Source organism: Pseudomonas petroselini (assembly GCF_045037875.1).
In the GTDB taxonomy this organism is placed as follows: domain Bacteria; phylum Pseudomonadota; class Gammaproteobacteria; order Pseudomonadales; family Pseudomonadaceae; genus Aquipseudomonas; species Aquipseudomonas petroselini.
In genome coordinates, this window is record NZ_CP173614.1 from 3738661 (window position 1) to 3854003 (window position 115343).

Below are 115343 nucleotides of genomic sequence, written 5' to 3' on the forward strand. Positions count from 1 at the left end.
CAAAGCACCCTCAATGACGCAGTCCGGCAGCACAGCTGGTTGCTGGGAACATCTGTTGAGCACTTCGCTTTCATGCTGCTGAGCATGCTGGAGGGAGCAAGCCTCATTGATTGGACACTGGGTCGCTCAGCCGACCCGTTGGCTGGCTTTAACCATCTGCTTGAAATAGCCGCAATGCAATCTTCACTTCTCCGTGCAGGACAAATTATGCAAACCCCTTCGAAAAAATATGTAGTCGATATCTGGTCTGATTATGTGTGTCCTTGGTGCTGGATTGCCAAGCGTCGTTTTGAAAAAGCGCTCGAAAACTTCCCGCAGAAAGACGATGTACAGGTCAACGTTCGGGCCTATCGACTGGCTGCAAATCACGCCCCTGAACCGATGGTCGCAGCACTGAAACGTAAGCTCGGCAACCCAGATTCCGCAGCAGCGATGATGAACACTGTGAGTAAATATGGCCAGGCCGACGGGCTGGATTACCGCTTCGACACTATGATGTTCGGCGATACTGCTGATGCTCATGTCTTGGTGAAAGCGGTTGAAGACGGGGCAGTGAAAAAGCGCCTTGTGGAAGCGCTGTACGAAAAAAGCACCAGCCACGGTAAGTCACTTTTTGATCGCGCCAGCTTGGCGGTGATTGCGAAAGATGCAGGTGTGTCGGATGCGGCAATTCAATTGGCGTGGTCATCCGTAGAACTGCGCGTAGAGATGGAAGCGGATGAGCATTTCGCCGCCCAGTTGGGTTCTGGCGTGCCTCTCTTTGTCTTCAACGAAGAATTCTCTGTTTCCGGTGCACAACCTGAAGCTGCTTTTCTTGACGCGCTCAATCAAATGGTAGAAAGCGCGAAAGTCGACGATAGCTCATTGATAGGCCAAGTCTGCGGCGTCGATGGCTGCAAAGTTTGATCGGCAACGGAACGTGGCACTCACAAGGTGCCCCCTTTTCCTTAACACAACACGTGAGACCCAAATGAGCCGTATCGTTGAGTTGAGCGCTCCCCAATTTGCCCGCTTTGTTGCCAAAGGCAGCAGTGTCGTACTGTTCTCAGCATCTTGGTGCAAACCTTGTAAAGAGATGAAGCCAGTCTTCGTGGACTTGGAAGCAAAGCTCCATGCTCTGGCAGTGTTTGGAAAAATTGATATTGCGGTATCACCGACGATTGCGCAGATGTATGGCATTCGTACTGTGCCGTCCTTGGCAGTGTTCCACGAAGGCCGATTGTTGAAAGTCTTCGCCGGGTCTAAATCAGTTTCAGCCTTGAAAAAAGCAATCGTCACTGAGCTGGAGGACGCTAGCTAAACAAGCATCCTCCTCGACCGGTAAGTCAGTCAGCTATCTGACTCGCTGCGTGGAAGGCTCACCTTTCCTGGGCCTGCGTCAATTGGATGAGCGCGATCTTCATTGAATATTTCCGTTAGTAAAGCGTTGGCTCGTTTGTAAGCGTCGTACTTGAATTCGGTATCGTCCTCGGGCTGAGCGGCCATCTCTTCTAGCATTTCCAAGTTAAGGCGACGGAATCGATCCGCACGCTCACGAGCTTCGTAGCGTCCTATCCCGAGTTGCTCCAAAGCCCTGCGCCCCAGGGACAATGCGCTTTCAAATGTCTCTCGCTCGACTTCTTCCACACCCATCTGACGTAGGGTAATGATGTGCCCCATATCTCGAGCGCGCACCACCAGTTTTAGGGATGGAAAATGCTCCTGGGCCAACTTGGTCAGTGCCAGGTTATCGTCTTGATTATCGATGGCGTTGATCAGCACCACGGCTTGGGCAGCACCCGCAGCGTGCAGTAAATCGAGGCGGGTGGCATCCCCATAGAACACCTTGACCCCGAACTTACGCAGCGTCTCGATATGGTCTGGATCATGATCCAAGACCACTACCTCAAAACCACAGGACATCAACAGACGCCCAGCGATCTGACCGAATCGACCGAAGCCAGCAATGATGACCCGAGGATTGCTCTGATCAATGGTGTCAGCTTCATTACTGCCCTGTTTGCTCGACGACTCCAGGTGATTGAGTAAAAGGATCAACAAAGGCGTCACGCACATGGACAACGCCACCGCTAGCGTCAGGCTCTTACCCCAAGGGTCGACCAGGATGCCGGCGACGGTCGCTGCGCCAAATACTACGAAGGCAAACTCACTGCCTTGTCCAAGGAATACCGCCTGCCATGAACGCTGGTCACTTGGGACATTCAGGAAGCGCCCCAAGAGCTTGATCACGAGCAGCTTGATCAGGATGAAGCCCAAGGTCAGTGTGATGACTTTCAGCGGCGAATCGATCAGCGTGCCGAAGTCAATCGACATCCCTACACCGATAAAGAACAGACCCAACAACAGGCCTTTGAAGGGTTCTATATCGCTTTCCAGAGCATGGCGATACTCCGAGCTGGCCAAGAGAACGCCGGCTAAGAACGCGCCCATGGCCATGGATAAGCCGGCCTCTTCCAACAAGAGGCCGAACCCAAACACCAGGAACAGTGCGACGGCACTAAAGATTTCTCTCAGGCCTGAGCGCGCTACAAAGCGAAGGACGGGCCGAGAGACGTACTGACCCAAGAGAACCACTGCGACAATTGCACCTACGATTTTGGCAATGGACAGGGCCAACTCTGCACCGGAAGGCGTACCACCATTTGCGGCCAGCAGTGGGATCATTGCTACTAAGGGAATGGCTGCGATGTCCTGGAAAAGCAACACGGCAAAGCTGCTGCGACCCACAGCGGTCGAGGTCATATTTCGTTCGTTCATGGCCTGCATGGCGATAGCAGTCGAAGACAGGCTCAACGTCAGCCCGACCAACAGCGCAGCCGTCCAATTCAACCCAAGTGCAGCGCAGAAAACTGCGATGGCCGCACCGCATGCCAGCATCTGTAAAGCGCCGCCGCCGAAAACCATGCGGCGCATAGCCCAAAGACGCTTGGGGTCGAGCTCGAGACCAATGATGAACAGCATCAACACCACGCCAATTTCAGCAAAGTGCAGGATGGACTCGACATCGGTCACAAGCTTTAAACCCCATGGGCCGATCAGGCAGCCGGCTATCAGGTAGCCTAAAACCGGGCCGAGCCCTAACCGGACGGCAATTGGGACTATCAAGGCAGCCGAGCCCAGGTAGATAAGCATTTCAATCAGACTGTGAGTGTCCATTCAATCTTCCCTCCATGACGTCAGGCGCTCGCCATAATTCCGGATCTGTTTAAGCAATGCGGTTTGATCTGCTCTGTAAGCACCATGGACTGCGACTGGACTCAACCAACGCATCCCGCAGTAATTCGCCGTCGCCTGAATGGGCTGGGACAGCACCGCAAAACCTGGGTGGTCGCCGCCTTCAAAATGATCATGCTCTCCGCCAGTAGTCACGGCCCACAGCATTTTTTTGTTTTTCAAGGCAGTAGCGCCCGCGCCGTAGGCCCAGCCCTGTGTGAAAACCTTATCGATCCACAGCTTCAAGAGAGGTGGGTAGCTATACCAGTACAGAGGGTGTTGCAGAACGAGGAGATCTGCCTGTTCCACCGCCCTCTGCTCAGCTTCAACGTCGATATTGAAATCGGGGTACATGTCGTACAGCGAACGGATTGCGACATCGGGATTGTTGGCTGCCAGCTTGAGCATCAACATGTTGACGTTAGATTTATCAGGGTAAGGATGGGCGTAGATGATCAGAATCACGGAGTAGTCCCCACAAACCTGGCGTTCTTTAAGAACGGAAAAAGCTCCCTGTTCGTTGAGCATAACCGCACTCAACGAACAGGGAGCTAATGACCTGAAGGAGAAGCCTTACTGACCGGCTTGCAGCTTCAATACTTCCTGCGCGGTCACAGGTTTGCCACCAATACCCCAGTCTCCACTTTTCACCTCTTCGAAGATGACCCACGTGAGGGCGCGCATATTTTCGCCTTCAACCGACACCATAGCGTCAGTCACTTTGCGAATCACTTCAGCCTTTTGTTCGTCGGAAAAAACGCCTTCAATCCCTTTGATAGTTACGAGTGGCATGGTGTTCTCCTAAATGTTTGTGAAGGAATATCAGGCTTTGGCGGCTGCGTATTCCGGATAGTCGGTGTAGCCCTTATCAATCGAACCGCTTACGCCGTAGTAGGTCGCGCGATCACCCTCGGCCAATGGCCAATCGTTCTGCATACGCTCTACCAAATCAGGGTTGGCAATGTAGGCTGTGCCAAAAGCAATCAGATCTAGCTCGCCTTTAACCAGCTCAGACTCTGCGATCTCTTTGGTGAAGCCGCCCGCAGCCATCAAGGTGCCCTTGTACGCTTCACGGAATGCAGCGCCGAAACCTGGTGGCGTTTGCGCGGCGAGGATGGTCGGTTGGTAGTTCAGGTGAACAAATGCCAGCTCTCTTTCGTTGAGGGCAGCTGCCATGCTCATCCAGGTTTCTTCTTCGCCTTCGTACACACCGAAGTCGTAGAGGCGACCAAAAGGAGAGAAGCGCACACCGATCTTAGATCCGCCGATTTCAGCAGCAATCGCGTCAATGGTTTCCAGAAGGAAGCGCTGACGGTTGGCAATGGAGCCACCGTACTGGTCTGTCCGAGTGTTTAGGGCGCTGCTCAGGAATTGGTCGAACAGGAAGCCGTTGGCTGCCATGATTTCGATACCGTCAAAGCCGGCGTCCATGGCCATCCGTGCGGACTTCACGAAGTCAGCGATGACGCGTTTCACTTCTGCAGTTTCCAGCGCACGTGGAGAGCTGGGCTGTACAGGGCCAGATTTGCCTGGCTCGATCCAGGCATACACCGTGGTGTCCACCGCAGGCACCGTGCCCGAGGAGACTGGCACCATGCCGTGTACCGAGGTGTGGGACATACGGCCTACGTGCCAGAGCTGCGCAAAAATCTTCCCGCCCTTGGCGTGCACCGCGTCAGTCACTTTGCGCCAGCCTGGTAAGTGCACATCTTCGTAAATGCCAGGGGTGTACAGATAGCCGCGAGCCTCATCGGAAATCGGCAGACCTTCGGTGATCAGCAAACCTGCAGAAGCACGTTGCGCGTAGTACAGCGCGTTGGACTCATTGGGAATGTTGTTCAAGGTTCGTGTGCGAGTCATAGGGGCCATGACAACGCGGTTTTTCAAAGAAATACCGGCCAGATCGTAAGGAGTGAACAGCTTATTCATGGTTAATCTCGACGTCGTTGAAGGGGAAGAAAATCGGCGTTTGAGTTAGGACTTATCGAACGCGTCGAGTACGTGGGTGCTGTAAACCATCGCAGCACCAGCATTCATGTTGATGGCTACGCCTAAGGCTTCAGCTACCTCTTCGCTGGTTACACCGAGCTTCTTGGCTTCTGCTGCGTGGAAGGCAATGCAGCCGTCGCAGCGGGTCGTCACGGCCACTGCAAGGGAGATGAGCTCGCGAGTCTTGGCGTCCAGATGGTTGGTTTTCCCACCGGCGGCGCCGAGTGCGGCCATGCCTTTCATCGTTTCCGGCGACAGGCCGTTGAGCTCTACCAAACGAGTATTGATGTCTTTGCGGGTTTGCTTCCAATCTTGCATGGGATTCTCACAGGGATGGCGTTGTTTGTAGTGATTTAAAACACTAAACAAAGCTACCATCCAGTTGGTAGGTTTTCAACGGTTCTGTGGTGATTTTCACTATCAACGCAATCGAATAAACGGTTTATTGTTTGTTTTATGAAAGAGGTTGCGAGCGGCACGTTGGAAGAGCGGCTGTATCAACTCTCATGCTCATGTATGTTTTCTGAAGTACAGGCCTACATGAAGGTAGCTGAGGCGTTTGGTTGATTCGCGGTGCGACTGCTTATTGATTTGCTACCGCGCTCCCAGCTTCCAAGGGAGCTAAGACTCTAAGTCTTTGCTTTTAGAAAACATCCCATCCGGCAGCAGCCCACCTGCTAGCTACGCGAGCACTTGAGGCGCAACAGATGAAGGTATGCTGATCTGCAAGAATCGACAGCCCCTGAGCCAAGTGCCGTGCGGCTGGAAGAGAAAATCGGCAAGCTCGAAACTCAAATTAAGGAGCTTCGGGCGCACGAAGTCCAGCTCAACGACTCTCCGGTCACACAGGTTTCACTGACCGATCCAGACAGCCGTCGATACCCAACACCATTTGATCGTTGCACATGAGGTCACTAACGTCGGTCCCGACTGCGATCTACTCAGCTCGATGGCCATGCAGGCCCGCGAGGTTGTAGCTTCAGAAAAATTTCTGTCGGTAGTGGCTGATCGAGGTTACTTGAAAAGCGAGGAGATTCTTGCTTGTCACGATGCAGGCATCAATGCCTATGTGCCCAATCCAGATGACCTCTGGAGCCAAAGCGGATGGGTGTTTCAATAACGATGCCTTCATCTATGACGCGGCAAAAAAAGAATATATTTACCCGGACGCAGAAGCACTGATTTGGCGTTATACCAACGTTGAAAAAGGCCTGACGCTGCACCATTACTGGAGTTCGAAATGCAGGGGCTGCGCAATGAAACCGCGATGCACGTCGAATCGCTGCGCCCGTTTATTGCTTCGAAGTGATCAAACAACCAATTCGACCGTCCAGAGAGGGTTAGAGACTCTCAGGCAAGCCAAAAAACATTTTGACTTGGCTCTATCGCGGTAGTTACAGCCTGAAAAAAACGAATTATGCCCCCAGTTATGCCCCCAATTGCGCGTAGTGTTCGAGCGATCACGAATGGCGATTTCTGACACGGACTTGGGTGGCTTTGGCTGGTATTCAGTGCGCCTCCGTATACTGGATTAGCAACCCGTATCTGGCAAACCCTTGCTCGTCCGGAAGAGGATATGGGTAATGAGTCGATATCCTTAAGTGGTGTTGTCGGGTCTTTCTCTCTGCACCTATCCTGAAATTGACTCCAGAGATGCTCGTGCTCTGCGTGATGTCGCCAGGGCTCTGGATGCGAGGGGCATTGATCCGCGTGTCCATCGGCAGTTGCAGCGTAATGCGAGGCGCCTAGGCACGGAAAACGCCTATGAAGCGGTTGTTCAGCATTGAAAGCGGTGGGCAAAATTGAACATCGTGTTTCTTGTCGTGGATCTCGATAGTCCGGTCGGGGCCAGAGCATCGTGCTTCAATTGGCCGCCGAATCGGCTGGCAGCGGGGGAGGGGCTCAGGTTGCGATGTAGAGGGGGCGCCTACCTTTGCTGTTCATGGCCGGTTAAACTGTTGGGCCCGGTCGTTGATCAGTCGTTCGGCAAGTGCAACTGCACTTCCATGGCGTCATGAAGGAGTCGGACGACCTCGATCAGGGCGTCATTTGCCACACGATAGAACACGATATGGCGTGGGCTTTTGACCGTCCCATAGGGGTGTTTGGCCTGCTGGCGTGAATAGGTGAGGTGATAGCTGCGAAGGCCCGCTGCAAGCTCATCGCGGTCGTGGCTGCCAATGCAATAAGGCCTGCTGGCAAGAGCTTGCAGCGCCGTTAGTATCAGCGCCTGGTAGCGCTGCCGTGCTTGATCGCCGAACTGCGTCTGGGAGAGCCTGAGGATGTCGACAATGTCGGCGCGCGCGGCGTTGGAAATCCGATACTGCGGCATGCTTAATGTTTCTCTCTCGCGGGGAGGGTCGCCTCCAGGCTTAAGCCCTCGAGGTAGTCCTCCAGATTCCCTTCGTTCACCTGAGTAAAGCGCCCGTGCTCAAGATCCATGATGCCGATCGAGGTCGCCTGACGCAGTGCCTCAATTTTGGCGGTGTCTTCGGCGATGCGCTGCTCCAATAAACGCAAACCCTCTCGCATCACTTCGCTGGCATTCTGATAACGGCCGGACTGCACCAGGTCATGGATAACCTGGTCCTGGTGAGGGGTGAGCACAACGTTTCGCGTCGCCATAACTAGCTCCAGTTCCATGCAAACAGGTACTTTTGATTGTTGGCATATTATGCCATTTTCGCTCGGGAGAATAGCTTAGGGCCGACATCCGGCGATCAGGTGATGGCTGACTCGGCGCCAATCAGCAAGGTTCAAAGTGATCGCGGCGCTGCCTGCCTGGAAGGGCTGGACGGCCGTGGAAATCAACGATTGCATTGACCGATCTGTGGGACACCACTTTCGCACGTTTGCACGCCAGTAATGCAATGCTAAAGGCTATTGCGGTCAACTGGCAGTCAGATTTGTACTCACCCGGTTTTTATTTACCATGAGGCCGGTCGCTCCGGACCGCTGGTTGTTCGCCAGCAGCCGCATTTCGCACGTACCATCTCCGATTCGTATGCGAATTTTCCATGGCGCAAAACAACCTGCAACCACTGTTGTGTGCCCCACAGAGGGCGCGTGCCATCGTTGCTAAAAGCATTTTGTAAAGAGCGGCCAGAAAGTCATCATTCGATTAATATGTGTCGCGAGTGCACACTCATACGCCAGGACTTACATCGCCAGGGAGTGCCGGGATGGCTATACCGACAACCGATGAAATCGCCAGATTGGGCCAGACTGAAACGCTGCCAGACATAATCTTCTCTGACCGCTTTCGCTGCGACTTTAATGAGCAAGAAACGTTTGCCCAGTTGCTGGCGCAGATGCATAACGATGGCAGGGTTGACTTGCTCGCACCTCTTGATGAGGCTCTCGTGCAAAATTACTCGGGTTACAGCCGCGTCCATGGAATACAAATTTTTGAGCGGGTTCTGGGTAAGCTCAACGTCCCAGCTCTACACATCCTGAGAGCGTTTGATACGATTTACGGCAATGAACTGAATTCTTACGCGACATCCACCGCTCTGACAGAGTGGTGCCGTTCAGCACCATCCAGGCCTGTTGAACTGTTTGACCTAACTCACCAGCATCCAAGAGCAGCAGACAGATACCAGACGCTTGCCATTGCGATTCGTTGCGGGCTTGCAGTTGACGAAGCTCGATTCACCAAATGTGCGCTGGAGCACTTGAAGGGCGATAACGAAACGCAGCGGATGGCGTCAATACAGGCGCTCTGCAGTTGCTCGTTTAAAAATGGGGAGCTTTGGACTGTCGTTGTTGGCACCATGATTGAAACGTTACAGGGGACTGATAATGAGGCCTTACGCTCGGCGATTTTAAAAGCTGGCTTGTCGTGGTTGCCCATCGGCAACGAAGCGCCTCAGTCAGAGATCGAGCAACTTATCAGGTCGGCCTGCGTTCCTGTCTCCGCTCAGATCGCCCACACGGCAGCCTATGCGCTTGCGTTCAATTTGCCAGCACAGGGCCTGCACATCGTTGAGTATCTTTATGGCCGCATCTTGGACGCGCCTCTGAAGCCTGAAACGATCGGGGTGCTAGACATTGCGTTGAGCAATAGCTTGAAACGTGGCGGGGCAGAAAGAGCACGTACGATCCTAGAGACCTTGATACTCAGGCCTACAGAACCTCAGCAGTTAGGGCATTTCCAAATTTTGCTTCAGTCACTAAGGAAAGCTCCGCAGGAAGTGCTAGACCAGTGGGTGATCTCATGGTTGCGTGAAGGAGATTTTCGACTTTGCCGCGAGCTCAAAGAGAGCCTGTTTGAAGCGGGCGAGGATCATCTCTTCTCCACTGATTTTAGCCCGGTCGTCCTCGATGATTGGGAAACAGGATTCATCGCACGCAAGGCGGTGGCCACTTTCTTCTATCAGCCCGGCACCTTGGCAAGCTTTTTGGCGTCGCTGGCACGCTCTACTGCCGGGCAGCGGAGCATTGATCTGGCCGCACTGATTTTCGACCCAGTATTTTTGAACTATCCAAGTCTCGCAGAAAGTCATTTTGATGCGATCGCAGCAGACCCGTCCGATCCTGCGAACTGGACAGCACAGGCAGCGGTTAGCCAATTGAAGGGGTATCTCGACGGTCTACAGAACATAAAGATGCTACCTGAGCTCAAACCTTCGGAGCGCGAAGTTCAATTGGAATCAGAGCGTCATGCAGAGGTTACAGCGCGTGCAATGCGCGATTCCTGGAAGGATTCGCTCATGGCTGACCTCGGTGGAATACAGCGCCTAGTGCTTTACGGTAACGGGATGGTGACCTGGCACCAACAGAGAGAACTCAGCGCTACCTCAACGCAAGCGCTGGGAAATCTAGCCCGTGCAGAACACCCCATGACCAGTGTGTCTTATCAGTACAGGCTGGCGAGAGAGGAGTTTCTCGACCCGCAGGGGCTGCGACAGCGACTAATGGCGTACCGTTACGAGGAGCGTACTCGGTGAAGCTGGTATTCAGGCAGTATCTCGAATCGCTACGAGAGCGAAAGGAACTGGACGTAGTGCTTCCAGATCTTCTGAGCGAGCTCGGATTCAATGTGATCTCTCGACCAACGATAGGCTCTCGACAATACGGCGTCGATGTCATGGCCATCGGTCAAGACCAGGGGGAAGCCAAGGTTTTTTTATTTTCAATCAAGAAGGGCGATCTGACCCGGGCTGAGTGGAACTCCGGTGAGCAGAGCCTCAAGCCATCAATTGAAGAGATCATCGAGGTTTACTGCAATACCTCGATCCCGGATCAGTTCAAGTCTCTGAAAATCGTTATCTGTATGTGCTTCGGTGGAGAAATCCATGAGGCTCTGCGCGTCAACGTCGCTCAGTTCACTGCAATGAAAACGACAGAGCGCATTTCGTTTCAGGAATGGAACGGTGACTACATCGCGGGCTTGCTCATGGAAGGCATTTTAGGTCAGCAGCTCGTAAGCAAGGAACTTCGTGGAAGCTTTCAGAAGTCTATTGCGATGCTGGATGAGCCTGACATTGCTTTCCACCACTTCTCAAGTCTGATCAGAGGCATGCTTGGGGCCGACAGTTTGTCTGCTGAAACCAAGCTCTCAAACCTACGACGTATTTACATCTGTCTGTGGGTGCTATTCGTCTGGGCTAGGGATGCGGACAACCTCGAAGCGCCATACCGAGCCAGCGAGCTTGCAATCCTGCATGCATGGCATGCCATTAGGGCTCACATTGGACAAAACGAGAAAGGCGCGAAAGACCTTGGCACTACATTCGAAGCGTTGGTTGAACTACATTTCTTCATCTGGGACGAGCTCTACGGTAAAAAGGTGCTTCCTTACGTAGGGGTTAGGCACGCTATTTCTACGGCGGTGAGCACTAGCACACCCGTAGACGTCAATCTCAAGCTATTCGAAATGTTGGGGCGCCTGGCTCAACGCGGCCTTTGGATGCTCTGGAAAGAAGGAGGCGGCGAAAACACTCCTGATGTCGTTGGCCGTCGGGGCCACGACGATGCCCGCAAGCTGGCATCACAGATCAGCGACCTTATAAGCAACAATCCCTCTCTGCTCAGTCCTATCGCAGATGCTCAGTCTATTGACATCAGTGTCGCGCTCGTCTTCCTTTCAATGTTTGAGGAGTGGCAGTCGGTCGCACTCGACTATTGCGATTTTCTCATGGACAATTTCGTCTTCACCTATCGCTATCACGGTCGGTACCCCACCATCTATGGTGCGTATTGGGAGCTGATCGAGCATCCCAAAGAGCAAACACAGGAATACAGGAAACGGCACACCCAAGGTAGTACGTTACTTCCCTTGCTGTGCGTTTGGGGTTCAGCGTCTGGCACGTCGGAATTTACGCAGGTGGTGACGGCATTCGTGAAGAGTGAGCTCGTTCATTGCAACCTGCAAACATGGGTTCCTGGGCAAGATTCTGAATCCATGCTTTACATCGGGCCACCTACACATGGTTGGGCGCTCACCGAAATTCCGTTCACCCCTGATGGCGAGCAGGCCATGGAAATGCTCCAGGCCGAGTGCAAGAAAGGTGACGTGTTTGCAAGCTTGTCAGCCATCAATCTGGGGCATTGGCCAGTGCTAGTCATGGCCTGCCGGCACCATAGATTGCCGCTTCCTCCTCACTTGTGGATGCCCGTCCTGATGCAAATGAGGACGGCGAGTGTGCAGAATCATTAACACCATCTGGAGATTGTGCAGATGTGTGCCTGCTCGCTGAAACGCCAGTTTTGTTCTGGTGTGACATCCCTCGACCTGTCGGGGCCGAGGGGGGCAGGAGCCTAGTAGGCTACTTGATCGATCACTCCATCACTTTCGAGCGCCAGACCATTATTTTCTCGGTCTGCATTTCTTTCATGTGTGAGGGATGCCGCCAACGCCATGCCCAGACCAGCGCGCCGGCAAATGGCATCTAATCAACCCGGACAAGATGTTTTCCTTGACTATAACCGCGGTGGCATCGATGCGTTGGTAGCAGCGCATGGCCGCGTCCAGACTTTGTGTAAACACTACGGCTTGGAGTGCAAAGGGCAGGGCGTTGGCCAATTCAATGGCCTCATCCAATTGCTCGAAGGCATAGACAGCGATTAAGGGTCCAAAAACCTCCTTTTGCATCACGTCTAACTCAATAGGCGGGTTGAGCAGCACAGTCGGCTCTTAGCAGTTGTTGCGGAGTGCCTGACCTCCGCTGACAATGTCGCCCCTGCGGATACGGCCGCATCTACCCACTTCCCAACCTGTTCGGTTTCCGACCCTCACGCTATGGCCCGTCGCATACACAAATCAACTGTTCGAGGTCACGCACATTCTCAGAGCCCAACGCCGGGAGAAAAACTGCAACGAGCTTTATGGAGTTGCCGCCTCGTTGTGCAAGGCTGCCGATTGGCAGTACGAGCGAGAGTGGCGTTTAGTGGTTCCAGACGACGATATTGAGGTCAAAGGCTTCAATGTTGCTGCGCCCTTGAAGGCCGTCCATCTTGGGGCTAGGATCTCGGATCCTGATGCACTCCAGATTTTGAAGATCTGCAGTGAAATCGACATCCCGGTCTACAAGGTCACGCTTGCGCCCAACGAGTACCGGATGATCTCCGAGCTTACTAACCTGGACGCTTGGTGTTCCTTTCGTAAGGTCAGCGTATTTTCTTAAGCTGTCCTTCTCCAGTCGCTACACACCTCCACTCATGGAAGATGTTTTGCTCGGCCATCAACTGAGGTGGTTGGATAGCGCTCTAGGGCGGCAGAAAACAGCAGTGACTGATTTTCGCGAAGAGGAGTGGTGGGACCTGAGCTGGGTGCCAATCATTGTTGATAGACCCCCTCGTGAAAAGGCGCCTGATTAGGGCGCCTTGAGGGTGATTACGCTAGCTGAATGTTGAATATTACTGTTCAACTCGGCTCACGCGACGCTCAGTGGGTTTTGCACCATCTGCCGATCTACGTGAGTGGACACCAATGTTCAGAGGGCCGGCAACACCCTCCAACGCGATTCGTCCCTCGCGTGTTACTACGAGGGCGACACCTTCGCCCCAGAACTGATCTTGATTTACGTCTTGAGGGGCACCATCACGCCACCAGATAAGTCGTGCGACGCAGACACCGTTCCTGTCGAGGTAGTGCATCCAGTTGTCCGGATCATGCTGCCATTCCAGGTGGTGCAGCCATCCAGGGCACAATACCAGCACATCATCAGGATAAGTTGGGATATCGCTGATGGAGAGGCGGCGGACAATGCTCTCAGATGGTTCATCTAGAGCGCACACGCCATCAATCCACAATGCTGGGGAAAGGGCTCGCCCTGTGCTTGCCCAATGTGCGTCGTCGACATAGAACGGGGCGCGGGCACGTGTCATCTCAAGATTTTGTCTGATAAGACGCCAATAAAAATGAGTGATTTCTGCGATAACGGAGTCCCCGTCATCGATTAGCGGCGAGAGATCCACCTCAATCTCATCCAGCCATTTGGCCTCTCCCGACTGCAAGCCAGCATCACGGTGTACGGTTGGTCGGGGAATGAAGGCTGGCCGCGCCATCGGGCCCTTGAGCGGAGGAAGTTCGACTTGATAGTTCATTCCATACAGCAACTGCGGAATGGCTCGCCCTTCTAGCAACCCTGAAAGACGAAATTCCCCGGCGACATGACGAAGCGCCCTGAGGGTCGCTGCAATATGTGGCTTAGAATACATAATTCGCAGGTCTAGCCGTTCAAGCTCAGATAGCCTTCGCTTAGTCTCGCTTTGACCAAAGCTCTCTAGTCCACCCCAAGAATCAATAAGGGATGCGCAGCGATATCGAATGGTTGTCTCCGGAATTCCTGTGCGTGCTAGGCCCCTGACCTGGGTTGGGAAAAGCTCGGTCCAGCCCAATGGATCGTTCACGAGCATCGCACCAGATGATGGGTTGGTGAGACGAGATGCGGAGCTCACCTTTCCGCTTGTAGCCATCTGCAAGCGGTAGTGGAACGGCAACTCCTGCGCCGAGATCGCCCAGTCGCACCCCCAGCGATCAAGCAGAGAGCCGGCAAAAGAAGCTACGACATAGTCTTTAGCGTTTGCTAGTGGTAGAACTCGTTCGACCCAATCGACGGCGCTGGCTTCTTGGTCGCGGAAAAGCAGCTGGAGAGCTTCTGCTGGTTCATCCGAATCACCATTGAGAAGGTTGTGCACCAGGCGGGTGAACGATTCTCGGCCCAGATGTACCGTCGTCAGTTGCAGGGCGCCGGCACGTGCGAGTTGTGTTAATTCAATTGCAGAAAGCTCAAATGCCCAGAGAAAAAGTCTGGCAATCAGATCCGAGTCATCCTCAGGCGCGTCCTCTGGCAGCTCGAATTCAGCGATTGCGTGTTCTCTGGTCGCCGCAAGTTGCTCAGCCAAGATCTCCCACATAGCAACCCAGTCAGGTTCTGCGCAGATCGTTGAGAAGACATCCTTGGTATCAAACAAAATAGGAGAGGAGCTGCCTGGAGATGTCACAAGCTCATCGACCAAGTCCAGGTACGCGGCCTGATGTACCTCGGGACCGTCCAGAGTTACGAGAGCCTTGAAGTACTTCAGCTTGGCTGCGCCTTGCCAATAGCTCCAGCCAGATCGCTCGTCCTCATCGACCTGCCTGCTATTGATCAGATCTCTTGCAAGCGTTCTATCATCTTCTGCAATCGCTCGATCAATCAAGGTATAGCGAGCACGGTAGTCGCGTTGGATGGTTGGCCAGCGATCGAAGAAAGCTGCCGCTTCCGCCAGTGTTGCAGTGCCCAGCAGGCGAGAGAATGCAGACACCGCGTCATAGCTCGGTTGCGTAGTGCTGCTGAGTTCTTCTCCGAGCAGACTTAGTGAAGCAATTTCATCGTACTCGCCAGGCGTGCCTCTGTCCTCAGGGGTGGGTGTCTCCGATCGCCACCTGCGCAATGCATCGTCGACACGTTCATTGCTGAGACCCCTTTGCGACAGTCCTGTCGCCAGGCATTCAAGTAGCCTAGTGCGGGCACTGGTTGTACTGTGGATCTCAATGCCATCACGCAGTACATCAATGACTGTGTTGAGCTCTTCAAGAGAAACGGCGGTCACGGATTTGAGGACAAGCTGGCCTGTTTGCCCTTCGCTATAAAAAGGCTCTGAGTAGAATGGAAGTGCCAGGAAGCGCCACGTGACAGAGCAGGCTGAAGCCAGTTCTGGGCGTCGACGTACCACGCCAATCATTAGCGCATTGATGGCACAATCCCAACTCAGTAATCCTTTGGAAGTGAGTAGTCTTACTGCTTTGTATCCGAGCGCCGAACTGTGAATTGCGGCTTCGACTACCACTCGCGGCGCCAAGCGGTGAGCTGCACCGTCGCCCTCCGTGAGGGCCATGCCTGAAAGTTGCTTCAGCACCAATAGAATGCGTTCGCCACTGCCGGTCGGGTCTTGGCTGTTTGAGCTCTCAAGCAGATCTCCCCACAGTGAGTACTGCGGATCCTTCTTCGCTGGCAGCGCATATCCAAGTGTGTTGGAGTGCAGCTGTACCAGCAGTTCGCGAGCGCGCTTGGGGTTGCCAATTTCGGCGAATACCTTCGCTATGCTTGCAATCAGATCGATGTGTTCCTGCGGGGTGTTGCCATGCATCCTGCCGAGTAGTTCCTCAAGCCTGCCAAAGGCCGCTGTTGCATTCCCGTCGCTGCGATACGCTTCTTCAATGACGGCTATGCGGGAGGGAATGTTTAGCTTGTTATTAGCCATTCGATCAGTGAACGACGCATCAAATAAGCCAACTACGGCAGTGAATTCTTGTTCGCCACTCATTGATGCAATTTGGATCATCATCCTGCTAAGCACAGGATCAAGGTCGCGTAGCTGGTGTGCTGAGTAGAACTCGCTTCCTTCCCTCGGGCTGGCGTTTACAAGAAAGCTGAGCATTCCTTTGGCAGCCTGACTGACCTCCCCCGGCGCGGTCTCTAGGCCAGACTGCACGCGCCCCAGCAAGGTGCCAATTGTACTGGCATGGTGCTGGAGGGGGCGGAGTAAGCGGTTCTTCGACGCTACTGTTGCAGGAATTGGCTGCCTTAGTGCTGCGGCCAAGGTGGCGTGTTGAATCGCTGCGTGGATGATGTGTTGGGCGTTCTCGAGACCTATGGCGTCGTCCATCATAGCGACGGATGGTGGCTTCAAGTCTTGGAATATATTGCCGGCGAGTTCTCTGTTGCCAACCTGAAGGCATAGTGACGCGAGTTGCCTGCGTGTACCGTTAGCAATGGTGGCGAAGGCAGGGTGCTCATGAGCACTCTGTATTAGCGCACGGGCATTGTCGAGTTGTTCTCGAGCGTATGCGCGTTCAGCGGCTTCGATGAGTAAATATGGCAGGTCCTCCTCATCAATACCCAGTTCCTTCGCGACCTGCAGAGGGTCACTGTCGGGGTTGGCCAGTATGGCCGCACGAGCAATGCTGCATCGAAGTGAAGAGACCTCGTCAGCATCTAATCCGTCTCCGTTGTCCTTAGCAACTAGACGTGCCAAGCAAGTTTCTATCTGCTCAGGATCTCGAAAGTGGAAGACACGCTGTGACCAATGGGGTAGTTCTGAGTGGTGAGGAATCGGCTGTGAGTCCTGGGAGAATGGGTCAATACCGTCGAAGATTGCTCTCGCCCCATCGAAGTCATCATTGGCCAGAAGTGCATCAATTGCCTTGTAATGGTCGCCGATACGACCCTCGGCCATCGTTCGAACCCCGTCAATGTCGCCCAATGCGAGCAGTGCATCCATGATCGCGGGAGCATCTTCTATCGCCGAGGCGCGTCGCCCTATTTCGTCTCGGGCAAGGAGCAGACGAAACACAGCGGATACATCGGGTTCGTGCTTGGCACAGATCAAGGCCAAGCGGATGTCTGCATGGATGTCAGTTGCCGGGCGTGCGTCGGCGAGTTGATCTCTAAAGCGAGATGGCTGTGCCAGTGCGAGCACTTGTCGATGTCGCTCCGCACGTGCCAAGTATCTTAGTTCAAGCCAGCGTTGGGGATTGTTCGGTTCGGCTGCGTGAGTGAGCTCAGCCAATCGGCGATAGATAGCAGGCCTATAGTCTAGGTTGGGCTTTCCAAAACGGAGCGATGGTCGTTCCAGAACGAATAGGCGGAAGCTGTTATGGAATACGCTCCAGCCATGCGTCGTCTGGCTTAACAAGTGGCTAGTGGCCCTCAGTGCGGTCTCTACCGCATGTTCAGATGTGGCCATGGCCAATAGTTCTGGCGGGATAGGGCCCTCTGCGTGCGCTATGAAGTCAATGACCTTTCGGGCATCGGGATCGTCTACGATCTCCCTCCATGCAGACTGGTAGACCCGCTCGATATTACCTTCAAACGTGAACGCCCCATTCAACAACGCTTCCTGTGTGGCTGGTTCCGCTTGGCGTAGGGCCTCTATTAAGTACCGCGCAACCAGCGGATGCCCTTGGCAGAGCGCATAGACGCTTGAGCGGGGAATTGATTCATCCAGACCAAGTTCTAGTGCGAGCTGCGTGATTGAATCTTCTGATAAAGGAGCGATCGCAGTGGCGCGATCAACTTGTCCAGCTTGTAGTCGAACCTGAGGTTTGAGCCCCTTTAGTTCAAGTCGCTGAGTGCCGAGGAGGATGAGCACTCCTTGTGGCAAGGCTTCAGGCAGCGGTAGCTCCGCCAGCAGGGAGCGGGACGGCTGCTCTTCTCTAGGGATATGATCAAGCCCGTCAACGATGATCAACGTACGAATGCCATGATCACTGAAGCGAGTGCCAGCTTGATGAAGCAAGTACTCGAATTCTTGCTGCTTCTCCTGGAGATTGCTGTTGCGCACTCGGCGACCTTGCAAGCCAATTTGTCTCAGTTGGGTGCTGAGATCGTCGAGGAAGTCCTCTGCCTCCGCTCGACCGATACCTTGGCCTTCTCCTGGCATATAGGCGAGATATCGCACCAGCTGCAAGGTTGGACCGGCACTCAAGGTGGATTGGAGAAGTGTTGACTTCCCTGTGCCCGGCGGACCGATTAGCGCCAGGTAGCCATGGGAGTGCTGATGAATGCTAGTGAGGATTTGTTGTTCGGTCACACGATTACGTTGTACATGTTCCCCGATCGGGAATTGGTGTGCACGGTGTACCTTGAACCGGTCTGACCAGCCGAGCTCTGCGAGCAGTTCAGCGCGGCTCCACCGATCTTTGTCGCGCTTATCAGCCACCAGGGAAGGGAGCTTTTCGGCAATTTGCTCGACTAGCGGATGTACTTCAGGTCGCAGGCGATGGGTCAAGATGAAGTCAGAGGCCGATCCAGTGAGGAAGTGTACTGAGTGCATGAAGGCTTCGAAGTTTGCATCGGAGAGGCCAGAAGCTGCAGATAGCCTGTCAATAAAAGGTTGCCAGCGCGTATCTCTCCATTCCGCTAGGGTGCGGTGATGATATAGCTCAAACTCCTGTAAAAAGGCGGCACTGTGGTCATCTTTGTCGGCGAGCAGGTGATCGTTGTTAGCTTGTGATGGGATATCGTTGGTTACGAAACGAATTTCCGTACGGGCTTCTGCGTGTGAATCATGTAGGTTCGCCCAAGCCTTCACTAGTTTGAGCAACATTCCTTCTGCGCCAAGCAGCAACGCCTCTATCTGGAAGGCCTTGGCGAAGGTGGAGGTTTTGAACTGGTGGCCCACGACCTTTCCCGGTAGACCGAGTACTAGGTCATCCGCAATGCCTGCGCTGCGATCAGCTAAGCCGATCCAAATCAATTGGTCCTTATCTAGTGCATCGTAGATCGCAGCTGCGCCAGATCGGTACTGTTGAACGAAACCACGCTGTGCATTACGTTCGCCCTCACCGGGGGGCATGGTTGATGTTGAATCCGTCATGTTGCCTCGCGACTGTCCGTATCGAATTGGGGTTGGCACACCTTATCTAGCCCGCTGCGGAACTCTGCTTTTCAGGGTACACCTGAGATGATGTTCACTGATAGCATGTGGCCACTGAATGATCAGCGCTGATTTTTACATTCAATTTGGTGAATGCAATGTCCGATGCTACAGGGAAGTACTTAGACGTTTATCAAAGCTGGCAGCAACACCTCTTCAACTTCAACCTGGCAGTCCGGGAAACCAATACGCCAGGCTTGCGTAAGCCTCAGCTTGCCGCCCTATACGCTTCACTGGGCTACCTAGTGATGTCTCCGGCCACGACCGCAACGATCGTGATGCCAACGGGTACCGGCAAGACCGATACCATGCTTGGTCTGCTTATCGCAGGGCGGTTGGCAAGGACATTGGTGCTCGTCCCGTCAGATGCCTTGCGCTCCCAGCTTGTCGAAAAATGCCTCGGACTGAAAAAGCTTCGGGAGATCGGTGCTGTTTCTGCCACAGCACTTAACCCTGTGGTGAGGGCGATCGGTTCAGGAATGTCGGCTGAAGATGTGCAACAGCTTGCGGAGGCGAATGTAATTGTCGCTACCCCGCAAGCATTGCAGCGGTTCGACACAGAGTCCCTCCAAGCCTTGGCTGAGCTCTGCAGCCACCTGATCATCGATGAAACCCATCATGTGGCCGCCATGACATGGGGGCGGGTGAAAACCGCGTTCAAAGAGAAGCCATGCCTGCAGTTCACTGCTACGCCTTTCAGGGAGGACAATCAGCCCCTTGAAGGCAAGATTATCTACAACTACCCGTTGAAGGATGCGCAGATCGATGGCTACTTCAAGTCGATCGAATTTCACCCAGTGCGCGAATACAACCTCGAGTTGGCTGACCAAGTGGTTGCTGATAAGGCGGTAGAGTTGTTGCGAGGCGATCGAGAGCAAGGCTTTAACCACCTACTGATGGTACGTGCACGATCGCAAAAACGTGCTGAAGCCCTGTTTGAACTCTACAAAAAGCATGAAGACCTCTCACCCATTCTCATCCACAGCAAGGTGCCGAATCGGGTCAAGCTGCTGGGTGAAATTGTCGAGAAGAAATACAAGATCATCGTCTGCGTGGATATGCTAGGCGAAGGCTTCGACCTGCCAGAGCTGAAAATCGCGGCTATTCACGACCAGCATCGCAGTCCGGCCGTCACCTTACAGTTCATCGGTCGTCTAACACGGGTTGATGACACGCTAGGTGATGCCAAATTCGTCTCAAACATTGCTAACCAGAAAGTCGATTACCAGATGGCAGTGCTTTACAAGGAAAGTGCCGACTGGAGCGCCGTGATTCGAGACGTGAGCCAAGACAAGATCGCCCGCGAAATCGAAAAGGAGACGTTCACCGAACAGTTCCCGGATGATGCCGACTCCGAGGACATCTTCGGGTTGAACCCCAACCCCAAGATCAGTGCGATCGCCTACCATGTGGAGCGAGACCAGTGGCGGCCAGAGAAAGCGAATCACTTCTCGCAGAAGAAAGAACCGCTGCAGTTCATTTCTATCAACGACGATTCAGACACCGTCATCATGGTGACGCGACGAGAAACACCCGTCGGATGGGCTCAGACCTCGGCGATTGTGGACACGAACTGGATTCTGTACCTGGCGTACTACCACGCGCCCGACAAGACGCTCTTCATTCACTCCTCTGGTGATGAGTCGCAAGCGACGCGTTTTTTGAATTTGATTGCAAAGGATGCCAGGCGAATCAACGGTGAGCCTACCTTCCGAACCCTGCACGACATCAAGCTCATGAAGCTGCAGAACGTGGGGCTGTCCAGGACACGCAAGGATCTGAGATTCACGATGCACGTCGGGCGGGACATCAATACCGTCATCAGTGAAATCGAGAACGGCACGGCGAAAAAGTCCAACATCTTCGCAACGGGCTATGAAGATGGACAGCGCACCACCGTTGGCTGCTCTCACAAAGGGAAGATCTGGGAGATGAACTCTTCCAGCATCATTTACTGGATTGAGTGGTGCAAGCGCGCCTCACAGAAACTCAACAATGCCACGATCAATCCTTCTGAAGTGCTCAAGGATGTGATTCGCTCGGAGAAGATTGAGGGAGCCTGGCCAACTGGACTCTTCTATGCTGATTGGCCTGAGTCCATTGCGATCGAAAACGAGCAGAAAATTTCGCTAGCGTTCAACGGTGAGATTTTCAACCTGCTTGATGTCGAGCTTGGCAAACCTCGGCGAAGCGATGACCTGACATTAGAAGTGCCCCTCATCGCCATCGCAGTAGATGGCACGGAGCGTCTGTTGCCTGACATCACGATACGGTTACTGAACGACAGCTACAAAGTCTCCTGCCCTGAGGTGAAGATCATTTTCGCTGAAGAGAGCTCGTTTGAGCAGTACCTGGATGCGAACCCTTTGGTCCTGCTAGCCGTAGACGGATCAATGGTCGAGGGTAATTACCGGTTCTACACACCCAATAGTTTGGACTTGAAGCTTCCTATAGCGCTGATTGAGGCTTGGGACTGGGGGACCACCCAGATCCACAGCGAGTCCATGAGGGCAACTCGTAACATGGACACCGTCCAAGGGTTCACCTACAGCCGAATCGAGGACGACTATGCATTCATTTTCAACGATGATGGCGCAGGTGAGATTGCGGATTTGGTGGCAATCAAAGAAAGCAAAGACGCAATCTTTGTCGACCTTTACCACTGCAAGTATTGCCCCCAAAAAGATCGGCCTGGTGCTCGCGTGAACGATGTCTACGAGGTCTGCGGCCAGGCGTCACGATCGGTGAAGTGGCTGCACACCGAGGAAAAATTCTTCAATCGATTGATGGGGCGGTACCAGCAATCGCTGCCGAAAGGGTTCGACAGAATCCTCAAGGGTGACCCAATAGATTTGGAGCTGCTTCGCAACAAGTGCCACGACCACGAGATGATTTTCAGATTCGTGATCGTACAGCCTGCCATTTCGGCAGCGAAAATCTCCGCTGATCAGCTCGCTGTCCTCGGCACCAGTTACTCCTACATTAAGAACGTATCTGGTTCAGATGTCCGGGTCGTAACCAGTGCATAACAGAAGGGGGGGACCATATCGCCTCCGGCTTCTTGGCCAGGTGAATCTGGAGATAGGGCGGGAAGGTATTCATTGATCAAAGAATTTTGAGGCCTCGGAAGTGAGGCAGGAGCAAGGATGGCCCAGTCAAAGAAAATCAAAGTAATGCTGTCCAGTCGTTGTAACGATCGCTTTCCCGCGGACAGCGATCAAACGCTCAGCAGTATCCGAGAGCAACTCAAACGTGAGATAGAAGGCACGAAGCTTTTTGGCAAACAGGTATTTGAAGTTTGGATTAATGAAGATGCACCTCCTGCGGATGGTATGCAGGACAGTTGGGACGCCTGTTTGCAAGCTGTGAGGGATTGCGATGTGCTACTGGTGCTGTCCAATGGCAATGCCGGCTGGGCGAGTGGTGACGGCGACATTGGTATTTGCCATGCAGAGTACATGGAGGGGCTCGCCACCACTCGGGGGAAGGTGCGCTTCATCGCTATGCCAAATATCCCAGTTGACGATGGCCGGGAAGCTGAGGCAGCACGTAACCAGCGCTTCCAGGCGTTTATTGCACAGCAAACACCCTTCAGGGGTGGAATGGTTTCTACCGTGGATCAACTGCGTACCCGCGTTCAGGAAGCGCTTCTTGATGCGTTGGTTGTTCTGACCCAGCGTGGGGTAACCGCCGCGGCCTCGAGCCGTTTCGATATGGGTCAGGCGCTGGATTGGACACGGATGGACTTCCGTCAGCGCAAACGAGCGATGGAAACGGTGTTACTGCAGGCGATCAATGGTGGCAAAGACCCTGCTAGCGAAGCGTTCGCCATTGTTCCAATTGCTGGAGTGAATGTCGCTGTGCTTGCCCATGCAATCCCCGCTGCGTTCACGGTTGCTGCTGCGCGTGAGCTGGTGGGTAAGCCTTTTCTACGTGACCATGAGCATGCTGATCTGTTGAAAGGTGCAGAAGGGCCGTTGCATTTAATCGCCTGTCACCGTGGGGCGACAGAGACTCAGGCCACTGCGTTGCTAGGCTTTCCTGATGCTACGGTTGTCAGCGGTTCCTTCGGTATTTTTGTCGCTGATGATGTACAGAAAGTACAGTTTGTCTTCCTGGCCAACTGTCGCGATGCGTCGCAAACGCGCCACGCGCTCCAGCGTTTTAGGGAATGGTTGGATCAAACAGGTGAAGCGCAGATTCTGGCCAAGAGAGCCGCTTCACGCGCCAAGATCGTCAAAGTTATTGCCGCTGAACTTGAGGGGAGATAACAGGGATGTCCAAAGCACTCTTTACTGTGGGGCCCGTGTTGTCCTTTCGAGGCGTCAGCCAAGCAGGGCAGTGGCAAGTGACCGCGTTAGTCGGGGTTGTAAGTGGTTCTGCATTCCCAGCTCTTTTTATTGAAGGGCGGGCTTGTCCGGCGCCGAAGGTTTTACTGGTGCGTTCGAGGGAAACCATCCTTCGTTACGACCTGAGCTGTGATCAGCAGGCGCAGGAGCGAACGGTTCAGTTTGGTGTAGGGCAGGGAGGGCCGCAATGGCAGTTCTCCATTCCCGGACAAGACTATGCCCCAAGAATGGCCTACGTCTCCTGCAATGGCTTTTCGGATCCTAGTGGAATGCGCAAGTTAGTGCGCCCTGAAAACGCCGTCTGGGCTGACCTGATCAGCAACCATGACAGTGACTTGCGTGCTGCGGGTTACGTGCTGGACAAGGAGCAGCTTTGGCACGAAGGGCGAATCCATGACAAGGGGTTGAAGCGGTTCCACTTGCTGCTGATGGGGGGTGATCAGATTTACTTTGACTCGATCTGGGAGGATGTGAAGCCTCTCAAGAAATGGGTCGGAATGTCGCGCAAGGAGCAGTTGGCGTTCAAGGTGAGCGTGGCGCTGGAGACGGAGATCGAATCCTATTATTTCGGGCTCTATGCCAATCGTTGGCTGCCTGATACTCGGCGTGACTGGGGGCACTCCAAACCGAACCTTGATGCCGCTGATGCGATGGCGAGAATCCCTACGGTGATGATGTGGGACGACCACGACATCTTCGACGGTTGGGGGTCCTACAGCCCGGCTATGCAGCACTGTGAGTTATTCCAGGTGTTGATGCGTCATGCGCGTAGGGCGTTCTGGGTGTTTCAGTTGCAGCATGCCCTTGATGATTTGCCGCCGTTGCAATTGCTCCAGCGTGCAAACGTTTCCCAGCAGGATCCACAGTATGAGTCGATGCAATGGAGTGCTCGATTAAAGGGAGATCGATTGGCCTTGCCGCTCTTGGATGGTCAGCCGGGCTTTAGTTTCGGCTATCACTTGGGGCCGGTATCGTTGTTTGTTGCTGATCTGCGCACTGAGCGTTCACGTACCCAGGTACTGGGGGCCGATACCTGGACTGCTATGCAGGCTTGGCTCAACACGCTCCGTGACGGTAAGCCTGCTCATCCTGGAAGCAAATGTCAGCACTTGATCTTCATGTCCTCGGTTCCGGTCGCGCACCCCAAATTGTCGCTGGCTGAAGGGTTGCTTGATACGTTTGGGCAGGATCATGTGCTCGACAGTAATGCTGATGACCTTAAGGATCATTGGTCGCACGGGGATCACGAGGGGGAGCGTAAGCGACTCCTGGAGTCGCTGACTCGTATTGCTGAGCAGAGAATGCTGCGTGTATCCATTGCTTCTGGGGACGTGCATGTCGCGGCCTGGGGCAGTTGCTATCGTCGGGATATTCCACCGACATCGAACTGGGCGCAGATTCAGCAATTTACTTCGTCAGGTGTGGTGCATCCGTCGTTGATTGGAGTGGCCGAACGGCTTTTTCTTCAGTTGCTGAACCATACCGCCAGCAAGGTCCAATCCATCGATGTGCAGCACTGTGTCGAGATGATGTTGTTCCCCGGTTTTAATCGGTATGTGATGCCGGCTCGGAACTGGTTGGCGTTTGAGTTGGACATGGGGGGCGAGACGGGATGCAAGCTGTGGGCGACTTGGCGTTGTGAAACTGAGGCAGGTTTTTCCAACCATCTGCAAGCGGTGCATCCGGCTCAGAAATAGTGGTTCTAGGATAGGTGCTTTCAAGGGGTATGATTTGAAAGGCAGCGTAGAAATTGTATGTGATGGCTGTGTGGGGGATATCTTTCTTCGGCAACGTATTCGTGATCAATGCGATATGGCCAAGTGTTCGGTCTGTGAGCATGTGCGGCCCTGCATAGCCATTGAGGTTTTAGCGGATGATATTGCAGAGATTCTTTACAATTTCTACGGGACTGATCCGGTCATCAGAACTTGCGGTGCTGGGGATCTGGGACGCTACATTCGCGCCGGCAATCCCTTGGCGCTCATCGTCGCGGAAATGCTTGAGTGCGACGATAATGAAGGCTCCGTCACTGCTGCCATTGTCGAGTTGCTCACTGTTTGCTCTGAATATGACTTGAAACGAGGCGGTGAGCCACGTTTTGAGGCTGATGCGCTGTACATGCGGCGCAGTATCCGACCGACAGAAGTCGAGGAAAAATGGCAAGAATTCAAAAGTGGTGTGATGCACCGCAGCCGTTTCTTTAACGATCACGGTAAAGCGTTCCTCGATTGGTTGTTTAAAGGTATTCATCACCTCAAAGACGAAAACAGCCAGGAGGTGGTGCGATTGTTTGAAGTAGAAGATGGTTGGGAACTGTATCGAGGGCGCTACTGCCCACCGTCATCGGATCCTAAAAACATTCTTGTCTCCCCGGAAATTGAACTAGCGGCACCTCCCAAGGAAAAGGCGCGTGCAGGAAGAATGAATCCTGTTGGCGTTCCTGTGTTTTATGGCGCATTTGATCGAGACACGTGCATCGCCGAGTTGCGCCCATCGGTGGGCGGTATGGTGCTAACGGGGGCGTTTCAGTTATTACGGGATGCCCGGGTGCTCGATTTTGGTGTGTTGGAGAACATATTCGATTCTCAACCTATGAGCTGTTTTGATCCGGCGTATCGAATGAATATGGAGCGAAGACAGTTTCTACGCACCTTGCACAGTAAAATTAGTTCGCCGGTCACGCCTGACCAAGAACATGAATATTTACTGACCCAAGTGATTGCAGAGTACCTTTCTACGCAGGTTGAGCCGCCTATTGATGGGGTGATGTTTGCCTCTGTTCAGCACCAGGACGGAATCAACATTGTTCTGTTTTCACGTGTGCTCGCCATCATTCCTTATCAGGAAAGGACAGAGGACGACCCCATCATCGGCAATGGGCCTTTCCCGTCTGGTCTTGCGTATATCCCGGATACTCTGGAGGCCCACAAAATCGGCTGTGTCACCTTTGAGGTCGAGCCGCTAGTTATAAACGGTGATATCGTCATCAGGGATTGGCGTTACGAGCAAGACCCCTACGGTGAATGGGACTATTGAGACCTATTTGTTTATCAGCGATGCATAGGGCCGCTTAGACACCCGAGTACTAACCGGTTGCACCATCTTGAGCGGACAAGCATCTCTATGACCATAGGAAATGACGAAGGTGGGGCCAACGCGTCCTACTACGGCTACGACTACCAGAAATTGGTGACTGTCTGGGTGGCGTTGCGCCTAATGTTTGGTCCGGGTGCCGTCACAGACCAGGTGGTGGTGGAGCCAGCGTCTCACGACGACGTAATGGCGCGCCTAGCAGTGCCAGAGGAAGCGGCCGAAGCCAGCCTCAAGATCACCGCTAGCGGCGAACTGCATGTGCAAATCAAGTTCAAGGGCGCTGGCGCCTGGAGCGCCAAGGAGTTTGCGAGCGTAGTCAACGAAAAGGGGGCGAAGGGGGTCAAGGGACCGAAGCCGCGATCCCGTGCCAAAGCTCTGCTGCTTGCCGATAGCAGTCGTCGCTATGTCTTCATCACCAACTCCAGCGTGGATGGTGATTTGGCCAAGGGACGAGTCAGTTATCCTGAGCAGAAGTCCGATGCTGCCTTCCTCCCTAAGAATCTCAATCTCGATGCGGCGGGGAAACTTAGCCTAGCCGGTCGTTTCGCCCTGATCGAAGGCATGACCCATGAGGAGACGCGGCGACAAATCGACACAATCCTCGGTGGCGCGCTGCATGTCCCTACTCAGGCCCTTGATGCCTGCGTTGAACGGTTCAAACGGGCCGTCGAGGATCGTTTTCTCACAGTCCCCGATCCACTGCGCAAGACGGATATCCAGAAGATTGCCGAAGGTTTCGGTGGTATGCCGCACGCCAGCCCGCAGCTCGCCCGGTACGCTCCTCCCTCCAACCTTCCTCTTGCCGAAGCTTACTTGACTAAGCTCGGCGCAGTGTTGCTGATCGGCCCATCGGGTTATGGCAAGAGTCTCACAGCCGACAAACTGGCCTTCGACCGCCGCCAGGCTGATCCGCCTTATAAAGTGGTCCGCGAAAGCGCGGGGCTGCCAGCGATCGAAGAGGCTTTCGCCGCTCCTGGTCGGGTGCTCTTCCATCTAGAAGACCCATGGGGTCAGTCCGGGTTAAAGAGGGGCGAGGCCGAGGATTGGACCAAACGGATCAGCGCCCTCATTCACCATAGAGGCCCTGACAAGCAGTTCGTCATCACGTCGCGGAGTGAGATCTATCGCGCGGCTCTCAGCGCAGCGCCACCGCCAGTGTGGGCTGACTGTACCGTCGTCATCGACGACGACGCCTACGGTGAGGCGGCGCGCAAGGTGATCCTGATGGGTCCCTTGGTTGCTACCGGCGCGTGGCGCCAGGACCTCACGCGCCAGCATGAAAAATGGTTGCTCCGTGCCTTGAAGTCGCCGTTCGAGCTGAACGCTTTTGCACGCGAACTGATAGCCGTCTCCGAGCCCGCTGAAGTGGACATCAGTCGGCTAGTGGATCGGGCGCTCAGTGATAGCCGGTTGCAGGTGGTCCGTGATCAGATTGGCGGCTTTGGCGATCGAGGCATCCGCGGCGCCGCCGTGCTCTGGGCACTGCTGCGTAACTCGCGCAGCCTACCACCTAGCCAGCTTGTCCAGCTTCGCCGTGAGGTTGATCGCGAGCGCGTGGTCGAGATCGGGCTCGACGACCTGGCTAAGCATTTGGCTCTGACCCAACTGACCAAGGACGGCAAAGGCAACTACACCGCTCATGCCAAGGTCGTTGAAGCAATGGAACAGTTGGCTCGTGAACAGCCTCGCGCGGCTGAAGATGCGATCAATGCGTCAGCCCGAGCGGCCCTCGTCCTGGCCAAGAAAGATCTTGAGTTCTTAGGGGCAGTCGAACGTCTGGTGACCGGGGCGAGGGCGCTTGACGACGATGGGGTTGAATTCGACGAGGCCGTTGTAGCAGCCTTCGATAGCATTCTGATTGACGGTCTGATCAAGGCTGCGGGCGATGCCAACAACTTCAAAGGGGCGTGGAGTTCAGCGACTCGACTACTTAGCCCGGATTCTCCGATTCGCATGCTCGTAGACTGGCTCGAGCGTGGTGGGCCGAGAAAGAAAGATGGCTTCGGTGCGGTCAGCTGGCAACCACCCAAGGTTTCCAAGACTGATCGCGATGCTGTGGTCGCCGCCGATCCAGAGCTGCGCATCGTCAATGGATTCATCGCTTATTGCTTGCCATGGACGGATACCGACTATGCTGCCGAGGATCTAATTTCCTGGCTGCGGCCTTTTGCGGTGGATTTTACCGGGGCTTTCCTGGCAGCAGGCGAGGTGGTATCCGACAGCGCCGAATTTGCAATGAGTGCCGACGCGATTTCGGAATGCGCCTTGGCAGGTGCTGAGCCGCCGTATGACACGGTGTGGGATCAGATTCTGGAAATGCGGGCGAGCGTTGACTCTACCTTGGCTGGGTCCAGCGAGGAGCGCCGTCAAGCTTGGCAAGGAGAGCTGGATTTTGCTGTAAGTCTCTCCATCCAGGAACGCGCCGAGGAAGAAGGGCCTTCTTCGGCTGATCACTTTGCCAAAGGCTATGTCAGGGCGCGCCGGCGCCTGCAAGGTCACAAGTGGATCGCGAAACATCCCCGACCGGATATTATTCTGCCGCTTTGGGCCGAGGTCATGCGCTACAGTCAGCCCACGGTCAAGGCCGCCGAGCTTGACGCCTTTTTCGCGGCCGCTGGTGAGGACGACTGGCTTCAGGCCGCAGGGCTGAGCATCATTGCCGACCGGCGCCTCGAATTTGGGCGAGACCGCGTTATGGGAGCACTGACTAGCGGCGGTACCGAGGCGATCGACGCCGCCGTCCGGGCTCTTTCATTTCTTGAAAGCGACGGGGAAGGGGTATCGGGCAAGCCATCGGCGCAGAGCATTCTGTTGGATCTCCTACAGCGGTTGTCTCCGGTTCGCGCTGTGCTGTTAGCACCGAAGATTGCCAGCTTGGAATACGGGAAGAAGAAGGCTGCGCTTGCGCAGCGCATTCTAAACGCTAGCCCACCCAATGCTAAGGCCGCCTTGCACCTGGCGCTTTCGCGTGAGTTCCAGGCTGAAGACTCCACCCTCTTGCAATGTTTTCAGGATATTCCGCTGGACCAGAGACAAACCCTGCTGAACGAAGGGCCCCGGGGGCTGGCGCGTCTACTGCTTACGGTCTCAGCTGTTGAAGGCGAGGATGTCCAAGTATTAGCTGAAAAATGGGTCGGATCTGAGGATGAAGACGATGCCAAGGCGGCCGTTGGGGCTTTAGCCGCGATCGGCAGCCCAACGGCCCGGCGTTTGATCGCCAAGGCGCTCGCTCATCCGCACTACAGGGTAAGGCGCGCCGCCATAGGGGCCCTGGCCCCGAAGGCAGACAGGGATGAAAAGGTAGCACTATATGACTTGGTCACAGATAGGAGTGCGCCGGTACGAGCGGCACTAGCCGTTGTCATCGGTCAGCATCGCTGGACTGACGGACTCGACGCTCTCCTAACGCTTCTTGACGACCGTCGAAACTATGCTAGGCATTTTCTGCATCAGCATCGAGACGAGCCCGAGTATCACGTCGCCCGTGCCGCTGCGAATGCGTTCGGTCAGTTAGACTCCCTGCCAGTGGCTGTCTTGGACCGCATCTCGGAGTTTCTCATCCGCGAAGACGAGAAGGCCATTGATACCCTTCTGCACGCAGCTTTGCTCGACCTCATGATCACTCCAGAGTATCCGAGGGCCTGGAGGGTGATCGAACACTGTCTTTGTGACAACCATGTGGTCGGTAGCCGCGAAGAAAATCTTTATCCTGTGCGTTACGCGGCGGCTTGGATCGCGGTACGCAGGTTCAGCCATCACCCCACTGAGCTCAATCTCGTGCCTTGGTCGGTGATTAATCGAGCAGCAGACCACATCGATCCGCAGTTAGCTGCGCCGCTGCTTCTGGCGCTTGGCGCGAAGCTGGCTCGTTGCTGCGATGCTGACTCTTTGGAAGCCCTTCGCGGCACGAATACCTCCGATTCTCGCGTGGCGCTCGCGTTATCTATGATCGACGATCAAGGAATGGCACGGGCGCTGGCCATCAAGCACGATCTTTTGATGGCGAGCCACCCGTTGTTTGACGACAGTGATGACCTCTCGACAGATGATGCTCAGCTCTCTCGCTGGGCACTATCCTCATCCTGCCGTACTTGGCTGTCTTCCATGCAGGGCGAAGCCGACGTCGAGTCGACGCTTTTGTGGATGATGACCCTTCGAACGGGGCTATCACTCATCGAGGACACCTTCGAGCCGTGGTCGCTCCGGCGGAGGAAGGGCATGCCTATTATGACGTTTGCCGAGATGTTAGGGGGAATGGAGTGACCCCGGGACGAGGCGCAAATGGACTCGTAGACTGTCGCGCGGTTAGTCAGCATAAAGATCTGTTGTTATCTGACTAGTGCCTAGGCACTGTGCGAAATGAGGGGAAAGCTCTGTCGGTTGTCTGACGCCAGAAATTGGCTTAGACGCTTCCCTTGGAAGTCTTCCGCGTAGGGCCTATGCTACTGGCATCTTGACAGCCTGGCAGAGCCAGGCAGTGACAGGGAGTCCTGATGGCTATAATCGTCCGCGTTCTCAAAGCGAGGCAAGGAGACTGCATTTTCGTCAGCCATGAGGGGCCCGACGGGGTGTTCAATCTGCTGATAGATGGAGGAACGTCTACGACCTTCAGACATGGGCCACGGCAGCTTTACGTCGGTGCGCTATGCAATACCCTCGATGACCTGAAAGCCAAAGGGCAGCACATCGATCTAGCCATCCTCACCCACATTGATGACGATCATATCAATGGACTTATCAAAGCCTTTGAGAAGCCAGGTTATCTTGGCGATATGGTCAAATCCATCTGGTTTAATTCTTCGCGATTGATCACACATCATTTTGATGTGCCCGAAATACCTGAAAATAATATTGAACTGCTTGATGACGATCCGCAAACATCGGTCAAGCAAGGAAAAGACCTGGAAGAATTGCTTGATAAGATTGGCTGCGTTCGAGCTCCGCTTGTAATGGCAGGGCAAACATATAAAGCTGGCCCCTTTACGTTCAAGGTGTTGTCGCCTAGTCGTGAGCAACTTGTAAAATTATTGCATGTATGGCCTTCCGAAGTTGATTCAGGAAAAACCTCGGCGCACGACACTGATTATAATTTAGCGCTTCAAGATATCTGGTCAGACGATAAGTTTCATTCTGATGCCTCAATTTACAACGGCAGCTCTATAGCATTTATACTCGAAGCAGATGGTAAGCGCATGCTTTTTCTGGGCGATGCACACGATGACATAGTGTGCGAAAGCTTACGGGCTTTTAACCACAGCGAAACCAACAAGCTCGAATTGAATCTTGTAAAATTGTCGCATCATGGAAGCCAATACAATACCAGTAGCGATTTGTTGGGGCTTCTGGACTCGCCGATTTATATTGTGTCCACTGATGGATCTAAGCATGGGCTTCCGAACAAAAGGACGATAGCCAGAATCATCAAGTCTACGCAGGGTAAAGTATATTTTAATTATGATCATGTGGTCGCTCCCCTGCTACTGGCTCATGAAATTGAGGAATATTCCTCTCGGCTAGAAGTGCTCGATGATGAAATCAGATTCTAATAAGACAGTTTCGGAAATTATGCAGTCATACTGTGTAATGGTTAATGGCGGAAGCGGCGTTCTGGTGAATGCCATGACTCAGGAGTTTTCCTACGTGCTCACTGCCAGGCACGCCGTTTTTGAAGACGCTGCTCGTAACGTGGTAGTTGACCATAATCAGAATTCCATTGAAGTGCTGGGCGTCTTGGTTTTCCCCAAGGTGGGTCAGCAGGAATCCTTAGATTGCGCAGTATTAAAAATTACGCATCAGGCTGACCTATCTCAGAAATCTTGGAGTGCCGCTCACTTGCCACTCCAGGCCAACCTCACTTTTGTGGGCCTCCCAAAAGCGGAAAGGGCGAGTGCAACGCCAATCAAGCATCGAACTGGCCACGCGGCCAGCGTGGTCAACGACCTTATAACCCTGGAATTGGCGGGTATTCCGAGTAAAGACATCATTCAAGGGATGTCTGGAGGTGGCGTATACCATATAGATAACGATTATCCGTATTTGGTGGGAGTGGAATTCGAGATGGAGGCCAGTTGCCTGGATCACCAGTATGGCCGCGTCGATTGTCATGGCCTGGCTCGATACACCGAACTCCTCACCCTCCATTCAAGTGCGCCAATGATTCCGCCACATATGGAGTGCTTTTCGAGAGTGCGGGATAGGATTTTCGCATTCAATGTGATCGATCCCAGTAACGTTCAGCATCTGAAAACTGCATTAATTGGTTTCGCAGACTCATTAATCGAGAGCGGAATGCCGCCTCCTTACGAAATCATGAAGCACTATGATGTCCAGTTATTGATAGACACGGGGCAGTCCAGCGTGCTGGAAGCACGAGAGTTGTGGATTGCATATTTAGAGTTTGTTGTGATCTCCGCACTCATGGATGGTGCTGGAATTGCGGATAACGGCTATATCAGCGGGATCGATAAGAAGCGTCGCCTGCTGTACACCAGCGATGTCACCAACTGGCTTGGCCGCTTGGATGAAATTCTCAAAATTGCTCGTAAGTTGCTCGACAAAAACGGCACCCTTGTGGTCGCCTCTCCTGATGCTGCAGCGCAACCCTTTCCTCCAGATTTTGTGCTTGAGAATGTAATTAGCAATATTGCAACCGTTCCGAACCAAGGTCCGTTCTCTATTGATGAAGTTGAGAGTGCGGTTTACAACAGCTATAAGCTCACTCATCTTGAAGGTTTGCGCAAAAGCTGCGTCATCGAGAAAGAGTTTGACTATCGCAGTTTGGCTCCAGGTAAGGTTCAACTGCTGGAACTCAGGAAAAAGTTGAATGAAATTATTAATTAAAGATTATGATTTTGAGTTTCTTACTGCTGAGTTTGATGGCATTGAATTTCAAATGTTTCGCTCAGATGATTTGCTGTCCTATATTTCGTGTATTGCTTGCCTGTGTAAAAAAACGTCAGATATCGTAGCGAGCTGGCGGGTGATCCAAAACCTTGTTTCGGTTCACCACCAACCTCCCGGAAACCTCGCTGTGTGGAACGTATATATCGCTTTTGTGACGATCGGCACTGTGCCGATTTGGGATAAATACCAGATCGAGAACAACAAATACTCTGCTCGTAAATTGATAATTGATGGGTATGCTGAATTGCCCACGGTTGAGCAATTGACTGACTGTTTGGAAGAGCAGCTCCTAGGATCAGATTTGACGCTGGATCCTCGTGTTGCGGAAAACCGGGAACCATTGTTATCGCTGGAGAAATTTGTTCGGGGTGCGCCGTTAGATCAAAAAATTGAATCCAAGGAAAAGCGCGCGTCAATGATAAATGAAATCATAGAATCTCTGAATAAAAATGAAAATCAAAAAAGTTGAAATTGAAGCATTTCGTGCTTACAAAATTAAATCAGAAGGCACATTCGATTTTACGAATGCTGATGATCTTCCTTCTAATTTCGTTGCGATATTTGCTCCTAATGGATTTGGTAAAAGCTCGTTTTATGATGCTGTCGAATGGGCGGTCACGAATCATTTGGAGCGTTTAGGTGGCGACTACAATAGAGCTAATTATGAAGGCGCCGCCCGCGCGACCAAGGACGTGGACAAGGGGCAGGAGATTCTTCGAAATAAATACGTCGACGACGACGTTAAAACTCAGGTGGTAGTTTCAACTACGCTGCCTACTCCTTTTACACGAGAGTTGGGAAAAATACGTATTAATGGACGCGACTTACGCTTTGGAGAAAAAGGACGCGAGAACGATTATTTTCGGCGTGTCATCTTAAGTCAAGATGAGATTGACAGATTCCTCCGGGAGGCGAAGCCGCAAGAACGCTATACGAAGTTTATGGAAAATTTCGGCGGGGAAACTGAAAAGGCCCGCAAGGAATTGACTGCACTTATCCTTGATAATAAATCTGAGCTGCTGGCTTTGGATTCTCAGCGTGAAGCCATTATCGCCGAGCTGGATCAGCCTGTTGACCTCTCCATCTTTGATAGTTTCAATGCATTAGCTACACAGCTCAACGCTGCTGGTGAGAACATCTTGCTTGCGGACGAGAGGTTTTCCGCTCAGGCTGAATATGCACTGAATGCAAGCCTTATCTCCCGACAGCATGAATTAAACGTAGAACGTGAAGCTAATGTCCGGGCGGTTGACACTCTTGCTGATAGATTGGTAAAGATTCCTGAGATTGAACTTAATAGCCAATTTTTCATCGATCAGAAAGCTATTTCAGCGCGTCTTGATCAGGGTGTAAAAGATGCTGGCGGCTATCAGGAACTGCTGAACGCTCATGAAAAAAGCACAAACGATGTCCTAGAAGCGAGTCAGCGTTCGACAAATATTCTTGACATAATCAATCATTCCGTTGGGTTCTTTCTGTCTGAATCACGCCTCAATGAGATCGCCAAACGTCAAGTAGCGCTGGGAGATAGCCGATCAGGTCATGCCGCACAGTTGTCAGGGTTTGCAAGGGCCATGAGCGATCTTACTCAGGAGCTCAAAGAGGCTGATGATCGCGTTGCGTTTCTTAGGAACTCTATCGATAATGCTGGGCCGATATATGCAGAGCTAACATCGCATCGTGCGCGAATAGAGTTGATCGCTCAGCAAATTGCTGAGAAAGAGGTTTCGGTTCGCCTGGATACAGCAAAGTTGGATGGCCTTCAAGTCAACTTGAAGCAAGTGTCAGGTTTCAAACTTACTGCAAACTTTATCTTGTCTGCGGTTGAAGGCACTAAATATTTAGGTCAAGAGAATATTGAGCGCTTGACCAAGTGTTTTGCTGAGTTGGAATCCATTGATCTCCATGACAAAACTGTGCATGCGACTCAAGCAGCCTTGGCTAACCAGATGGGTGTGCATGAACGTTTGATTTCCACCGGCCTTGACTACCTCAGCGCATGGCCGTCAAATATTTGCCCGCTGTGCAGCGCCCCCCACGAAGATGCCGACAAGCTCAGGCTGAAAGTTAAATCGCAGACTCTGCTATCGCGGCTTAGTCAGGAAAACGCGGAACTTCTCGCACAGTCGGAAACACGTCGTAAGCAGCTGCTGGATGAAGTGAAATCTATCACGCGAGTGGCGGAAGAGGCACATGGGCAGCAGTTGGCTGACCTTCGCGGAACAATCAAGGAGTTGAGTGCAAGACTGGAGCTAATTGAAAGAGAAAAGTCTGATCTGGAGGTGGAAAAACGCGCCTTAGAGGACAGGGTTAACACACTCGATAAGACCGTATGGAGTCTCGCACTGGATGAGCTCTTGACCCGTGCTCAAGGTGAGATCGCACAGCTTTCACTCAAACGCTCCGGACTTGTAAATCGCCAAACTGAGTTATCTGAAGAGATTGCACAGCTCAATCGAAAGGTTTCACAGATTGATGCAGATTTGCAGGTGCTGACAACGGAAGCCGATACGCTTAAGTTTCAAGCGTCCTATCTACTTGTCTCCCAGTACCTGGTTAATAACGGTATCAATTCAGCTCAATTGGCTGAATATTGTCATGCCGAGAAGAGTAAATTTGAATCTCAACTTGCTAACGCCAAGGCCGCTACTGATAAGCTGACAACTCAGTGCGGTGCACTCCAGCAGAAGATGGTGTCCGATGGGACGTGGGTGAGTTTTGCCCAGCTTCGATCTCAGAAAGATGGGCTTGATCTGGAATTGGCTCGCGCTCAGTCCGCAATCAACGCTTTCTATGAAAGCCTTGCCGCTTTGATAGTTGTTCGCTCAGAGGATAGTTTAGACCAAGTCAAAGCACTGATCACCAGTGAGCTCCAGACCCGTCGCTTGCGCACCGAGCAACTTGAAACCGCTGAAAACAGTTTCCAACTGCTGTTGGAATTGATGGCGTCCTTTAAACCCTACATCAAGAGATTATCCCTTCAAGATGAGTTGGCTGAACTGGAAGTGAAGCTGGATCAGCGAAACCAGGTTGATATTCTTCTGAGTTCGGAGCGGTCGACTGTGATCGAACAGCTGAAGACAATGATTAATAATTTCTTCTATGAAGATCTCATCAACGTTATCTACAAAAAAATTGACCCGCACCCATCTTTCAAGAAGGTAGAATTCAAGCCGGATTTTGACTCTGATAAGCCCGGTTTGAATATTGTCGTGAGTGATGAAGACGGGGTTTTGATTTCTCCGATCCTGTACTTCAGCGCTGCTCAGTCCAATATCCTCAGTCTCAGTGTGTTTCTGGCCGGCGCGCTTCATGCCAAGGATGATCAGGGTAATTCGATCGATGTCGTGATGATCGATGATCCTATCCAGTCGATGGACTCCATCAATATTCTCTCAACCATTGATCTTTTGCGCAGTATCTGTCTACAGTTTAATAAACAAATTATCATCTCTACACACGATGAAAACTTCTTCGGCCTTCTGCAGCGTAAGATTCCAGCTGAGATTTTGGGCGCAAAGTTTCTGCAGTTGGAAAAATTTGGGGTGGTAGTGCCGGTCGAGCCATTCCTGAATTAGTAAGTTATCGCGGAGGGGATTAATTTTCCCCTTCCGTGATACACAACTCGGCGACGGAATTTTTAGGGCCTGGTTTTCACATTGCACAGTATCTGCTAATTAGTTATCTTGAGGAAGTTATTGTTAGCTGGCGGGTTCGCTGCGAACTACCTTAGCGTTTCGAATCAGCCTAGCCGTTGAGTAAGCTGGTTTACGCTATCCTTGGATACTGCAGGTCCAAATATTTTGGCCGCTACCAATTACTTCAGTATTAGCTATGGAAATTTACTATTTTTCGAGTTTAAGAAAGGGGTTGTCGGTAGGTATGGACCCGGCTTCGAAAAATAGCGCTGAGTTTTCTAGAAGATAGCCTTTGAGTTTTGCTTTCTTGCGAGGACCTTCGACCTGACAGACCCAGATGTTCAAACCATCAGCGCGTTTTCTATGGGCCTTCAGCCTCTCGAACTGTTTCTGCACCCAACGCCATTCTCCACCTTCGTGATCGGCACCTGTAGAGATGTCCGAACACTCCTGAGCATAGCGCTGAAAAATGCCAGGCGTGACTAGAAATACACAGCCACTCACTGTATGGATTTTGGCCTTGCTGTCATTGATGATCAGCTTGTGGCTCTGGATGCCTTCCTTGACCCAATTCAGGAATGCCTGGCCAGGGTTGTCCGAAGTGGGATTTGATATTTCTAACGCATTTTGTGACGGCGTATCACTCGCCTCGGTTTCACCCATTTCGAACATATCCAGCAATGTTCCGAGGTAGTCGGCACCCTCCATCGCCATATGATCTTCCAGCGATTGGTTTTGATGCGATCCAGTTCCGCCTGCCTTAGGGGCTGGTGCAGGTGCCGGGGCGTCAGTCGGGTGGTCATCGACTGCAATGCTCACCGTTCCGCTGAAAGCCTCAGGCCGATCTTCGTTCCCCCAGATCAACGCCGGTTGCAGGCGCAGAAAGGTAAAGCTCTGCCGCCAGTCTCCCTGTGCCACTAGCGCAGTCCAGATGGCTTTGCCTTCCGGTGTGGACTCGACCAATCCATGCGATTGCAGTTCGTCGAACACCGCAGTGTTGGATGAGGGAATGCCGTCAATCGATTGTGACAGCAGAAAGGCTCGCAGCTTGTCCGTGACCGTCTTGCTGACCAGCCAAAGGGCGTCTTGAGTCAACCAACCCGCGGCACCCGGCTGGTTAAGTTTCAGTTCGTGTTGAACCAGATAACGCAGTCCGCTGATCAAGTGATGTTGCAGAGAGTGAATAGGGGCCTGCAGCGCCTTATTCGGGTTGCCACCGATGTTCTGCGCGGTGGAAACACGGTCGGCTTGAATGACCAATTTGCCCAGCACACCTGCGCGCTCGTACTGACCCGCCAGGACATACAGCAAGCTGGCCCACAGCGAAGGAAATCCACTGAGCCAGTCGAGGATCGGGCGGTCGAGAATGTGGGTGTAGAGCAAGCCTGCGGCGGCGCCGTGCAGGTGGTAGTCGCGACCTTTGACATAGCGAAAACGGTAGGGCTGATCCAGGGGACCGTGCCAAGGATGCCAAGCACGGCCATCCTGACGCTCGACCTGCAGGTCCACGGCGATCTTGCCGATGTCATGCAGTAGGGCGCCATAAGCAATACCCGCCGACCAGGCATCGGTCTGAGCGGCTTGGTCTTCGGGTGCGGCACCGGTGGGAAGCAGATACGACTGACGCAGTTTCAAACTGCACGCGACCAGTTCCAGTCCATGGTCGAGCATGCCGCCAAGATACGCATGATGGTGCGTCTCGCTGGCCGGGAGTTGCTGGACCTGTTCGGCGTAGCGATGGATCGGATTTAAGTAGAGCTGGGAGAATTGGGTGTGGGAGAGGGCGGTGTATTGCCAGATGCGATCGAGCAACTGGCGGCGGTGCTCCGCTGCTAACAAGCTGTGGGTCGACTCGATGGGCACGTACCCATTGGCGACGTTTACGGTGGGTGGCGGAGGGAACTTCTGCCTTTTGTGGCGAAACAGACTGAGCATCGTGACCTCCGGGAAGTGGCGGGGTCAGTGGCCTTTTAGCCTTTTCGGATAGGGCTCTTACCCTTGAGTCCCCATTCCCTTCCAACCCTTACCCGTCCTTTTGGCTTGGGTCCCTTTGTGCGGCAATCGGAATATCGATACGGCTAGGCATCGTTTTGTTGGGGGGCTGGTACGGTAAAGACAAGAGTCGGTACACTGCGGTGCATATTTTTTGGGTCTTGCCATGAATCTCACTGACGCCACGCTCGTGCTGCTGCTCGCGGCGCGTATCCATGGGACCGACGAAGCCGTCAGGGCCTCGGCGAAGAGCGTGGTCAAGAAGTTACCGCGCAGTAAACGCGATCTGATCTACAAGGTGATCGACAGCCGAAGTCCGCTCGAGCTGGTGGATTTTCTGGCGCAGAACCTGGATTCGGAATGACAGGCTGCTGGTGTGTGCGCATCTCTTGTAGATTGCGTCAGAGTCCCGCGGTATGCGGATTTTTCTAAGCACAGAAAAAAGGGCACAACTCGGGTTGGGCCCTGTGAAGTGATTGCAGCGGTGAGGTAACGATCAAACTCCATCGTTCATGCACAGCGAGTCATCCAAGACGGGTTGCTTCGGTTGCTGCTCCAAGTTGAGCACATACTCCGAGGCGCTTCGGGCGTGACCACTGGCGCGAAAGATCGCGCGTTTGTCAGCCTTGAGCAGGCCGAGCCAGGAATCAATATAGCCCTCGTGCCTCAGCTCTCCCTGAATGCCGGCGTAAGCACATAAAAACGCAGCGCCCATCTCGGCGATCAACTCCTCAAACGCGTAGCCTGGCGAGCCGAACGGACAGGCTGACGTAACCCCCTCGCGCTGCAACCGAGTGTGATGCCCGGTCCAGTGCGTCAGCTCGTGCAGTGCGGTGGCGTAGTACCCGCCTTCATCGTGAAATTGTGCTTTTGTCGGCAGTTGGATGAGATCCCTGATCGGGTGGTAAAAGGCTTCGTCGGCAGGCCGATGAACGATGTGTGCACCTGAACTTAACAGCAGATTTTCCGCAACGCTATTGGCCTGGAATGGATCGGTCGGTTCCGTTTCGAGCAGGGTTTGATTGAACATCTCGAGCCCCTCTGTTTGCTCGATGTTGAACAGAAAATGCGTCCTGAGAATGCCGAAGTGAGCGACCTTGGGCTGACCGTTTTCATCGAGTACGGGTTGGCCTGACTCGGTCTGTTCCTCGCGCTCCATCGGCTTGTAGAGCACAGCCAGAGTGCTGTGCTCACCCTTACGGATGTGCCCACCGGCCTTTTTAGCTTGGTTGAAGGTCAGCCAACGATCTTGAGTGAACCCCTGCAACCTGGCCTCGGCCCAGAGCAGCGGTAAATTGATGCCCGAATACGGACGTCGCGTGATGGCATTGATGGGGTAGGGTTGATGGCCGATGTAAGCGGAGCCACTTGAGGACCAGGGTTTGATCCAGGGAGCAACGCCTTGGTCTAACGCGGTAACGATCTTGTCAGTTACGTCTTGGTAGATATCGCGCATGGCAATTTCCTCGAGAGAAAAATGGAGGAACGCCTTGCCCGCCGGGGGAGGGTTCCCCGGTGGGTGATGGGCTGGATTGATGCAGGCCTGCATGCCGTCCGAATGTGGAGGTGGGCGCCGTCAATTGCGCTTAGCGCTGGTGTTCTCCTGCAAGCGCTATCAGCAAGGCGTCAGGTTGGCCTGGCTCGCGGAGCAGGCTAAGGCTCAGTTGCAGCAACGGGTCATGGCATTGATGATCCGTTGACGCGGTGTTGGCTACCTCGAACAGCACATAGGGCTCGTGTGGATAGGCCAGGTGAGCCTCGAAGGCTGCGCGCAATACGTGGCTCAGCCGATCGACTTGCAGCTTCTCCGCGCGATCGGAACGCGCGAGCAGGACTGCGCGTTGCCACGCGCCAGGCGTGAACACGATGGGCCACCGAAGGGTGTTCAGTTTTTCCGGTATCAGTGAGTCGGGCATGGTATTTCTCCGTTGAAAACGCGAAGAAACCTGTCCCGTGCAGGGAAAGAATTTCCCCGTAGTGGGTTGAAGAAAAACAAGAAGGTTTGCCTGGCGAGCGGAGCTCGGAAGACGCTCAAAAGAGCAGTAGGCGTTCATCACCGTAAAAACGGTGACCGTGAGAGCTACCGAACGCTAATCGCACTTGGGGAGAACCATCATCGAAGTGACGTAGCCTTGAAGGTTCTGGCTGCCTGGGAAGGAGCTGTCGATAACAGCGATCCGTACCTTGTATTTAGCTGGTCGATTTATCTGGGTCAATCACTGTAGAGACGCTGTTTCACGGGGTTTGTCTTCTGGTTTCCAATGATGATTTTTCGGCCGGAAAAACTGATAAGCGGTCAGGCACGGGCCGTTTTCAGTAGTAGGCTGTTACTCCTGTCTCAACCATGAAAACGCTCAGAAGAGGGCGAGAGCATGCCGACTCAGACCCCTGTTCAGAATTCACGTGCCCACCGCTGGGCATATACCTGTGGCATGTCGATAAAGCGCGGGTATCGCAATTTGAAATCGTTTGAGTCCCGCGTGGCTGAGCGTGCGGTGACGGCAGGATTGCCCGCGGGTAAATTACTTGTTCGCGGGAGCTTTCTGATTGCCAAACTGGCAATCATCGGAGGGCTGCTCTTTGTCAGTGTTTGGATGGTTACTTTCATTGTGATGGTGCTGTCTGTCACTACTTTGCTATGGCTCAGGGTTTTTCTTGGTGCCGATCAACAAGAGAAAAACCCAGGGCCAGACTACTTAGGTGCTGACCTCTACATCGGTGAATTCGACGACAATGGGCATTATATAGGCGACAGCAAGTCATCTAATTGAGCGCTTAGCAGCACCCAATATTTGATCCGTACCTTTGCTCGCGGCGTCACTTGCTGCTTTGCTACCATTCGCCAACATACCTTGAATCCCGCTGCCGACTGAATATCCCGCCCAGCTCATGGCCCCTAGAAATAGCATCGGCAGCACGATGAACATCGCCCCCATCACATACTCGATCACCTGCGCGGTGACAGTCCCATCCATAAACCCGGATGTGGGCAGCGACAACAGCACCTGATTGGAAGCCGAAACCTGGTTGTACAGGGTATCGAGCATGCTGGAGTCGACCCAACGCGCTAGTTCCCACCAGAAGGTCAGCATGTGTAAGGTGAACAGCGCGAACGTCACCGTCATGACGGTCTTCAGCTGGTAGGTACTGACCAGCAGGATCAGTGGCAAGCTGATGATGACGCCCATGATCAGGAACGCCTGCACCATCGGCAGGGCGGCGCGTAGCGCATTCATCGCCGGGAAGTTGCTGAAGGAGCCGAGGACCAAGCCGGTATTGGTGGCCAAGTTATTAAGCCCCTGATTGATCGAGCCGCCACGAGCGCTGGAACCATAGTCCTGGTACACCTGCCCGGGCGACATGGACATCGATTGCTGGCGCGGACTGACCAGTTCGCGCAGGGTGGCATCCTCGATCTCGTTGCTCGATCGGCCAGTCAGCCAACCTTTCAGCTGAGTCAGCAGCGAAGGATCGACCTGCTCGATCAAGCGCCCGCGCAAGCCGACACCGCTGTCGCTCCACCACTGCTTGCAAGTGGGGTAGCCCGCGCCATTCTCCAGCCGCGGCAAGGAAACATCGCGGCTTTCGTCATGCGGCCAACTGATTCGCGGTGTGCGTGAACGATCCGTGTCGTAGTAGCCGGGCGTGTCGAGAAGATAGCTTGAGCCGATCCAGGACGCGTCATGACTTTGTGCCTTGTCCAGTTGCGGGCGATTGGTAAATAACCGAGAACGGGAATAGCCATAACAGTCGCGGGTGAAGTCGGCGACTTCCTGCAGCAGTACCTGGCTGTTGATACGCGAGCTGTCGATCTCCATGCGCATCTGCCGAATATCCGGTGCGCAGGGGATAGAGGCGGTGGCGGCGGCGGTAACTCCTTTGCTCAAGGCATGCACCAGAAACCACCAGATCGGTACATTTGCGGAGCGTTCGCCGATGGTATTGAAGGTCGTCCCCCAGGCGGTCTCCGCCGGCTTGGCTACACTGACGCCGCAGCGCTGACTCGCTGCATCATCGAGCGTCATTGACGAGAGGTTCAACGGAAACACAGGGGCGCAACCGAACAACACGACGATGTAGGCCAGCCACAACCGGTTTTCTATCCGCGGTACCGAGAGCAGTCCCTTGTTGCCTTCATCCGCGCCTTGCTGACGGGCCGACAACCATTCCTGCAAGATGATTGCACCGAAGGGCGCGGCAAACAGCCCGGTGTCGGACAGGACACTCCAGAGACCGTTGTTGATGATCCAAGCCAGCAGTGAGAGGTAAAACTCGAGGTAGCTATTGGTGCTCATGAGCATGGTGTTGGCCTCACAGCCGGGTGAGTTCGACGCAAGTAACGAGCACGAGCCCTAATGCTCCGATGCGCCTTACGCGCAATCGATCTTGTGGTCGATGTCGGTAGCGTCGAAGCAGATCCCACCAGAGCGCGAAAACTGCGGCGTAGAGCAGGGTGCGCCACCCCCGCAGATAAGGTCGTACGGATTCGAGTGCCTGCTGCCAGACCTCGAAATTACCCAGCGCAGTTCGGCCGATCCAGGCGACCAGTGCGGCGGTCAGGATCATCACTGCGGCAATCCCCACACCTGAAAGCAGACTGAATAGCGGTGAGCGTTTCATGGCTCACTGACGCCTAACGTCAGCATCATTGAGTCGGCCCGGCTCAGGGTCGCCTTGGTCGACGGTACGCGATGCGTCGGCACCACCGGCATGCCGGCCGAGCACCAGGCTGGCGGTATTGGTGGCCAGCATCTGCCGGACCTGCAGTTCGGTCTGCAGCAGACGTATTTCGCGCTCCAGAGCGTCGATGTTTTTCGTCAAGGCAGTTTGGGCCGGCTCGGCGGAGGCGATGTTCGGTTCGTGACTGCCCGCCAGCAGGGTGCGCAGTAGCAGCAACGCTTTGTCGAGCACACTGGACAATGCCGTCTCACTGGCCAGGCGCCGTGCCAACAGATCCTGGTCGGGATCGTCGCGCAGCGCTTCAATCACGCCACGGGTCACCGGCAGCATCGGGCTGGAGGCTTTCGCCAGGTTGTCAGGGGTAGGCGGCAGCGAGCCCGACAGCAGACCTTGCAAGGCCTTGAGACGTTCGCTGTAGGCCTCCTGGATCAGCGGCGTTAACCCACTGCCAGCGGTAGCACGCAGGGTTTCGCAGGCGTCGCAGGTCGCAACTTCGCTCTCGCCCAACACCCGAACGGCCCATTCGGATTCCTCCTGGGGCGAGGCCCAGGTCTGGCAAATGGCCCCACCCAGGCAATCGCTGCTATTGATTGAGGCACTGTCATCCACCGTCCGGTTATGCAGCAGGTTGTAGCCGGCGCGCACCACGTCGGAGGTAACCCGAATGGGCGTCTGCCCGCTACCTCCAGCCTTTGAGCCGCCGACCCAGGACACCCCATTGTTGCCGTTACGCGCTTCGGTGTTTTTCACTGCGGCCACTGCATCACCGCCAGTTTGCTCCAGGTTGCCCTGCATCTCCTGATTTTTAGCCAGCGCACCCCAGCCGGCTTGACCGATCTTGTCCGCCATTTTCTCGGCCATGGCTTGGCAGGTCAGCTTGGAACGGTCGAAGTCGATACGGCCCTGCATCACCCCGTTGCTCAACAATTCATAGAGGCCGGGGTTGGCGCGCTGGATGATCAACGCTGGCAGCGACATCACCGCCTGGGTTGCGTTCTGCACAACGCTGCCCATGATCTGCTGGAAACCTTCGGTAGCGCCGTTCAGCTGGTTTTGCAAGGTGTTGGTGAGGCTCATGTTTCCGCACATCATGTTCGCTCGCCATGATCCGCCGACACCGAGACCGCTGGGGCGGTAGAGCGAACTCGGTGAGCCGACTGCCGAGCCGCCACCAATGGTGTACATAACTCGGTCGTCGAGTACTTCGCCTTGAGTACCCAGGCGGTAATTGTCCTCGGCGGCATGGACATGCGTGGCAATGGCCAGCAGTCCGTAGAGCAATAGACTAACCACGCCCAACCATGGTCGCGCGACAAGCCGGTTCATGAAGCACCGCCTTCGAAGTCGATGCTGAACAGGAAGGTCTGTCCTTCGCGTTTGCAGCAGCTGTAGGGCCGCCACAGCGACCAGGTGTAACCACCATCCGTGCTCTGCACCGGATCACTGGGGAAGGTGGCACACGTGGGCTGAACCTGGGGGGAGAGCAGCTGCCATTTGTGGGTTGAAGCATCGTTTTCAACGATTGGGCCAGGCGGCCAGTAGCCGTCGCGTTTGGCGGGTGTGAGTGGTACGTACACATGCGGCTGCCAGTTGCGGGTGATCACATCGCCGGCCCGTTGCGCCATGACCGCGGCCGCTTTGAAGTCTTCGGGCTGTACCAGAAAGCCCTGCCGGGGATAAACGTTGCCCCACATGGCTCCCGAGGTCTGATGACCGATTTCACGGATCCCCGGCATGAGCGACTCGGGGTAGAAATTTTCCGGTATGCCATGGCGCCAGGCCAATGAATCCAGGGTACTCAGGTAGTAGGGCATGAACGCAGTCGCGCCGCTGGCGCAGGCGTAGCCGGACTGCGAAGCCAGTTGCGTGGCGGCCCAGCCACCAGGGTGGCCGATGCCATCAACGTTCTTGAAACGGGGCAGGTTGTCGCGGCGGGTGTTGGGCGTGATCAGGTTGCCGCCACCTTCCGCACCGCTGATGGGAGCGGAGAGGGCAGCCATCTCGGTCCAGGGGTTGTTGCCGGTGGTGGCGTAGCTCGAGACCACCAGCTCAGGAATGAAATGACGCACCTTGGTCGAGGTTTTGACTGTGCAGCCGAAGGGCGTGCAGAGGAGCCAGAAACAAATGCCTACGACCCTGTAGGCGAGGCAATTTGGCGACAACACTGAGGACGTGATGCTGCCGGTATCCAGCGCCACGCTTGGGCCGCACGCCAGCAGGACGCTCAGCGCCAAGGGCCGTAGCTTTGTGGGCGGGATTGACGAGCGGGCAACAGGCATGATCCAGGCTCTCGGTGGATGGCCTGGGCAGGTTCGGCTAGGGACTGAAGACTGTCAGTGGAAATTATGAAGGCGGGTCTATCGGATTTGCGGGACGTGAGACTATTATTTGACGTGAAGGGCGCTGCGAAGGATATCGGGTTCTACAAGTAGCTGATCTGCGGTGATTTCGAAAATATTGGCGAGCTTGCACAGGACCAACAGCGACGGATTGCCCGTGCATCGTTCTATTTGACTGACGTAGGTGCGATCGACCTCGGCCATGAGCGCGAGCTGCTCTTGGGTAAGGTTTTTCACGCGTCGCATCAAGCGGATGTTTTCCGCCAGCTGCAGACGAAGCTGTTCGTAGTCTTGAGTCATGCGCGCAAATTGCGCCTTGAGGGACTCTCAATCCACGGGATATAGTCTACATTCGCGTTGATCTAGCCCATTTGATGCTCATGCCTGTTATCGAGCGTTCATTTGGCGTCGTTAAGCTTTCAAAGTTGGCCCCAGCGTCTAACAATAAATCAGAAATCTAGGGTGGGTATGGACGAAAACTACATCTCAATTCCGGCGGCAGATGGTTGCCCAAGTCTTCTCACACCTTGGGGTACTGAGTTTGCCTCGATGATCGAACGGGGCGTGCAATGTGCTCAGGCTTGGCTTGATACGTCCGGCGAGATTCCCCTGTGGTGGGAGCTGGCGCAAACACGTAAGACCTTTCCTGTCGGTGACTGTCAGGATGCCTTTGAAGCCGGATTCTTGTTGAGGATCCAGCAGCGGCTCCGGGGCGTACCGCAATAACCGATTACTCGCTTCAGAGCGAGAGGCCTGAATAGATTCCCCTATGCTGGTTCTATTCCTCGCGCTCTATCGATCCGTTCAGCTACCCGATATGCTGCTTCCAGTTCAGAGCAGCCGTTCTCCTGCATCAATGTCCAGCGCTCGGCTTTTTCCTCGGGCTCCGTCATAGCCAGGGCGAGATAAAGACTAGGCGGCACGGCCCGAAACAGCGTTTCGAGCTTCTTCGATAGCAAGACCCCTTCAGTGAATTTACCCGGCTCCTTACTGGCGGAGAGCAGCAAGGCTTTCTGCGCTGGCGTGAGTTTCTTGAAACGAGCAATCTCTTCGATTTCGGTCGGTGGCATGTTCAAACAAATCCACCACTCGATCATGTTGAGCATGGTCTGCGCGGCAGTGGGAAAGTCAGCAAGGTTTTGCGTCGCCAGCCAGAACCAAGCGCCGAGCTTGCGCCACATCTTTGTTCCCTTGACCACGAATGGCGCCAGCAGCGGGTTTTTGGTGATGATATGGCCCTCGTCGGTGACCATGATGATCGGTCGGCCCAGGTACTGGTCGCGTTCGGCAAGGTTGTTCACGGTGTTCATCAGGCTGATGTAGCTGATGGACATCTGTGCCTCATAGCCTTCGCGAGCGTAAGTGGCGAGATCGACAATGGTCACATCGCTCTCGGGCCAAGGCGTGCCCTCGCAATCGAACAGTTCACCCTCGAATCCCTGGCAAAACAGGTCGATGGACTCACCCATTTCCTGGGCACGCTCACGACGCTTCTCCGGTAAGTGCGGGTCGGCGGCGACGCGCAGCAACGCGTCGCGCACGTCGCGGGTCAGTACCTGGCGAACCGCCGCGACACAGGTCTGCGCCGCATCGAGAATGCACTCGCGGATCAAGCTGCGATCGGCTCGACTGAGGCGCGCCTCTTCCTTGGCCTCGCCGCCGGTGATCATCAGCCGGGCGGTGATCTCCAATTCACCGAGAATGTCGCGCTGGTCTTCGCGAGTGGTTACCACCTCATCGTCCAGCTCATCGATTGACAGACTCGCGACCTGATCCGGCTGCTCGACCAGGCGCCAAGCATCGGCGAACGGGGCGAGACTGACCGAGGCGCCAGGTTTCAATTGGACCTTGTTGACTGACAGGCCCTGTGTCGCGAAGTAGTCGCCCTGTAAGCCGAATGAGTTACCGGCCTCGACGATAAACAGGCGAGGGCGGTACACGGCCATGACCTGCATCAGTAGGGTGACCAGAGTGGCCGACTTGCCGGCGCCGGTGGGGCCGAACAACAGCAGATGACCATTCATGGCTCGGTCCAGGCGTGATAACGGATCAAAACTCAACGGCGAACCACCACGATTGAACAGGGTGATACCTGGGTGGCGGGTGCCGGTGCTGCGGCCCCACACCGGAATCAGATTCGCCAGGTGCTGGGCAAACATCAGGCGGGTGTACCAGTTGCGCGTGTCGCGGGCCGGGTTGTAAGCCATCGGTAACCAACGCAGGTAACTGTTGCAGGCGGCGACTTCATCGCCTTCGCGTACCGGTTGTAGGCCCGCACCCAGTAGTGCGTTAGCCAGGCTGACCGAGCGCTGGTGCAATTGCTGTTCATCGTTACCGCGCAGGTAGAACGCCAGGGTGCCGCGGTACAGCTTGTGCTGGCGACCGATGATTGCACGAGCCTCTTCGACATCCTGGCGGGTCTGGGTCGAGGCCAGGTTTTCACCGATGGCTTTTCGCGACAGGCGGTTCAACTGATCTTCGAGTACATCCTGCGGTTTGACCACCAGGGTCAGACTCATGACCGTGCCTTCGGGTAACTGGTCGAACAGAGCGTTCACCGCGTCGCCCTTGCGGGTTTCTCCGGTGAGTTGACCAATCGACGGTGCCCGCCGCAGTTTGTCCACCACCATGACCCGGTGGGGCTGATCGTCAAAAAAACAGAGTCCGCGCTGCACATCCGAACGCGGTTCGTTGAAGAACAGGCGCTCGGCGAAGTCATGATCGAAGGGCAGTTCTAGCGACTCGCCGTCGCCCGACTCCGGATAGGTCACGCGGCGGTAGAACTCCTCGGGCGCCTCATCGGTGAGCGTGGGTGCCGGATTGAACCAGGGCAATAACCAGGCATACAGACCTCGGCCATCGACTCGCGTTGTTTGCACCCCGGATGCCTGCAACGAAGCAGCAATACGTTCGCAAGCCTGATGCAGGGATTGCACCGGGTTGAGTCCTGTCTCCTCAGCGTCAGACTCAAGCCAGCGATAGACCACCAGTCGCACCCGACGGTTATTGCCGCGCCAGGGCAGGCGCGTCACCACCTTATCCTCAAACAGCCCACCGGGCTTGGTGATGGCCTTCAGATGACGGCGGCTGAGTTCCAAATACGCTTCGGTGAAGACCGTGGCGCGCGCGCTGTCCTGGATATAATCGGTGAGCCGGGTCAGGTAGGGAGTGAAGTCGTTGTCGTCCTGACAGAAAAACTGCGCCACCCACGGAGCTTGGTCCAGCTCGTCAAAGCTATCCTGCAGGGCACCCTCGAGGGCATCGCGGGCGGCCATCAACCAATCGGGTTCGCGCCCCTCAGTGCCAATGGGCAGCAACTCGAACACGGCACCCACCGAGCGGTTGTCATCCAGTAGAAAACACTGCTCGGTGTCGAGGTATTCGACCCATGGCAGGTGATCGGTGAAGCTGGGGTTATGCGCATAGAGTGCAGCTTCATCGGCCAAGGTGGCGCGAGGGCGCAATGGGTGGCGCCAGGCTTTCCATGCAGAAGTGCGGTTGCCCGTATCGCTGGTACGCACTACAAGTCTTCCTGACGTTCACCGGGTAATGCGTACTGCACCCGTTGGTAGAACGGAAAGACGGTCGAGTAACCCGGAACCGGTGCCTGCTCGGTACCACTCAAATGCGGATACACGTACAGCACCAGATCGGGATTGGGCAGGCGCGGGAACAGGTTGCGGATCTCGTTCGCCGCTGTGCGTGTGTAAGGTTCCTGGAGAGCCGCGGAGACGTCTGCCTGAGCCAGCGCGCGGCGTAACTGCTGTCGAGCATCCAGCAGTTGCTGCTGAGTACCTCGCGAACCGGCGCCGTTCCAGATATCCATCATAGTTTGCTCGCCATGGGGCAGCAGCGTGTCTTTGTCGATGGAACACCCCGACAGAACCCAGCAGAACACGCTAATCCAGGTCAGGCAGAGAGGCATGGTCTTTTTCATGGCGAACGCTCCGGCCCTTGGGCTCGTAGTCGATAGTGATCTCATGGTCGAGGTGCAGCGAGACCTGTGCGGCCGGTGGCACGTACACGGCAGCGAAGGCTTCGCCGTACAGTTTTTTGACCCACTCGCGGATGTCGCTGACCCCACCACTGAGAATTGAATTCAGCGCGCTATTGCCACTGCTATTGGTGACCCCGAGCGTACTGCCGCCCGAACTGATCAAGCTGCTGTTGTTCCGCTCATCCCCGAGCAAGGAGGCGACACCTGCGCCGGCCGCCGTGATGAGGCTCTGGCTACCGAGGTATTGCTGAGCGTTCGAGCGGCGCTCGCCGGCGATGCAAGGAACGCCATACGGATCGGACAGGTAACCGAGGCCACCGCGGATCTTGTCGGTGTTTGAGCTTTGGGGGGTGGACGCAGTGCGGCTGGCTATCGCCTTCGGCGGAGGCACCGTGCGGATGGTGCCATCGGTAAACACAAAGGTAATTGACTCGACCTGTCCGCGTACGCAGGACAGGGTCCAGTCACCGGACGCCGTGCCGCTCATCACGGCCCCTGCGACGTCCGGTAGGTCGATGCCGTTGGCGGTCAGGTTTTCCGGGCCGACCAGCACCTTGAAGGGATAAGGGTCATTCACGGTGCCGTCCACCGGGACTCGGCCGATCAGCGCAGTCATGGCGACCGAACCCATCAGCGTGGCGTTTTCGGGGATCGTGTAGACCGGCTTCGCGCCTTCGGTACGATCAACGGATCGCGTCAGGTCGCGCTCACCCTTAGTGACTGCACGTAGCTGTTTCTGGCTGCGATCAATCGCGTTGTCTTTCAAGCCTTCCAGAGAGTTGAAAGCGGTAGGCAGGCTGAGTGCGGAGGAAGTCGTGGTTTTGCCTCTGGCGTCGGTGGACGGAGTATCCGAGGGTTCAATCCACTGCAGCGCATCATTGGTAGAGTGTCGCCCTTCGAACTGAGCGCCGTCGCCGGGCTCAAGCCCCAATCCGATCGGCATGTCCTTGCTTTTGCCAGCCAGCCCCGACAACTGATCCTGCAATTGCGTCAGCAGGCCGCGAGCCTGACGACTGTCTTGTTCCGCTTTGAGTCGGGCCTCGTTGGCTTGGCGGCGGCCTTCGTCGACCTGCTGGGACACACTGCCAAGCGCGGTCTGGATACGCGAATCGACACTGCTTTCCCGCTCGCGTAGGCGGTTGTTTTCCGTCTGCAGTGAGTCATTGTGTTTCTTCAAACCGAGCATGTCGCTGCGCATGGCCTTCACCTGGCCGACCAGGGTGGCGACCGTGTCGCGTGGGGTATCGCCAGCAATGCCGAGCGACTTGGCTTGCTCGGCGGATAATTGAATATTGCCCTGATCAACTGAGTGCTCTGGAGAAGGTGTGCTGCCACCCGGGACCCCGGGTTTCAGGATGATCAGCACCACGCCCAGCAGCGCAGCCGGTACCAGCCATTTGAGCAAGGCGTTAGCTTTCATCGTCAACACCTCGCGCAACGGGCGGAAGCAGCACGGCTTGCTCGAGGCCGGCACCGCGGGTGACAAGGTAGGCGATCGTGGTGTCTTCAGCGCTGCCGACAGGCCCGAGGAAAGCATGCTGGAAGGCCGCGGCGAACAGCTTGGCCTGAAGTCGACGTGGATCGAGTTGCACCGTCTCTGAACCACGATTGCGCAATTTCACCGCCGTCACCCAGTAATCACCGAGTCGCCAGACGGCGATGGGTGTGCTGGACACGTTTTCGGTCGGCAGCAGGGTTGGCAGTTCGGTGCGCAGCTTGAGCGGGACGCGGCGTACACCGGGCAGGGACTCCACGGTGCGCAGCGGCGCGTACAGGCTTTGCGCTGCGTATCGCGTCAAAGCGACCGGGATCGGTGTGAGTTCTGGAACAGGGGCGGCGCTAGATTCAGCCTCGGTAGCTTGCCCCTGAACATTCTTGAGAATACGTACGGGCTCCAGCGGTTGATCGCCGGGCGTGGCCGCGATATCCAGGAGGATAATCTCGCCCGTCATGACCGATTGCAGTTGCAGTCGGGTCGGTGCAATGGCTTCTGACGCGCGCAGGTACAGCGTGCCGCCAGTTGATTGCACGCGCAGTTTGCCTGTCAGGGTTGAGGGCACACCAACTCGAACAGCCTCGTCGATAAAGACCACCCGTTCCTGATTGATCACAAGAGGGACCGCGAGGGGGAGGCGTTCCCAACGCATCAACTCGACGGCCTGCGCTGCAGCACCGCATAACATCAGTACGACGGTGAGTCCCAGGGTACACATCTGCATCATGGCTCACCTCCAGGCAGCGAGATTTTTTGCGGAGTGCCCTGATAACAATCCAGTGCCAGTCCCCACTTGTTGCGTTCGGGGTCCAAGTCGAATCGCACCACGCGCAATGGATAACGCACCACCACCCGTTTCACCGGCTCGGCGGCGTAATACTCATCGGCATTGAGGTCGAGCCTGACCAGCCAACTGTCGCGATCGAGTTGCTTGACCCTGAGTTCCGGATCTTCACTGTAGCCTCGGCCCAGAATTTCGTAGACGCCACGCACTCGCTGGCGGAGTTCGCCAGCGGCCTTGCGGTACTCGTAGTCGCCGTCGAGGAAGGCCTTGCAGGCGGGAGTCAGATAGGACTGCAAGCTATAGATGGCGCGGCGATAGTCCTGCTCGCCATCCGAGGGCCAGCGGTTGAGCTGACCGAAGATGTACAGAGCAAAGGCATACACATTCTCCGAGGGGATATCCCACCACTTGCGCGTGCTGCCCGAGCGCAGATCCGGGGGGACATGCACGGTCAAATCGGTCGGTGCCGAGCGCCAGCCATACCAGAGTCCGGCGCAGACCAAGGCGAGGATCATTACCGCCAGACGCAGGCTGAAGATATGGGCCTGTTGGGCGTCCACCTTGTTCCGAAATCGGCTCATGGCTGCCACCGGGACAGGGCAGGGCGCAGTCGACGCGAACGGCGGACCGTCCAGGCGCCGGAATGCAAGATCAAACTGCTGCGACCCAGGCGCCAACGGCTGGTGAGTGTCCATTCGAGCTTGCGGTACAACCAGGTCTCGGGGCGAGCCCGTTTGGCCCGACGCAATAGTGTGCCACCGGCAAATAACACCACCGCCATGCTTGCGATCATGCTGGTCGGCGCCACCGCAATGGAGGCGGTGGCGATCGCTAGAGGAACGCCCAGCAGCAGGCCAATGACGGCGCCGGTTCCGAGCGCTACCCACATCTCATCATTGGTTAAACCGCGCAGTACGGCAGGATTGCGATTGAGTCGCTCTGGTAGAAAGACCAAGGTGCCGTCGGCAAGGCGTTCGATAGTGTCGTTCATATCGATCTCACAGAATCGCGGCAGCCTTGGTCAGGAACCAGATGATGATCACCACCAGCAAGGCTCCGATGCCGACGACGGCGCCGAGGTCTTTCCAAGTCTTGCGCTGGTTCTGCACGTCGGCATATACAGTCAGGGAATGCCAGGCCACACCCAAGAAAGCGAGCAGGGCGATCAGCAGGCCGAGGAGGATGCCGCCGTCGTAGGCGTAGTTTTTGATCGTCTCGATCAACCCGGATCCTTCGCCGCGCGAAGGGGCTTCCATAGTGGGCAGCTCGGCAAAAGCGAGACTTGGACCGAGCACCAACAATAGACCGACCAGGCGCTGGCTGGCACGATCGCGCAGGTTGTTTTTCAGGGGGGCAAAGTACTTGAGCATGGCGGCGATCTCCTGGATTAGGACAAGGTGAAGAACATCAGGACGAGTAGGGCGAGCAAGACGCGCGCGATGCTGCCGCCGAAGGCCCCAAAGCGCACACTGCCGGCGGCCCAACCCCTGTAAGCCGTCCACATCACCCAGGCACACCAAAGCAAAGCCAGGACGAGAAGCAGGGACAGCCAAAGTGTCGAACTGCTCTGTGCCGAAAAGCCGGAGGCGTTTTGGAATGCAGCGGTCTGGGTGTCGGTCATGCTCATGGCGAAGGCTCCGCAGGCAGAGTGTCTAGGCGGTAATCACCGACGATTTCGGCGGGATCACGGGGCTGCGCACGAGAGGGGGATAGATAGCTCCGTACACCTTGACGGATACGCTGGATGTCTTGAATCAATTGGTGATAATCGAACCGATAGCGCTCTTGTGCATCGGTTGTGTTTGTTAAATTCGCGCGATCAGCGAGGCGCTCCGTAATTTCAAGTTGATTTTGGATTAGGCTAATCGCAATTTGCTCATGGCTGGGTGCTGCACTGACACAACCAGATGCTAGGAACAATATGGAAATCAGAGGGCGAGGGATGAAGGGCGTAAGCATGGCGGTTGGCTCTGGATTCATACGTGCAGGATTGTGGAAATGACCAGCTAAAGCCGCAGGTAAACTGAGGCGGAGGCAATCGCTTTTAATGGCGATTGACCTTGTCAGGTATTTTGGTTTGGTATGGCCTACATCCGCTTTGACGGGAAAGACGAGCTGGTGGGGCTACCCTTCAGTGGTACACGTGAGCCTGGCTTTTTTGAGGAGTGGCCTGATGCAGTGGTTTTACGTATTTATAAAACCGTATTACTGGGTGTCTTTCATCGCCTCTTACGGTGTGGCGCAGAATCTTGAAGGAATAGGATGGTTTGGTTATTTTAATAGTATATATGAGCCGGGTATACCATACCCTCTGTTAAATCTCAGTCCCGTCGCTGGTGTGAAAACAATCTCTTTGTTGTTCTTCATGTTTTTTGTTTTTATGAGTTTAATATTTGTTAGGGGCGCATTCGTGCTGGGGCGGGGGGCTGGTCTGGCGAGCCTGGTAGTAGTATTTTTGCCTGGGGTTTTATCCTTAATCGGTATTTCTCCGAGTTGGTGGTTGCTCATACCCGAGGAATTTCATTTGGGGGCAGGATACATAGGCGGTTTCTGGAGCAGTGGAATGAATTTTCTGATCGCCTTCGTTTTTGGGTGGTCGGCTGTATTGATTCTGGCTAACTGCTTTAAAAGTCCATAGTTTAAATACGGGTATGATCATTTGTGGTGCATGTTAAGTCTCGTAGGGTGCATGTACTTGGTTGTTGACTCTCAAGCAAAGTCTGATCGGGAGCAAATGGCAGATACGAATAAACTACTAGGGGATTACTTGCAGTTTTATAAAGGTCGCTATGAAGGTTTGAAAGAATACTGCCTGGTTCATTCCTCGTTTTCCGAAAACGAAAAGGCGGTCTGTGAATCCGCCGCTAAGGTATTCTCAATACTCTCATTTAACATTGTTGGGAATGAGCCTGAGCTAAGACGATATGGGGATTCCTGGTTGCAATCGTTACCCGCACCCGGGGATATCGCTAGAATCAATACCTATTTCTGTTCCCGTGCTGATTTAAATGGAGCCTGTCGTGAAACGCCTTCACATTTAATGATAAATAGTCAGGAGTTTGGGCATAAATATTACATTCCGCTATCTAGTCACGGAGAGCGTGTAAGCAAGTTGTATGACAGGCTGGGAAAGTTGGTTGATAAGGTTAAATTGACGCATGAGCATGAGAATTTAAAATATTTTCTCTTTTGTATTATTTCTTTTCTTGCGGGAGGAAAGGCAGCAACCGCATCGGTGTCATTAATTGGGGAGAACAACATGAGGTCCCGTTCTTGGCTGCTAGGTGTAGTGAGAGTGATTTATTTTAATTTGTGGTTCTTTTCAAGTTTAAGGGTAGATTAATGCTAGTATAGACTGGGATTGTCGCCTTTCCAGCTAAAGTTGACGTAAACTTCTTGCTTGAGTAATAGTGAAGCGCATTATCTTAAATGTATTTTTTAAACGTTGCTGCTGTAATACTCATGGCCGCACCAAGCAATACGGCGCAAGGTATAAAAACGGCCACTGGATTGAGCGTTATGGGGAGGGATAGGTAAATGATCCAGGGCGCGATTAGTAGTGGCATAACTGCCCGCTTAGCCCTGTGATAGACAAAGCTGCTTTCCCGGCCGGCCCCAAATTTGCGTAAGTCGCGGCGCATCAAGCCATCGACAAAACCGGTGAGCGTGGCGAGCAGAAACAAGGGGCTAGCCAGGATCAAAATGAACAGGCGCACCACGAAGGTAAAGGCCACGTACACCGCCGCCAGCACGAAATCCTCGATGCTCACGTAGAGCTGGTTAAACCCGCTCCAGAAGCCGTTGCCCTGGCTCAAGATCCGCGCCTGCCGGGCAAAGTCTGCAAAGCCACTCTTGACCAGCAGCCACTGATTGAGGAAATCCAGCCAACGGCCAATCGTATGTCCAGGTTGCTGGAGGATGAGAGAAGCTTTGAAGTGCTCGCTGAGCCATCCCAATTCGCTATTCAACATGGCCTGGCTGTGTCGCCAACCCTGATCGCCCCAGAACAGCAGCAGGCCGGCGAACTCTATGAAGATCGAGAACAGCAACGAGGCGATCAGCAAGCCGATGATGCGCAGGATCAGTCTGATCGCCGAGATGATCAACCCCGGGCGCTGGACCGGTTGTGGCGGCGTGGGCCGGACGGAACTCGCCATCGTTCACTCCATTGCGCGCTGCAGTGTTGATGTCGTCTTGACGCCTTCTGGACAGTTTTCTGCTGAATCGAAATCCGAGGCAGGGGCGGGCTACCCCACCTGATCCAGATCGAAGTTGGTTGTTGGGCCGCCACCGCTTGCGCTCCACCATTGCCCTGCCTGCTCGTTGTAGGTGGCCCGCATCCGCTGGGTGAGCTCCTGCAGGTCCTTGGGCATGGCATCGTCGTTAGTGGGTTTTGGCAATGGCATGCGCACTTTCCAGAGCTGCCCACCGGCCTGGAAGGAGAACATTTGTCCCTTTGGCAAACTGACGATGTGCGCAGGCTCGATCAGCGGCACGCTCGTGCTGCTGATACGGTCCTGTGAGGACGAGGTGAAGTCCGTATTGGCCTCAGGATCGGAGGTGTCAGTGGCACCCGACACCAGGGTTTTGGTCAGCACGTTAATCTTGGGCAACTGCTGGGTGAGCAGTTCAGCGGTGGCGGTTTCGCGCACGCGAAGCATCTGCAGGGTGTTGAAATTACCGATGACTTGGCCGGCCTTGGCACGGTCACCTATGCGCGCTTCGATATCGCTGAGGGTCTGGGTGTAGGCCGTCACTTGGATGCCGGCACCGCCACCCTTGTTAATTAGCGGAATGAACTCATCGCCCATCAATTCGTTGAACTCGTCAGCGTGCAGGTTAATGGGTAGCTTGGCGCTGCTGTTGTTGTCCGATTGGGGCAGGCCATGGTCGATGCCGTGTTTGTAGATGTGGCCGGCTACAGAGACTAAGTCGGCGAACATGGAGTTGCCCACAGCGGCGGCCACCTCGGCGTCGGTCAGTGCATCCAAGCCGACATAGACGATGCCACGTTTTCGGATGATCTGCATCCAGTCGAAGATCGGCCGCGGGTCATCCAGGTCGGTGTAGTTGGGGGCCAGTAACTGGGCGGTCTTGCCGGTGGTGAGTTTCTCCAGCAGCGGCAGTAGCGAGGCAACGATCTTGTCGAAGTATGTACGGTCGTAGCGCACTGCCGAACGAAGTCCGTCCATTACTGGATCAAATACCCGTTTGGCCGCCAGGTACTGCTCGATGGCCACCACGCGCTTTTCGCGTCCCACCATGTGCCGGGGAATGTTTTTTTCGGTGAGCTTGCCTTCAAGTTGGACAATCACCTCCCAGGCCTTTGGGTCGGTCTTGGCGAAAAACTGCTGGGTGTATTCGATGAACAATGCATCGATATTGACCACATGTCGCTGGATCTGCAGGTAGTCCGGACGCCGACCCAACTCGATCAAAGCCCGGGCAATGATGTTGACGAAGCGCCACGCGAACTCACGGAAGGCCGCTGAGTTGCCTTCACCACTGAGTTGCCCAGCTATGCGTGACGCCACTTCCGAGATACGCCCGAAACGCCCCACTGCGTTGTAGCGCGCGGAGATTTCTGGCCAGCCTAGATGGAAAACATAGAATTCCTTTTCCCTCCCGGCGCGTTTGGCTTCGACGTACATGCGCTTGAGCAAGTCGGCATCGCCCTTCGGATCGAAGACGATGACCACCTCATGTTCAACGCGGTGAATGTCCTGAGTGATGTACACCTCGGCAAGTCGCGTCTTGCCTACACGAGTAGTGCCAAGCACCAGGGTGTGTCCAACCCGTTCGCCCAGTGGCAGACTGACCTCCGTTTCATTGGGCTCGACCCCATGCAACAGCGGCGAGCCACCTAATGGGGGCAAAGGGCGCAACGGATTGAAGGCACTGTCCCAGGCGGTGACACGGGCCAATGCCGAGAGAGGAAACGGTGCATGCTCCAGGCGCCGTTCGAGTCCGCGCGCCAGACGGTAGCTCGCCGGTTGGTCTACATAGTTGGCGAGCGCTGGATCTTGAGCTTCAACCAGGCGCTGGGTGTGCACGCGGGTCCAGCGAAAGCCGCGGCCCATGAACAGACGCTTGCGGCTGATCGGAATCTGTCGACTGGTCAGCTCGTAACGGGGCAAACGACGGATATTGCGCCGATAGCGCAGCACCTCCCAGGCTTGTCGAAGCCGGATAAGGCCGAACAGCGCATAGGCCAGCGCCGCAACCAGCCCAATCTCGGGTGACAGGGCCACAGCCCAGGGCAAGTACACGCACAACACTGCGGCAGCGAAGCAGATCGCTACGGTGTACAGCTCCACCGCTGGCCGAAGCTTGGACTCCATCGCATGCTCGGCCATAACCTGACTCACTGTTCCAATGAAGTGGCGGTGATCAAGACGGGGTAGTGCTCAATCTGCAGGCGGGTGGCGATGTCGTTACCGTTGACCGGCAGGATGGTGATGCCCGGAGCGGCGGCTCGAATCCGGGCCAAAGCTTCAGTGTCGGCCACTTCGACGGCAAGGCCTGCCGCACCCAGTTCCTGCAGTTCAGATGCGCGTTGACGGAGCCAGGTTAGCGATTGGGGATCGTCGCCCACCAGAAAGAAGGGTTGCAGGCCAGGCATGTTCAGGGCGCGAGATGCGATCTTGCCGGGACTTAAGTGAGAGCTGCGGACGGGCAGTATCCAGGCCTCATCGGCAAACTTGGACAGGTCCGCGAACCCGGGCCGATCAGCCCCAACTTCGTTATTTATCGGCACGCCCATGGCTGGAAAATCGGATTGTGCGAGGTCCCTAGGCAGATCCCCAGCTTCGGTCAGTTCCGGCTGGGCGAAAGGAGCCAAGAGCAGGATGAAATAGCAGATAAGGGGTATTCGCTTCATGGTGGTGTGCCCTGTTTGAAGGAAAACTGGAGTCGTTCGAGTTGTCGGGAAAAGCCGGCGCGGTAACGCGCGGCTGGCGGTCCTCCTGCCGGGCGGTGATAACGTCCGGCAGCCAATACCCAATCACCGGTGGCAGCGTGATGCTCCTGCAACAGCGCGGCGGTCACGGCGAGATTTCGGTAAGGGTCGAGGGCTTCGCAAGGATTGGAGAAACGTTGTCCGTGGTAACCCAAGTTGGTTTGCCCGAGTCCGGCATCGACCCGCTTGGGGTCATGTCGGGCGAGCGCCTGAAGCAAGGCGTGACAGGCAGCCTCGCGAGTGGCAAAGCGGTAAGGACTACCGGCGATGTTCAAGGTCCACGGCCAGGGCAGCAGTCGATCACGGACGCGGAGACCACTCTCCTGCTGGGCAATCGCGAACAGCACCGTCGAAGGGATGCCGGCGTTATGCGCCGCCAGTTGATAGGCCGGAGGCGGAAGTTCGTCCGCCTGGGCGGCTAGCATCGTCAGCAGGAGCGCAAGACCACTCAGTCGAGGCGTTGCCATTGTCCGTTCACCTGTTGAAATGTGGCAGGCAATGGCCCCGGAGCACCCAGGCTGAACCAGCGACCACGGTCATGGTTCAGGGTGATCTGCCGGCGTTGAACCTTGGCCGGATCGATGTCCGCCTCCCGAGCCCAGCGACGGACGCGTTCATCCTCGCCTTGGCTGCCCACCAGGTAGATATCAAATGCCGTGTCACTGCTTTGTAGACGCTGCGCTTCGGCGGTGCACGCCGGGCACTGGTCCTCCACAAACAGGGCTGAGCGCGGCGCGACCGCTGAGCTGGTAGGGGACGGGGACGCCATGCCCTGGATCGGCAGCAGCCCGGGAAACAGCTTGGCCCAGGCCGCGGTGTAAGCGTTTTGGTAGGCCAACTCGCGTTCGGCGCGTTTGGCTTCCAGCGCTACCTGTAATTCGGCATAGCGCTGGCGCTCCTGGTCGGTCTCTGCCTCAACCCCTAATGCAGTCAGAGGATCGAGATTCGGACTCCAGAAACCACGCGGACCGGCTTGGATCTGTTCGAAACGCGTCCACTCCTGCACCGTCAGCCCCCAGCTTGCCGCCTGTTCAGAGTGAGCGCGCCCTAGGGGAGCGGACTGAGTGTCCTGGATTCGTGACGGTGTCGTCATGGGATTGCCCATCGCTGCTCCTGTGCCCAGTAGCGAAACGAGACAGACGACGGTGGGCAGTTGCGCTCTGTTCATGATTGCGTCTCAAGGGAGGTGCACGGTCTGGTCTGGCTGAGCCGCCACTGCGAAGATGGCTAAGTTCGGTTCCAGTACTTTCAGGTGCCATGTTCCGAGCTGCTCGCCGTTATGCAGCAGCCGAACATCTCCAAGATTGCGACTTTCAGGAGGTGCGACCGCCAGAAAGCGCTCACCCCCTCGGGACTCGACACCCAACACTGAGAACGGTGGTGAAAGCGGGGCGGGCTTGGGGCGAGCGGTCTTTTTCGGTTTGGTCACGGAAGACGTCGGCGGTGGGGGGGATGGCTGGTTCTTAAGCTCCAGGAGTTGTTGCTCGACCTGCTCAAGGCGTGCGCGTAGCACTGTCAGGTCTGCCACGGTGGCGCGGCCTACCAGACCATCGCGCAGCTCCTGAATCTCCTGTGCCCATTGATCCAGCATGGGATCGAGAGTGTTGGCCTGTTGCTCACCGGTATCGACTATCTGCTTCAGGTCTTTCAGCGCGTACTGTAGCTTTTCCTGTGCATCCTTGAGGGCGTCTGCATCACGTTGCAGGGCGTCCAGTGTTTGTCGGTATTGGGTGTTCGTGCTCTGCAGTTCTGTCATGCGCTGATATTGGTTATACAAACCACCGCTCAGCCCGGCGACCGCCAGGCAAAGTGACCCGACAATTAGGGTTTGGAACGTCGAGGCTTTCATGGCCGCGCCTCCGATCGATTGGGCAACACGGGTGTGATCAGCACGACGCCAGCATCCGTTTTCAGCTGTTCGAAGCAGACCGAACGGCTGACTTCATCGGTCGTGAGTTGCCAGGCGGGGCCAGCCAGCACTTGTAGCGTGCGGTGCAACGGGATTGGACCAAGCCGGTAATGGGCCGCGGGCAGGGGCCGGGTAAACAGCACCTTCACCGACGCGGTAGCGGGGCAGAGCGAATAGCCCGAACGCTGCAATACGTACTGCAATGCATCCTGCACCGAAGGGTTCAGGCTGGACGGGATGCTCACGTCAATGATTTGAGCAAGAAGATCGCGTTGTTCCGTGGTGGGCTCGGTACTGACAAGCGTGTAACGGCCATAACGAAGCTCTGCCGGATGGCTTTCTTCGGCTATGCCCTTCGAGTGCTGGGCCCGATTGGAGCCACTATCGACCTGTGGATGGGACGGCATTGGGTTAGGGGTTGACGTGGTGCAGGCACTCAACAAACCCAGCAGGCAGACAGGCGTGAAAAAACGCTCCATGGAAGAAACCTCATGTCAGATTCAGTGCAGAGCCTGACATGAGGTGAAAGAGCGGTTCAGCGAGGAAGTCGATTCAAGGAAGGTCGTGTTAACGCCGAACACGTTGCTATTCATCAAAAATGGCGAGCCCATTCAAGACGGGAGCGTCGGGGTCGAAGATCAACAATCGCACATCCGCTAATGCCGCCAGATACAGTACGTTGACCAAGGCTGCAGGGGTGCCGGCATCGAGTTGCTCTTGCCTCAGCGATGAGTAAGGGAGGCCCTCGATTTTCGCCAGGTTATCGTCAGTCCAGGGTGTGCCGATCAGTTTGCAACCGATGCCATTGCAGCCCGCTAAGGCAAAGGGTTCGAACAGCAGGCCGGTTGGTCTGGGGTCAAAATTACCAGCCCGTACCTTCAGATAGCCCAATGCTTCTTCAGTGAGGTGTGCAGTGCTTATTTCCCAGGCTCGGCTGTAGTGCCCAGTCTCGAAACTCAAGCGATGGACCACGGACTTGGCTTCGTCCAACGAATCAAAGTCGCCGACGTGTAACTGCTCGTTGAACACGTCGCCCACTACGGCATAGATCACCTGGTGCACCAACCCGTTGGACGGGCAGCAACCAGCCAATTCACTCAGAATGAATTGGCCTTCACTGATCAAAGCGACATCATCATTGAACACGCAGTAGACCAGTTGCAGCATATCGTCGGCTAGATGTACCTGAGATTCGTGTATAGGCCGAAAGCAGGGAGGACAGCCGTCCTCATAGACAATCAATACTCGCCGTTCGATATACAGCTTGTCGTAGCCACGAGCAAATGGGTTTGAGGCCGTCAGCAAGCCTTGGGCTTGGTGTGTAGGGTTCATAAGGGTGCTCCAGAATGGCAATAAATAAGGCGCCCGTAGGCGCCTGTAAGAGTTAAAGCCAGCCGTACTCGGCAAGGGAGAGCGGGTGGCCTTCACCCACGATGAAGTGATCCAGTACGTGAACCTCTATCAAGGCCAGGGCCCCCTTCAACCGTGCGGTCAAGACGCGGTCCGCTTGGCTGGGTTCTGTACACCCTGAAGGGTGGTTGTGAACGAAAATGACGGCCGCAGCGTTATGCGCGAGGGCGCGCTTAACGACTTGGCGGGGATAAACGCTGGCGCCATCGATGCTTCCGTGAAAGAGGATCTCGAATGCCAGAATGCGATGGCGAGCATCGAGAAAAATCACACCGAAAACCTCATGCTCTTGAGGTGCAACATGCAGTTTTAAGTATGAGGCCACGGTGTCAGGTGACGTCAGGTTGGGGCCGCGGGTGAACAGTCGTCGATCCAGAATGCGCAGCGCTTCGTCGATCAGCTGGTTTTCCTGTTCGATACGATCAGCCTCGCCATCCGAGGTTTCAATCAGGGTGAGTTGGGTGTTCATGGGGTACCTCTGAAGAGAACAATTCATGGGTACGCACCCGACGGGGAGTGGTATCCCAGGAGGTGGATATAGAGCCAAGGGCATTGCCCGATGACGCGGTGTTTACAGGCGGGTGAATCGATGCCGTTGTCCGTGCAGATGAGAGTCACAACCTTCGCAGGGCAATGGGGAGAAGGTTCGTATTCCACGGCCAGTTTCGGGATCGAAGTCGGCACTGAAGGGCATTAGCCGAACCAACCCAAGATGGAGGCCGGCGATGCGTTTCTCGATCTCATCCGCCGTGTAGTAGAGCGATAACGTGCTGTAGTCCTCGTAAGCCACAGCGAACAGGCAGTCGTCGCAAAGCCAGAAGGATTCCATGTTGGTTCTCCTGTGCCGATTGAAGAAAGGCGCTCGATTGAGCGCCTTGATGTAAAACATCGTGGATTGTTCAGGCGGACTGAACAGTACGCGTGGCGACACGGCGGGCCGTGCGGGGAGTGGGTGGAGATTCAGGTTTAATCCTGAATTCTGCTGGGTTGTAGATCTCTTCAGCTTCGGCACCAGCCGATGATGAGTAAGACTCACCGGTGGACGTTTGCTCAGCAGGTGCTCTTGCTTCCTGCCTGGCGGGCGCTTTGTATTCGAACGTGCCGTTGACCTTGATCCAGTCGATGAACAGCAGACGACCTTTCAAACTGGCACCTGGCTGACCTTGTTTAGCGCCTTTCTCATAGAGAAATGGATCGATCCACAGGTCACCGATACGGAACGACAGCAAGACCTTTTTCTCGGCGTGGACGGCGTCCATATAGAGACGAATCAAACGTTCAGCTTCGCCTCCAGCGACCTTGCAGTCGAAGCGGGTGTACTCCACCGCATCGGTGGCACCGTGCAGGGCGGCGATATCGCAGGCCATGAATGGCTGGCCGCGGCGGACTTGTACTTCACGAACACGGTTGAGGTAGCCGATACCGACGGTGTGCAGGTTGAAGTAAGTGGTCGCTTCTTGGGAGTGGTTAGCGTGGGCCATGGTGGTTCTCCTGTTTCAAGGGAAAACGGTGACGCACAGCCCCTGACGGGGAAGTGAGCCCCGTCAGGGTGGGTAAGGTGAAGGCGAGCGATAAACGATTCGGCACCGGCAAGCTGATGACGATCAGAACAATGCGTCTGAGGAATAGCGGTGCAGCAGAGGAGTGTCTGCGGCAGTGAGCCGCAGGCATCGGGTAGTGGGCATTCATCACCGCTGAAGCGGTAACCGTGCAAGCTTCCGAACGCTGATCGCACTTGGGTAAACCACCACGAACGTGGCGTAGCCTTTAAGGTTCAAGCTACCTGGGCTGGGCTGTCAACGACAGCGAACCACGCCCTTTGTATAAGCCTGTCACAGGGGAGCGTCAAGACGCTGCAACCCACTTTTTTAAGCCCGGAATACGGTGGCAGTTATTGGAGTTAAGAAAATGAAAAATGAAGAGAGGGCCTGGCGGGGCGCCAGGCGAGGAAGAGAAAAGCCACCTTTGGCGGTCTTACGCAGTCCAAAAGCGCCTCGCAACACTTAGTTGAACTGCGTCATGATTCGCCAACCGACCCTTGTCGTGGCCTGGGTCGGAACCTGCTGGCACGCATCCGCGCACAAAGGGTGCCCCGTGTTTCCCCGGTGGGCTCCGGAACTGAATACGATCGCCGAAGCGGATGACCGCTATTGCCGGATAGAGGCAACAGTGGTCATCCGCCACCGTGATCAGGTCGAGCACAAGTGAGGAATGAAATTCCGCAGAAGAGAAGGCTCCAAACTCAATGAGTCCGACCGAGCCACCCGGAGCAAATCGGTCTTGGGTCGCCATTGGCGATGATCCTGAGGCACTACAGCAGAGAGGGTGGGACGACGTCAAGGCAGAGAACCTACCGTTCTCATGATGATCGCCCAGGAACATCATGAGCGACGCGTATCTTTACTGATCGACACAGTGCCCTTGCAATCCGGATAGCGGGAGCATGACCAGAACGGCCCTGATTTTCCCTTACGCCTGAGCATTGAGGCGTTGCACATGGGGCAGCCCGGGCTCGCGTCGACCGCTATTGTCAAAGTGAGCGAGCGGTAGTGTGCGACCAGCTGCGTAACCCATTTCGCTTGCTTGGCGACGAACGCATCCAGGGTCAGACGTCCCGCTTCGATTTCGTCCAGCGCCTGTTCCCAGATTGCGGTCATACCCGGATCTGCGACTGCTGCGGGTACCGCTTCGATCAGGGTGTGGGCCGCGGCGGAGGCCATCAAAGCGCGTTTTTTCTTCAGCAAATAACCGCGATCAATCAACCCCTTGATGATGCCAGCTCGCGTGGCTTCGGTACCGATACCGGTGGTGTCCCGAAGTTTCTGTTTCAGGCGTGGGTCGTTGACCAGTTTGGCGACATTTTTCATCGCCTTGATCAGATCACCCTCGGTGAGAGGTTTGGGAGCGGCAGTACGCATGGATTTGAGTTCGACATCGTCCACTGCGCACTGCGTGCCCTGTTGCAAGACGGGTAAGACCTGGGACTTTCGACTGGGCTCATCCTCCTCGGGGTTTTCGCAGAGCAAGCTTTTCCAGCCCTGGACTAGAATCTGTTTACCGACGGCGGTCAAACGCTCTTCGCCACATTCCAGTTCGACCTGAGTTCGATCAAACTCATGATGCGGCAGAAATTGCACGAGGTAGTGGCTACGAATCAGTTCGTAGACTTGGCGTTCTTGTTCAGACATCCGCACCAGGTTTGCCGGCTCGGTGGTGGGGATGATGCCGTGGTGCGCGGTGACCTTGGCATCGTTCCATACGCGGGAGCGCAATGATCGATCCAGGCTCCCGAATGCAGGTCTGAGTGCCGAATCGGTTTTGAGCAGGGCATCGAGTACCGCGGGTGCCTCGTTGAACATACTCTCGGGCAAATAGCGGCAATCGCTGCGCGGGTAGGTGGTGGCTTTGTGGGTTTCATATAGGGCTTGGGCGATGTTCAGGACTTCCTGAACGCCGAGCCCCAGCTTACGTGAGCAGACTTCTTGCAGCGTGCTCAGGTCGAAGGGCAGGGGCGGCGCTTCGCGGCAATGTTCCGTCTGCAACGAGATTACCGTGGCGGACTTGCCATCAGTGATTGTCTGAACCGCGTGATGGGCAAGCGCCTGTTGCAGGCAACGCCCCGACTCGTCTCGGCCTGAGCGTGGCGGTAACCACGATGCGATGAAGCGCTGTCCCATCGACGATAGGTGCACTTCAACGTTCCAGTAAGGCACCGGTACGAAGCCGGCAATCGCACGATCCCGATCGACCACCAGACGTAAGGTGGGTGTCTGGACGCGTCCAACCGACAATACGCCGTCGTAACCTGCCCGCCGGCCAAGAAGGGTAAACAAACGACTGAGGTTCATACCGATCAGCCAGTCGGCACGGCTGCGGGCGAGGGCCGAGTGATAGAGCGGCAAAGTCTCCTGACCGGACTTCAGCGAGGACAGGGCTTTGCGAATCGAGGCCTCGTTGAGGGCGGACAACCAGAGTCTCTCAACGGGGCCTCGATACTGGCAGAGCTCCAGCAATTCGCGAGCAATCATTTCACCTTCGCGATCGGCGTCGGTGGCGATGACCACGGTGGTAGCGTCACTGAGCAAGCGTTTGATGACCTTGAACTGCGCGGCAGTCTTGGGTTTGACCGCAACCTGCCATTGCGCGGGAATGATCGGTAGATGATCCAAAGACCAGTTCTTGTGCTGAATGCCATAAGCTTCGGGAGGGGCTGTCTCCAGCAGGTGGCCGATACACCAGGTGACGGTTGAGTCGGCGCCGATCAGGCAACCATCACCACGCCGGCTGGCACCGAGCACCTTGGCGATGTCACGACCCTGGGAAGGTTTTTCGCAGAGGAAAAGGCACATAGAACTGCTCCGGATTGTGTTCGGAGCAGCGTTGGTGAAAACAACAGGAGCGAGATATGAGAAACCTGAATGGCAGGTTCCTCATATTAGCCGGTGAGGGCCGCTTTGAATGGGCCCAGGCTGCTGCCTACTTGTAGTCTGGATAACAGAATGGGTCTTCATGAGCCGCGAGTAATAACTGGTCGGCGACTTCGCGCAAAGGCGCATTTTTTATGCCTAAAACCGTCAGGCCGTAGGTGGTTGTCCTCTGCGCTTCTTGGGTTTCGACGCCGGTGAACTGGCCTGCTCTGTATTTTGAGAGGTCGTCGGTTCACTGGAACGCTCCCGCATGACCACGCCGTGGACCCGGTGAGGCAGGATGCCGACGCGGCGGGCCTCGATCTTGAAAGTGACCCGCGCATTATCTTCGCTGTCCTCCCACTGATCGCGTACAGTGCGGCCTTCGACCAGCACACGCATGCCTTTCTGGTACAGCGTGCTCCAGTGTTCAGCCTCTCGGTGCCAAAGCTCAACCGGTGCCCAATAACCGCCTCGATCTTCGTAACTTCCCTCGCGTGGAATGGGGTTGTCGAAGTACACATTCAGCCGTAGCAAACGCCTTGGCTCATCATTGCCTGATGGAAATTCCTGGAACTCTGGCGCACTGCCGATATTGCCTTCGCCGACGAAAAAAGTGCTCATCGTGATACCTCGACTGCTGTTGTGAACTGGCGCAGCAGCCGTTCGGCGCTGGCCATTTTGATCGCGCAGGTGGTGGCCTGGCGGTAGAGCGAATGCACCACACTCATCTGCAGGTTCAATGCAATGCGCTCGCATTCGAAACGGTGCAACCCTTCGCGTACTGCTTGTGGCAAGGCCTTGTTGGAAATCTGGCGTTCCCAGACCGCTACGCCCATTCGGGCGAAGTCCCGGGTGCGCCACCGCAAAAAGGTGCTGCCGGAGCTGGTGTTCTGCAGCACCAGTCGAACATTCAGCAGTGAGTAAGGAGGCTGTCTGGCCTGCCGCACCACAACCTCCATCAGGCGACATAACTGCGCCTCGATTTCCCTCGCCACCTGCGCCAGGTGCTCCAACTCCCCCTTACCCTTAAAAGGTTTTAAAAGGCCTTTTAGGGAGGCAGCGTGTTCAAGTTGTCGATAGGCATCCAGTGTCAATGCGTCGAACGGGATTGTTTGAGCGGGACTCCTGAGATTCATGCTTGGTCCTCCGGCTCATCCACTGTTACAGAGGGCTCTTCCGCTTGCTCTACCAACGCATCGGCATCATCCGCTGTCACCGCACCACGGCGAACGATTGGCGGCGCGAACTGGGAGCGGCGATGCCCCTCAAGGATGTCCATCGGGGGCAAACCCAATTTCTCGATGGCCGCCAGAGCACGAGCATTGTTCGCTGCCATGTCATCACGGGTGACGCCAGAATGCCGGTAACGTTGCGCTTGGCCGAATAGGCTGCGCAGGAGGTGGGCGCCGTCATCGATCCAGGCTTCCATGTCCCGGCGACCAATCAAAGCGGTGTGATGGGCCAACAGGGTATGGCGCACCAAGGTGTCGTAGTCGGTCAGGAGGTAGACGGCGAGGAAACCCAGCTGGCTGCCGATATACAACGGCAAGGTGACGGGATGGATGTTGAGGTTGTCGCCCATGTCAATCTGTGTCGGCAGATCCTGCCTGAGCCGATCCAACTGTTGGGTAAGTTCCCGCATCCCAGCCTTGGCCTGCATCAGTTTCTCTTCGAGTTCCACGATGGCCCAATCGGCATAGGGGTCGTCCTGGGCTGCGGTTTGTTTGATCAGGTTGGTGACACTGATGTAGCCAGCCATACCCATGATCGAGTGGACGCCTTCACGTGCGGCGCGACCTTGCCAGATACGGGCGGCGTGGTGGGTGTGCAGGGTCAGGGTGATGCTGCTGCGCAATGACCCCAAATTGAGTTGATAGTGATCGGCCACGGTAGTGTCCTCGCATCGGCTTGGACGAGAACGTTGCGACAGGTGATGACTAAGGACAGCCAAAAAGCTGAATGCGGTTTGTTCGCTTTGGTGTAAGAGGGTTCATCATGTAGACGTCAATGGATTTGATGCCAGTGGCATCAAATCTACTGACGTCCAGAACCTTTGCCGCGCAGCTGGCGTAGCTCATTTAGGCACGCTTGGGCGAGGGCGGATGCAGGTTCGCCCGGTTGTCGAGATGGGCGCGAGGGGGGCGGTGTGGACGGGGCCGGTACTGCAATGGGGTACGACTCTGCCTGACCTGCCCAAGGACGAAAGTCGCCTTTCAGGGCGCGCTGGATAAGGCCCATCAGATACGCCGCTGGCTTGCGGATTCCACCGGCCGCACAGCGTGCCCCCGCTTCGTTGAGCACCGCCTGCCGATCCGCGGCTTTGAGCTTGTTCAGCGCCACGGCGACGGCCTGACGCTCGCTTGGGCTCAGGTGCAGCGAAGTGGGCCAGAGCAGGTTATCCACCGCCGGGGTCGCGCGCGGTACTGTACAAATACTTTCTTTTAATACAGTACAGGCGGCGTTCGGATTCCGAACGGTGCGGGAAACACTGGCGTTCAGGCCCGGTTCGGAATCCGAACGAGCGCCTGCATGATTCCGAACGCGATGATCTTCCCCCCGTTCGGAATCGTGGAAGGCATCACCCGGTGGCTGATCCAATCCTTGCTGCGTCCAGTGTTCGCCCCAGCTGTCGAGCCGCGTCGGTAATCGATCACGATCGATATTCGTGTCCTGGCGGACTTCCTCCACAACGTGCTGAGCGACAATGCGCACCGCCTTGGTGGCATGATCAAGGGCATGTCCGACCAGTGCCAGGTAATCCTGATCCAGTTCCATGGCTTCGGCGGGGGTTAACGGCTCATCGTGCAGAACGTACAGAGAACCTCGAAGGCGTCCACTGAGCTGATCGCGTCCGCGACTGACCAAACTGAGCCAGCGCGTCAACCTGAGCATCGTCAACACCCGAGCAATAGTTTCACGGGAGGCTGACGCACCGTAGGGCACGCTGGAAAGGTAAGGCTGCAAATCCTCATAGCGCGGTGTGACCACGCCCTGGCCTTGCAGCATGAGTCGGAATACCTGCCAAGCATTGCGTTCCAATGGCGTCAGTCGACTATCCAATAGCAGCCGACGTGGTACGACTTCCTGAGATTGGCCACTGAACAGAAAGCCAGCCTGCAGCGCCTGATTGGAAGGTTGTTCAGTGGCAGGATGCGCGGGCCAGCGTTCATTCAACTGCTGGATGCATTGCTGCAGGACACGCTGCCAGCGATTGGAAGGGGCAATGTTCATGTGCCGTTGCTGTACTGATCGATCTGCTGCCAAACCATAGTCAAACTGATCTGTTGCTCTTCCGCCAGCATCATCATGGCGTCGAGCTGGTCCCCAGTACTGTCTTGAGCGCGCAGCTGGCACCATCGTTGCCACAGCGCATGTTCCTGGGCTTCGCTCAAATGCTGAGGGCGCCCCTTTCGGGTTTCTATCTTGAGCAGACGTCGACGCAGCGCGGTTTCAGAATGCGCCAAGCCGAAGCACTGATACATGATGGTACTGCTGGCGCCGAGCTTGAGTGCTCGGTTGATCAAGCGCTCATTCTGCTCGTCACGATCAGCCTGCTCGATAAGCCGATGCAGCACCGGCGAGTCAATCTTGATCTCGACCCAGGGGACGGTGGCATGAGCCAGGCGCGACAATGTAGTGGGCGGTAAGGATTGCAACAGATAGATGTCGTCCTCACCCAGGCCGAGTGCCTTGCACCGCTGTAAATTACCGAGGCGCAACTCATGCAATACTTGGGTCAGCATGGCCTGGTTGAGCACATTGAAGGACAGGTTCATGGCAGCTCCTTCGGTGACCCATCTTCAGGGTTAAGCGTCAAGTCGATCAGGCGACGGGCCAGGCGGATCAGCCGATACAGTTTGACGAGCAGACTGTCTGGCAATCGCTCCAGTCCCACATCCACGGCGGGACGATCTGTCAGCGGAAGTTGATAGATCCCCAACAACAACTGGCCGAACAGCGCTGACGGCAGTTGCTTACGATCCTCCCAGTTGACCTCGTCTTGAGCGCGCAGCAGGGCCAGGAGCAGTAGGTGAACGCCGGTCGCGCGAGGCACTGCAAGATCAACTTGCTCGATGTTCAGGGCGAAGCCTAAGCCATGCTGCTGGTCGATGATGCCCTCGGGATGTCCGGCATAGGCCGCCATTTCCCGCGCCAATGCGGCAATGGCGGATCGCAGATGTTCGGGGCTATCCAGTGCTGGTTCGATGGTCCAGATGTCGTCGATCGCATAGGTGTCGACCGAAGATGCTGCGTCGGTGGCGGTCTCGCGATCGATCTGTTCGCGAATCTGTTGCACGCGAGACGGAGGGCTTACTGCTGATATCGCATTCGTTTGGGGCGGTGTGAGCAGTTCCTCTTGCGGTGTTTGATTCTGGGACTTGGTCTCAGTTGATTTGGGATGAGGATCGGAGGAAGGAGGTCCTGCCGAGGCTTCATCAATGCTCGGCAGATGGATGTTCTCGGAGGGCGCGGTGAGGGCAACGCCAGGCGTCAAGACGACCCGCTGGGTGTCGCTCAGCTCCAGGGCCAACATACGATAGGACTGTCCGAGTAAGTGGCTCATGCGTTCGAGCACTTCATCCTGGATTTGCTCAAGATCGAATGACTCGGGTTCTGCATCGAAATAGCCCAGGGTGTCGAGCCAGAAATCGACGAACGCAACGGGGGCGGTTGGATATCGGTTCCAGGTTCGTTCTGCCTGGCTGCGTAGGCCGATCAAGCGTTCGATCTGGGGCTTACCCAATCCGGCATATAGGGTTTGTGGAATCGCGGGCAGTAAGTGTTCGAGAGTGTCCAGCATCCGGCTGATGTGCGGCTGCGAAATCGGATAGCCTCCAGCGGCAAGATGTCGTGCAAGTTCCCGTTGTGAGAACACAGCTCCCTCTGCTTCGAGCATGGTTTTGAGTTTGGCTACCGCCAGAGCCCGCTCGATGAAAGTGAGTTGGCCGTGCAGATCGCTTTCAGCCAGATGGCCGAGTAGGGCGGTGATTTCATTGGTCCAAGGTCGGAACAGGCAATGAATGCGAAAGAAGCGCTCGTCGCGAGTTTCCTGCCACAGCTCGCCGAGAATCGCCAAGCGCGTATTACCGCCGTTGCGGATGATGAAATAGGTTTCACCCGGCCGTCGGGTAATCGGTGGCGGTTGATCCAGCCCCCGTTCACGGATCGAAGCCTTGATATCGTCGTATAGCGGATTACGGATGAAGCGCGGGTTGTGTTCGTAGGGCCGCAGTTCCTCCAGCGTGACCAACATAGGCGTGTCAGCAAGTGGATCGGACAGCCGCTCCAACTCCGGCCTTCGAGGGAAGTGGTCCTGGTGCAGCTTGTCGGTGATCTGCTCCTGACTGAGCTTTTTCATCGGAACAACCTCAGTTAACGCCGGTTACGCAAATGGTCACCGACCTCGAACTTGACGACCTCGGCAGTGCCCGAACCTTCGAAATGTCGGGATAGTTCTGCGAAAAGCCACCCCATGGTCGAGCGCCCACCCTGCAGGCGAAACACTACGGTGCAATACTCGTCGCAAGGCGGGTGGTGTGGTTGAGTAGAGGGTGGAAGGAAGATGGGTAGTTGGTCCAACATCAGAAAACTCCTAGCCAACCACTGTTGGCCTCAAGGTTGATCAAACCCAATGAGTGGGTGAGAAATGCTGGCTGGGTCATTCGCTTCATCAAATCTCCACTCACCCGTTCACCTTGGAGATCGCTTCGCGCCATTCCGGAAACAACTCGATGGCCAGTGCTTGCATAGTTTCCAGCGCTGATGGCGAACGCCGTTGACGTGACTGGCGATAATCGATTCGGTGAACGGGCAAGCTGAGCGTGGCTGCATTGAGGTAGGCCACTCGGTCTGGAACTACAGTTTCTAAGACCGAGGTATTGGGAGCCTCTGCGAAGGTATTGCGCAGAGCACGGATGATCATCCGTGTGTCCACTCGAATGGTATTCACCTGGTTCAGTAGCAATCGCAAAGAGGGCAGTTGAATGCCCAGATGACGGAACGGCTCGAGTTCATTCATCAGCTTCAAGGTACCTCGGTGCAGTTCGCGGGCGGCGAGCATTTCCGGAGTGATGGGAGAGATGGCGAGATCGGAGGCCAGGATGGCCATCTCCAACAACACGCTGCGTGCGCCCTGAGTGTCGATTAAGAGCAGGTCATAATTGCGACGGAAATTGTCGAGCAGATTGCGCAGTCGTAAACGTCCGTCAGGGGCATGCAGCAGCAAGGTGTTCAGTCGGCCTTGATCGTCGTTGGAGAGGATTAGATCGAGCCCTTCAATCACAGTCCTCGAAATAATCTGGGTATAAGTAGTCAGGTTGAGGGCGATAAGTTCGTAAGCACCTGCATTAGCTTTCTGGCTCAAAGCGTAGTAGCTGGAGAGGGTGGGTTGGCTATCCAGGTCGAGCATCAGGACGCGTTGGCCAGCATCTGCTAGCAGACCACCGAGGTTGGCGGCTACTGTGGTTTTGCCTACCCCACCCTTAGTGGAAACCACCGATACCACGCGCATGGCATCAGCCCTGCTGGCCTAGGCGTTCAACGACCCACCGCTCGATTTCCAGCGAGTCCCAGCCGACCGCGCGCATTCCGATGCGTTTGGCCTGAGGGAATTTACCTTCCTTCATCAGGTTGTAGATATGGGCACGTTTGAAGCCGGTTTTTCGCTCCACCTCGTCGCGTCGCATGATGTGACGTTCGAACTGCACTTGAGATGTTTGAGAGTTAGACGAGGGTTGGCTAGACATGATGGTCACTCCTGGCGCCGATTGGCGCGTGTTGAGAAGTGAACTGAAGTGAATAGCAGAAAAGTGAGGGAGTCATTGCACTGCAATCGAGTGCATTGCATTGCAATGACTTGGCACTCAGGTGGATTTTTTGAGAGTGCGATTGGCTGCCGCGAACTTTTCATCCAGTGTTCGTTTGCTGAGGCCGGGTGTGTCACTGTGTCGCGCGGTCAAAGCATCGACGATTGCGGCTTGGCTCTTGAACACGGAAAGAGGTTTACCTGCGGGCGACACGTCTAAGATGGTGTTGACCAAGGCACCGATGATCTGCAGGTAGGTGTGTTCACTACGATCGCTGAGCTGTCCCTGCGCTTTTACCAGAGTTTTAAGGCTTTCCTGCTCGAGTCCCAGTGCCTGAAGGTCAGCTTCGACATCTCGAAGCTGATGTTGCAGAGCATCGCGCTCTCGCAGGAGAGCATCCCGTTCGGCCTGGAGTGCAAAGTAAGCACCCACGCTGATCTTATCTTGAGCGTCGTAGTTCGATTCGAACAGGAAATCGGGTCGCTGATCGGGGTAGTAGATTTGCATCCAAAGACGTAAGTCGGAGTGTCTCACGGTCAACAGAGAGAGCTCTACAGGAGTGCCCAAAGGGACCGAAATACCGAAGGAACCATACGGTAGTTCCCCATTGCGGATCGCGTCATAAATTTTGTCAGTATTGGCCTGTAGGCACGGCCATTGAGGAAACAGATTCCTGAGCTTTTCCGGGCGCAACCAAGCCGCTTGCACGATCTGCTCTTCGTAACGAATGAGATTGCACCAACGCAATGCTGCATCAATGGGGCGATAGAAGGTTTTAGCCTGCGGGTTAAAGTTGTTTGCAGACATGTGCGAACGGACCTCCATTCCTATGGATCGGCCTCTCGCGATACATCCTTACATCGCCTCCCTGCGGGCATTGAGCTTCAATGGCAGCGACTCGCATCGCAAAGCGCTAAAATGCGTTGGATGTCCGGGTTTTTTTTGATATTTTTTCCAGAGGCTGGGTGAGGCTCGTTGCCTCATGTGTGCATCTTCGCGTCGGCAACCGCTCAACAGCGGCGCTCACTAAATTTTCCATTAAATTACTGCGCTCTTGTTCATCCAGCAAATAGGGCGTCAGCCAACTGGGGGCGCTGTTAAGCAAGGCGGCAATGGCATGAGCGGTAGCCAGAAGGCCCTGCTCATCGAGTCGGTGTCGGACGCCCAGTATCAGCAGCAACTTGCGTTCGTACTGCTTGCGCGATTGCCGGACCCGTTGCTGCTCTTCATTAAGGCAGCCGCTGTCGAGCTCCACCAGACGAAAATGCCAAGGCATTTCCTGATGAGGAGTCAGGTGCGCGCTTACCTTTTGCCTGAGTCTGTCGCGTCTTGCCAGGGCTGCTTGTTCGATTCGCCCAATGGTGGGCAGCAGCTCCTCGTAGAACTCCTCGATCAGGTCGAGCCGCAAGCGCTGTTTGCTGGGGAAATGGTGATACAACGAGTCTGGAGTGAGCCCCAGGCAGGTCGCGAGCCCATGCATGCCGACCTGACCGGAACCCCTACTGGCGAGCTCCAGCACTTTGTCCCGGTATTGGGCGAAGCGCGAGCAACGCTCAGGCATAGGCATGGAAGCCGCGCCCCGTTTTGCGTCCTAGATATCCGGCGGCGACCATTTCCTTGAGCAGCGGAGCGGGCCGGTATTTGCTGTCGTTGAAGCCGTCGCAGAAAGCTTCAAGGATGGCCAGCACAGTATCTAGGCCGATCAGGTCCGCCAGCGCCAGGGGGCCGATCGGTTGGTTACAGCCCAGACGCATGCCGGCGTCGATGCCTTCGGCGCTGGCCAGACCTTCCTGAAACACCAGGATCGCTTCATTGATCATCGGCACCAGTATCCGGTTGACTACGAAACCCGGACGGTTGCATGCGGTGATCGCGGTTTTGCCGAGTGTGGTCGCCATGTCCAGCGCCAAGGCATGGGTGGCATCGCTCGTTTGCAGACCACGAATCACTTCGATCAGACTCATCACGGGCACCGGGTTGAAAAAGTGCAGACCGATGAAGCGTTCAGGCTGGCTGACGCTGGCCGCGAGTTGAGTGATGGACAGCGAGGACGTGTTGGAGGCAATCACACAGTCGGCGCTGACTTGCGCGGCGATTTGTTGCAGTACGCGTAGTTTTAGCGCGAGGTTTTCGGTGGCGGCTTCAATAACGAGCTGCGTGCTGGATAGACTGGCGTAGTCGGTCCTGGTGTGGATCTTGTCCAGAGCGTGCTGTTTCCGCTCTTCGGTGAGAGTCCGATTGGCGATTTGCCGGTCGAGGTTCTTCGCCACGGTTGTCAGGGCTTTTTCTAGGGCGTCTGGATCAATGTCCAGCAGGATCACCTCGAAACCGGCCAGGGCACAGACCTGTGCGATACCATTACCCATGGTGCCGGCGCCGATCACGCCAAGTGTGTGCAGATGCATGCAGCTAATTCTCCTCTTCACCCGACTTCAGCTTCACGGACCCTGGCCTATCCAGTACGCGGTCCGCTGGAGGGCTCGACAGATGCCGCGTCGTGCCCCTTAATGCCTCAGTCTAGAGCCCGCTGTTGATCGGGCCTATGCCAGAACTGTTCAGCGATTCTGGCGTTTATTACCACTCGGTAAGTGAGGGGAGCTGAAGATATGCGGGAAAAGGATTCTGTCGCGGTCTACTTTGTACTCGCCATCACACATGCGCTGCGGGACCAGCCCCAGCGGCTGTCGTCGATACTGGCCGAGGCCGGAATCGACCCAACTTTGATGGACCAGCCGAGGGCCCGGGTTCCCGCCAGTGCTTTTGTTGCTTTGTGGCTGATCCAGATTCGTGAACTGCAGGACGAATTCTTCCAGCTGGATTCACACGGCATGCCGATCGGCAGTTTTGCTCTGATTTGTCGGGGGCTGATTCAGGAACCTGACCTGGGCAAAGCTCTGCGCCAGTGCCTTGCCAATTTTGGGTTGTTTCTGCGGGATTTTCGCGGCAGCCTCAGTGTGCGCGGCAAGCGTGCAGTGATCAGTCTGGAGACTCACTCGGGCGATGCGAACGTCATCTGTTTTGGTGAGGAAATTTTCTTAGCGTTAATCATTAGCCTCCTGTGTTGGTTGGGCGGACGGCGCATTCCTATCGATCGCGCGGATTTCCGTCAGTCGCGACTTTCCCTCAGTGACGATGGGTTACTCTGGGGGCCCAACCTTTGCTTCGCAGCCGGGCGCACGGAAATCGCATTTTGTAGCCGCTACCTGCGCTTGCCGGTCGTTCAGGACCTGGCCTCGCTCAAGAAATTTTTACGTAGTGCGCCGCAGTGGTTGGTGATCCGCTTTCGCAACCAGCACGGCTTGGCAACCCAGCTTTATCAGCGTTTGCACCGCAGTCATTACAGCCACTGGCCCTCCCTGGATGTCTTTGCCAGTACTCTGCAAATGAGTCCCAGTACAGTACGCCGACGTCTAGAGCGCGAAGGATGTTCGTTTCAGGAAATCAAGGACGAGGTACGCCGGAGCTTGGCCATTGAGCTGCTGCGCCAGACAGACAACAGCATCAGTGAAATAGCCGAGCGGATCGGCTTTCAAGAGCCAAGCGCCTTCCATCGCGCCTTCAAGAAATGGACCGGCGAAAGCCCTGGTCGCTATCGTGCACGCTTCCACTCTGATGCAATAGCCCCATGCTAGAGCCACCGAAACGCTTAGGGTGATCCTCGTCTAGATTAAAAGAGCTGATAATGAATGACAAACCGTGGTAGATCGCCACCACGGTTTCCGTGGTTTTTGACTGTTGAGCTCTGCCATTCATTAGGTCTGAGGTGCGCTCGCATCGTTTTGTATCAGACGGTGACGACCTATGCCAATCCGAGGCGATACGCGGCGAAACAAGCCGCACCGGGGTGGCCAGAGGTTGGGGATCGTTTAATGGCACGCATGCGCAGACTGTTAGGCCCGACTTTTTAGGCGTGAGCATGGCTGGGTGCGGCGCAGACGTGGCGGGCGGGGTCGATAGGTGAAATCGTAGTCTCACTGGAGCTGAGAGTGACTGATCCAAGGATGTTTTCTAATGGTAACTCTTTATAAACACGCATGAGTGCGCACCAGCATGCACTTGACACGGTGATATGATCGAGCTTCGTCAACCGCCTACGGCCGAGACCGTCGCGTATGAGGCAATATGGGAGCGTAAATCATCATATGGCAAAGCCTTTTATTCCTTCTACCCAAAGTTTACTCGGATTCCAAGCGGCAGCTCGCTATTTGAGTTTCACTCGAGCAGCCCATGAGCTGGGTCTTACACAAACCGCGATAAGCCACCAGATCAAGGTCTTGGAGGACCAACTCGGTACCGAGCTCTTCGTCCGAGAAAAAAACGGGCTATCACTGACTCCGGCTGCTGAAGTCTATTTAAGGGATGTGGCACAGGCGCTGGAGCAGCTGGCAGTGGCAAGTGAGAACGTGCGCCGGGGAACTACCAAAGTGACGCTGACCGTTGCTTGTTTGCCGACCTATGCGGTCAAATGCCTAATCCCCCACTTAAAGGATTTCCAAGACAAACATCCGGATATCGTGGTCAAGCTTTTCACCATAGCAAGTTTTGATGAGTTCGCAGCCGACCAGTTTGATATTGGAATACGTTATGGCTCTGGTCGTTGGGAAGGAATGCGCGCAGATCTCCTACATGAAGAGGAGTATTTTCCGGTATGCGCCCCAAGTCAGCTAGAAACTGCCGACAGTAGCGAGTCTCTCACTGAGTCAGTGTCACGCTGGACCCGGATTCGAACCTACTATTATTCACTTTATCAAGATGACTGGCCGGCTTGGATGAACGCAGCGGGATATGAAGATTTGCGCTTCGCGACGGAATCAATTTTTCACCTGCAGTTAACTTCATTAGCTGCTGCTATAGAGGGCGGTGGCATCGCTATAGGGCGTACGCCGTTAGTAAATGCTGATTTGGCTAAAAATAGATTAGTCGAGCCATTCAAATTCAGAGTGAAGTCGTCTTCGAGCTATTATGTTGTTTCTACCAAACGTAAGTCAGAGATTGCCAAGGTGAGAAGTTTCCGCGACTGGACATTGAACCGTTTACGATCCCTAGTTACTCCGGCCTGCTAATTATGCGTCAATCAAAATCTGACAGCGTCCTAGCTATGATTGAGCAGCTTCGAGCATCTGATCCGAACAAAGTAGCTTTGGTCGATCTCGAAAATGATGAGGTTTGGACTTTTCAAGATCTAGCAACAAACTCTGCCGCCTATGGTGCTGCACTGATTGGCGCAGGTGTGATGCCCGGCCAAACCGTGATCTTATTGATGGATAACAGTGCGGTGTCGGTGCTAGTTTGGTGTGCTTTGTGGCGGATAGGCGTAATTGTTTGCCCTATCTCAAACAACGCAATGAGTGTTAAGGCGTTCGCAAGCGCAATTAAGCAGCTAAAATCATCGACTTGCGTTTTTCCCAAGTCCATGGTCGGTGCTTCAACAGAGATTTGTGACATCCTGCAAAAGAATAAAATTCGTCTGTTAATGTTGGCAGAAATCGTAGCGAAACATGAGGAGGCTTGCGTTGAAGCTGCCCGAACTGCGGGAAACGGCCGTCGACTGGAGTTTGACTGCGATAACGAAGATGAGGACCTAGCTGCTATATGCTTTACATCCGGAACCTCTGGCACACCGAAGGCAGTGGCCCATACATTTAAATCATATCGTTTAAACGGTGCAGATAGCATCAATCTTATTAATTTTAATAAAACCGATCGAATGATTGAGTATCGACCGCTCGCATGGTTTTCGGCTCAAATCCTGAGTCTTATGCCATTCTTGCAGTTAGGCATTACCTTGCATCTTGCTCAGACGTTCTCGCTTTCAAAGTTCTCAGTTTGGATTGAAAAAAATGCCATCACTGTCGCACCGGGCGGCCCGGCAATTTTACGTTTGTTAAGGAACAATGGAGTGGTAAAAGGAAAAGGCCATCTTGAATCTTTGAGACTGATGACAAATAGTTCGGCACCGCTCATGCCAGGTGAGCTAGCTGAAATCCACCAAATTCTTGGTGTCCCTATCGTCAATTTATACGGGTGTAGCGAGGTCGGTTGGTTGGCCGGTAAAAAAGAAGCCTCTTTGCTTGACGAGACGGTGGGGGCACCGGTGGACTCAGTAAGACTGCGCATTGAAAAAAAAGAGTGTTTTTCGGGGTTAGGCAAAGGTGTGGGCCAAATAGTGGTTGATAGCGTTAAAATAGCAAAGGAAATAGGTTTTGATATTGTGGAGCGCAATGCTTTAGGGGCCGGAACTTACTATTCTAGTGACTACGGAAAAATACTAGATTCTGGTGAGATCGTGGTAATGGGAAGAATCGATGACGTTATTAACAAGGGAGGGACAAAAATTTCTCCCCGCGAGATTGAGCTGGCCATATCTGAGCATCCCTTTGTTAATGAGGTTTTTGCCCTGGGCGTTCCCGATGGTGTATATGGCCAGGATATAGCATGTTTCTTAACTCTAAAGGGGGGTGGCCGTTTAATTCCGGGGGATATGGCGAAGTTTCTTGATAAGGTACTTCCTCACAATCGAATTCCTCGGTATATGTATTTTCTAGATGATTTGCCGAAAACCGATGTGGGAAAGGTGAATAGGCATAAACTTAGGGGGATATGGGAAGAACAGCTTATGACAAAATCTTAATGCGACTGTACGATGGATCGACAGCCTAATTTGGTTCGCTTGCGATGGACATATAAAGTCAAGAAACTTACCGTGGTTGGGGTATGAAATTCCTTGATGGATAGGGCCCAAAAAATTCGTTTGCACCTCATTCGCGTACCTAGCATTGTTCGGTTCAGTAACGCGCAATCAGGTACTCATAATGAAAAAAATAATTGCCAGCGATGGTGCAACTATTGCCTATCGTCTCCACGTACAGCCGGACGCAAAGCACCGCTTCTTACTTTTCCATTCCCTTGGCATGACCGCAGAGTTTTGGGAGCCAATCACAAAAAAAATTGGCGGACAAGCATCAGTTTTAGCTATCGATTGCAGAGGGCACGGAGCTTCCTCTACTGCTCCAATACCTTATAGCGCCAGCCGGATGGCGCAAGACGGACTTGAAGTAATGAACCGTGTCGGTTGGGATAGAGCGACAATTGCAGGTGCCTCCATGGGTGGATGTATCGCAATGCAATTCGCCATAGACCATCCTGCAAGCTCCTTGGGTTTAGTCCTCATTGATACAACTGCGTGGTACGGCAGCAGCGCTCCAGCGGAATGGAAAGCCCGTGGTGAAAAAGCCTTGTCGGATGGGTTTGAAGCAATGATTACATTTCAACAAACACGATGGTTTAGCGAGAGCTTTCTCGCGAGCAATCCAAAGACCGTAAGTACATACACGAACATTTTTTTGAAAAATGATGCCATCGCATTCACGGAAACATGCCGCATGCTCGGCAGTTTCGACGCGCGTGAGGGGCTCGCGAAGTTGGCGTTACCAGTGGGCATAGTAGTAGGTGAGCACGACAGCGCGACGCCAGTGAACATGGCCCGATTCCTTAATAGCAGCATTCGTGGGTCAACGATAAAAATTATACCCGGAGCTAAGCATCTTACTCCCCTAGAAACACCCACAGAAGTCTCCGCGTTTTTACTTGAAATTGCCAAAGCTGCTCGTTTAACGGCGGATCTGACCAATGACCCCCTTTGACTTCCTAGTTCCCTATTCTCTCGATGAGGCCCTGGAGCTATTAGACGACGAAGACCCTAATGTCAGGCCGGTTGGTGGCGGAACCGCAGTCATGCTGATGATGAAAGCTGGGGTGCTGAGCCCCACCAAGCTAATAGGCCTTCATTGCATTGGCGATAGATACAGCGATATTGCTCAGAGCAGCGACGGCACTCTAGAGGTGGGTGGACTAACTACCCTGGCTGAGCTCGAGAATAGTCTAATAGTCATGCAGCGGTGGCCTTTGTTACACCGAACGTTGAAGACACTATCAAATGTCCGTGTTCGAAATGTGGCGACTGTTGGTGGTAACCTTGCCCATGCTGACCCCCACATGGACCTTCCCCCCGTACTTTCAGCAATGAACGCGAGCGTAATAATTGCTGGCCGAAAAGGCTTTAGAGAAGTCCACGCAGATAGCCTATGTACAGGCTACTATGAGACTGTTGTTGCTAAAGACGAGTTGATAGTCGGCGTCAGGGTTCCAGTTCAACGCCAATATGGTCATTACGCGAAAATTACAACGCGGGCAGCTCACGATTGGCCGGCCTTGGGGCTGGCGGTCACTTTTGATACACCGAACAATATCATAAAAGATGCAAGTATTGTTGTGGGTGCAGCCACTGACCGACCGATTCGACTTGTTCAAACTGAACTCGCCCTAAATGGGGTGGACTTGAGTAATTTTGAGAGAATACAAGTTATTAGCGAAAAAGCAGCTGATGAAATAGAAGTAATGGGAGATACGCACGGGACCGCAGATTATAAGCGACAGCTCCTTCGCGTAACGCTGCGCCGAGTAATCTTGGCAGCGTCTAAAAGGCAGGTGCAATAATGAACAATATTAGTCCACAAGATAACGTTGCTGAATCTCAAGTAGGGCGGCGGATCAATCGTCTGGAATCGAGGGATAAAGTAACTGGCATTGCAGACTACACGCACAATCTAACTCTGCCTCGAATGCTATATGCGAAGATTGTGAGAAGCCGTGAAGCGCACGCTATCATCAGAGCTATCCACACAGAAAGCGCCGCAGCAATAGAGGGAGTTTACGCGGTCATCACAGGTGAAGATATATTAAAGGTAATACCCAATCCATATTATGGTCCTGCTTTTCACGATCAGCCCATTCTGGCGTTGGAGAAAGTTAGATACGTGGGCGAGCCGATCGCTGTAGTTTTAGCTGATGATCCTCACGTGGCTGAGCACGCAACTCACCTGGTTGATGTTGAATATAAAAGGTTGCCAGCAGTTTTCGATGAAGTAGAGGCGGCTAAATCAACCGTTTACGTTCACGATATATTGAAGCCCGCGGGTACTTTTCCGGATCTGAAGCATTTAACCGGACGTAAAGATACAAACATAGCACTGGATTTCAAAGTGAGGCGCGGCGACTTCGAGAAAGTTTATGCGCAGGCCGAGTATCGCTTCGATAATACGTTCACCACACAGCAGGTCATGCATGTGCCTCTCGAACCGCTTGTTACTATTGCGGAGCCGAAGAGAGACACTTTGATATTGCATACCGCCTCGCAGAGCCCGTCGTTCGTGCGTATTGAGATTGCTCGACTACTAGGCTGGCGAGAGAATCAAATTCGGGTAAAAACAGGGGTCTTGGGCGGAGGCTTTGGTGCGAAGCTTTACATTAAACTCGAAGCTTTAGCTGCTGCGTTAGCTTTGATCGTGCGGCGACCAGTGAAAATTGCACTGACAATGGAGGAGCAGTTTTTCACAATCACAAAGCACGCAACCACTTTTCGGATACGCAGCGGTGTAGACAAGGACGGGATCATCATCGCCCGGAAATGCGAAGTCTGGTGGAATGGTGGCGCATACGCAGATATTGGACCAAGAGTCACTCAGAAATCTGGATTTACAGCTGCGGGTCCCTATGACATTGAAAATGTAGAGATCGACTCGTATCAGGTTTATACAAATTTGCCCCCAGCAGGTGCATTTAGAGGCTTCGGTATAACACAAGTTGTATGGGCTTATGAGAGCCAGGCAGACATCATTGCACGGTCGCTCAACTTGGATCCTATTCAATTTCGACTCAAAAATTTGCTTGTGGATGGTCGACCACACGCGACCGGAACACCTATGAAGGATGCCGCGCTAACGATGGTGCTTCAGCGGGTGGCCGAACGGATGAAATGGGACGTGCCTATGGTTCGGACAACAGGGGTGGTGCGTCGAGGACGAGGAGTTGGAATAGGCTTCAAGGCTGTTGTAGCGCCCACCACTTCGGTTGCAATGGTCACGATACAAGGTGACGGAAGCTGTATTCTTTACATCAGCACTGTCGATATGGGGCAAGGATCGGACACGGCGATGGCTACGATAGCAGCTGAAGTGTTAGGTCTGAGAACCGAAGATATTAGGGTTGTACACTCCGACACGGATGCCACCCTTTACGATATGGCCACGTTGGGGTCCCGTTCAACTTTCCATATGGGGCACGCTGTCAAGTTGGCGGCACAGGATGTGTTGGGCAACATCGAGTTACTGGCCAAAACCCTCGGGATCAAGAGTGGAGGGGTCGCTAGTGCCAGCACTTTGCTAAAGAAAAAGTATGGTATGCAGGCCGGAAACATTGTGGGCACTGGTACCTTCATTCCAAGCTATCAGTCCCCCGACAACGAGCAAGGCCAATCGCCAAATATTACCCCCAACTGGATGATTGGTGCTTCGGGCGTTGAAGTCGAAGTTGACACTGAAACCGGACATGTACGAGTTCTTAAGTTCGAAAACGTTGTGGACTGTGGTGTCGCGATAAATCCAAAAATTGTTGAAACGCAGATTTCTGGCGCTGCGATCATGCAATTGGGCATGGCTCTATATGAGCGCATGGAGTTTGATGAGGTCGGTCAATTAAGAAATGCGTCATTTTCCGATTACAAAATTCCGGGCATTCATGATATTCCAGAAAAAATTGGATGCGACTTCGTAGATTCCTATCAAGAAAATGGCCCGTTTGGCGCCAAGGGAGTAGGGGAGAGCGCCACTTTTGGCGTCGCATCAGCAATCGCTGAAGCTATTGAGGATGCAGTCGGCGTCCGCATAACTTCACTGCCCATAACGCCAGAGGCGGTGTATCGAGCGCTAGTCGAAAAAGCGTAGAAACCAGACACGTTACATGTGGGGAACACTATGAGTCACACAGCCACGTTGATTAAATTCAATCTAAATGGTCGGCCTGTAACAGCAAATGTTGAAAGTTATGAAACGATTCTAGAAGTTGTACGGTCCAGATTTGGACTTTATGGGGCGCGTGAAAGCTGTGGTCAGGGTTTGTGTGGTTGCTGCACTCTTAGAGTTGATGGGAAGGTTGTGACAGGATGCTTGTTGCCTGCAATAAAAGCGGATGGAATGGCCGTGGACACTATAGAGCACATGGAAGTCGACGGTAAACTTGATATTGTCCAAGAGTGCTTTATTGAGTGCGCGGCATTTCAATGCGGTTTTTGTACGTCAGGCTTTCTTATGATGAGTCGTCAGCTATTGAACGAAAACTCCAGCCCTAGCGAGGCACAAATAAGGAACTATCTGTCCGGTAATCTCTGTCGCTGCGGCGCTTACCCAGAAATAATACAAGCGGTGCAACTCGCTGCGGAGCGCATACGAATAGCGGATAATACACAGGTTTTGGAGTCGACTAATGCAGCTGAATGATGAGCAAATTCTTAACAAGCCACGTGCAGAAGTTTGGTCTGCTTTAAATAATCCCGAGGTGCTTAAGCGCAGCATCCCTGGCTGCGATACGTTTGAAGCTGAAGGGGAGAATAAATACAGGATTGGGCTTGTAGTAGCGGTAGGCCCAATTAAAGCTCGTTTCAATGGGCGTCTTGAAATTAGCGATATTGAGGAGCTCTTCGGTTACTCTCTGACCTTTGAAGGTTCGGGAGGTACTGCAGGTTTCGGTAAGGGTACCGCTAAAGTTAAACTAGCTGATACTGAAGCAGGTACATTACTCAGCTATGCTGTTGACGCGGAAGTAGGTGGCAAGCTTGCCCAAGTTGGTAGTCGCCTAATAGATGGAGTGGCGCGTCGCAAGGCAAAGGAATTTTTTGGTGGTTTTTCTAAGCAACTAAATGGCGGACAGTCCATCAAGGAAATACATGAGGCAAGTGATATTAAACTTAGCCAGAACCAGCCCGAAATAGAGGCAGGAAAAAAACCTGAAAGTATGGTAAGGAAAACTGAACGGGGTCCGATACAAGGGAGAACTGAATCGGCGAATTCTCAGCTTTCAACGATCTCATTGCTAGCTGCATCGGTTGCCGTACTGGGAGCCTCGGTAGCCGTCCTAGCGGCTGCTATTGTAATCGGTTTCGGCTTGAGGTAACAGATGAAAATTATCGCATGTGAGAATATAGCGCCACCCAAGGGACATTACTCCCTAGCTGTTAGGCAAGGAGATCTAATTTTCCTGTCTGGCATCATTCCTGAAATTGAAGAAGGCGGAGCTCAGGCTTTTGAATTTCAGGTGCGCTCTGTATTCACTAAGTGCGAAGCAATTTTAACCGCATCTGAGAGCGATCTGCAGCGAGTAATTTCGTGTACTGCTTATATTGTTGGAATCGAAAACTGGGAACTGTTCAATTCCGTGTATGCCCAGTTGATGGGAGCACATCGTCCTGTGCGTTCAGTAGTGCCAGTACCGGCGCTACATCATGGTTCTTCAGTTGAGCTCCAGGTTATTGCTTCAGTGCTCTAAGGGCTGTGTATTTAATAACAAAAATAGGTAGTGGCTATTTATGACGGCATATGTAGAACTTCCCTGGTATAAGACCCTTGACAGTAAACAGTGGAAAATACTGTTGGCTGCTAACCTTGGCTGGTTGTTCGATGGATTTGAAAATTATGCACTGATATTAACCGCAGGGCTTGCTCTCTCCCAGTTGCTACCTCCCTCTGAACATGATCAGCTGGCGTTTTACACCGGAGCGCTGATTGGGATCAATTTATTGGGATGGGGCATAGGTGGAATGCTTGGCGGCATTATGGCTGATTATATTGGCCGTAAGCGGATGATGGTGATAGGTATCTTAGCCTATTCCATACTGACGGGGGTCTCTGCGTTTGCTTGGGACTTTTGGTCGCTCGCTATAATGCGGCTCTTGGTTGGTATTGCCGTTGGATCTGAGTGGGCAACTGGGAGTTCGATGGTTGCGGAGTTGTGGCCAGATCGCGCAAGAGGGAAGGGCGCAGGTCTAATGCAATGTGGCTTAGGTCTGGGTTTTTTTCTCGCTTCATTTATATGGTTGTTCATGTCGACCTTAGGGACCGATGCATGGCGTTACATGTATCTTTTGGGTGTTGCCCCTGCTCTGCTAACTTTGTGGATCCGTCGATCTATACCTGAATCAGAGCTTTGGAAAATAATCAATGAGAAACGGCAAAAAGCACAGGCTCGTCTTCGTGGTGGTAGTGACCTATCGGCGAATGAAATTAAATTAACTCGCTTCACGTTGTTCGACCTTTTTTCAACCACTGAAATGCGCAGGCGCACTATCCTCGTGTTCGGCATGTCACTTGCAACGACAGTTGGCTTCTGGAGTATCTCCACTTGGGTGCCTCCATTCATATCTTCAATTGCTACACAACAAGGATATGTCGGTGCCGTATGGGCCAGTTATGCAGGAATGGCTTTTACCTTAGGTTCGATTCTTGGTTATATTGCATTCGGTTTCATGGCCGATGCCTTTGGACGTAAACCAGTTACGCTGGGTTTCTTTTTGCTGGCATTCGCTACCACCCCACTGTTATTTTTTACGTCGAGCGATTTAACTGTACTTCTTTTTCTGGCGTTTATAAGTGCTTTTTTCGCGAATGGACAGTACACCTGGATGCCTGTATGGCTACCAGAGCTGTACCCGACTCATATACGAGCGACTGCATTGGCTTTCGCCTTCAATGCTCCAAGGTTTCTAGCATTTCTAGGTCCGCTTGTGGCGGGCACGCTAATCGGAAGTTTTGGGGGCTATGGGTACGCTGCGTTACTGCTCTCAAGCATCTACGTGCTTGGCATGGTAGCGACTCCTTTCCTTCCAGAAACGAACGGTAAACCGTTGCCACAATAGCTACGTTACATCTTTATGAGTGGGATCCAGGGTATGACTGACATATCGATAAAAGAAGCGCAGATAGGGTTAGCACCTCACGGTGTTCTCCGGTTTTCAATTAATTATGGTAATCCAGTACTCGCGAGCCGCTGTCTGGTAACCGGAAAACCAAAGGGGGTTTCCGTGGATCTCGCAGAGGAACTAGCGAAACTGGTTAAGCGTGACGTGGAGTTCGTCACATTCGAATCAGCTCGAGAATCAGTTATTGCATTGGAGACGGGTCTCGCCGACGTTGGTTTTTTTGCAATTGATCCTGAGAGAAAGAAGCATCTTAGTTTTTCTGCCCCGTACCTCATTATCGAAGGGGCTTACGCTGTACGCTCTGCCTCGCCGATTACAGCAATAGATGAAGTTGATGCGGCCCACAACTTAGTAACGGTGGGCGGGGGGAGCGCTTATGATCTATACCTCACTCGAGAATTACGACACGCACGCATTGAACGCGCAGCTACTTCTCCCGATGTGATACGTCAATTCTTACTTAACGGCAGTCACGTGGCTGCCGGTGTGAGGCAACAGCTTGAAAGCGCTGTTGCAACCGATCACGGTCTACGTATGTTACCTGGCTCCTTTATGTCCATTCAGCAAGCCATCGCCGTCCCCGCCAACAGAAATTCAGCTGCGATCGCCCTTTTGCGATCATTCGTCGAGTTTGCGAAGGCAAATGGTGTTGTTGGAGATGCGTTACGGAGGCACTGTATTGAGGGGGCGCAGGTTGCGCCACTGGTTGCTCAGGAGGCATAAGATGGACCACCTTGACCTTCTGGTGATCAGTCAAGCCAAAAAGTGGGCGGCTGAGTCGAGATCGCTATGGCTTTGCACAGTGTTGACTACCTATGGTTCTGCACCCCGTAGCCCCGGGGCCATGCTTGTTGCTTTGCCGAACGGCGAAAATCGAGGTTCACTTTCCGGTGGATGCATAGAAGAGGACTTTCTAGAAAGACTAACTAATGGTGAGTTAGAACCTATTAATCAAATTATTCGCTACGGTGACGGTGGTTTACCTTCCGGCAAATCACTTCCATGCGGTGGAGTGCTCGACATTCTAGTGGAGCACTTTGCTGGTGGGCCGGAGGTTTTGTCTCACTTCGCCATTCTTGAGAAGGGACTATTGGGCAGCTATTCATGTCGGCGGGTCGTTCTCCTAAAAGGTCTCGTTCGTCAAGTAGAGCGGTGTAGAAGCGACGGCCCTCGAATAGACCAGCAGGGCGATAGGGTCTTCATCCGTCTAGGTGCGGTGCGTCGGCTCATCGTTGCGGGGATGTCGCCAGTTGCTGAATACTGCGCTAGTTTTGCAATAGCGCTTGGTTATGAAGTTATCATTTGTGAACCGCGAGAAGAATATCTTAAAAACTTTAGTCTACCAAACGTTCAACTAGTAGCTCAATTACCGGCGCTGTATATTTCAGAGTTTGGATGTCACGAGTCAACTGCCGTCGTGGCGCTAACTCATGATCCAAAATTTGATGATCTTACGATGATAGAGGCGGTGCGAACAAAGGCCTTTTACATAGGCGCGATGGGATCTGCAAAGTCTAGCGTCAAGAGAAAAGAACGCCTAAAGCGTTTAGGAGGGTTAGGTGACGACGACCTATCAAGAATTCAGGCGCCTATTGGTTTGAACTTAGATAGTAAAACGCCCGCTGAAATAGCGCTTGCGGTAATGGCGGATATAGTACGCACTGCCAACGGTGTTGGGCGCAATGATCTCTGATACGATAGGCCCTCCAGGAATATGGCCCCGAAGGGCCTACAGGCTTAATTGTCCCCCTCATTAAGGGGTGGCGTCTCCTTGATTGCTCAAAGCAGCTTCAGCTATAGAGCCTTCAAGGTGAGTAACTAACAACTGCTTAGAATATGCTTTCTATTGAAGCGAAACGTTCCCTAACTATCTCCGCGAACGCTATAGCACTGAGCGTACGATGCCTATGCCCAGGCCACATGATCGCTGAAGTACGTAAGGGGATAGGATCAATAATTGCTAGAGCTGTAACTTCGTTTGTGATTTGTACCGCGCTCTCCGGAAGAATTGCGGCTAGATCGGTGGTCGTTGCTAAACTTACCATTAGCTCTATTGTGTTAGTCTCACAAGCCACCCTATGCTGAATACCCGCTCCGCGAAAATAGTTGTCGATCATCTGGCGGGTGAAATAGTTTCGGTCAAGCAGCACTAACGGGTGCTCTCCAAGTTCACTCCACGTGACCTCGAGCTTCTCTGCTAGCGGATGGTCGCGTCGCACAAGTACTACGAGTCGTTCCTTTAGGATAGTTTCTACCTTAGTGTCTTCCATCATCGCAGGGACAAAGGCGATTCCCAAGTGAATTGTGCCTTCGGCCAGTTGCCTTTCAATACTACCTGCTGCCAAATCTAATACTTGAAGCTGGATCGCAGGATATTTCAGACGAAATTCGGAAATGATTGGAGGCATCAAGCGCTTTATAAATGATTGCGTGACTCCAAGCCGGAGATCTCCGCGCTCTAGCCCCTCTAATTCGGATAGTGCGATACAACCTTCTTCGATGGCATTGATGCTTCGGGCAGCGTATTCACGGAAGATCTTGCCTGCTTGCGTGAGCCGAACAGTTCCACCAGTACGATCAAACAATGGCATGCCGATCTGTGCTTCAAGCTCAGATAGCTGGTGCGAGAGTGTTGGCTGCGTCACAAACAGACTTTCCGCAGCCTTGGAAAAATGCAAAGTTTCAGCAATAGCCAGGAAATATTGGAGTTGTCTGTACTTGATTGCTGGGCGTATTCTCATTTGATCATTGTAGCAGCGTGGCCTAAACCTTGGAACGGCGAGACGACGATTCGCATCGACAGCTCCAGTCATCCAGATTTTTGAAGGCTCATGTTATCAAAAAACGGCGGAGAGCCCCGCCGCACGGCATTATGTGGGAATCAGAGAACCAGCACTAGGACGCAAGCTGGAGTCGAAGGGGGGGGGGCGCATACCGGGGTGCAATGATTGGATACACCTTGCTTCAGTGAGCCTATTGGACGCGCTTTCGGCTCCTCCTCGACTCATCTGAACTCTGCCGATCCCCAAATCTCAAGAAAGGTTTCTACAAGAAGCGATTCGGACTGCAATCACTTTCACCGGATTTCCGCTTTGTCACCCTGGGCAAATCTTGCTTGCTCCGCCCGGTCGAGGTAATCAGCGTTCCGGCGCCCCGATTTCTTTTAAGGCTATACTCGCGTCCGCAAGTAGTTTCTGGTCTAAAATCGCTCCTGCAATAACGTGAGCTCGACCTTGAACATAATCTTTAATGGCATTCACGCAATCTATTGCGATAAGCCGACCGTTTTTAAGGTATAGAACAGAAAAACTACGATTTGATGGATTGCCGCGTAAGATGGTTTGGTCATACCCTAGCGACAGCCCGACGGTTTGCAGCTTGAGATCATACTGGTTCGACCAGAACCAGGGCACTGCATCGTAGGGTATAGGGTTGCCAAGAAGATGATTGACTGCAGTTTTCGCTTGGTCGCATGCATTTTGCACGGACTCCAAACGCACGCGCAGACCTCCTGCGAAACGATTAATGTGCGCCGCGCAATCACCGATAGCATAAATATCGGGCAAACTGGTTCGACAGTATTCGTCAACATCTACGCCATTGACACCGACTGCTCCGGCGGCGGTTAGGGGGGCCGTCTCGGGGACGATCCCGATTCCGACAATCACCATATCTGTCTCAATCCGTTCTCCGTCCTGCATCCGAACTGCGGTTGCCTGGTTGCCGGTTAACTCGATGCATTTCAGGCGGCAGCCAGTACGGATATCAATGCCTTGCGCGCGGTGTTCGGCTTCGTAGAAGGCTGATAGGTCTTCGCCTGCGACGCGCGCTAATGTCCGTTCTAATGCCTCTAATAGCACGACATTTTTTCCTAACTTTCTCAGTACTGCGGCAGCTTCCAGGCCAATGTAACCACCACCGATTATGGTCACATGATCAACTTGGCCTAGTTGCGCTAACATGGCGTCGATATCGTCTCGCCGACGCACCGTATGCACGTTGTCAGCGTCGCTCCCGCTGCATGTCAGCGCGCGCGGGCTCCCGCCGCCCGCCCACAGCAACGTTCGGTATGAGATTTTCATGCCTCCCGCGTAGATGCACTTCGCTTCAGGGTCAACGGCTGTCACACGCCGGCCAAGCAGTAGTACGATATTGCGCTCTTCCCAAAACGAGGTTGGGCGAATCAATATGCGATCGAAACTTTTATCGCCAGCAAAATATTCTTTCGAAAGAGGCGGACGCTCATAGGGGGGATCCTTTTCGTCACCAACCATGGCAATCGTGCCGCCAAAACCCAATTGTCTCAGAGAGATAGCTGCTTGGGCACCGGCATGTCCCGCGCCTACAATTACGACGTCAAAATAGCTCATCTGCGATCCTGTAATATTGGCACGCTTGGTGCTTCGGCTCCAGAGCGGAGTTTAGTCATGCACTGTTCTCAATGGATTCAGAGCTGACCATGGACTTTATTAGTCCGCCGGTGAGATCGTGACTCGTAAGCCATCCATTGCAGCCGTTAAGGTGACTTGGCAGGCAAGCCTTGACTGCGGCTTGCGGTGGTCGCTGCTGTCCAAAAGCTCATGCTCATCGTCGCTTAACGGGGGAATGGCATCTGTCTGTTCAGTTTCGAGATACACATGGCAGGTTGCGCAGGAACAACACCCACCACACAAGGCCAGCAGATCGTCGTAACCATTTTCCCTAATCGCTTCCATGAGCAACCGACCTTCGTGTGCCTCAACCAATCGTTCATGTCCAGTGCGATCTGTTATGAAAATTTGTAACATACAATTGTCCTATAATTATCGCATTACCTAGGCGAGGTGTATGCATTTCGTGGACCTAACTGGCCGATGTTATCGGCTCGATACTCTGTGTCCGCAAATGGTCGCTGTCTACGCGACCACAATTACGTGTTTCTAAAAAAACTGGTTCATATTCTTAGCGACGATTACTGTTTGATCTAAGAAGATATGCCTCTTCACAATCCGGAAGCCATCTTCGCCACGCCGTAGCACATCTTCACGTCGGCCAACGAACCAGTCCACGTCGGCATCAAGAGAGCATCGATAAAAAGTAAAGCAACATCCGATGGTGATCTCGTCGCCGTCTACTGCAATTCCCCTTACGTTCGAACACATGCGCCGCGTGCGTGGCGGAGGGCTTTCGCTCCAGGCATATGGACTCTCCAGCTTCGTGACCCTCCTTTTTAAGTCTTCTTTCCTTTCGTCGAAGAAAGCCATCTCCCCTTGGCGGGTGAATTCCTGGTCTACCTGTTTAGCAAGGCGTGTCTGCCTGATAGGCATCCAGTAGTGGCAGTCGTCAGTGAAGAGTTCAAGCCAATCCGAATAACGGTGTTCGTCGAGCAGTGCGGCTTCCGCATAAAGGAATTGTTCAATCTCGTGTTGAACTTCTGCATTCAAGAGCATAACGGCATCCTATTTTTTGTAATGAGCAGGTCTGCACCGATTTATCGTACCAACGGTTTCGAGTGTTTTTTGACTAAATCTGGCCAGCTATCTGCCGCCATAAATTCACTCCAGCAGCGTAGTTGCCAGCGCGCATACTCTTCCGTCGTTCGCGGGCCATTCTGCAGTACGGGGAAACCGTTGCCGCCGTCGGCTACCATACTGCCAGCGCCCAGGCCCATTTGATAGTTGAAGGGCACATCTTGCAGGGCCGCTGATTTCGCCCCTTTTGTGCAGTACTCCCAATTTTCGCCGTCGTCTTGCTCTATCATACCGGTCGGGCCGACTCGGCTAATGTTTCGCGCTATGACTTCGCGTCTTTCCTGTTCAGAAGCTTTTTTGTCCACAAATGTGAAATACCACTGTTCAATCTCGCCGGGACCCTTAGGGTGGCGAACTACTACGCACTGCAATAGATCGGTAAAAAGGCACGTGTGTGGAAAAATATTGGCGTGATGGTGTCCTACCATAGTGTCCTGGACGTGTCCGTACTCACCAAGGATCACATCGCCTGTATTTTTATCCCAGTAGCCCTTGTTGACTTCTGCGCGTGGCAACTGCCAGGCCTCAAATGCAGACGCGTGCGTGACACCAACATGGTAATAATCTTGATCGTTCTCCATAGCGAGCTTCCAGTTGCATTTCAACCGATGCCGGATAACGCCTGGGACAACTTCAATATCACCATAATTCGCGAGAGTGTCGATCATGTGGAGACCCGCTGAGCCTAGGAACTCTTGCAGCGGAGGTGCTTCAGGATCCATCGTGGCAAAAATGAAACCTCTATAAATTTCTACCTGCGCAGCTTTCCGCAGGCCAAGCTCCTCCCGATTGAGTTTTTTTTCATAGAGCTCATTGAACCCCGGGACACCTATTAGCTTGCCGCTTAAATCGTAAGTCCATCCATGGTAGGCGCACATAAATTGTGACGTATTTCCCGAGTGTGCTTTACACACCCCCGCACCCCGATGTCGACACGCGTTTAACATGACATTGACGCCGCCATCCTTTCCTCGCGTGACGATTACTTGTTCCTCCCCCATGTAAGTCTGAAAGAAATCGCCGGAGTTTGGTATTTGGCTGTCGTGCGCCATGAACAGCCACGCGCGTGCGAAAACTCGCTGAAGTTCTAGTTGATAAATTTTCTCATCTGAGAAGATTGCGCGATTAACAAGGCCGTTTTCATGATCGACCAATCGGCCGTAGTCTGTTTCAGCGGGGTATATCATAGAATTAGTAGTCATTTGTTTTCCTTATTATTGGATTTACCACCGCGTCCAGGGGCGCAATATCTGCACCTCCCTGACGACCTCACAAGCTATTCTCTAATCAATCCCTGCTAACGGTGCTGGCAAAATAGCTCAGCAAAACACTCCGTTTCTCCCCCTGTGGTGTACAAGAAGCCAGGGGCTAAGGGGAGCCATGCGCGATCTGTCATCGTGTGTTGAGTCCATTCATCATACGATCCCCATCATTTCCAGCTCGCGTACCCGTTCAGGCTTAATTTCCAATATGCTAGTCAGAATATCCATCGTAGCCGAACCCAATTCAGGCGGGGCCGAGTGGTAGCTAACGGGAGTAACTGACATCCGGATTGGATTCGCGACACTCGGCGCGACGCCTGAATGTGCGTGCGGAAGCTCAATTTTCGTGCCTCGCGCAACGACCTGCGGGTCTTTGAAGACAGCATCCATATCATTGATAGGTCCGCAAGGCACACTTACGGCTTCGAGCTTGCTAACCCAATCAGTTGTTTTCAGCTTGATCGTTAACTCATTCAATTGCGGAATTAGCGCCTCCCTATTTTCCACGCGTGCACGGTTCGTCACAAAGCGGTCGTCGATGGCTAGCGCTGGAGCGCCAAGCACGTCGCATAGTCGAGTGAACTGAGTGTCGTTCCCTACTGCAATAATCATGTGGCCATCGGCTGTTGGAAAATCTTGATACGGCACGATGTTAGGATGCGAATTGCCAAGTGGAATCGGAGCGGTGCCGCTGACGAGATAGTTCATTGACTGGTTGGCTAGGCAAGCCACCTGCACATCAAGCAGTGCCATGTCGATGTGTTGACCCTCTCCTGTACGGTCACGATGCGCGAGCGCTGCCAAGATGCCTACGCTGCCGTAAAGGCCGGTCAGGATGTCTGTAAGCGCAACGCCGACCTTCTGTGGTCCCGCGCCGGGCTCACCCGTCTTACGCCCTGTGATGCTCATCAATCCACCCATGGCTTGGATGAGAAAATCGTAGCCAGGACGTTTTGCGTAGGGGCCCGTTTGGCCAAATCCAGTGATTGAGCAGTAAATGATGCCCGGGTTGACCGCTTTTAAAGATTCATAATCTAAGCCGTAGGCCTGCAGCCCTCCAACCTTAAAATTCTCTATTACGACATCCGATTTGCTTGCCAGCTCCACAATAATTTTTTGCCCCTCTGGGCGCGTGAAATCGACTGTAACGGATTTTTTGTTGCGGTTGGCACAAAGAAAGTAGGCCGCATCTCCGGTAACATCGCCATCGCTTTTTCCCTGCAAGAAGGGCGGTCCCCATGACCTTGTGTCATCACCGCCGTCAGGACGCTCTATCTTAATAACTTCTGCGCCTAAATCGCCTAGCAACTGCCCACACCAGGGCCCGGCGAGGATGCGAGATAGGTCCAATACCCTGATGTGCGAAAGAGCACCACTCATGTGTCTAGTCCCGCCTGTTAAAGGCTCCTAGCATGCCCGGACGCTTCAGGGGGGAGAAATGACATGTTTCTATACGGCGCATGCACGGTTTGCATACCTTCGAAAAATAGCCCGATTGTTATTTGGCATCCTGCTGAGCGAGTAAAAATCGCATCTAACCCGGCGGGTTCAGCTAGGCGTCTCCATCGCGATTCACGCTACGTCATGGTGATTTTCGATGCTCGGTATCGAAAATCACCATTAGATAAATTGTGTTCTCCCTGTAGCCTCGAAAGGACCAGCCGACGTTGCTTCTGAGATTTTCGGACGGTAGGTGGTTGCGTCTCCTGACGGCAGCTATGACTAAAGTCGCTAACCCTTTTTGTTGTGAATGAGCGTGATTAGGGTTGATTAGCTGGGCAAGTGAGGCGATCTTGCTTTTGCTCCTGGAAGAGATGTTGTTGACGGCCGGCCCGCTCTGCTGATGTGCAAAATAATTTATAAGGCGTCCTGCTATGACGATTGCAATTTTTGACATTACTTTGACTCCGTATCGGCGTGTATTGAGTAGCCTTGCTGATTGTCTTGACTTAGGACTGGCTCATTGCATGAAGCAGGGTGTTGATCCAGAAAACATCAAATTTGCCCGTTTAACAGAAGACATGAACCCGTTTGATTTTCAGGTTCAGGCTGTCGTCCATCATTGTGTTAACGGTGCTAAGGCGCTAGTCGAGGGAACTCTTGGTCCTGTAGAACTTCAAGACATGACGTATGTAGAGCTGACACAGTATCTCCGGGCCGCGAACAGGGCACTTTCTGAATTCTCGCCTTCCGATGTAAATGAGGCCGCGGGACGGATCGTGACCTTCCGGAACGGGGAGTTTTCGCTCCAGTTTACGACGGAGAACTTTGTGCTTGCTTTTTCGCTACCAAATTTATATTTCCATGCCACTACTGCCTACGACATTTTGCGGATGAGGGGTGTGATGCTCGGCAAAAAGGATTACCTCGGCATACTGCCAATCAAATAAGTAGCTTGTTAGTTGATATGACTCTCGCGGGAGGTTTGGAGTAAAATGATCTCGGCTCGTATTTTATTGGCTGTCATCCTGCTAGGTTATGTTCTTCTAACGTTAACTAAAGTGCCTTAATTTTGTCCGTGCATATTGAATTTATGTCGAAAGCTTCATGGCGCAAAGCTCCAAAATTATAATTCTCCTTTTAGATTTGAAGAGAGGGAAGCAATTTCTGGGAGCTATAACGTCCGTAGTGAGGATATTACAGTCTTTGCGAGGTTTGCATTTTGGAGGTAAAGATGCATTTGGTTCATGATTTACTTCATAGGTAATGCTGATGCGGTTGGCTAAGTCTGTCCGTCATGGGCAGGATCAGCGCTCGGTCAGTTGATGGCAGTGACGTTTTTATTGAAGCCAGAAGAATTGGCTATATTTGCATGATGTGATTAGTTAATTCCTTATATAAAAATAGGAGACAGGACATGATTTTTCACGCTTCTATCCCGGCAGATAACCCCCAACGAGTCGCCGAGGTTATGGCAGAGATATGGGGAGGAGAGGCGTTCCGTTTTCCGCCTTGGCCGGGTGCCTACGTTGCAATCGCCGGGGATGATCGCGGTACCACCTGTGAGGTTTATCCCCGATCTCAAACGATGGCTAGAGGAGATGGAGAGCAACCGGCGTGGCCGAAAGTGGACGAGATGCCTTCTGAGTTTACTGTTCACCACATTGCGGTGATGACCGAAAAGTCAGAAGAAGAAATTTTAGCTCTTGCTCAGCGTGAGGGGTGGCGTGCATTGCGCTGTTCGCGTGGGCATTTTTTTGACGTGATCGAAATGTGGGTTGAAAATCGCATGCTGGTAGAGGTTCTAACCAAAGAAATGCAGGTGGACTATCGAAAGAACGTCAATATGGAAATGTGGCGTTGGACTAAGGAAGAACCGCCTGTTGCTGTGTAGAAAATATAGTGCTCGCTGCAAGGATGCAGCGAGATATTTATCATGCTGAGTGTCGTTGGATGGGTTTCACTTTTAGTCGACAATAACTTCAGTATTAGAGTGTGAGCCTGTCGCGTTAAATTAGAATCTTTGAAGTAAAATGGGGCGGTTGCCCTCAGATAAGAACTTTGCCCTGCGTAACTTTATCGGTTATGGGAACGGTGGTGGCCCTACTATGAGTTTTATAAATTTTGAAATCGATGAGCATGTAGCATTAGTTACTATGAATTCGCCATCGACGCGCAATGCCTTAGGTACGCTTGAGCAATATGAGGCTATCGAAAGTGTCTGCCGGCGCATTTCTGAAGATCGGGCCATTCGGGCCGTGGTGTGGACCGGTGCTGGGCGTGCGTTCTGTGCGGGTGGTGATATTAAGCTTATGCGGTCTCGTTCGCTTGATCCGGAGTTAGAGCCCATCGAGGATCGATATCACTACAAGGAGGGTATCCATAGAATTCCACTCGCCCTGTATTACTTAGAAGTTCCGGTCATCGCAGCCGTCAATGGCGCAGCCATTGGTGCCGGTTTGGATCTTGCCTGCATGTGCGATATTCGCATCGCAGGCCAAAGTGCCACATTCGCAGAAAGCTTTGTGAGTTTGGGCATCATTCCGGGTGATGGGGGGGCTTTTCTACTGCAGCGGCTCGTTGGTTCCGCCAAAGCCGCGGAGCTGACCTACACCGCAGATACGATCACCGCCGAGGAGGCCCTTGCATGCAACCTAGTGTCACGGGTTGTACCGGATGAAGAGTTGATCGAACAGGCTATGCAGCTAGCGAAACGTATTGCGCGTAACCCTCCTCACGCTCTTCGAATGTCAAAGCGTCTCCTGCGGGAAGCACAGCATGCTAGGCTGGAAACGGTTCTAGAACTATCCGCTTCGTTCCAAGCATTGGCTCACTCTACCTTGGATCACAAAGAGCGAATCGACGCGGCTGTCAACCGCCTCCACCCAAAAAGAGGGTAGCTTTTTTGAAAACTGAATATGTAAAAGTACCAATGCATGACGGCGGCGAGATGGGCGCTTTTGTTGCCTACCCCGATGGGCAGCCTATCGGCTCGGTTATCGCGATCATGGAGATTTGGGGCGTTAACGACACCATGCGTGAACATGCCCAAGAGTTTGCACGGGCAGGGTACGTGTGCCTTGTACCTGATCTTTTTTGGCGGCAGGAGCCCGGCGTAGAACTTTCCGATAAAAATCCTGAAGACGTTAAACGCGCGTTCGACCTTTATTACGGGTTTGATTATGACCTCGGTGTTGAGGACATGGAGGACGTACGTGCTTTTCTATCTGGATCGTCCGCATCGAACGGTAAAGTCGGCGCGGTAGGCTACTGCCTGGGCGGTAAACTTTGTTATCTGATGTGTTGTCGCACTGACATTGATTGTGCCGTCGCTTATTACGGCACATATATCGAACATAATATCCGTGAGGCGGTGAGCTTGCATAGGCCGTTTATGCTGCATATGGCTATGAAGGATCGTTGGGTCCAGAAAGAAGTAAATGACTTGCTGATGCGCAACCTGTCGCCCAATCCGTTAGTGGAAATTCATCAGTACCCCGATGCTGATCATGCTTTTGCTCGTCACGGTGGTCTTACGTATAGCAAACCCGAGGCGGATCGAGCGTTAGAACTTTCGCTTAGCTTTTTTCAAAAGCATTTATCTGCAAGCGCGTCGCATCTGTAAATCCAGAAGGGTTTATTAGAGCTAAACACACGTGGCCCGCAATATAGAACCACGGACTGAACATTATAAGAATATGAGGTAAGACATGGCTGAGACTTTTATTCCCAATCCGCCGACACTCTCACTCGCAGAACGAGACCGCCGGTGGGGGCTGCTACGCGAAATGATGCGCCGCAATAATGTGGAGTGCCTCTTGGTGCCTGCTGCCCCGCTGCGCTATCCCGCCGATACATATTTTACTAACGATATCCCAGCTTGCGCAGTTGTGTTTCCCGTTGAGGGCGAACCTGTTGCTATACACCGCGGTGCCTCGGTCGCAGGGTCTTGGGCGCAAGCTAGGGATTGGGGCGAGGGGAGTTGGATCGAAGACATGCGTTTCGGTCCTCGGGGCGCGTTGATGGTGCAGGCGGTCAAGGAAAAAGGTTTAGCCAGAGGACGGATTGGCACGCTGGGCATTCTAGGGGGGCCCAATTTACTACCGTACGGCTGGACTCCTCAACCTATGTGGACGCAAATCCAGCGAGAATTGCCAGATGCCACGTTTGTTGAACTATGGGATGAATTTGCGGCAATTTGGCTGGTCAAGAGCAGCGAGGAGTTGGCCCTATATCGCTACGTATCTCAGCTGTCCGAACAGGCATGTAAAGTAATGCTGGATGTGACTAGGCCAGGCGTCAGTGAGACTGAAGTCTTTTCCGCTGTCATGCACGAATTTCATCGCAACGGCGCCGGCATGGCCCACGATCTTTTCCTTCACTCGGGCCCGGAGAACTTAAGTTGGGATGCTCCGCGCTGGCTCTATCGCGCGCAACGACCACGGGTTATTCAGGATGGCGATGTCGTCATGTCCGAAATGATGCCTGTGGTGGGTGGTATCGAAGCTCAAGCTCAGATGTGTATCGCCGTTGGTGATGTTGCCGAAGATTTTTTGCGCGCTGCGGCGGTGGCGCGCGAATCTTACGAAGCAGGTTTGCGGACCTTGCGTGCCGGAGTCACTTTTGGTGAAGTTGCCGAGGCAATGCAGGCGCCCCTTCGCCGCGCGGGTGCGTGGCACTTAACTCCGCATGTTCATAGCGTTTCGCCGCTCACCCTGGTGAGTCCAGTCACGGAAGGGCTGGACCGTAGCATCAAAGACATGTTTAAGCACGTTCAAGAGTTAGGTGGAAGCGGCCTTGACGTTGAGCTAAAGGCAGGGATGTTGATTCAGCTCGAGCCTAACGCTGCGTTTGGTAGGCGCCAGGTAAACATCGGAGGCAATGTCATCGTCACTGAGTCTGGATGCGAAGAGCTGAATGATATCCCAACGCATTTGCGCTTTGTGAAGTAGATAGGCCTTTTAGTAGTCAGCTTGGCCCCATCATGTACAATCACAAAACGCCTGCGACTCATTAAAACCCTCTGTTAAGCGGTGAAATTATTTCAAGGGAATGATCGGAAGTCATCTAAGGGAGAGCTTCCGTAGTGGAAGCTCTCTTGAAGATGATAAGCGGTGTTGGTATACGTCTAAGACTAGGCCCTACATAGATTTGTCGTATGGTTGCACGTAAGCCTTAGAGGTAATAATTGCATAAGCCTAATAAAAATAAATAAAGGTGGCGCCGTGTCTAAATATATAAATAATGATTATCTCGTTGTCGCAAGCAGCCTCTTGCTCCTTTGCTCGTCTGCACAAGCAACTGAAGCAGGGGCAGTCCATTATCCGATTGGTGCTAATACGATAATGAACGCGGTGCTCCCTATGCCAGGTAACACGGCGTTGTATCTATATGTTCAAAATTATCATAGCAATCGCCTAAATGACACCAAAGGGAATTCCATTGACAAGAATTTCAGTTTAGACGTGCAAGCTGTTGCGCCGAGATTTCTTCATACATGGGAGCAGAAGCTTGGTCCGTTCTTTATGACGACTGTAGTTGTTACCCCTATGATAAATATCGACGTTAATTTGTTTGGTCGTCATGAAAAGAACGCTGGGTTTGGTGATCCGTCCATCGCTCCCATTTATCTCTATTATGTCAGCCCTGGTAGCGATTTCTTCGCTTATACAGGCGTCGACTTCTATGTTCCGGTCGGCGAGTATGACGAAGACAGTATAGCAAATCCAGGTCTTAACTATTGGAGTGCTAGTCCTTCGGTAAATTTTACTTGGCTACCTAGTCCTCGGGTCGATATGTCAGCTACGTTATACGCTGAGTTTAACGCAAAAAACAAAGCCACAGGCTATCGATCAGGCAACACCGCAACACTGGATTTTGGTATGTCTTACAGACCATTCCTCTCAGTTCCACAGGTCAGGGTCGCGCTGCAAGGTTCTGCGTTCAAGCAGTTCACCGATGATGAACAAGACGGCAGTGATTTGCCCGGTGGGAACAGAGGGCAAGTTTTCTCATTTGGGCCTCAAGTGTCTTATGATCTGGGGGGCGGGGCAGCGATCCTGTTGAAATATCAACAGGAATTTAAAGCTGAAAACCGCCCAGAAGGTAATAAGGTATGGATGCAAGCCGTGGTACCACTATGAAAGCTATCCCAATATTAAACTTAAAACAAGAATACGAGCCCCCGGATCTGCATATGATCGTATTAAACGTTTGAATCTGTCAACTAGGGAGGCTTTAGGAGTGGCCTTGCGGTGAGGTTTAACGTCTTGCATTCCAGTTCCAAACAACAATAACAATTAAGGGCAGCCAAAATGTTCAAAGGCATAGCTATAACTATTTGTGTCTGCATCGGGTCGTTTTCCATGCACTCCTTTGCGGTTGATGTTAGCAATCCAACCTACCGTCCACTCCCTCCGGGCGCGAATCTCGCGTTATGGTACGAAATTAACTCGCGGTCTTCCGAGTTTAAGCCTAATGGTCAAAAAACGATCAAGGATAGAACAAATCTAGACGTACACATCAGCATGTTTCGCTATATTCACTATATGTAGGTAGTCGGATATACAGTAGCGCCGCAGATTTTGCTTCCTTACGGCAAAGTATTTGACGGCCGTATTGCCGGGCGTGAATTAGACGACGCCGCGGGAATGTTGGATCCGATGGTGACGGCCACCACTTGATTCATCAATGAGCCTGGAACGGGCCCGGAAGGAAGATTTTTTAGTGTAACGCCTATTTTGTATCTGCTGTTGGGCAGCTATCACAAAGGCGACATTACGAATCTCGGTGAGAATCGTTATAAGCTCGAAACTCACTTTAACTTAGTGCAACCACTTTGGGGGCCAACGTCCCTCGATATTACCGGCGGTATCACGCTTTACGGAGATAATGACGAGGCTGGCGATGGCAGCCAGAAACTTGAGCAAGATCCTTCTGCCTCTGTTCAGGCTTATCTCAGTACCCGGCTGAACCCTACGCAGACGTTTGCTGTTGGCTTCGCAGCTGAAAAGGGCGGAAAGCGATACTTAGACGACACTTATCTTCAGCAGAAGAATGATTACAAGCAACTCAGGGTTGAGTTCCTCCAGTGGTTTTCCCAGCGAACTGGCGCAGCGATCATCCTAAGTCGAGACATCGACGTCGAGGGCGGATTTAAACGTGATCTTGGTGTAACAGTTGTTGGCGTGTACGCGTTTTAACTGCCGACAGCGGAGGCATGCTTTCGCTTCCATGCCTAATTTAGATAGTTAAAGCTCGGACTTTAGCCATCTTAGATTGGTTCGCGTACATAAATACTAAGTGGAGATTGAAATGAACAAAGCCCAAGCGGAGTTAGAGAGTGTATTTCCTACCCGATTTCCTTTGGCCATTGACGGCGAACTAATCCAAACCTTAGATCGCGGTCAAGTTATCAATCCCGCTACCGAGTCGGTTCTGGCGGACTATCCCAAGGCAAGCAAGCACGAATTTGAGGCGGCGATCGCAGCAGCCAAAAAAGCGTTTGGGCCATGGTCGCGTCTGACTTGGGGGGAGCGTTAGCCGCTTGTGTCTGCGCTTGCTGACTTGATAGAAGAACGACGAGAAGACTTCATTAGCCTCCTAACCCTAGAACAAGGCAAACCTTTGGCTGGGGCCGAATGGGAAAATTGGGGGCTGTATCCATTGGCTTCGAGAAGTGGCTGCGCAACAGCTTCCAGAGTCGACACATGAAGTACCCGGACAGAAAAGCGTCGTGAGTTGACACGTGCCGTTGGGTGTTGTGGGTGCGATAAGCGCCTCATCTCTGCGGCTCTTGAGTATTCAAACTGGTTCGTTGAGATTGAGGTATCCAAAGTACTGTTCACACAAAGCCCCTGTGAGCCCTGAAGGCATTATTCAGATGCAGGGCGTCTACAAGTGGTGCGGCCAGTTCCACGTGTTGAAAGACATCAACCTGAACGTCAAGCAGGGCGAGCGTATCGTGCTGTGTGGCCCGTCGCGCTCCGGCAAGTCAACCACCATCCGCTGCTTCTACCGTCTGGAAGAGCACCAGTAGGGTCGCATCGTGGTCGACGGCGTGGAGTCGCTTTCGGCTTTAGGAGGGTGTCGCAGATTGTTTCGCCATTGCTGCACTCTCAACTCAACCGGGTGGGCCACGCCGACGCCTGGCGTTCGAGCCAGGCGGATGCAAGCGTGTGTGTTAACGAGCGAGAAACGTGAGCGCGGCGGGTACGAAGTCGGCATAAAACTGAAATATGCCGCCATGACCGGCATCAGGGTAGGTGATCAATTCGCTGTGGGGGAGCCTGCGTGCAAGATCACGCGAGTTTTCGATTGGCACCATCAGGTCGTCTTCTCCATTGGCGATAAGCACCGGTTGCTTGACGACAGAGAGATCGGCGGGTGCTTTCTGGCCCCAGGCGCGCAGGGCCTTTAACTGCGCGCGATATGCGGAAAAGCTGATCTCATCGTCGCGCTTTTCAGAACGCTCTTTCAGCCGCTCCAGGAACGCCTTGCCTGCGGCGATTCCGTTAGCGGTACGGGTGAAGAACAGAAACTGTTTCGGATCCTGGAACGTGAAGAGGCCCCGGATCAGGGCTCTATTGGAGACGCCGGCGACGGTGCTGATGCCCTCGCCACCTGCCGGGCCGGTACCGGCCAGGATGATTTTGCGCACCAGTTGCGGCTCCTTGAGCACGATTTCCTGGGCGATCATGCCTCCCATCGAGAAGCCGAATAGGTCGACCTGCGTGTAGCCCTTGGCTTTTATGAAGCTGATTGCGTCATCCGCCATCTGTTCGATGGTTGCCGCGGGTTCGCCAGTTGAAGCGCCGACGCCACGGTTGTCGAACACGATAATGTGGTGTTGCGCCGCGATCCCGTCCACGACACGCGGATCCCAGTTGTCCAGCACGGCGGCCAAGTGGTTTAGGAACACGACGGGCGTGCCACCCTGATTCTGTCCAAGCTCACGATAGGCGTAGTAAACACCACCTGTGGAGACGAACTGGGTGCGTATATTTCGCCATTCGCCCCCTGGGCTAGATTCGCTTGATGATGGGCTTGGCGCGGTGGCGCCCACTGTCTGGGCCTGGGCGGATGCCGTATTGAAGGTTGCTGCAAACGTGAAGCACAGCACGGCCATTGCAAATAAGCGATGCATGGGTTTTTCTCCAGAGTTGAGTGTGTCGAGCCCTAGCGCGTGGTAAAAAAGACCTGCGCGGGGTCTTTGGTCGGCTGCAAGTATTCTGTTAATCCCTGGAACCACATCACCTCAACAAAATCACCGCTGATGTTCAGATCGCCTGTACGCAAGCCTGTCAGGAATTCATCCTTGCTGTCTTTAGCCGACAGTATGGCGAAGCCTCTTTCTGCGTTTCTGAACGACAGCGTGAATGCCGGCTTTTGCGTTAAACCTGCGGCGGATTTTATCTTTCCGTTCGCAACGGTGAAGTAGCGACCCACGCCATCCTCTGTTCGAATCTGAAAGACCAGCGACTTGCCATTAACCAGTTTTGCGCAGCCGGGGTTTTTCTTGATGGCCCGCTGTAACAGCTGGGTCAGCGCCCACAACAAAAATTTGAATTTCAGCATGATGTGCTGGCTCCGTAGGGGTTATTCGCTGAGGAACGCGGTGGCGTGTTTCAGAAAGCGCTCAGGGCATTGGAATTGGGCGCCGTGGCCCGCATCCGGGTACAGGAATAACTGGGCGTTCGGGATGTTCTGGGCCATGTACCAGGAGTTGACCGTTGGAATCATGATGTCATTCATGCCGTTGAGGATGAACGTTGGCTGTTTGATCGCACGTAGATGCTCGAACGGAGCATCGGGGTCCAGCTTGGGCATAAAGTGCATATGGGCCTCGATCTGGGCCTGCATCACCTGCACAGAGCTGGGGGGATCCTGATCGACACGCTGATGACGGCGCTCCCAGAACTCGCGGCCTGCCTGTCGCGCCGCTTCGGATCGACCGAAAAACAGAAACAGAAAATCGTCCACGGTGGGGATGGGCCGTGGTGCGGCCTCCAGCACGCCAGGGTCTGAGTCCGGGTTACCACCACGCGGCCCGGTACCCAGCAGCATCAGTTTGCGCACGAGGTCGGGATGGCGCCGTGTCAGGTCCTGGGCGATAAAACCGCCAAGCGAGAAACCCAGCACATCGACTGTTGATAGACCGAGTACGCGGATCACTGCGGCCGCGTCGTCGGCCATCAGCTCAATGCGGTTACGCGGTTTGCCGGAAGAGGAGGCAACGCCGCGACCGTTGTAGAGAATGACCTCGCGTCCCGCCGCCAGCCCATCCGTCATGATGGGGTCCCAATGATCCATGCCGCCACGGAAATGTTGGAAGAAGAACAGGGGCGGCTGGTCTGTCTTGTCATTGCCCCAGCGGCGATAGGCAAACGTGTCCCCATCGACGTCGACATAGAGGGTAGGGGCGGTTAGATGCGTATAGCTCATGTTGAAGTCCTCCAAGAGGTTGTCATGTTGTGCAGACATCATCAGCGACGGCCGGGCTCATGCGCGCGCACGCCGCGTACGGAAGGTGCCCCAGCCACTTTTCAGCACCGATTTGGCAAACGCCCAAAGTCCGCTTTCATCGGGTTTTGGATTACCGCCACTGGCGATTCGCTTGAGCTGCAGCGTGTACCAGAGAATTTCCATGACCCCCATCTGATCAATCTGTTTGATGCCGGTGGTGATCGGTCGTACTCGCTGCGCGCTGTCCTGCCCTTGCAACAGGGCGGCCGGTGCTTCGGGATCAATCGCCAACAGCCGCGCCAGGCCGATGACGTCCAGTGCTCCGGAGCGCAGTGCAGCGTTCATTGCAGCGGCACTGCGGAAACCGCCTGTGACCATCAGTGGGACGTTGATCGAGGTGCGCACCTTCTCGGCAAACTCTAGAAAGTAAGCCTCACGCGCAACGGTGGACGCTTTTTTAGTGGCTTCGAGGCCGCCGCTCATGGCGGGTGCCTCATAGGTGCCGCCGGAAATCTCAATCAGATCGATGCCGGCTTCGGCGAGTGCATGGATCGTTGCCATGGACTCCTGTTCAGTGAAGCCGCCGTGTTGGAAGTCGGCTGAATTGAGCTTGATGCCGACCGGAAAATCGGTACCGACCTGGCGCCGGATTTCTCTATAGACGGCCAGCACGAAACGCCGGCGTTTTTCCGAGTTGCCACCCCACTCATCCGTGCGCCGATTGTGGTGGGGCGACAGGAACTGATTGATCAGATAACCGTGCGCCCCATGGATTTGCACGCCGCTGAAGCCGGCTTTCTTGCAGATGGCTGCGCTGCGTCCAAAGCGCTGAATGATGTCTTCGATCTCGGCCGTCGTGGCCTCGCGTGGCGTCTCGAAAAGAGAGGCCATGTCCTTGCGGAACGGCACGGCGGAGGGTGCCAGGTTGCTGCGGTTCAGGCCTTTGGTCGACTGCTTGCCCGGGTGATTGAGCTGCACCCAGATCGCTGCGCCTTGCCCGGTTGCGGCACGGGCCCATTGATGGAGCAGCGGCAAGTCTGTTTCATCCTCAATCACCACGTTGCCTGGCTCACCGAGTGCACGCCGGTCGATCATGACGTTTCCGGTGATGAGCAACCCGATGCCTGACGCGGACCAGCGTCGGTACAGTTCGACCAGCTTCAATGTTGGGTGATTGTTGTAGGTGCCCAGCGTTTCGCTCATGGCCGCTTTGGCCAGGCGATTGCGGATAGCGCTGCCGTTCGGAAGGTATAAGGGCCGGTTCAGCAAGTTTTCTTCAGGTGAGGAGGCGGTCATGGTGAGTTCTCTACAAGGGTTTACACGCCGCATGAGCGCTTGACGTGCACGGGGTTACCACCGAATGGCATCGGATGCAGGTAAGTGTCAGGGTGGAGTAGCCCAGCGCTTAGGGCTTGTACTCGAGGACTTTGAACACTCGCGTAAACGCTGGGCGATCGCCGTGCAGCAGTTTTGCGCGTCCTTCGCGAAGCGCCTGGGTTGGCGTGATGTGGCGTAGAACCAGTGCAATGAAGGTGTCCATGTCGCACTGGATCTTGACGTCGACCGGCTCCGTGCAGGGCCCGGACCGCGCCAACAGGCTGCCGTCGCTGACTCGAATATGGAAGACTTCCGGCCCCACTTGAAATTCGTACAGTTCCTGCAAACCAACGCTCGCCGTCGGATCGTTCGCGCCGGTCAGGCAAAGCGCTATGAGTTCTGCTCGCGCACTGGACGGATCGATGCGCTCGTCGACCGGCAAGCCCAGCCCCCAGAAACCCAGCGCGAGCACTGGCGTGCGCAGTCGCTCGCCAAGCTCCGTCAGCTCGTAAGCGGGCGTAGCGGCAGGCGTGAGCAGCGTGACGGGCTGAATAACGCCGTTCTGCACCAGCATGGCGAGACGTTCTGAGAGCCGGTTTGGACCCATCGCGGTCAGAATCGCGAGCAGGTCCTTGAATCGCTTGGGACCGAGCAGGAATTCGCGGATCAAAAGCAGCGTCCAGCGGTCTCCGAGCACATCCAGCGACCGGGCGATTGGGCAGAGTTGACCATAGGTTTTGTTTGTCATGACTTATTGTACCTATTTCGCTCAGCCGATTTGTAGCGCGATGCGTTGGATAGACGAGCACCCACCGCTCAATACCAGAAGCTCTTCCATCCGGCAGCTCCGCTGACCGGGTCGCTATCGATTGGGCACCTTCTGCTGGTGAACGCATAGCCGTTGTCATGTGCTGCTCGCTGCTTGAGTGGGTCGGGTATTGCCATTGATTTAACTATACGTTTTGTATACTGTGAATACTATACAAAAAATATAGCTTGTGGTTTTGGGGAGGGCTTATGTTTGAAGGGTTCAAGCAGCTTCAGATCAACGTAGGTGAAGTTGAAATCGCTTGTGTCGTTGCAGGTGAAGGTGAACCGGTGCTGATGCTGCACGGCTTTCCGCAAACCATGGTCGTTTGGGCGCAGATTGCACCCGCGCTGGTTGCGCGAGGCTATCGGGTCGTTTGCGCGGATTTGCGCGGATACGGTGCCTCGAGCAAGCCCAAGGCCCTGGCCAGCTTGGCAAACTACGGGTTCCGGACAATGGCGTTGGACCAATTGGCGCTAATGCGCGAACTCGGGCATGCAAGGTTCCACCTTGTCGGTCACGACCGCGGTGCTCGAGCGGCGTATCGCTTGGCGCTCGACCACCCCGATTCGGTCGCCAGCCTGACGCTGATGGACATTGTGCCAACGACGGTGTTGCTGACCGATCTGCGCAAGGAAGTCGCGCAAAGCTACTGGCACTGGTTCTTCCTGGCCCAGCCAGCGCCTTTTCCAGAACGAATGATCGAGGCTGATCCTGATTTCTTCTTCGAAAGTTGTCTTTTCGGCTGGGGGGCTGCCGGGCCTGAAGACTTCAATGTCGAGCAACTGTCGGCGTACCGGCAATCATGGAAAGACCCGGCGACCATCGCGGGTTATTGCAACGACTATCGCGCTGCATTGGCGGTCGATTTCGCGGACGATTCGATTGATCAAGGGCGTCGTACTACGGTTCCCGCACAGATTCTCTACGGTGCGTCAGGAGCGATGGCTCGACACTATGATATTCCCGCTACCTGGTCCGAGCGTTTTACGACCATGGAGGCCGCCGCAATTGCGGGAGGGCATTTCTTTCCCGATTCCGCACCGCAAGAGGTAGCAACGCGTTTGAATACTTTCATTGCACAGCATCCGCTGTACGGTCGGTCATAGGCTTATAGCACCGGATTTCAGCTATCAACGCCTGTATTCACAAACACCATTACCCTGGTCTGCATCGCAACATCCTCTTCAACAGGAGAACATCATGACCTTCAAAGCACTGCTCACCACCAAGGCGGGCGACGCGATTTCGACCAACCTGGTCAGCCTCAATGACCAAGACCTCATGCCCGGTGACGTCACGGTGAGGATCGAGTACTCCAACGTAAACTACAAAGATGCAATGGCGGTCAGTGGCCGGTCTCCGATCATCCGTCAGTTCCCCTTGGTTCCGGGTATTGATTTCGCGGGCATCGTCGAGTCTTCCAGCTATCCCGGCATCGTAGCCGGCGACCGTGTGTTGGCCAACGGTTGGGGTTTAAGTCAGACCTGGCACGGTGGCTTCGCGCAAAAAGCGCGTGTCAGCGGTGACTGGCTGGTGAAAGTCCCGGAAGTGTTTTCGACCAAAGAGGCGATGGCGATAGGCACTGCCGGTTACACCGCAATGCTGGCCTTGTTGGCGCTTGAACACGGTGGTTTGACGCCGCAGAGCGGCGACATTCTGGTGACCGGTGCCAATGGCGGTGCTGGCTCCGTGGCGATCGCGCTGCTATCTGGCCTGGGCTACCGTGTGGTCGCTTCAACGGGGCGCCTCGAAGAGTCCGACTATCTTCGTACGCTCGGCGCCGCCGAGATCATCGACCGACGTACGCTATCGGAACCGGGCGCACCTATCGGCAAGGAGCGTTGGGCAGGTGTCGTGGACTCGGTAGGCAGCCACACCCTGGCTAACGCACTGGCACAGACTCGGTATCGTGGCGTGGTGACGGCCTTCGGTTTGGCCCAGGGCGCCGATCTGCCCGCATCGGTGTTGCCTTTCATCCTGCGTAACGTGACGCTGGCAGGCATAGACTCGGTGCAGGCGCCGCAGCAGGTGCGCCTGCAGGCCTGGTCGCGGCTGGCTGCAGATCTGAGCCTTGAAAAACTGGCACGCACGTCTAAGGTGATCGGCTTGGCCGAAGTCCCTGCAATCGCCGATCAGATTCTTGAAGGCAAAGTTCGAGGGCGCACCGTCGTCGACGTAAACGCCTGAGAGTGCGGGCGTTTATGGTTTGTAACCAGGAGTTGCAGTAGAACGTGTCGCCAGTGCGTCGCGGCACTGGCGAGTACTACTGCTGCAACATCAAGCTACGCCAGAGGATTACAGGTTGAGCAGAGACTTCAGGCGTTTTACTGGCTGATGCCTGCGCCGATGTCGCCTCGTCAAGCTGTGGCACTTGATCCTGATGTTCGCCGGTGTGTTCCTCCTCGTGTGTTTCGGCTACGGTTGATTCAACGCACTCATTGACGTCGCATTTATCGTTATCCAATTCCATCTTGCCAGCCTTTTGCGCGCGTCTGCCTCGCCCTTTGTCCCAGGTAGGAGGGGGCAGCTATATGACCTGAATGACCACTTTGCCTTTTGATCGGCCCTGTTCGATGTAGCGCAGCGCCTCTGCCGTTGACTCGAGCGCGTACGTGCGGTCAATGACTGGCCGTAGAACCCCTGATTCAACTAGCTGGGTGATTTCCTGCAGTTGTGCGCCGTCCGCCCGCATGAACACGAACGCATAGCTGATGCCCAGCTTGCGTGCCTTGCGTCGAATGCTGAGGCTCAACAGGCGCATGACTTGCTTGATTGCCCACGGCGCCCCTCGCTCCTGTGCAAACTGCGGGGTGGGTGGCCCCGAAATGGAGATGAGCTGGCCGCCGGGCTTCAGGACCTTGAGTGACTTGGCTAAAACATCCGCGCCCAGACTGTTCAATACCACGTCGTAGTCGCTCAAGACGCTGTCGAAGTCCTGCTGTTTGTAGTCGATGACCACGTCCGCCCCCAGCGCTTTCACCCACTCGACATTCGGGGTACTGGTGGTGGTCGCGACAACGGCCCCGAGGTGTTTGGAGAGCTGGATGGCCAGGGTGCCGACACCGCCTGCGCCAGCATGAATCAACACTTTCTGGCCCTTTTTCAACTGGGCGGTTTCAACCAGCACTTGCCAGGCTGTCAGGGCGACCAAAGGCAGGGATGCGGCTTCAGACATGCTGATATTGGCCGGTTTCGATGCGAGCGCGTTTTCGTTCACCGCAATCATTTCGGCGAACGTCCCGATCCGGTCTTCAGGCGGGCGTGCATACACTTCATCGCCCGGCTTGAAGCGTTTGACCGCCGCGCCTACCCGGACCACGACCCCGGCCAGGTCATTGCCCAGTGTCAATGGAAATGAATACGGGAGGAGCAGTTTAAATTCGCCGGTCCTGATCTTTGAATCCAACATGTTCACGCTGCTGGCATGTACTTGAATCAGGACGTCATGGGCGCCCACGGATGGCTCGGCAATTTCGCCGATACGCCCGGTGCTTTTGCCATAACGGTCAATTGAAAATGCTTTCATGAGAATTCGGCCTTGTAGGTTGGAGTTAGGGTCGGCAGAGCACTCACACCGTTGATGCGACAAGGCTTTCAGCCGCCGAGGAATGCCAATGCTTTTGTCACGAAATCAGTATGGTGCTGGAAAATGGCGCCATGTCCTGCGTCTTCATAAATGATCAATTGTGCGTCCGCAATTCGGTGCGCCAGCGCGACCGAATTTTCGCTGGGCACCATGATGTCGCTGTCGCCGTTGGCGACCAGTGTCGGGATCCGCAAGCGCCCGAGGTCCTGAGGTGCCTGGTTGCCCCAAGCCTTGATGGCTTGCAGTTGCGCAGGAACGCTCTCGGCGTCGGGCCTTTGACGCGATCCTTTTTTTGCTCCTTCAGTCGTTTCAAAAAGTCCGAGGCGGCTTGGCGTCCGTTTTTCGTCTGGGTGAAGAACAGATAGAACTTGGGGGCCCGCAAGTGCAGGAGGCCCTTTATCATCAATGGCCACGCTACCGCGCCGACGTTTTTGATGCCGGTGCCACCTGCTGCTCCTGTACCGGTGAGAATTAATCTGCGTACCAACTCGGGAGCCTTCAGGGCGATGTCCTGGACGACGAATCCACCGAGTGAAAAACCTAACAGGTCGACCTTCTCAAAACCTAACGTGCGGATCAGATCAATTGCATCGTCAGCCATTTCACCAACGGTCAGTGGAGCCGATCCGCTAGATCCACCGATGCCTCGGTAGTCGGTGGCGATGACACGCCGTGTTTTCGCCAGTCCGTCAATAATTCGAGGGTCGAAGTTGTCCAGCACGGCCCCCCAATGGTTGAACAGAACGAGCGGTACCTCAGTCAATGCGCCCATATCCCGGTAGGCAAAGGTTGTGCTGCCCACCCTGATTGATTGGTTCGCAGCTTTGATGAAGAACTCCTGTGATCCAGGATAAGGGCGTGCATTCGGGGCGGTCATGGTGACTCCGTACAAATGGCGCGCTGGGTGCAGTGACCTGTGATCCTGTACTCAGCGGGCCGGCGTCGATTAGAGAGCGATCACGACTGGGCGAGGTAACGCTGTGCAACAGCGGACTGCTTGATCTGCGAAAGCAGACCCTGACGCGCCGCTTGCAGGGCATCCCAACGCTCGCCTTCTTGTAGGGGAGGGATGGTCACCGGCTCGCGACGGTCGAAGCCGACCAGCGCGGCATCGACCAAGTCACCCACTTCCATGATTTCGCTCAAGGTGTTGATGTCGATACCGGCGCGGCCCCAGATTTCCGTGCGGGTGGCGGCCGGCAGTACGGCTTGTACATAAACCCCCTTAGGTGTTAGCTCCAGGCTCATGCCTTGGGACAGGAACAGTACGAACGCCTTAGTCGCACCGTAGACCGTCATGCCGAACTCAGGCGCCAGACCCACCACCGAACCGATGTTGACGATCGCGCCTTCACCCGCCTTGGCCAGGCGTGGTGCGATGGCGCTGGCGAGCCGCACCAGCGCGGTGGTGTTGAGGGCCACCACTTGCGCAGAGCTCTCGGTGCTTTGCTCGATGAAGTTGCCGGACTGTGTGGCGCCGGCATTGTTGATGAGGATGCCGATGTGAGCGTCATCCCGCAGACGCGCTTCGACGGTGTGCAGGTCGCTGAGTTGAGTCAGGTCGGCTTGAAGCACATCAACGGCGACGCTGTGTTGGTCACGCAATTTTGCCGCGAGGGCTTCCAGGCGCGAGAGGTCGCGTGCGACCAGTACCAGATTATGCCCTCGTTGGGCAAAACGCTCGGCGTAAACCGCGCCAATGCCGGTGGAAGCGCCAGTGATGAGAACGGTAGGGCGAGTAGTCATGGTGTCAGCTCATTTTTAAGAATACGGAGTGTGGTTGATGAACGAATACAGCAGGCTCGGTCAGCCAGTGCCTAGTTGGCGGCAGCGCTTGATTCGGTCAGTGTCGGATAGTCGATATAGCCCGCCGCACCCCCGCCGTAGATGGTGGTAGGGTCGAAGGCCGACAGCGGCGCACCGGCCTTGAGCCGCTCTACCAGATCCGGATTGCCAATAAACGGGCGGCCAAAGGCGATGAGGTCAGCCTTATCCTGCGCAAGCCGCGAGCTGGCCAGGTTTTGGTCGTAGCCATTGTTGGCGATATAGGTGTTCTGGAAGCGCTGGCGCAAGGCGTCGAAATCAAAGGGCGCCACGTCGCGTGGCCCACCGGTCGCGCCTTCGACGACATGCAGGTAAACAATGTCGAGCGCATTGAGTTGCTCGACGATGTAATCGAACTGAGCCTGCGGCTCACTGCTTGACACACCATTGGCGGGCGAGACCGGCGAAAGGCGAATGCCGGTGCGCTCCGCGCCAATCTCGGCGACCACCGCGGCGGTCACTTCCAGCAATAGACGCGCGCGGTTCTCGATAGAGCCGCCGTAGGCATCGGTACGCTGGTTTGCGCCATCCTTGATGAACTGGTCGAGCAAATAGCCGTTTGCACCGTGGATTTCCACGCCGTCGAAGCCGGCCGCAATAGCGTTTGCTGCCGCTTGGCGGAAATCGTTAACGATGCCTGGCAGTTCGTCGAGTTCGAGCGCGCGTGGCTCGGACACGTCGGCAAAGCCGTTATTGACGAAGGTATTGGTCTGGGCACGGATGGCCGACGGCGCTACTGGCGCGGCACCACCCGGTTGCAGGTCCACATGGGAGACCCGGCCAACGTGCCACAGTTGCACAAAAATCTTGCCGCCCTTGGCATGCACCGCTTCGGTGACACGGCGCCAGCCGTCAATCTGCGCCTGGGTGTAAAGACCGGGTGTGTCTTGGTAGCCCTGGGCCTGCGCCGAAATCTGGGTGGCCTCGGTGATCAGCAGTCCCGCCGAAGCGCGCTGGCTGTAGTAAGTGGCGGCAAATTCGCTGGGCACCAATCCAGTACCTGCACGGTTGCGCGTTAGCGGCGCCAGCACCACGCGGTTGGCAAGTGTCAGTGACCCGAGGGTGTAAGCGCTAAACAGATTCTGATCGGTCATGCGAGGGTTCTTCTGTGGCTGGGGATGGATTTGATGTGTATTTATGATGTCGATCATAATCTTTGCTGTCAATCATTTTGATTGCACTCAACATCTATGTATTATGGATGAATGATTTTTTGAGCAAATTCGAGGTATTACAGGTGAAGGTGACCAAAGCCCAGGCGCAGGCAAATCGCGAGCACATCGTCGAGACGGCCTCCGTTTTGTTTCGTGAGCGAGGATTTGACGGCGTAGGTTTGGTGGATCTTATGGGGGCTGCCGGATTCACCCATGGAGGTTTCTATAAACATTTCGGCTCAAAAGCCGATTTGATGGCCGAGGCTTCAGCCAGTGGTCTTTCCCGCTCGCTGGCCAGCGCCGAAGCGCTTGACATTCAGGCGTTCGTCGATATC

At 54.4% G+C, this 115343-nt stretch carries 107 protein-coding genes and 4 pseudogenes (2 of these 111 only partly in view); 45 read left to right on the plus strand and 66 right to left on the minus strand.

Annotated elements, in window-relative coordinates; genetic code table 11:
• The 3 genes and pseudogenes from ACI512_RS17120 to ACI512_RS17130 form a co-directional block, all read left to right on the plus strand.
• A pseudogene (locus ACI512_RS17120) lies at positions 1-201 on the plus strand (TetR/AcrR family transcriptional regulator) (its annotated part extends 387 nt beyond the left edge of the window); the annotation flags it as partial.
• A 6-nt stretch (positions 202-207) separates the two neighbouring features.
• A complete protein-coding gene (locus ACI512_RS17125) occupies positions 208-906 on the plus strand; it encodes a DsbA family oxidoreductase (protein ID WP_029290786.1) in 699 nt (232 codons plus the stop codon).
• Between the two features lie 64 nt (positions 907-970).
• Positions 971-1300, plus strand: coding sequence for a co-chaperone YbbN (locus tag ACI512_RS17130; protein WP_029290787.1), 330 nt, complete (start codon positions 971-973; stop codon positions 1298-1300).
• 29 nt (positions 1301-1329) lie between these two features.
• On the opposite strand, the gene kefC is transcribed toward ACI512_RS17130, so the two are convergent.
• From kefC to ACI512_RS17155, 5 genes are all read right to left on the minus strand, one after another.
• Positions 1330-3156: a glutathione-regulated potassium-efflux system protein KefC gene (kefC, locus tag ACI512_RS17135; RefSeq protein WP_191956328.1), complete on the minus strand. Its 1827-nt coding sequence runs from the start codon at positions 3154-3156 to the stop codon at positions 1330-1332.
• Positions 3157-3678 (minus strand): glutathione-regulated potassium-efflux system oxidoreductase KefF, encoded by a 522-nt coding sequence (kefF, locus tag ACI512_RS17140; protein ID WP_029290789.1) that lies wholly within the window; start codon positions 3676-3678, stop codon positions 3157-3159.
• A 108-nt stretch (positions 3679-3786) separates the two neighbouring features.
• Positions 3787-4005, minus strand: a complete 219-nt coding sequence (locus ACI512_RS17145) for a 4-oxalocrotonate tautomerase family protein (protein ID WP_029290791.1) — start codon at positions 4003-4005, stop codon at positions 3787-3789.
• A 30-nt stretch (positions 4006-4035) separates the two neighbouring features.
• Positions 4036-5142, minus strand: coding sequence for an alkene reductase (locus tag ACI512_RS17150; protein ID WP_029290793.1), 1107 nt, complete (start codon positions 5140-5142; stop codon positions 4036-4038).
• Between the two features lie 45 nt (positions 5143-5187).
• On the minus strand, positions 5188-5520 hold the full coding sequence (locus tag ACI512_RS17155; protein ID WP_029290796.1) for a carboxymuconolactone decarboxylase family protein: 333 nt from the start codon (positions 5518-5520) through the stop codon (positions 5188-5190).
• Positions 5521-5919: 399 nt separating this feature from the next.
• On the opposite strand from ACI512_RS17155, the pseudogene ACI512_RS17160 reads away from it, so the two are divergent.
• Positions 5920-6485, plus strand: a pseudogene (locus ACI512_RS17160) (IS5/IS1182 family transposase); the annotation flags it as partial.
• 692 nt (positions 6486-7177) lie between these two features.
• Here ACI512_RS17160 and ACI512_RS17165 read toward each other — a convergent pair.
• Together ACI512_RS17165 and ACI512_RS17170 are read right to left on the minus strand one after the other, a co-directional pair.
• A complete protein-coding gene (locus ACI512_RS17165; RefSeq protein ID WP_231807939.1) occupies positions 7178-7534 on the minus strand; it encodes a type II toxin-antitoxin system RelE/ParE family toxin in 357 nt (118 codons plus the stop codon).
• Between the two features lie 2 nt (positions 7535-7536).
• Positions 7537-7827, minus strand: coding sequence for a type II toxin-antitoxin system ParD family antitoxin (locus ACI512_RS17170; protein ID WP_198727773.1), 291 nt, complete (start codon positions 7825-7827; stop codon positions 7537-7539).
• A gap of 557 nt (positions 7828-8384) precedes the next feature.
• Between ACI512_RS17170 and ACI512_RS17175 the strand changes: the two genes are divergently transcribed.
• On the plus strand, positions 8385-10151 hold the full coding sequence (locus ACI512_RS17175; RefSeq protein ID WP_231807938.1) for a hypothetical protein: 1767 nt from the start codon (positions 8385-8387) through the stop codon (positions 10149-10151).
• Positions 10148-11863, plus strand: coding sequence for a chemotaxis protein (locus ACI512_RS17180; protein WP_231807937.1), 1716 nt, complete (start codon positions 10148-10150; stop codon positions 11861-11863). Before ACI512_RS17175 ends, ACI512_RS17180 begins: the two co-directional genes overlap by 4 nt.
• A gap of 174 nt (positions 11864-12037) precedes the next feature.
• On the opposite strand, the gene ACI512_RS17185 is transcribed toward ACI512_RS17180, so the two are convergent.
• The gene (locus ACI512_RS17185; protein ID WP_231807936.1) at positions 12038-12331 is read right to left on the minus strand and encodes an aldehyde dehydrogenase family protein; all 294 of its coding nucleotides are present in this window, start codon (positions 12329-12331) and stop codon (positions 12038-12040) included.
• A 217-nt stretch (positions 12332-12548) separates the two neighbouring features.
• Between ACI512_RS17185 and ACI512_RS17190 the strand changes: the two genes are divergently transcribed.
• Positions 12549-12830: a hypothetical protein gene (locus ACI512_RS17190; RefSeq protein WP_231807935.1), complete on the plus strand. Its 282-nt coding sequence runs from the start codon at positions 12549-12551 to the stop codon at positions 12828-12830.
• Between the two features lie 232 nt (positions 12831-13062).
• Here the strand turns inward: ACI512_RS17190 and ACI512_RS17195 are convergent, their stop codons facing one another.
• Positions 13063-19011, minus strand: a complete 5949-nt coding sequence (locus ACI512_RS17195; RefSeq protein WP_231807934.1) for an ATP-binding protein — start codon at positions 19009-19011, stop codon at positions 13063-13065.
• A 158-nt stretch (positions 19012-19169) separates the two neighbouring features.
• Here ACI512_RS17195 and ACI512_RS17200 point away from each other — a divergent pair, with 158 nt between their 5' ends.
• The 9 genes from ACI512_RS17200 (at position 19170) to ACI512_RS17240 (ending at position 36994) form a co-directional block, all read left to right on the plus strand.
• On the plus strand, positions 19170-22100 hold the full coding sequence (locus ACI512_RS17200) for a DEAD/DEAH box helicase (protein ID WP_074845200.1): 2931 nt from the start codon (positions 19170-19172) through the stop codon (positions 22098-22100).
• Between the two features lie 117 nt (positions 22101-22217).
• The gene (locus tag ACI512_RS17205; RefSeq protein WP_074845202.1) at positions 22218-23342 is read left to right on the plus strand and encodes a DUF4062 domain-containing protein; all 1125 of its coding nucleotides are present in this window, start codon (positions 22218-22220) and stop codon (positions 23340-23342) included.
• Positions 23343-23347: 5 nt separating this feature from the next.
• On the plus strand, positions 23348-25117 hold the full coding sequence (locus ACI512_RS17210; RefSeq protein ID WP_074845205.1) for an alkaline phosphatase family protein: 1770 nt from the start codon (positions 23348-23350) through the stop codon (positions 25115-25117).
• A gap of 34 nt (positions 25118-25151) precedes the next feature.
• Entirely contained in the window at positions 25152-26456 is a 1305-nt protein-coding gene (locus ACI512_RS17215; RefSeq protein WP_074845207.1) for an RES family NAD+ phosphorylase, read from the plus strand.
• Between the two features lie 87 nt (positions 26457-26543).
• Entirely contained in the window at positions 26544-30776 is a 4233-nt protein-coding gene (locus ACI512_RS17220) for a HEAT repeat domain-containing protein (RefSeq protein WP_231807933.1), read from the plus strand.
• Positions 30777-31006: 230 nt separating this feature from the next.
• Positions 31007-32059 (plus strand): ComEC/Rec2 family competence protein, encoded by a 1053-nt coding sequence (locus tag ACI512_RS17225; RefSeq protein ID WP_103392445.1) that lies wholly within the window; start codon positions 31007-31009, stop codon positions 32057-32059.
• Entirely contained in the window at positions 32040-33353 is a 1314-nt protein-coding gene (locus ACI512_RS17230; RefSeq protein ID WP_231807932.1) for an ABC-three component system protein, read from the plus strand. The genes ACI512_RS17225 and ACI512_RS17230 overlap by 20 nt, the downstream gene beginning before the upstream one ends.
• Positions 33337-33885: an ABC-three component system middle component 1 gene (locus ACI512_RS17235; RefSeq protein WP_074845691.1), complete on the plus strand. Its 549-nt coding sequence runs from the start codon at positions 33337-33339 to the stop codon at positions 33883-33885. Before ACI512_RS17230 ends, ACI512_RS17235 begins: the two co-directional genes overlap by 17 nt.
• The gene (locus ACI512_RS17240) at positions 33866-36994 is read left to right on the plus strand and encodes an AAA family ATPase (RefSeq protein ID WP_231807931.1); all 3129 of its coding nucleotides are present in this window, start codon (positions 33866-33868) and stop codon (positions 36992-36994) included. The genes ACI512_RS17235 and ACI512_RS17240 overlap by 20 nt, the downstream gene beginning before the upstream one ends.
• 267 nt (positions 36995-37261) lie before the next feature.
• Here ACI512_RS17240 and mobH read toward each other — a convergent pair whose 3' ends face one another.
• Entirely contained in the window at positions 37262-38989 is a 1728-nt protein-coding gene (gene mobH / locus ACI512_RS17245) for a MobH family relaxase (protein ID WP_074845685.1), read from the minus strand.
• A gap of 223 nt (positions 38990-39212) precedes the next feature.
• Here mobH and ACI512_RS17250 point away from each other — a divergent pair, with 223 nt between their 5' ends.
• A complete protein-coding gene (locus ACI512_RS17250; RefSeq protein ID WP_074845741.1) occupies positions 39213-39410 on the plus strand; it encodes a hypothetical protein in 198 nt (65 codons plus the stop codon).
• A 132-nt stretch (positions 39411-39542) separates the two neighbouring features.
• Here ACI512_RS17250 and ACI512_RS17255 read toward each other — a convergent pair whose 3' ends face one another.
• Together ACI512_RS17255 and ACI512_RS17260 are read right to left on the minus strand one after the other, a co-directional pair.
• A complete protein-coding gene (locus tag ACI512_RS17255; protein WP_074845683.1) occupies positions 39543-40502 on the minus strand; it encodes an ArdC family protein in 960 nt (319 codons plus the stop codon).
• Between the two features lie 130 nt (positions 40503-40632).
• The gene (locus ACI512_RS17260) at positions 40633-40962 is read right to left on the minus strand and encodes a hypothetical protein (RefSeq protein ID WP_074845680.1); all 330 of its coding nucleotides are present in this window, start codon (positions 40960-40962) and stop codon (positions 40633-40635) included.
• Positions 40963-41418: 456 nt separating this feature from the next.
• On the opposite strand from ACI512_RS17260, the gene ACI512_RS17265 reads away from it, so the two are divergent.
• Entirely contained in the window at positions 41419-41817 is a 399-nt protein-coding gene (locus tag ACI512_RS17265; protein ID WP_074845678.1) for a DUF3742 family protein, read from the plus strand.
• Here ACI512_RS17265 and ACI512_RS17270 read toward each other — a convergent pair.
• From ACI512_RS17270 to ACI512_RS17290, 5 genes are all read right to left on the minus strand, one after another.
• Complete coding sequence (locus ACI512_RS17270) at positions 41806-43347, minus strand: conjugal transfer protein TraG N-terminal domain-containing protein (protein ID WP_103392442.1); 1542 nt, start codon at positions 43345-43347, stop codon at positions 41806-41808. The two genes, ACI512_RS17265 and ACI512_RS17270, sit on opposite strands and share 12 nt — an antisense overlap.
• 10 nt (positions 43348-43357) lie before the next feature.
• Positions 43358-43666: a hypothetical protein gene (locus ACI512_RS17275; protein ID WP_074845672.1), complete on the minus strand. Its 309-nt coding sequence runs from the start codon at positions 43664-43666 to the stop codon at positions 43358-43360.
• Positions 43667-43669: 3 nt separating this feature from the next.
• On the minus strand, positions 43670-45052 hold the full coding sequence (locus tag ACI512_RS17280) for an integrating conjugative element protein (protein WP_074845670.1): 1383 nt from the start codon (positions 45050-45052) through the stop codon (positions 43670-43672).
• Complete coding sequence (locus ACI512_RS17285) at positions 45049-46005, minus strand: TIGR03756 family integrating conjugative element protein (RefSeq protein WP_074845667.1); 957 nt, start codon at positions 46003-46005, stop codon at positions 45049-45051. The genes ACI512_RS17280 and ACI512_RS17285 overlap by 4 nt, the downstream gene beginning before the upstream one ends.
• A 105-nt stretch (positions 46006-46110) precedes the next feature.
• The gene (locus tag ACI512_RS17290) at positions 46111-46365 is read right to left on the minus strand and encodes a helix-turn-helix domain-containing protein (protein WP_003174132.1); all 255 of its coding nucleotides are present in this window, start codon (positions 46363-46365) and stop codon (positions 46111-46113) included.
• 168 nt (positions 46366-46533) lie between these two features.
• Between ACI512_RS17290 and ACI512_RS17295 the strand changes: the two genes are divergently transcribed.
• Complete coding sequence (locus ACI512_RS17295; RefSeq protein WP_074845665.1) at positions 46534-46791, plus strand: LasR-specific antiactivator QslA; 258 nt, start codon at positions 46534-46536, stop codon at positions 46789-46791.
• 41 nt (positions 46792-46832) lie between these two features.
• Here ACI512_RS17295 and ACI512_RS17300 read toward each other — a convergent pair whose 3' ends face one another.
• Genes ACI512_RS17300 through ACI512_RS17340 form a run of 9 tightly spaced genes read right to left on the minus strand, consistent with a single transcriptional unit; the run spans position 46833 to position 54300 of the window.
• Positions 46833-49586 (minus strand): conjugative transfer ATPase, encoded by a 2754-nt coding sequence (locus ACI512_RS17300; RefSeq protein ID WP_405121229.1) that lies wholly within the window; start codon positions 49584-49586, stop codon positions 46833-46835.
• The gene (locus ACI512_RS17305; protein ID WP_103392439.1) at positions 49586-50002 is read right to left on the minus strand and encodes a TIGR03751 family conjugal transfer lipoprotein; all 417 of its coding nucleotides are present in this window, start codon (positions 50000-50002) and stop codon (positions 49586-49588) included. The genes ACI512_RS17300 and ACI512_RS17305 overlap by 1 nt, the downstream gene beginning before the upstream one ends.
• Entirely contained in the window at positions 49965-51482 is a 1518-nt protein-coding gene (locus ACI512_RS17310) for a TIGR03752 family integrating conjugative element protein (protein ID WP_074845659.1), read from the minus strand. Before ACI512_RS17310 ends, ACI512_RS17305 begins: the two co-directional genes overlap by 38 nt.
• Complete coding sequence (locus ACI512_RS17315) at positions 51472-52284, minus strand: TIGR03749 family integrating conjugative element protein (protein WP_080488444.1); 813 nt, start codon at positions 52282-52284, stop codon at positions 51472-51474. Before ACI512_RS17315 ends, ACI512_RS17310 begins: the two co-directional genes overlap by 11 nt.
• Positions 52281-52922 carry a PFL_4703 family integrating conjugative element protein gene (locus ACI512_RS17320; protein ID WP_074845656.1) on the minus strand — a complete coding sequence of 214 codons (642 nt, stop codon included), beginning with the start codon at positions 52920-52922 and terminating at the stop codon, positions 52281-52283. Before ACI512_RS17320 ends, ACI512_RS17315 begins: the two co-directional genes overlap by 4 nt.
• Positions 52919-53332 (minus strand): TIGR03750 family conjugal transfer protein, encoded by a 414-nt coding sequence (locus ACI512_RS17325; protein ID WP_074845653.1) that lies wholly within the window; start codon positions 53330-53332, stop codon positions 52919-52921. The genes ACI512_RS17320 and ACI512_RS17325 overlap by 4 nt, the downstream gene beginning before the upstream one ends.
• A gap of 7 nt (positions 53333-53339) precedes the next feature.
• Positions 53340-53711 carry a TIGR03745 family integrating conjugative element membrane protein gene (locus ACI512_RS17330; RefSeq protein ID WP_074845650.1) on the minus strand — a complete coding sequence of 124 codons (372 nt, stop codon included), beginning with the start codon at positions 53709-53711 and terminating at the stop codon, positions 53340-53342.
• A 17-nt stretch (positions 53712-53728) separates the two neighbouring features.
• Entirely contained in the window at positions 53729-53968 is a 240-nt protein-coding gene (locus ACI512_RS17335; RefSeq protein WP_231808359.1) for a TIGR03758 family integrating conjugative element protein, read from the minus strand.
• Positions 53965-54300, minus strand: a complete 336-nt coding sequence (locus ACI512_RS17340; RefSeq protein ID WP_074845644.1) for an RAQPRD family integrative conjugative element protein — start codon at positions 54298-54300, stop codon at positions 53965-53967. Before ACI512_RS17340 ends, ACI512_RS17335 begins: the two co-directional genes overlap by 4 nt.
• A gap of 214 nt (positions 54301-54514) precedes the next feature.
• Here ACI512_RS17340 and ACI512_RS17345 point away from each other — a divergent pair, with 214 nt between their 5' ends.
• Positions 54515-54979: a hypothetical protein gene (locus ACI512_RS17345; RefSeq protein WP_231808358.1), complete on the plus strand. Its 465-nt coding sequence runs from the start codon at positions 54515-54517 to the stop codon at positions 54977-54979.
• A 57-nt stretch (positions 54980-55036) separates the two neighbouring features.
• On the plus strand, positions 55037-55684 hold the full coding sequence (locus ACI512_RS17350; protein ID WP_405121230.1) for a hypothetical protein: 648 nt from the start codon (positions 55037-55039) through the stop codon (positions 55682-55684).
• 82 nt (positions 55685-55766) lie between these two features.
• On the opposite strand, the gene ACI512_RS17355 is transcribed toward ACI512_RS17350, so the two are convergent.
• The 23 genes from ACI512_RS17355 to ACI512_RS17465 all read right to left on the minus strand — a co-directional run bounded on the left by ACI512_RS17355 (position 55767) and on the right by ACI512_RS17465 (position 76238).
• A complete protein-coding gene (locus ACI512_RS17355) occupies positions 55767-56498 on the minus strand; it encodes a TIGR03747 family integrating conjugative element membrane protein (protein ID WP_074845639.1) in 732 nt (243 codons plus the stop codon).
• Between the two features lie 90 nt (positions 56499-56588).
• Entirely contained in the window at positions 56589-58697 is a 2109-nt protein-coding gene (traD, locus tag ACI512_RS17360; protein WP_231808356.1) for a type IV conjugative transfer system coupling protein TraD, read from the minus strand.
• A gap of 8 nt (positions 58698-58705) precedes the next feature.
• Positions 58706-59221: an integrating conjugative element protein gene (locus ACI512_RS17365; RefSeq protein ID WP_103392434.1), complete on the minus strand. Its 516-nt coding sequence runs from the start codon at positions 59219-59221 to the stop codon at positions 58706-58708.
• The gene (locus ACI512_RS17370) at positions 59218-59766 is read right to left on the minus strand and encodes a lytic transglycosylase (protein ID WP_074845628.1); all 549 of its coding nucleotides are present in this window, start codon (positions 59764-59766) and stop codon (positions 59218-59220) included. The genes ACI512_RS17365 and ACI512_RS17370 overlap by 4 nt, the downstream gene beginning before the upstream one ends.
• Positions 59748-60467, minus strand: coding sequence for a TIGR03759 family integrating conjugative element protein (locus ACI512_RS17375; RefSeq protein ID WP_074845625.1), 720 nt, complete (start codon positions 60465-60467; stop codon positions 59748-59750). The genes ACI512_RS17370 and ACI512_RS17375 overlap by 19 nt, the downstream gene beginning before the upstream one ends.
• Positions 60468-60476: 9 nt before the next feature.
• Entirely contained in the window at positions 60477-61148 is a 672-nt protein-coding gene (locus ACI512_RS17380; protein ID WP_231808355.1) for a chemotaxis protein, read from the minus strand.
• Positions 61145-61687, minus strand: a complete 543-nt coding sequence (locus ACI512_RS17385) for a PilL N-terminal domain-containing protein (RefSeq protein WP_103392432.1) — start codon at positions 61685-61687, stop codon at positions 61145-61147. Before ACI512_RS17385 ends, ACI512_RS17380 begins: the two co-directional genes overlap by 4 nt.
• Before the next feature lie 106 nt (positions 61688-61793).
• Positions 61794-62540: an ABC transporter substrate-binding protein gene (locus tag ACI512_RS17390; protein ID WP_074845614.1), complete on the minus strand. Its 747-nt coding sequence runs from the start codon at positions 62538-62540 to the stop codon at positions 61794-61796.
• 52 nt (positions 62541-62592) lie between these two features.
• Entirely contained in the window at positions 62593-63087 is a 495-nt protein-coding gene (gene radC / locus ACI512_RS17395; RefSeq protein WP_231808354.1) for a DNA repair protein RadC, read from the minus strand.
• Between the two features lie 102 nt (positions 63088-63189).
• On the minus strand, positions 63190-63447 hold the full coding sequence (locus ACI512_RS17400; RefSeq protein WP_074845608.1) for a hypothetical protein: 258 nt from the start codon (positions 63445-63447) through the stop codon (positions 63190-63192).
• Positions 63448-63517: 70 nt separating this feature from the next.
• Positions 63518-64099: an STY4534 family ICE replication protein gene (locus ACI512_RS17405; RefSeq protein ID WP_074845606.1), complete on the minus strand. Its 582-nt coding sequence runs from the start codon at positions 64097-64099 to the stop codon at positions 63518-63520.
• Between the two features lie 900 nt (positions 64100-64999).
• Positions 65000-66967, minus strand: coding sequence for a DNA topoisomerase III (locus ACI512_RS17410; RefSeq protein ID WP_231808353.1), 1968 nt, complete (start codon positions 66965-66967; stop codon positions 65000-65002).
• Between the two features lie 225 nt (positions 66968-67192).
• Positions 67193-67648, minus strand: a complete 456-nt coding sequence (locus tag ACI512_RS17415) for a single-stranded DNA-binding protein (protein WP_074845598.1) — start codon at positions 67646-67648, stop codon at positions 67193-67195.
• Positions 67645-68163 carry a DUF3158 family protein gene (locus ACI512_RS17420; protein ID WP_074845594.1) on the minus strand — a complete coding sequence of 173 codons (519 nt, stop codon included), beginning with the start codon at positions 68161-68163 and terminating at the stop codon, positions 67645-67647. The genes ACI512_RS17415 and ACI512_RS17420 overlap by 4 nt, the downstream gene beginning before the upstream one ends.
• Positions 68160-68915, minus strand: coding sequence for a PFL_4669 family integrating conjugative element protein (locus tag ACI512_RS17425; RefSeq protein ID WP_231830213.1), 756 nt, complete (start codon positions 68913-68915; stop codon positions 68160-68162). The genes ACI512_RS17420 and ACI512_RS17425 overlap by 4 nt, the downstream gene beginning before the upstream one ends.
• Before the next feature lie 146 nt (positions 68916-69061).
• Complete coding sequence (locus ACI512_RS17430) at positions 69062-70258, minus strand: STY4528 family pathogenicity island replication protein (protein WP_074845588.1); 1197 nt, start codon at positions 70256-70258, stop codon at positions 69062-69064.
• Complete coding sequence (locus ACI512_RS17435; protein WP_074845584.1) at positions 70255-70803, minus strand: DUF2857 domain-containing protein; 549 nt, start codon at positions 70801-70803, stop codon at positions 70255-70257. Before ACI512_RS17435 ends, ACI512_RS17430 begins: the two co-directional genes overlap by 4 nt.
• Positions 70800-72386 carry a ParB family protein gene (locus tag ACI512_RS17440; protein ID WP_231809694.1) on the minus strand — a complete coding sequence of 529 codons (1587 nt, stop codon included), beginning with the start codon at positions 72384-72386 and terminating at the stop codon, positions 70800-70802. Before ACI512_RS17440 ends, ACI512_RS17435 begins: the two co-directional genes overlap by 4 nt.
• A gap of 324 nt (positions 72387-72710) precedes the next feature.
• Positions 72711-73538 carry a ParA family protein gene (locus ACI512_RS17445; protein ID WP_231809695.1) on the minus strand — a complete coding sequence of 276 codons (828 nt, stop codon included), beginning with the start codon at positions 73536-73538 and terminating at the stop codon, positions 72711-72713.
• A gap of 4 nt (positions 73539-73542) precedes the next feature.
• Positions 73543-73773 (minus strand): AlpA family phage regulatory protein, encoded by a 231-nt coding sequence (locus ACI512_RS17450; protein ID WP_074845574.1) that lies wholly within the window; start codon positions 73771-73773, stop codon positions 73543-73545.
• A 117-nt stretch (positions 73774-73890) separates the two neighbouring features.
• Positions 73891-74640, minus strand: a complete 750-nt coding sequence (locus ACI512_RS17455) for a hypothetical protein (protein WP_074845732.1) — start codon at positions 74638-74640, stop codon at positions 73891-73893.
• 106 nt (positions 74641-74746) lie between these two features.
• On the minus strand, positions 74747-75400 hold the full coding sequence (locus ACI512_RS17460; RefSeq protein WP_103392427.1) for a TetR/AcrR family transcriptional regulator: 654 nt from the start codon (positions 75398-75400) through the stop codon (positions 74747-74749).
• Positions 75387-76238 (minus strand): 3-hydroxybutyryl-CoA dehydrogenase, encoded by an 852-nt coding sequence (locus tag ACI512_RS17465; protein ID WP_074845568.1) that lies wholly within the window; start codon positions 76236-76238, stop codon positions 75387-75389. The genes ACI512_RS17460 and ACI512_RS17465 overlap by 14 nt, the downstream gene beginning before the upstream one ends.
• Before the next feature lie 201 nt (positions 76239-76439).
• Between ACI512_RS17465 and ACI512_RS17470 the strand changes: the two genes are divergently transcribed.
• From ACI512_RS17470 to ACI512_RS17525, 12 genes are all read left to right on the plus strand, one after another.
• The gene (locus ACI512_RS17470) at positions 76440-77465 is read left to right on the plus strand and encodes an AraC family transcriptional regulator (RefSeq protein ID WP_074845565.1); all 1026 of its coding nucleotides are present in this window, start codon (positions 76440-76442) and stop codon (positions 77463-77465) included.
• A 510-nt stretch (positions 77466-77975) separates the two neighbouring features.
• A complete protein-coding gene (locus tag ACI512_RS17475) occupies positions 77976-78896 on the plus strand; it encodes a LysR substrate-binding domain-containing protein (protein ID WP_231809696.1) in 921 nt (306 codons plus the stop codon).
• A 2-nt stretch (positions 78897-78898) separates the two neighbouring features.
• Positions 78899-80464 (plus strand): class I adenylate-forming enzyme family protein, encoded by a 1566-nt coding sequence (locus tag ACI512_RS17480; RefSeq protein WP_074845558.1) that lies wholly within the window; start codon positions 78899-78901, stop codon positions 80462-80464.
• Positions 80465-80645: 181 nt separating this feature from the next.
• A complete protein-coding gene (locus ACI512_RS17485; protein WP_074845551.1) occupies positions 80646-81476 on the plus strand; it encodes an alpha/beta fold hydrolase in 831 nt (276 codons plus the stop codon).
• Positions 81463-82329 (plus strand): xanthine dehydrogenase family protein subunit M, encoded by an 867-nt coding sequence (locus ACI512_RS17490; protein ID WP_103392424.1) that lies wholly within the window; start codon positions 81463-81465, stop codon positions 82327-82329. The genes ACI512_RS17485 and ACI512_RS17490 overlap by 14 nt, the downstream gene beginning before the upstream one ends.
• Positions 82329-84614: a xanthine dehydrogenase family protein molybdopterin-binding subunit gene (locus ACI512_RS17495; RefSeq protein WP_231809697.1), complete on the plus strand. Its 2286-nt coding sequence runs from the start codon at positions 82329-82331 to the stop codon at positions 84612-84614. Before ACI512_RS17490 ends, ACI512_RS17495 begins: the two co-directional genes overlap by 1 nt.
• A 30-nt stretch (positions 84615-84644) precedes the next feature.
• Positions 84645-85166 carry a (2Fe-2S)-binding protein gene (locus ACI512_RS17500; RefSeq protein ID WP_074845541.1) on the plus strand — a complete coding sequence of 174 codons (522 nt, stop codon included), beginning with the start codon at positions 84645-84647 and terminating at the stop codon, positions 85164-85166.
• Positions 85153-85839 carry a carbon monoxide dehydrogenase subunit G gene (locus ACI512_RS17505; protein WP_231809698.1) on the plus strand — a complete coding sequence of 229 codons (687 nt, stop codon included), beginning with the start codon at positions 85153-85155 and terminating at the stop codon, positions 85837-85839. The genes ACI512_RS17500 and ACI512_RS17505 overlap by 14 nt, the downstream gene beginning before the upstream one ends.
• A 3-nt stretch (positions 85840-85842) precedes the next feature.
• A complete protein-coding gene (locus tag ACI512_RS17510) occupies positions 85843-86211 on the plus strand; it encodes a RidA family protein (protein ID WP_231809699.1) in 369 nt (122 codons plus the stop codon).
• A gap of 40 nt (positions 86212-86251) precedes the next feature.
• Entirely contained in the window at positions 86252-87577 is a 1326-nt protein-coding gene (locus ACI512_RS17515; protein ID WP_074845532.1) for an MFS transporter, read from the plus strand.
• A gap of 33 nt (positions 87578-87610) precedes the next feature.
• Entirely contained in the window at positions 87611-88363 is a 753-nt protein-coding gene (locus ACI512_RS17520; protein ID WP_074845529.1) for a transporter substrate-binding domain-containing protein, read from the plus strand.
• A gap of 1 nt (position 88364) precedes the next feature.
• A complete protein-coding gene (locus tag ACI512_RS17525) occupies positions 88365-89333 on the plus strand; it encodes an XdhC family protein (RefSeq protein WP_103392421.1) in 969 nt (322 codons plus the stop codon).
• Between the two features lie 136 nt (positions 89334-89469).
• Here ACI512_RS17525 and ACI512_RS17530 read toward each other — a convergent pair whose 3' ends face one another.
• From ACI512_RS17530 to ACI512_RS17555, 6 genes are all read right to left on the minus strand, one after another.
• On the minus strand, positions 89470-90381 hold the full coding sequence (locus tag ACI512_RS17530; RefSeq protein WP_074845523.1) for a LysR substrate-binding domain-containing protein: 912 nt from the start codon (positions 90379-90381) through the stop codon (positions 89470-89472).
• Between the two features lie 396 nt (positions 90382-90777).
• Positions 90778-92010 carry an NAD(P)/FAD-dependent oxidoreductase gene (locus tag ACI512_RS17535; protein ID WP_074845520.1) on the minus strand — a complete coding sequence of 411 codons (1233 nt, stop codon included), beginning with the start codon at positions 92008-92010 and terminating at the stop codon, positions 90778-90780.
• Between the two features lie 99 nt (positions 92011-92109).
• The gene (locus ACI512_RS17540; protein ID WP_074845517.1) at positions 92110-92427 is read right to left on the minus strand and encodes a 2Fe-2S iron-sulfur cluster-binding protein; all 318 of its coding nucleotides are present in this window, start codon (positions 92425-92427) and stop codon (positions 92110-92112) included.
• Positions 92428-92559: 132 nt separating this feature from the next.
• Positions 92560-93069, minus strand: coding sequence for a 3-phenylpropionate/cinnamic acid dioxygenase subunit beta (locus ACI512_RS17545; RefSeq protein WP_074845515.1), 510 nt, complete (start codon positions 93067-93069; stop codon positions 92560-92562).
• A gap of 41 nt (positions 93070-93110) precedes the next feature.
• Positions 93111-94352, minus strand: coding sequence for an aromatic ring-hydroxylating dioxygenase subunit alpha (locus ACI512_RS17550; RefSeq protein WP_074845511.1), 1242 nt, complete (start codon positions 94350-94352; stop codon positions 93111-93113).
• A gap of 213 nt (positions 94353-94565) precedes the next feature.
• On the minus strand, positions 94566-95792 hold the full coding sequence (locus ACI512_RS17555) for a CaiB/BaiF CoA-transferase family protein (RefSeq protein ID WP_074845508.1): 1227 nt from the start codon (positions 95790-95792) through the stop codon (positions 94566-94568).
• Positions 95793-96286: 494 nt separating this feature from the next.
• On the opposite strand from ACI512_RS17555, the gene ACI512_RS17560 reads away from it, so the two are divergent.
• The 9 genes and pseudogenes from ACI512_RS17560 to ACI512_RS17600 form a co-directional block, all read left to right on the plus strand.
• Complete coding sequence (locus tag ACI512_RS17560; RefSeq protein ID WP_074845505.1) at positions 96287-96802, plus strand: DUF1993 domain-containing protein; 516 nt, start codon at positions 96287-96289, stop codon at positions 96800-96802.
• A gap of 467 nt (positions 96803-97269) precedes the next feature.
• A complete protein-coding gene (locus tag ACI512_RS17565; RefSeq protein WP_074845502.1) occupies positions 97270-97746 on the plus strand; it encodes a hypothetical protein in 477 nt (158 codons plus the stop codon).
• 214 nt (positions 97747-97960) lie between these two features.
• Complete coding sequence (locus ACI512_RS17570; RefSeq protein WP_231809700.1) at positions 97961-98752, plus strand: crotonase/enoyl-CoA hydratase family protein; 792 nt, start codon at positions 97961-97963, stop codon at positions 98750-98752.
• A 5-nt stretch (positions 98753-98757) separates the two neighbouring features.
• Positions 98758-99477, plus strand: a complete 720-nt coding sequence (locus tag ACI512_RS17575) for a dienelactone hydrolase family protein (protein ID WP_139273484.1) — start codon at positions 98758-98760, stop codon at positions 99475-99477.
• A gap of 370 nt (positions 99478-99847) precedes the next feature.
• Complete coding sequence (locus ACI512_RS17580; protein WP_231809701.1) at positions 99848-100804, plus strand: Xaa-Pro peptidase family protein; 957 nt, start codon at positions 99848-99850, stop codon at positions 100802-100804.
• 273 nt (positions 100805-101077) lie between these two features.
• Complete coding sequence (locus ACI512_RS17585) at positions 101078-101995, plus strand: transporter (protein WP_231809702.1); 918 nt, start codon at positions 101078-101080, stop codon at positions 101993-101995.
• 543 nt (positions 101996-102538) lie between these two features.
• Complete coding sequence (locus ACI512_RS17590; protein ID WP_341869908.1) at positions 102539-103054, plus strand: transporter; 516 nt, start codon at positions 102539-102541, stop codon at positions 103052-103054.
• 112 nt (positions 103055-103166) lie between these two features.
• Positions 103167-103394, plus strand: coding sequence for an aldehyde dehydrogenase family protein (locus ACI512_RS17595; RefSeq protein ID WP_074845491.1), 228 nt, complete (start codon positions 103167-103169; stop codon positions 103392-103394).
• A 340-nt stretch (positions 103395-103734) separates the two neighbouring features.
• Positions 103735-103887 (plus strand): annotated as a pseudogene (locus tag ACI512_RS17600) (ATP-binding cassette domain-containing protein); the annotation flags it as partial.
• Positions 103888-104034: 147 nt separating this feature from the next.
• Here the strand turns inward: ACI512_RS17600 and ACI512_RS17605 are convergent.
• From ACI512_RS17605 to ACI512_RS17625, 5 genes are all read right to left on the minus strand, one after another.
• Positions 104035-104997, minus strand: a complete 963-nt coding sequence (locus ACI512_RS17605; protein WP_074845488.1) for an alpha/beta fold hydrolase — start codon at positions 104995-104997, stop codon at positions 104035-104037.
• Positions 104998-105029: 32 nt separating this feature from the next.
• Positions 105030-105428: a helicase gene (locus ACI512_RS17610; protein ID WP_074845484.1), complete on the minus strand. Its 399-nt coding sequence runs from the start codon at positions 105426-105428 to the stop codon at positions 105030-105032.
• A 21-nt stretch (positions 105429-105449) separates the two neighbouring features.
• Positions 105450-106295, minus strand: coding sequence for an alpha/beta fold hydrolase (locus ACI512_RS17615; protein WP_074845725.1), 846 nt, complete (start codon positions 106293-106295; stop codon positions 105450-105452).
• A 57-nt stretch (positions 106296-106352) separates the two neighbouring features.
• Complete coding sequence (locus ACI512_RS17620; RefSeq protein WP_074845481.1) at positions 106353-107612, minus strand: NADH:flavin oxidoreductase/NADH oxidase family protein; 1260 nt, start codon at positions 107610-107612, stop codon at positions 106353-106355.
• Positions 107613-107721: 109 nt separating this feature from the next.
• Complete coding sequence (locus tag ACI512_RS17625; RefSeq protein ID WP_231807658.1) at positions 107722-108381, minus strand: winged helix-turn-helix transcriptional regulator; 660 nt, start codon at positions 108379-108381, stop codon at positions 107722-107724.
• A gap of 269 nt (positions 108382-108650) precedes the next feature.
• Here ACI512_RS17625 and ACI512_RS17630 point away from each other — a divergent pair, with 269 nt between their 5' ends.
• On the plus strand, positions 108651-109550 hold the full coding sequence (locus tag ACI512_RS17630; RefSeq protein WP_074845478.1) for an alpha/beta fold hydrolase: 900 nt from the start codon (positions 108651-108653) through the stop codon (positions 109548-109550).
• 94 nt (positions 109551-109644) lie between these two features.
• Positions 109645-110631 carry an MDR family oxidoreductase gene (locus ACI512_RS17635; protein ID WP_074845475.1) on the plus strand — a complete coding sequence of 329 codons (987 nt, stop codon included), beginning with the start codon at positions 109645-109647 and terminating at the stop codon, positions 110629-110631.
• Positions 110632-110707: 76 nt separating this feature from the next.
• Here the strand turns inward: ACI512_RS17635 and ACI512_RS17640 are convergent, their stop codons facing one another.
• The 6 genes and pseudogenes from ACI512_RS17640 to ACI512_RS17665 form a co-directional block, all read right to left on the minus strand.
• On the minus strand, positions 110708-110914 hold the full coding sequence (locus ACI512_RS17640; RefSeq protein WP_074845472.1) for a hypothetical protein: 207 nt from the start codon (positions 110912-110914) through the stop codon (positions 110708-110710).
• A 57-nt stretch (positions 110915-110971) separates the two neighbouring features.
• Entirely contained in the window at positions 110972-111970 is a 999-nt protein-coding gene (locus ACI512_RS17645; protein WP_074845469.1) for an NADP-dependent oxidoreductase, read from the minus strand.
• 68 nt (positions 111971-112038) lie between these two features.
• Complete coding sequence (locus ACI512_RS17650) at positions 112039-112443, minus strand: alpha/beta fold hydrolase (protein ID WP_367889081.1); 405 nt, start codon at positions 112441-112443, stop codon at positions 112039-112041.
• A pseudogene (locus ACI512_RS17655) lies at positions 112389-112907 on the minus strand (alpha/beta fold hydrolase); the annotation flags it as partial. The gene ACI512_RS17650 and the pseudogene ACI512_RS17655, both read right to left, overlap by 55 nt.
• Before the next feature lie 80 nt (positions 112908-112987).
• Positions 112988-113776: an SDR family oxidoreductase gene (locus tag ACI512_RS17660; RefSeq protein ID WP_074845467.1), complete on the minus strand. Its 789-nt coding sequence runs from the start codon at positions 113774-113776 to the stop codon at positions 112988-112990.
• A gap of 71 nt (positions 113777-113847) precedes the next feature.
• Positions 113848-114948 carry an alkene reductase gene (locus ACI512_RS17665; protein WP_074845464.1) on the minus strand — a complete coding sequence of 367 codons (1101 nt, stop codon included), beginning with the start codon at positions 114946-114948 and terminating at the stop codon, positions 113848-113850.
• Positions 114949-115091: 143 nt separating this feature from the next.
• On the opposite strand from ACI512_RS17665, the gene ACI512_RS17670 reads away from it, so the two are divergent.
• On the plus strand, positions 115092-115343 hold the beginning of the coding sequence (locus ACI512_RS17670; RefSeq protein ID WP_074845716.1) for a TetR family transcriptional regulator. 336 nt of this gene lie beyond the right edge of the window; 252 of the gene's 588 nt are visible here — the first part of the coding sequence; its start codon is at positions 115092-115094; the stop codon falls past the right edge of the window.

Coding starts and splice junctions, on each gene's coding strand:
- ACI512_RS17335 (WP_231808359.1), bottom strand. CDS start 53,968: ATGAGCATGACCGACACCCAGACCGCTGCATTCCAAAACGCCTCCGGC.
- ACI512_RS17125 (WP_029290786.1), top strand. CDS start 208: ATGCAAACCCCTTCGAAAAAATATGTAGTCGATATCTGGTCTGATTAT.
- ACI512_RS17615 (WP_074845725.1), bottom strand. CDS start 106,295: ATGAGCTATACGCATCTAACCGCCCCTACCCTCTATGTCGACGTCGAT.
- ACI512_RS17520 (WP_074845529.1), top strand. CDS start 87,611: ATGACTGACATATCGATAAAAGAAGCGCAGATAGGGTTAGCACCTCAC.
- ACI512_RS17270 (WP_103392442.1), bottom strand. CDS start 43,347: ATGCTCATGAGCACCAATAGCTACCTCGAGTTTTACCTCTCACTGCTG.
- ACI512_RS17145 (WP_029290791.1), bottom strand. CDS start 4,005: ATGCCACTCGTAACTATCAAAGGGATTGAAGGCGTTTTTTCCGACGAA.
- ACI512_RS17195 (WP_231807934.1), bottom strand. CDS start 19,011: ATGACGGATTCAACATCAACCATGCCCCCCGGTGAGGGCGAACGTAAT.
- ACI512_RS17275 (WP_074845672.1), bottom strand. CDS start 43,666: ATGAAACGCTCACCGCTATTCAGTCTGCTTTCAGGTGTGGGGATTGCC.
- ACI512_RS17325 (WP_074845653.1), bottom strand. CDS start 53,332: ATGAACGACACTATCGAACGCCTTGCCGACGGCACCTTGGTCTTTCTA.
- ACI512_RS17625 (WP_231807658.1), bottom strand. CDS start 108,381: ATGACAAACAAAACCTATGGTCAACTCTGCCCAATCGCCCGGTCGCTG.
- ACI512_RS17340 (WP_074845644.1), bottom strand. CDS start 54,300: ATGCTTACGCCCTTCATCCCTCGCCCTCTGATTTCCATATTGTTCCTA.
- ACI512_RS17440 (WP_231809694.1), bottom strand. CDS start 72,386: ATGAAAAAGCTCAGTCAGGAGCAGATCACCGACAAGCTGCACCAGGAC.
- ACI512_RS17220 (WP_231807933.1), top strand. CDS start 26,544: ATGACCATAGGAAATGACGAAGGTGGGGCCAACGCGTCCTACTACGGC.
- ACI512_RS17645 (WP_074845469.1), bottom strand. CDS start 111,970: ATGAAAGCATTTTCAATTGACCGTTATGGCAAAAGCACCGGGCGTATC.
- mobH (WP_074845685.1), bottom strand. CDS start 38,989: ATGCTCAGTCTGTTTCGCCACAAAAGGCAGAAGTTCCCTCCGCCACCC.
- ACI512_RS17365 (WP_103392434.1), bottom strand. CDS start 59,221: ATGAAGCGAATACCCCTTATCTGCTATTTCATCCTGCTCTTGGCTCCT.
- ACI512_RS17505 (WP_231809698.1), top strand. CDS start 85,153: ATGCAGCTGAATGATGAGCAAATTCTTAACAAGCCACGTGCAGAAGTT.
- ACI512_RS17555 (WP_074845508.1), bottom strand. CDS start 95,792: ATGAGTGGTGCTCTTTCGCACATCAGGGTATTGGACCTATCTCGCATC.
- ACI512_RS17475 (WP_231809696.1), top strand. CDS start 77,976: ATGGCAAAGCCTTTTATTCCTTCTACCCAAAGTTTACTCGGATTCCAA.
- ACI512_RS17450 (WP_074845574.1), bottom strand. CDS start 73,773: ATGTCTAGCCAACCCTCGTCTAACTCTCAAACATCTCAAGTGCAGTTC.
- ACI512_RS17430 (WP_074845588.1), bottom strand. CDS start 70,258: ATGAACATTGCCCCTTCCAATCGCTGGCAGCGTGTCCTGCAGCAATGC.
- ACI512_RS17515 (WP_074845532.1), top strand. CDS start 86,252: ATGACGGCATATGTAGAACTTCCCTGGTATAAGACCCTTGACAGTAAA.
- ACI512_RS17175 (WP_231807938.1), top strand. CDS start 8,385: ATGGCTATACCGACAACCGATGAAATCGCCAGATTGGGCCAGACTGAA.
- ACI512_RS17165 (WP_231807939.1), bottom strand. CDS start 7,534: ATGCCGCAGTATCGGATTTCCAACGCCGCGCGCGCCGACATTGTCGAC.
- kefC (WP_191956328.1), bottom strand. CDS start 3,156: ATGGACACTCACAGTCTGATTGAAATGCTTATCTACCTGGGCTCGGCT.
- ACI512_RS17485 (WP_074845551.1), top strand. CDS start 80,646: ATGAAAAAAATAATTGCCAGCGATGGTGCAACTATTGCCTATCGTCTC.
- ACI512_RS17130 (WP_029290787.1), top strand. CDS start 971: ATGAGCCGTATCGTTGAGTTGAGCGCTCCCCAATTTGCCCGCTTTGTT.
- ACI512_RS17535 (WP_074845520.1), bottom strand. CDS start 92,010: ATGAGCTATTTTGACGTCGTAATTGTAGGCGCGGGACATGCCGGTGCC.
- ACI512_RS17385 (WP_103392432.1), bottom strand. CDS start 61,687: ATGGAGCGTTTTTTCACGCCTGTCTGCCTGCTGGGTTTGTTGAGTGCC.
- ACI512_RS17345 (WP_231808358.1), top strand. CDS start 54,515: ATGCAGTGGTTTTACGTATTTATAAAACCGTATTACTGGGTGTCTTTC.
- ACI512_RS17530 (WP_074845523.1), bottom strand. CDS start 90,381: ATGAGAATACGCCCAGCAATCAAGTACAGACAACTCCAATATTTCCTG.
- ACI512_RS17380 (WP_231808355.1), bottom strand. CDS start 61,148: ATGAAAGCCTCGACGTTCCAAACCCTAATTGTCGGGTCACTTTGCCTG.
- ACI512_RS17620 (WP_074845481.1), bottom strand. CDS start 107,612: ATGACCGCCTCCTCACCTGAAGAAAACTTGCTGAACCGGCCCTTATAC.
- radC (WP_231808354.1), bottom strand. CDS start 63,087: ATGAACACCCAACTCACCCTGATTGAAACCTCGGATGGCGAGGCTGAT.
- ACI512_RS17550 (WP_074845511.1), bottom strand. CDS start 94,352: ATGACTACTAATTCTATGATATACCCCGCTGAAACAGACTACGGCCGA.
- ACI512_RS17250 (WP_074845741.1), top strand. CDS start 39,213: ATGAATCTCACTGACGCCACGCTCGTGCTGCTGCTCGCGGCGCGTATC.
- ACI512_RS17150 (WP_029290793.1), bottom strand. CDS start 5,142: ATGAATAAGCTGTTCACTCCTTACGATCTGGCCGGTATTTCTTTGAAA.
- ACI512_RS17305 (WP_103392439.1), bottom strand. CDS start 50,002: ATGAAAAAGACCATGCCTCTCTGCCTGACCTGGATTAGCGTGTTCTGC.
- ACI512_RS17510 (WP_231809699.1), top strand. CDS start 85,843: ATGAAAATTATCGCATGTGAGAATATAGCGCCACCCAAGGGACATTAC.
- traD (WP_231808356.1), bottom strand. CDS start 58,697: ATGGCCGAGCATGCGATGGAGTCCAAGCTTCGGCCAGCGGTGGAGCTG.
- ACI512_RS17415 (WP_074845598.1), bottom strand. CDS start 67,648: ATGAGCACTTTTTTCGTCGGCGAAGGCAATATCGGCAGTGCGCCAGAG.
- ACI512_RS17315 (WP_080488444.1), bottom strand. CDS start 52,284: ATGATGCAGATGTGTACCCTGGGACTCACCGTCGTACTGATGTTATGC.
- ACI512_RS17525 (WP_103392421.1), top strand. CDS start 88,365: ATGGACCACCTTGACCTTCTGGTGATCAGTCAAGCCAAAAAGTGGGCG.
- ACI512_RS17260 (WP_074845680.1), bottom strand. CDS start 40,962: ATGCCCGACTCACTGATACCGGAAAAACTGAACACCCTTCGGTGGCCC.
- ACI512_RS17410 (WP_231808353.1), bottom strand. CDS start 66,967: ATGTGCCTTTTCCTCTGCGAAAAACCTTCCCAGGGTCGTGACATCGCC.
- ACI512_RS17420 (WP_074845594.1), bottom strand. CDS start 68,163: ATGAATCTCAGGAGTCCCGCTCAAACAATCCCGTTCGACGCATTGACA.
- ACI512_RS17155 (WP_029290796.1), bottom strand. CDS start 5,520: ATGCAAGATTGGAAGCAAACCCGCAAAGACATCAATACTCGTTTGGTA.
- ACI512_RS17370 (WP_074845628.1), bottom strand. CDS start 59,766: ATGGCAACGCCTCGACTGAGTGGTCTTGCGCTCCTGCTGACGATGCTA.
- ACI512_RS17280 (WP_074845670.1), bottom strand. CDS start 45,052: ATGAACCGGCTTGTCGCGCGACCATGGTTGGGCGTGGTTAGTCTATTG.
- ACI512_RS17255 (WP_074845683.1), bottom strand. CDS start 40,502: ATGCGCGATATCTACCAAGACGTAACTGACAAGATCGTTACCGCGTTA.
- ACI512_RS17170 (WP_198727773.1), bottom strand. CDS start 7,827: ATGGCGACGCGAAACGTTGTGCTCACCCCTCACCAGGACCAGGTTATC.
- ACI512_RS17295 (WP_074845665.1), top strand. CDS start 46,534: ATGGACGAAAACTACATCTCAATTCCGGCGGCAGATGGTTGCCCAAGT.
- ACI512_RS17500 (WP_074845541.1), top strand. CDS start 84,645: ATGAGTCACACAGCCACGTTGATTAAATTCAATCTAAATGGTCGGCCT.
- ACI512_RS17665 (WP_074845464.1), bottom strand. CDS start 114,948: ATGACCGATCAGAATCTGTTTAGCGCTTACACCCTCGGGTCACTGACA.
- ACI512_RS17570 (WP_231809700.1), top strand. CDS start 97,961: ATGAGTTTTATAAATTTTGAAATCGATGAGCATGTAGCATTAGTTACT.
- ACI512_RS17495 (WP_231809697.1), top strand. CDS start 82,329: ATGAACAATATTAGTCCACAAGATAACGTTGCTGAATCTCAAGTAGGG.
- ACI512_RS17285 (WP_074845667.1), bottom strand. CDS start 46,005: ATGCCTGTTGCCCGCTCGTCAATCCCGCCCACAAAGCTACGGCCCTTG.
- ACI512_RS17400 (WP_074845608.1), bottom strand. CDS start 63,447: ATGGAATCCTTCTGGCTTTGCGACGACTGCCTGTTCGCTGTGGCTTAC.
- ACI512_RS17390 (WP_074845614.1), bottom strand. CDS start 62,540: ATGAACCCTACACACCAAGCCCAAGGCTTGCTGACGGCCTCAAACCCA.
- ACI512_RS17605 (WP_074845488.1), bottom strand. CDS start 104,997: ATGCATCGCTTATTTGCAATGGCCGTGCTGTGCTTCACGTTTGCAGCA.
- ACI512_RS17470 (WP_074845565.1), top strand. CDS start 76,440: ATGCGGGAAAAGGATTCTGTCGCGGTCTACTTTGTACTCGCCATCACA.
- ACI512_RS17455 (WP_074845732.1), bottom strand. CDS start 74,640: ATGTCTGCAAACAACTTTAACCCGCAGGCTAAAACCTTCTATCGCCCC.
- ACI512_RS17375 (WP_074845625.1), bottom strand. CDS start 60,467: ATGAACAGAGCGCAACTGCCCACCGTCGTCTGTCTCGTTTCGCTACTG.
- ACI512_RS17480 (WP_074845558.1), top strand. CDS start 78,899: ATGCGTCAATCAAAATCTGACAGCGTCCTAGCTATGATTGAGCAGCTT.
- ACI512_RS17310 (WP_074845659.1), bottom strand. CDS start 51,482: ATGAAAGCTAACGCCTTGCTCAAATGGCTGGTACCGGCTGCGCTGCTG.
- ACI512_RS17205 (WP_074845202.1), top strand. CDS start 22,218: ATGGCCCAGTCAAAGAAAATCAAAGTAATGCTGTCCAGTCGTTGTAAC.
- ACI512_RS17565 (WP_074845502.1), top strand. CDS start 97,270: ATGATTTTTCACGCTTCTATCCCGGCAGATAACCCCCAACGAGTCGCC.
- ACI512_RS17635 (WP_074845475.1), top strand. CDS start 109,645: ATGACCTTCAAAGCACTGCTCACCACCAAGGCGGGCGACGCGATTTCG.
- ACI512_RS17355 (WP_074845639.1), bottom strand. CDS start 56,498: ATGGCGAGTTCCGTCCGGCCCACGCCGCCACAACCGGTCCAGCGCCCG.
- ACI512_RS17660 (WP_074845467.1), bottom strand. CDS start 113,776: ATGACTACTCGCCCTACCGTTCTCATCACTGGCGCTTCCACCGGCATT.
- ACI512_RS17330 (WP_074845650.1), bottom strand. CDS start 53,711: ATGCTCAAGTACTTTGCCCCCCTGAAAAACAACCTGCGCGATCGTGCC.
- ACI512_RS17610 (WP_074845484.1), bottom strand. CDS start 105,428: ATGCTGAAATTCAAATTTTTGTTGTGGGCGCTGACCCAGCTGTTACAG.
- ACI512_RS17200 (WP_074845200.1), top strand. CDS start 19,170: ATGTCCGATGCTACAGGGAAGTACTTAGACGTTTATCAAAGCTGGCAG.
- ACI512_RS17540 (WP_074845517.1), bottom strand. CDS start 92,427: ATGTTACAAATTTTCATAACAGATCGCACTGGACATGAACGATTGGTT.
- ACI512_RS17560 (WP_074845505.1), top strand. CDS start 96,287: ATGACGATTGCAATTTTTGACATTACTTTGACTCCGTATCGGCGTGTA.
- ACI512_RS17445 (WP_231809695.1), bottom strand. CDS start 73,538: ATGCGCGTGGTATCGGTGGTTTCCACTAAGGGTGGGGTAGGCAAAACC.
- ACI512_RS17235 (WP_074845691.1), top strand. CDS start 33,337: ATGAAATTATTAATTAAAGATTATGATTTTGAGTTTCTTACTGCTGAG.
- ACI512_RS17595 (WP_074845491.1), top strand. CDS start 103,167: ATGAACAAAGCCCAAGCGGAGTTAGAGAGTGTATTTCCTACCCGATTT.
- ACI512_RS17460 (WP_103392427.1), bottom strand. CDS start 75,400: ATGCCTATGCCTGAGCGTTGCTCGCGCTTCGCCCAATACCGGGACAAA.
- ACI512_RS17640 (WP_074845472.1), bottom strand. CDS start 110,914: ATGGAATTGGATAACGATAAATGCGACGTCAATGAGTGCGTTGAATCA.
- ACI512_RS17490 (WP_103392424.1), top strand. CDS start 81,463: ATGACCCCCTTTGACTTCCTAGTTCCCTATTCTCTCGATGAGGCCCTG.
- ACI512_RS17230 (WP_231807932.1), top strand. CDS start 32,040: ATGATGAAATCAGATTCTAATAAGACAGTTTCGGAAATTATGCAGTCA.
- ACI512_RS17580 (WP_231809701.1), top strand. CDS start 99,848: ATGCGTTTCGGTCCTCGGGGCGCGTTGATGGTGCAGGCGGTCAAGGAA.
- ACI512_RS17545 (WP_074845515.1), bottom strand. CDS start 93,069: ATGCTCTTGAATGCAGAAGTTCAACACGAGATTGAACAATTCCTTTAT.
- ACI512_RS17290 (WP_003174132.1), bottom strand. CDS start 46,365: ATGACTCAAGACTACGAACAGCTTCGTCTGCAGCTGGCGGAAAACATC.
- ACI512_RS17240 (WP_231807931.1), top strand. CDS start 33,866: ATGAAAATCAAAAAAGTTGAAATTGAAGCATTTCGTGCTTACAAAATT.
- ACI512_RS17465 (WP_074845568.1), bottom strand. CDS start 76,238: ATGCATCTGCACACACTTGGCGTGATCGGCGCCGGCACCATGGGTAAT.
- ACI512_RS17210 (WP_074845205.1), top strand. CDS start 23,348: ATGTCCAAAGCACTCTTTACTGTGGGGCCCGTGTTGTCCTTTCGAGGC.
- ACI512_RS17405 (WP_074845606.1), bottom strand. CDS start 64,099: ATGGCCCACGCTAACCACTCCCAAGAAGCGACCACTTACTTCAACCTG.
- ACI512_RS17630 (WP_074845478.1), top strand. CDS start 108,651: ATGTTTGAAGGGTTCAAGCAGCTTCAGATCAACGTAGGTGAAGTTGAA.
- ACI512_RS17435 (WP_074845584.1), bottom strand. CDS start 70,803: ATGAACCTGTCCTTCAATGTGCTCAACCAGGCCATGCTGACCCAAGTA.
- ACI512_RS17225 (WP_103392445.1), top strand. CDS start 31,007: ATGGCTATAATCGTCCGCGTTCTCAAAGCGAGGCAAGGAGACTGCATT.
- ACI512_RS17320 (WP_074845656.1), bottom strand. CDS start 52,922: ATGAGCCGATTTCGGAACAAGGTGGACGCCCAACAGGCCCATATCTTC.
- ACI512_RS17265 (WP_074845678.1), top strand. CDS start 41,419: ATGCCGACTCAGACCCCTGTTCAGAATTCACGTGCCCACCGCTGGGCA.